Source organism: Streptomyces sp. NPDC034111 (assembly GCF_055575375.1).
Genome location: NZ_JBVIST010000001.1, coordinates 1 through 111,045, shown reverse-complemented (window position 1 = coordinate 111,045; position 111,045 = coordinate 1). Strand labels below are relative to the sequence as shown.

At 72.3% G+C, this 111,045-nt stretch carries 110 protein-coding genes, 2 pseudogenes and 1 riboswitch (1 of these 113 only partly in view); of the genes and pseudogenes, 60 read left to right on the top strand and 52 right to left on the bottom strand.

Features of this window, described 5'->3' with window-relative positions; all coding sequences use genetic code 11:
- The 3 genes in view from ACZ55A_RS00560 to ACZ55A_RS00550 are tightly spaced (at most 20 nt apart) and all read left to right on the top strand, a layout consistent with a single transcriptional unit that may run on beyond the window.
- Positions 1 to 355, top strand: partial view of a cysteine desulfurase gene (locus ACZ55A_RS00560; protein WP_468830931.1) — the end only. It extends 902 nt beyond the left edge of the window; only the last 355 of its 1,257 coding nucleotides appear in the window; its start codon lies beyond the left edge, outside the window; its stop codon occupies positions 353 to 355.
- A 20-nt stretch (positions 356 to 375) separates the two neighbouring features.
- Positions 376 to 834 (top strand): Fe-S cluster assembly sulfur transfer protein SufU, encoded by a 459-nt coding sequence (gene sufU, locus ACZ55A_RS00555; protein ID WP_468830928.1) that lies wholly within the window; start codon positions 376 to 378, stop codon positions 832 to 834.
- A complete protein-coding gene (locus tag ACZ55A_RS00550) occupies positions 831 to 1,166 on the top strand; it encodes a metal-sulfur cluster assembly factor (RefSeq protein WP_033270552.1) in 336 nt (111 codons plus the stop codon). The genes sufU and ACZ55A_RS00550 overlap by 4 nt, the downstream gene beginning before the upstream one ends.
- Before the next feature lie 89 nt (positions 1,167 to 1,255).
- Here the strand turns inward: ACZ55A_RS00550 and ACZ55A_RS00545 are convergent, their stop codons facing one another.
- Positions 1,256 to 1,738: a MarR family transcriptional regulator gene (locus ACZ55A_RS00545; RefSeq protein WP_468830924.1), complete on the bottom strand. Its 483-nt coding sequence runs from the start codon at positions 1,736 to 1,738 to the stop codon at positions 1,256 to 1,258.
- Between the two features lie 134 nt (positions 1,739 to 1,872).
- Here ACZ55A_RS00545 and ACZ55A_RS00540 point away from each other — a divergent pair, with 134 nt between their 5' ends.
- The 5 genes from ACZ55A_RS00540 to ACZ55A_RS00520 all read left to right on the top strand — a co-directional run bounded on the left by ACZ55A_RS00540 (position 1,873) and on the right by ACZ55A_RS00520 (position 5,440).
- Complete coding sequence (locus ACZ55A_RS00540; protein ID WP_468830921.1) at positions 1,873 to 2,340, top strand: SgcJ/EcaC family oxidoreductase; 468 nt, start codon at positions 1,873 to 1,875, stop codon at positions 2,338 to 2,340.
- Between the two features lie 50 nt (positions 2,341 to 2,390).
- Positions 2,391 to 2,708 (top strand): DMT family transporter, encoded by a 318-nt coding sequence (locus ACZ55A_RS00535; RefSeq protein WP_468830918.1) that lies wholly within the window; start codon positions 2,391 to 2,393, stop codon positions 2,706 to 2,708.
- On the top strand, positions 2,708 to 3,247 hold the full coding sequence (locus ACZ55A_RS00530) for a TetR/AcrR family transcriptional regulator (RefSeq protein WP_468830915.1): 540 nt from the start codon (positions 2,708 to 2,710) through the stop codon (positions 3,245 to 3,247). The genes ACZ55A_RS00535 and ACZ55A_RS00530 overlap by 1 nt, the downstream gene beginning before the upstream one ends.
- A 128-nt stretch (positions 3,248 to 3,375) precedes the next feature.
- The gene (gene dapD, locus ACZ55A_RS00525; RefSeq protein ID WP_468830912.1) at positions 3,376 to 4,371 is read left to right on the top strand and encodes a 2,3,4,5-tetrahydropyridine-2,6-dicarboxylate N-succinyltransferase; all 996 of its coding nucleotides are present in this window, start codon (positions 3,376 to 3,378) and stop codon (positions 4,369 to 4,371) included.
- 100 nt (positions 4,372 to 4,471) lie between these two features.
- A complete protein-coding gene (locus tag ACZ55A_RS00520; RefSeq protein ID WP_468830909.1) occupies positions 4,472 to 5,440 on the top strand; it encodes an EI24 domain-containing protein in 969 nt (322 codons plus the stop codon).
- Here ACZ55A_RS00520 and dapA read toward each other — a convergent pair.
- From dapA to ACZ55A_RS00505, 3 genes are all read right to left on the bottom strand, one after another.
- On the bottom strand, positions 5,334 to 6,317 hold the full coding sequence (gene dapA / locus ACZ55A_RS00515) for a 4-hydroxy-tetrahydrodipicolinate synthase (protein ID WP_468830906.1): 984 nt from the start codon (positions 6,315 to 6,317) through the stop codon (positions 5,334 to 5,336). The genes ACZ55A_RS00520 and dapA overlap by 107 nt on opposite strands.
- A 150-nt stretch (positions 6,318 to 6,467) precedes the next feature.
- The gene (locus ACZ55A_RS00510; RefSeq protein WP_468830903.1) at positions 6,468 to 6,617 is read right to left on the bottom strand and encodes a hypothetical protein; all 150 of its coding nucleotides are present in this window, start codon (positions 6,615 to 6,617) and stop codon (positions 6,468 to 6,470) included.
- A gap of 135 nt (positions 6,618 to 6,752) precedes the next feature.
- Entirely contained in the window at positions 6,753 to 8,591 is a 1,839-nt protein-coding gene (locus ACZ55A_RS00505) for an endonuclease/exonuclease/phosphatase family protein (RefSeq protein ID WP_468830900.1), read from the bottom strand.
- Between the two features lie 258 nt (positions 8,592 to 8,849).
- Between ACZ55A_RS00505 and ACZ55A_RS00500 the strand changes: the two genes are divergently transcribed.
- Together ACZ55A_RS00500 and ACZ55A_RS00495 are read left to right on the top strand one after the other, a co-directional pair.
- Entirely contained in the window at positions 8,850 to 10,343 is a 1,494-nt protein-coding gene (locus ACZ55A_RS00500; protein WP_468830898.1) for a hypothetical protein, read from the top strand.
- Positions 10,344 to 10,499: 156 nt separating this feature from the next.
- The gene (locus tag ACZ55A_RS00495) at positions 10,500 to 11,951 is read left to right on the top strand and encodes an alkaline phosphatase PhoX (RefSeq protein ID WP_468830895.1); all 1,452 of its coding nucleotides are present in this window, start codon (positions 10,500 to 10,502) and stop codon (positions 11,949 to 11,951) included.
- A 44-nt stretch (positions 11,952 to 11,995) separates the two neighbouring features.
- On the opposite strand, the gene ACZ55A_RS00490 is transcribed toward ACZ55A_RS00495, so the two are convergent.
- The 4 genes from ACZ55A_RS00490 to ACZ55A_RS00475 form a co-directional block, all read right to left on the bottom strand.
- Positions 11,996 to 12,883, bottom strand: a complete 888-nt coding sequence (locus ACZ55A_RS00490) for a class I SAM-dependent methyltransferase (protein WP_468830892.1) — start codon at positions 12,881 to 12,883, stop codon at positions 11,996 to 11,998.
- 163 nt (positions 12,884 to 13,046) lie between these two features.
- On the bottom strand, positions 13,047 to 14,252 hold the full coding sequence (locus ACZ55A_RS00485; protein WP_468834479.1) for a TerD family protein: 1,206 nt from the start codon (positions 14,250 to 14,252) through the stop codon (positions 13,047 to 13,049).
- Positions 14,253 to 14,352: 100 nt separating this feature from the next.
- Positions 14,353 to 14,622, bottom strand: a complete 270-nt coding sequence (locus ACZ55A_RS00480) for a GlsB/YeaQ/YmgE family stress response membrane protein (protein ID WP_468830889.1) — start codon at positions 14,620 to 14,622, stop codon at positions 14,353 to 14,355.
- A gap of 167 nt (positions 14,623 to 14,789) precedes the next feature.
- Positions 14,790 to 15,608 carry an NAD-dependent epimerase/dehydratase family protein gene (locus tag ACZ55A_RS00475; protein ID WP_468830886.1) on the bottom strand — a complete coding sequence of 273 codons (819 nt, stop codon included), beginning with the start codon at positions 15,606 to 15,608 and terminating at the stop codon, positions 14,790 to 14,792.
- A gap of 370 nt (positions 15,609 to 15,978) precedes the next feature.
- Here ACZ55A_RS00475 and ACZ55A_RS00470 point away from each other — a divergent pair, with 370 nt between their 5' ends.
- Entirely contained in the window at positions 15,979 to 16,875 is an 897-nt protein-coding gene (locus ACZ55A_RS00470; RefSeq protein WP_468830883.1) for a 5-dehydro-4-deoxyglucarate dehydratase, read from the top strand.
- Positions 16,876 to 16,910: 35 nt separating this feature from the next.
- Here the strand turns inward: ACZ55A_RS00470 and ACZ55A_RS00465 are convergent, their stop codons facing one another.
- From ACZ55A_RS00465 to ACZ55A_RS00450, 4 genes are all read right to left on the bottom strand, one after another.
- Positions 16,911 to 17,534, bottom strand: a complete 624-nt coding sequence (locus ACZ55A_RS00465; protein ID WP_468834475.1) for a response regulator — start codon at positions 17,532 to 17,534, stop codon at positions 16,911 to 16,913.
- Between the two features lie 157 nt (positions 17,535 to 17,691).
- Positions 17,692 to 19,017: a sensor histidine kinase gene (locus ACZ55A_RS00460; RefSeq protein ID WP_468830880.1), complete on the bottom strand. Its 1,326-nt coding sequence runs from the start codon at positions 19,015 to 19,017 to the stop codon at positions 17,692 to 17,694.
- Positions 19,014 to 20,015, bottom strand: a complete 1,002-nt coding sequence (locus tag ACZ55A_RS00455) for a hypothetical protein (protein ID WP_468830877.1) — start codon at positions 20,013 to 20,015, stop codon at positions 19,014 to 19,016. The genes ACZ55A_RS00460 and ACZ55A_RS00455 overlap by 4 nt, the downstream gene beginning before the upstream one ends.
- Positions 20,016 to 20,160: 145 nt before the next feature.
- Positions 20,161 to 20,931 (bottom strand): IclR family transcriptional regulator, encoded by a 771-nt coding sequence (locus ACZ55A_RS00450; RefSeq protein ID WP_468830874.1) that lies wholly within the window; start codon positions 20,929 to 20,931, stop codon positions 20,161 to 20,163.
- 232 nt (positions 20,932 to 21,163) lie between these two features.
- Between ACZ55A_RS00450 and ACZ55A_RS00445 the strand changes: the two genes are divergently transcribed.
- A complete protein-coding gene (locus tag ACZ55A_RS00445) occupies positions 21,164 to 22,705 on the top strand; it encodes an aldehyde dehydrogenase (NADP(+)) (RefSeq protein ID WP_468830871.1) in 1,542 nt (513 codons plus the stop codon).
- 11 nt (positions 22,706 to 22,716) lie between these two features.
- Positions 22,717 to 23,307, top strand: coding sequence for a GNAT family N-acetyltransferase (locus ACZ55A_RS00440; RefSeq protein ID WP_468830868.1), 591 nt, complete (start codon positions 22,717 to 22,719; stop codon positions 23,305 to 23,307).
- Here ACZ55A_RS00440 and ACZ55A_RS00435 read toward each other — a convergent pair.
- Entirely contained in the window at positions 23,258 to 23,938 is a 681-nt protein-coding gene (locus ACZ55A_RS00435; protein WP_468830865.1) for a class I SAM-dependent methyltransferase, read from the bottom strand. The genes ACZ55A_RS00440 and ACZ55A_RS00435 overlap by 50 nt on opposite strands.
- 78 nt (positions 23,939 to 24,016) lie before the next feature.
- Between ACZ55A_RS00435 and ACZ55A_RS00430 the strand changes: the two genes are divergently transcribed.
- From ACZ55A_RS00430 to ACZ55A_RS00420, 3 genes are all read left to right on the top strand, one after another.
- Entirely contained in the window at positions 24,017 to 24,721 is a 705-nt protein-coding gene (locus ACZ55A_RS00430; protein WP_468830862.1) for a DsbA family oxidoreductase, read from the top strand.
- Positions 24,722 to 24,824: 103 nt separating this feature from the next.
- Positions 24,825 to 25,895: an aminotransferase class V-fold PLP-dependent enzyme gene (locus tag ACZ55A_RS00425; RefSeq protein ID WP_468830859.1), complete on the top strand. Its 1,071-nt coding sequence runs from the start codon at positions 24,825 to 24,827 to the stop codon at positions 25,893 to 25,895.
- A gap of 98 nt (positions 25,896 to 25,993) precedes the next feature.
- Positions 25,994 to 27,061: an alkene reductase gene (locus tag ACZ55A_RS00420; protein ID WP_468830856.1), complete on the top strand. Its 1,068-nt coding sequence runs from the start codon at positions 25,994 to 25,996 to the stop codon at positions 27,059 to 27,061.
- A 121-nt stretch (positions 27,062 to 27,182) separates the two neighbouring features.
- Here the strand turns inward: ACZ55A_RS00420 and thpD are convergent, their stop codons facing one another.
- The 4 genes from thpD to ectA form a co-directional block, all read right to left on the bottom strand.
- The gene (gene thpD, locus ACZ55A_RS00415; protein ID WP_468830853.1) at positions 27,183 to 28,082 is read right to left on the bottom strand and encodes an ectoine hydroxylase; all 900 of its coding nucleotides are present in this window, start codon (positions 28,080 to 28,082) and stop codon (positions 27,183 to 27,185) included.
- 94 nt (positions 28,083 to 28,176) lie between these two features.
- A complete protein-coding gene (locus tag ACZ55A_RS00410) occupies positions 28,177 to 28,593 on the bottom strand; it encodes an ectoine synthase (RefSeq protein ID WP_468830851.1) in 417 nt (138 codons plus the stop codon).
- Positions 28,594 to 28,643: 50 nt separating this feature from the next.
- On the bottom strand, positions 28,644 to 29,912 hold the full coding sequence (gene ectB / locus ACZ55A_RS00405; RefSeq protein ID WP_468830848.1) for a diaminobutyrate--2-oxoglutarate transaminase: 1,269 nt from the start codon (positions 29,910 to 29,912) through the stop codon (positions 28,644 to 28,646).
- A 134-nt stretch (positions 29,913 to 30,046) separates the two neighbouring features.
- Positions 30,047 to 30,610 carry a diaminobutyrate acetyltransferase gene (gene ectA, locus ACZ55A_RS00400; protein ID WP_468830846.1) on the bottom strand — a complete coding sequence of 188 codons (564 nt, stop codon included), beginning with the start codon at positions 30,608 to 30,610 and terminating at the stop codon, positions 30,047 to 30,049.
- A gap of 604 nt (positions 30,611 to 31,214) precedes the next feature.
- Here ectA and ACZ55A_RS00395 point away from each other — a divergent pair.
- Positions 31,215 to 32,306, top strand: coding sequence for an amidohydrolase family protein (locus tag ACZ55A_RS00395; RefSeq protein WP_468834471.1), 1,092 nt, complete (start codon positions 31,215 to 31,217; stop codon positions 32,304 to 32,306).
- Positions 32,307 to 32,739: 433 nt separating this feature from the next.
- Entirely contained in the window at positions 32,740 to 33,732 is a 993-nt protein-coding gene (locus tag ACZ55A_RS00390) for an SCO1860 family LAETG-anchored protein (protein WP_468834431.1), read from the top strand.
- Positions 33,733 to 34,059: 327 nt separating this feature from the next.
- Here ACZ55A_RS00390 and cobC read toward each other — a convergent pair whose 3' ends face one another.
- The 9 genes and pseudogenes from cobC to ACZ55A_RS00345 form a co-directional block, all read right to left on the bottom strand.
- Complete coding sequence (gene cobC, locus ACZ55A_RS00385; RefSeq protein WP_468834414.1) at positions 34,060 to 35,112, bottom strand: Rv2231c family pyridoxal phosphate-dependent protein CobC; 1,053 nt, start codon at positions 35,110 to 35,112, stop codon at positions 34,060 to 34,062.
- A gap of 110 nt (positions 35,113 to 35,222) precedes the next feature.
- Complete coding sequence (locus tag ACZ55A_RS00380) at positions 35,223 to 36,107, bottom strand: sirohydrochlorin chelatase (protein ID WP_468834409.1); 885 nt, start codon at positions 36,105 to 36,107, stop codon at positions 35,223 to 35,225.
- A 234-nt stretch (positions 36,108 to 36,341) separates the two neighbouring features.
- A pseudogene (locus ACZ55A_RS00375) lies at positions 36,342 to 36,848 on the bottom strand (cobalamin biosynthesis protein); the annotation flags it as partial.
- Positions 36,845 to 37,324 (bottom strand): hypothetical protein, encoded by a 480-nt coding sequence (locus tag ACZ55A_RS00370; protein ID WP_468830844.1) that lies wholly within the window; start codon positions 37,322 to 37,324, stop codon positions 36,845 to 36,847. The pseudogene ACZ55A_RS00375 and the gene ACZ55A_RS00370, both read right to left, overlap by 4 nt.
- A complete protein-coding gene (locus ACZ55A_RS00365) occupies positions 37,321 to 38,715 on the bottom strand; it encodes a cobyrinate a,c-diamide synthase (RefSeq protein WP_468830842.1) in 1,395 nt (464 codons plus the stop codon). The genes ACZ55A_RS00370 and ACZ55A_RS00365 overlap by 4 nt, the downstream gene beginning before the upstream one ends.
- Before the next feature lie 149 nt (positions 38,716 to 38,864).
- Entirely contained in the window at positions 38,865 to 39,461 is a 597-nt protein-coding gene (cobO, locus tag ACZ55A_RS00360; protein ID WP_468830840.1) for a cob(I)yrinic acid a,c-diamide adenosyltransferase, read from the bottom strand.
- Complete coding sequence (locus ACZ55A_RS00355) at positions 39,461 to 41,623, bottom strand: putative cobaltochelatase (RefSeq protein ID WP_468830838.1); 2,163 nt, start codon at positions 41,621 to 41,623, stop codon at positions 39,461 to 39,463. Before ACZ55A_RS00355 ends, cobO begins: the two co-directional genes overlap by 1 nt.
- Before the next feature lie 55 nt (positions 41,624 to 41,678).
- Complete coding sequence (locus ACZ55A_RS00350) at positions 41,679 to 43,259, bottom strand: cobyric acid synthase (protein ID WP_468830836.1); 1,581 nt, start codon at positions 43,257 to 43,259, stop codon at positions 41,679 to 41,681.
- Entirely contained in the window at positions 43,256 to 44,221 is a 966-nt protein-coding gene (locus ACZ55A_RS00345; protein ID WP_468830833.1) for a cobalamin biosynthesis protein, read from the bottom strand. The genes ACZ55A_RS00350 and ACZ55A_RS00345 overlap by 4 nt, the downstream gene beginning before the upstream one ends.
- A 129-nt stretch (positions 44,222 to 44,350) precedes the next feature.
- A riboswitch (cobalamin riboswitch) is annotated at positions 44,351 to 44,483 on the bottom strand.
- A 204-nt stretch (positions 44,484 to 44,687) separates the two neighbouring features.
- On the opposite strand from ACZ55A_RS00345, the gene ACZ55A_RS00340 reads away from it, so the two are divergent.
- Genes ACZ55A_RS00340 through ACZ55A_RS00330 form a run of 3 tightly spaced genes read left to right on the top strand, consistent with a single transcriptional unit; the run spans position 44,688 to position 49,215 of the window.
- Complete coding sequence (locus tag ACZ55A_RS00340; RefSeq protein ID WP_468830830.1) at positions 44,688 to 45,119, top strand: hypothetical protein; 432 nt, start codon at positions 44,688 to 44,690, stop codon at positions 45,117 to 45,119.
- 5 nt (positions 45,120 to 45,124) lie between these two features.
- Entirely contained in the window at positions 45,125 to 47,803 is a 2,679-nt protein-coding gene (locus ACZ55A_RS00335) for a caspase family protein (RefSeq protein ID WP_468830827.1), read from the top strand.
- Positions 47,800 to 49,215: an extracellular solute-binding protein gene (locus ACZ55A_RS00330; RefSeq protein WP_468830824.1), complete on the top strand. Its 1,416-nt coding sequence runs from the start codon at positions 47,800 to 47,802 to the stop codon at positions 49,213 to 49,215. Before ACZ55A_RS00335 ends, ACZ55A_RS00330 begins: the two co-directional genes overlap by 4 nt.
- 57 nt (positions 49,216 to 49,272) lie before the next feature.
- On the opposite strand, the gene ACZ55A_RS00325 is transcribed toward ACZ55A_RS00330, so the two are convergent.
- Both ACZ55A_RS00325 and ACZ55A_RS00320 read right to left on the bottom strand, forming a co-directional pair.
- Positions 49,273 to 49,509, bottom strand: coding sequence for a hypothetical protein (locus tag ACZ55A_RS00325; RefSeq protein ID WP_468830821.1), 237 nt, complete (start codon positions 49,507 to 49,509; stop codon positions 49,273 to 49,275).
- Between the two features lie 24 nt (positions 49,510 to 49,533).
- On the bottom strand, positions 49,534 to 50,808 hold the full coding sequence (locus ACZ55A_RS00320; RefSeq protein ID WP_468830818.1) for an inorganic phosphate transporter: 1,275 nt from the start codon (positions 50,806 to 50,808) through the stop codon (positions 49,534 to 49,536).
- A gap of 351 nt (positions 50,809 to 51,159) precedes the next feature.
- On the opposite strand from ACZ55A_RS00320, the gene ACZ55A_RS00315 reads away from it, so the two are divergent.
- From ACZ55A_RS00315 to ACZ55A_RS00305, 3 genes are all read left to right on the top strand, one after another.
- Positions 51,160 to 51,816: a class II aldolase/adducin family protein gene (locus ACZ55A_RS00315; RefSeq protein ID WP_468830815.1), complete on the top strand. Its 657-nt coding sequence runs from the start codon at positions 51,160 to 51,162 to the stop codon at positions 51,814 to 51,816.
- 128 nt (positions 51,817 to 51,944) lie between these two features.
- Complete coding sequence (locus tag ACZ55A_RS00310) at positions 51,945 to 53,069, top strand: alpha/beta hydrolase (RefSeq protein ID WP_468830812.1); 1,125 nt, start codon at positions 51,945 to 51,947, stop codon at positions 53,067 to 53,069.
- 162 nt (positions 53,070 to 53,231) lie between these two features.
- Positions 53,232 to 54,707: a hypothetical protein gene (locus ACZ55A_RS00305; protein ID WP_468830809.1), complete on the top strand. Its 1,476-nt coding sequence runs from the start codon at positions 53,232 to 53,234 to the stop codon at positions 54,705 to 54,707.
- Between the two features lie 37 nt (positions 54,708 to 54,744).
- Here ACZ55A_RS00305 and ACZ55A_RS00300 read toward each other — a convergent pair whose 3' ends face one another.
- A complete protein-coding gene (locus ACZ55A_RS00300) occupies positions 54,745 to 55,161 on the bottom strand; it encodes a VOC family protein (RefSeq protein ID WP_468830807.1) in 417 nt (138 codons plus the stop codon).
- Between the two features lie 270 nt (positions 55,162 to 55,431).
- On the opposite strand from ACZ55A_RS00300, the gene ACZ55A_RS00295 reads away from it, so the two are divergent.
- The 4 genes from ACZ55A_RS00295 to ACZ55A_RS00280 all read left to right on the top strand — a co-directional run bounded on the left by ACZ55A_RS00295 (position 55,432) and on the right by ACZ55A_RS00280 (position 58,844).
- Positions 55,432 to 55,656 (top strand): hypothetical protein, encoded by a 225-nt coding sequence (locus ACZ55A_RS00295; RefSeq protein ID WP_468830804.1) that lies wholly within the window; start codon positions 55,432 to 55,434, stop codon positions 55,654 to 55,656.
- 96 nt (positions 55,657 to 55,752) lie between these two features.
- Positions 55,753 to 57,351 carry an ABC-F family ATP-binding cassette domain-containing protein gene (locus tag ACZ55A_RS00290; RefSeq protein ID WP_468830801.1) on the top strand — a complete coding sequence of 533 codons (1,599 nt, stop codon included), beginning with the start codon at positions 55,753 to 55,755 and terminating at the stop codon, positions 57,349 to 57,351.
- 377 nt (positions 57,352 to 57,728) lie between these two features.
- Positions 57,729 to 57,950 carry a helix-turn-helix domain-containing protein gene (locus ACZ55A_RS00285; RefSeq protein WP_006606369.1) on the top strand — a complete coding sequence of 74 codons (222 nt, stop codon included), beginning with the start codon at positions 57,729 to 57,731 and terminating at the stop codon, positions 57,948 to 57,950.
- 114 nt (positions 57,951 to 58,064) lie between these two features.
- On the top strand, positions 58,065 to 58,844 hold the full coding sequence (locus ACZ55A_RS00280) for an enoyl-CoA hydratase/isomerase family protein (RefSeq protein WP_468830798.1): 780 nt from the start codon (positions 58,065 to 58,067) through the stop codon (positions 58,842 to 58,844).
- Between the two features lie 36 nt (positions 58,845 to 58,880).
- Here ACZ55A_RS00280 and ACZ55A_RS00275 read toward each other — a convergent pair whose 3' ends face one another.
- Positions 58,881 to 59,621, bottom strand: a complete 741-nt coding sequence (locus ACZ55A_RS00275; RefSeq protein ID WP_468830795.1) for a hypothetical protein — start codon at positions 59,619 to 59,621, stop codon at positions 58,881 to 58,883.
- Positions 59,622 to 59,846: 225 nt separating this feature from the next.
- On the opposite strand from ACZ55A_RS00275, the gene ACZ55A_RS00270 reads away from it, so the two are divergent.
- From ACZ55A_RS00270 to amaP, 5 genes are read left to right on the top strand one after another with little or no spacing between them, the layout of a single operon-like run.
- Positions 59,847 to 60,311 (top strand): Asp23/Gls24 family envelope stress response protein, encoded by a 465-nt coding sequence (locus tag ACZ55A_RS00270; protein WP_468830792.1) that lies wholly within the window; start codon positions 59,847 to 59,849, stop codon positions 60,309 to 60,311.
- 36 nt (positions 60,312 to 60,347) lie between these two features.
- Positions 60,348 to 60,545, top strand: a complete 198-nt coding sequence (locus ACZ55A_RS00265) for a hypothetical protein (RefSeq protein ID WP_468830789.1) — start codon at positions 60,348 to 60,350, stop codon at positions 60,543 to 60,545.
- 6 nt (positions 60,546 to 60,551) lie between these two features.
- A complete protein-coding gene (locus ACZ55A_RS00260) occupies positions 60,552 to 60,953 on the top strand; it encodes an Asp23/Gls24 family envelope stress response protein (RefSeq protein WP_468830786.1) in 402 nt (133 codons plus the stop codon).
- The gene (locus ACZ55A_RS00255; RefSeq protein ID WP_468830783.1) at positions 60,950 to 61,618 is read left to right on the top strand and encodes a DUF6286 domain-containing protein; all 669 of its coding nucleotides are present in this window, start codon (positions 60,950 to 60,952) and stop codon (positions 61,616 to 61,618) included. The genes ACZ55A_RS00260 and ACZ55A_RS00255 overlap by 4 nt, the downstream gene beginning before the upstream one ends.
- A gap of 5 nt (positions 61,619 to 61,623) precedes the next feature.
- A complete protein-coding gene (gene amaP, locus ACZ55A_RS00250) occupies positions 61,624 to 62,229 on the top strand; it encodes an alkaline shock response membrane anchor protein AmaP (RefSeq protein ID WP_468834403.1) in 606 nt (201 codons plus the stop codon).
- Between the two features lie 20 nt (positions 62,230 to 62,249).
- On the opposite strand, the gene ACZ55A_RS00245 is transcribed toward amaP, so the two are convergent.
- The 6 genes from ACZ55A_RS00245 to ACZ55A_RS00220 form a co-directional block, all read right to left on the bottom strand.
- Positions 62,250 to 63,005, bottom strand: a complete 756-nt coding sequence (locus ACZ55A_RS00245) for an SDR family oxidoreductase (RefSeq protein ID WP_468830780.1) — start codon at positions 63,003 to 63,005, stop codon at positions 62,250 to 62,252.
- Positions 63,006 to 63,009: 4 nt separating this feature from the next.
- Positions 63,010 to 64,794: a glycoside hydrolase family 15 protein gene (locus tag ACZ55A_RS00240; protein WP_468830777.1), complete on the bottom strand. Its 1,785-nt coding sequence runs from the start codon at positions 64,792 to 64,794 to the stop codon at positions 63,010 to 63,012.
- Between the two features lie 112 nt (positions 64,795 to 64,906).
- A complete protein-coding gene (locus ACZ55A_RS00235; RefSeq protein WP_468830774.1) occupies positions 64,907 to 65,749 on the bottom strand; it encodes an SURF1 family cytochrome oxidase biogenesis protein in 843 nt (280 codons plus the stop codon).
- 97 nt (positions 65,750 to 65,846) lie between these two features.
- Positions 65,847 to 66,080, bottom strand: a complete 234-nt coding sequence (locus tag ACZ55A_RS00230) for a hypothetical protein (RefSeq protein WP_077192103.1) — start codon at positions 66,078 to 66,080, stop codon at positions 65,847 to 65,849.
- 63 nt (positions 66,081 to 66,143) lie between these two features.
- On the bottom strand, positions 66,144 to 67,193 hold the full coding sequence (locus ACZ55A_RS00225) for a DEDDh family exonuclease (RefSeq protein WP_468830771.1): 1,050 nt from the start codon (positions 67,191 to 67,193) through the stop codon (positions 66,144 to 66,146).
- A 202-nt stretch (positions 67,194 to 67,395) separates the two neighbouring features.
- Positions 67,396 to 68,001, bottom strand: coding sequence for a Type 1 glutamine amidotransferase-like domain-containing protein (locus ACZ55A_RS00220; RefSeq protein ID WP_468830768.1), 606 nt, complete (start codon positions 67,999 to 68,001; stop codon positions 67,396 to 67,398).
- Between the two features lie 193 nt (positions 68,002 to 68,194).
- Here ACZ55A_RS00220 and ACZ55A_RS00215 point away from each other — a divergent pair, with 193 nt between their 5' ends.
- The 4 genes and pseudogenes from ACZ55A_RS00215 (at position 68,195) to ACZ55A_RS00200 (ending at position 71,502) form a co-directional block, all read left to right on the top strand.
- Positions 68,195 to 69,112, top strand: a complete 918-nt coding sequence (locus tag ACZ55A_RS00215) for a sterol desaturase family protein (protein WP_468830765.1) — start codon at positions 68,195 to 68,197, stop codon at positions 69,110 to 69,112.
- On the top strand, positions 69,109 to 69,813 hold the full coding sequence (locus ACZ55A_RS00210) for a lysoplasmalogenase (RefSeq protein WP_468830762.1): 705 nt from the start codon (positions 69,109 to 69,111) through the stop codon (positions 69,811 to 69,813). Before ACZ55A_RS00215 ends, ACZ55A_RS00210 begins: the two co-directional genes overlap by 4 nt.
- A gap of 144 nt (positions 69,814 to 69,957) precedes the next feature.
- A pseudogene (locus ACZ55A_RS00205) lies at positions 69,958 to 70,047 on the top strand (hypothetical protein); the annotation flags it as partial.
- Positions 70,048 to 70,050: 3 nt separating this feature from the next.
- Positions 70,051 to 71,502, top strand: a complete 1,452-nt coding sequence (locus ACZ55A_RS00200; protein ID WP_468830759.1) for a TIGR03086 family metal-binding protein — start codon at positions 70,051 to 70,053, stop codon at positions 71,500 to 71,502.
- Between the two features lie 10 nt (positions 71,503 to 71,512).
- Here the strand turns inward: ACZ55A_RS00200 and ACZ55A_RS00195 are convergent, their stop codons facing one another.
- Both ACZ55A_RS00195 and ACZ55A_RS00190 read right to left on the bottom strand, forming a co-directional pair.
- Positions 71,513 to 73,024: a S8 family serine peptidase gene (locus ACZ55A_RS00195; RefSeq protein WP_468830756.1), complete on the bottom strand. Its 1,512-nt coding sequence runs from the start codon at positions 73,022 to 73,024 to the stop codon at positions 71,513 to 71,515.
- Between the two features lie 173 nt (positions 73,025 to 73,197).
- The gene (locus ACZ55A_RS00190; protein ID WP_468830753.1) at positions 73,198 to 73,389 is read right to left on the bottom strand and encodes a hypothetical protein; all 192 of its coding nucleotides are present in this window, start codon (positions 73,387 to 73,389) and stop codon (positions 73,198 to 73,200) included.
- 188 nt (positions 73,390 to 73,577) lie between these two features.
- On the opposite strand from ACZ55A_RS00190, the gene ACZ55A_RS00185 reads away from it, so the two are divergent.
- The 3 genes from ACZ55A_RS00185 to moaA all read left to right on the top strand — a co-directional run bounded on the left by ACZ55A_RS00185 (position 73,578) and on the right by moaA (position 76,686).
- Positions 73,578 to 73,922, top strand: a complete 345-nt coding sequence (locus ACZ55A_RS00185) for a DUF485 domain-containing protein (RefSeq protein WP_468830750.1) — start codon at positions 73,578 to 73,580, stop codon at positions 73,920 to 73,922.
- Positions 73,919 to 75,547 carry a solute symporter family protein gene (locus tag ACZ55A_RS00180; RefSeq protein ID WP_468830747.1) on the top strand — a complete coding sequence of 543 codons (1,629 nt, stop codon included), beginning with the start codon at positions 73,919 to 73,921 and terminating at the stop codon, positions 75,545 to 75,547. The genes ACZ55A_RS00185 and ACZ55A_RS00180 overlap by 4 nt, the downstream gene beginning before the upstream one ends.
- Positions 75,548 to 75,696: 149 nt before the next feature.
- Positions 75,697 to 76,686: a GTP 3',8-cyclase MoaA gene (gene moaA, locus ACZ55A_RS00175; RefSeq protein WP_468830744.1), complete on the top strand. Its 990-nt coding sequence runs from the start codon at positions 75,697 to 75,699 to the stop codon at positions 76,684 to 76,686.
- 9 nt (positions 76,687 to 76,695) lie between these two features.
- On the opposite strand, the gene ACZ55A_RS00170 is transcribed toward moaA, so the two are convergent.
- The gene (locus tag ACZ55A_RS00170) at positions 76,696 to 76,950 is read right to left on the bottom strand and encodes a hypothetical protein (protein WP_468830741.1); all 255 of its coding nucleotides are present in this window, start codon (positions 76,948 to 76,950) and stop codon (positions 76,696 to 76,698) included.
- Between the two features lie 221 nt (positions 76,951 to 77,171).
- Positions 77,172 to 77,546 carry a DUF3099 domain-containing protein gene (locus ACZ55A_RS00165; protein WP_468830739.1) on the bottom strand — a complete coding sequence of 125 codons (375 nt, stop codon included), beginning with the start codon at positions 77,544 to 77,546 and terminating at the stop codon, positions 77,172 to 77,174.
- Positions 77,547 to 77,781: 235 nt separating this feature from the next.
- Here ACZ55A_RS00165 and ACZ55A_RS00160 point away from each other — a divergent pair, with 235 nt between their 5' ends.
- A complete protein-coding gene (locus tag ACZ55A_RS00160; RefSeq protein WP_468830736.1) occupies positions 77,782 to 78,060 on the top strand; it encodes a GlsB/YeaQ/YmgE family stress response membrane protein in 279 nt (92 codons plus the stop codon).
- Between the two features lie 66 nt (positions 78,061 to 78,126).
- On the opposite strand, the gene tyrS is transcribed toward ACZ55A_RS00160, so the two are convergent.
- A complete protein-coding gene (gene tyrS, locus ACZ55A_RS00155; protein WP_468830733.1) occupies positions 78,127 to 79,530 on the bottom strand; it encodes a tyrosine--tRNA ligase in 1,404 nt (467 codons plus the stop codon).
- Between the two features lie 148 nt (positions 79,531 to 79,678).
- The gene (locus ACZ55A_RS00150) at positions 79,679 to 81,136 is read right to left on the bottom strand and encodes a metallopeptidase TldD-related protein (protein WP_468830730.1); all 1,458 of its coding nucleotides are present in this window, start codon (positions 81,134 to 81,136) and stop codon (positions 79,679 to 79,681) included.
- A gap of 1,284 nt (positions 81,137 to 82,420) precedes the next feature.
- Here ACZ55A_RS00150 and ACZ55A_RS00145 point away from each other — a divergent pair.
- Positions 82,421 to 83,941 carry an ice-binding family protein gene (locus ACZ55A_RS00145; RefSeq protein ID WP_468830727.1) on the top strand — a complete coding sequence of 507 codons (1,521 nt, stop codon included), beginning with the start codon at positions 82,421 to 82,423 and terminating at the stop codon, positions 83,939 to 83,941.
- A gap of 408 nt (positions 83,942 to 84,349) precedes the next feature.
- Entirely contained in the window at positions 84,350 to 84,670 is a 321-nt protein-coding gene (locus ACZ55A_RS00140; protein ID WP_468830724.1) for a hypothetical protein, read from the top strand.
- Between the two features lie 60 nt (positions 84,671 to 84,730).
- Here the strand turns inward: ACZ55A_RS00140 and ACZ55A_RS00135 are convergent, their stop codons facing one another.
- Positions 84,731 to 86,272 carry a TldD/PmbA family protein gene (locus tag ACZ55A_RS00135; RefSeq protein ID WP_468830721.1) on the bottom strand — a complete coding sequence of 514 codons (1,542 nt, stop codon included), beginning with the start codon at positions 86,270 to 86,272 and terminating at the stop codon, positions 84,731 to 84,733.
- A 217-nt stretch (positions 86,273 to 86,489) separates the two neighbouring features.
- Here ACZ55A_RS00135 and fabG point away from each other — a divergent pair, with 217 nt between their 5' ends.
- Both fabG and fabI read left to right on the top strand, forming a co-directional pair.
- Positions 86,490 to 87,194: a 3-oxoacyl-[acyl-carrier-protein] reductase gene (gene fabG, locus ACZ55A_RS00130; RefSeq protein ID WP_468830718.1), complete on the top strand. Its 705-nt coding sequence runs from the start codon at positions 86,490 to 86,492 to the stop codon at positions 87,192 to 87,194.
- 5 nt (positions 87,195 to 87,199) lie between these two features.
- Positions 87,200 to 87,970, top strand: a complete 771-nt coding sequence (gene fabI / locus ACZ55A_RS00125; protein WP_468830715.1) for an enoyl-ACP reductase FabI — start codon at positions 87,200 to 87,202, stop codon at positions 87,968 to 87,970.
- A gap of 283 nt (positions 87,971 to 88,253) precedes the next feature.
- Here fabI and ACZ55A_RS00120 read toward each other — a convergent pair whose 3' ends face one another.
- Entirely contained in the window at positions 88,254 to 88,934 is a 681-nt protein-coding gene (locus tag ACZ55A_RS00120) for a FadR/GntR family transcriptional regulator (protein WP_468830712.1), read from the bottom strand.
- 145 nt (positions 88,935 to 89,079) lie between these two features.
- On the opposite strand from ACZ55A_RS00120, the gene ACZ55A_RS00115 reads away from it, so the two are divergent.
- The 4 genes from ACZ55A_RS00115 to ACZ55A_RS00100 all read left to right on the top strand — a co-directional run bounded on the left by ACZ55A_RS00115 (position 89,080) and on the right by ACZ55A_RS00100 (position 91,610).
- Complete coding sequence (locus tag ACZ55A_RS00115) at positions 89,080 to 90,408, top strand: CynX/NimT family MFS transporter (RefSeq protein WP_468830709.1); 1,329 nt, start codon at positions 89,080 to 89,082, stop codon at positions 90,406 to 90,408.
- Between the two features lie 16 nt (positions 90,409 to 90,424).
- Complete coding sequence (locus ACZ55A_RS00110; RefSeq protein WP_393501117.1) at positions 90,425 to 90,541, top strand: SGM_5486 family transporter-associated protein; 117 nt, start codon at positions 90,425 to 90,427, stop codon at positions 90,539 to 90,541.
- 228 nt (positions 90,542 to 90,769) lie between these two features.
- On the top strand, positions 90,770 to 90,994 hold the full coding sequence (locus tag ACZ55A_RS00105; protein WP_468830706.1) for a hypothetical protein: 225 nt from the start codon (positions 90,770 to 90,772) through the stop codon (positions 90,992 to 90,994).
- A gap of 97 nt (positions 90,995 to 91,091) precedes the next feature.
- Positions 91,092 to 91,610 carry a SixA phosphatase family protein gene (locus ACZ55A_RS00100; protein WP_468830703.1) on the top strand — a complete coding sequence of 173 codons (519 nt, stop codon included), beginning with the start codon at positions 91,092 to 91,094 and terminating at the stop codon, positions 91,608 to 91,610.
- Between the two features lie 469 nt (positions 91,611 to 92,079).
- Here ACZ55A_RS00100 and serB read toward each other — a convergent pair whose 3' ends face one another.
- On the bottom strand, positions 92,080 to 93,327 hold the full coding sequence (gene serB, locus ACZ55A_RS00095; RefSeq protein WP_468830700.1) for a phosphoserine phosphatase SerB: 1,248 nt from the start codon (positions 93,325 to 93,327) through the stop codon (positions 92,080 to 92,082).
- 561 nt (positions 93,328 to 93,888) lie between these two features.
- Between serB and ACZ55A_RS00090 the strand changes: the two genes are divergently transcribed.
- The gene (locus ACZ55A_RS00090; RefSeq protein ID WP_468830697.1) at positions 93,889 to 96,453 is read left to right on the top strand and encodes an ABC transporter ATP-binding protein/permease; all 2,565 of its coding nucleotides are present in this window, start codon (positions 93,889 to 93,891) and stop codon (positions 96,451 to 96,453) included.
- Between the two features lie 100 nt (positions 96,454 to 96,553).
- Here ACZ55A_RS00090 and ACZ55A_RS00085 read toward each other — a convergent pair whose 3' ends face one another.
- The 3 genes from ACZ55A_RS00085 to ACZ55A_RS00075 form a co-directional block, all read right to left on the bottom strand.
- Positions 96,554 to 97,330: a transglycosylase SLT domain-containing protein gene (locus tag ACZ55A_RS00085; RefSeq protein ID WP_468830695.1), complete on the bottom strand. Its 777-nt coding sequence runs from the start codon at positions 97,328 to 97,330 to the stop codon at positions 96,554 to 96,556.
- A 456-nt stretch (positions 97,331 to 97,786) separates the two neighbouring features.
- A complete protein-coding gene (locus ACZ55A_RS00080; protein ID WP_468830692.1) occupies positions 97,787 to 98,911 on the bottom strand; it encodes an S-adenosylmethionine:tRNA ribosyltransferase-isomerase in 1,125 nt (374 codons plus the stop codon).
- Positions 98,908 to 99,795: an SDR family NAD(P)-dependent oxidoreductase gene (locus ACZ55A_RS00075; RefSeq protein ID WP_468830689.1), complete on the bottom strand. Its 888-nt coding sequence runs from the start codon at positions 99,793 to 99,795 to the stop codon at positions 98,908 to 98,910. The genes ACZ55A_RS00080 and ACZ55A_RS00075 overlap by 4 nt, the downstream gene beginning before the upstream one ends.
- A 181-nt stretch (positions 99,796 to 99,976) precedes the next feature.
- Here ACZ55A_RS00075 and ACZ55A_RS00070 point away from each other — a divergent pair, with 181 nt between their 5' ends.
- From ACZ55A_RS00070 to ACZ55A_RS00050, 5 genes are all read left to right on the top strand, one after another.
- Positions 99,977 to 101,122: a GAF domain-containing sensor histidine kinase gene (locus tag ACZ55A_RS00070; protein ID WP_468830686.1), complete on the top strand. Its 1,146-nt coding sequence runs from the start codon at positions 99,977 to 99,979 to the stop codon at positions 101,120 to 101,122.
- A complete protein-coding gene (locus tag ACZ55A_RS00065) occupies positions 101,115 to 101,762 on the top strand; it encodes a response regulator (protein ID WP_468830683.1) in 648 nt (215 codons plus the stop codon). The genes ACZ55A_RS00070 and ACZ55A_RS00065 overlap by 8 nt, the downstream gene beginning before the upstream one ends.
- A gap of 198 nt (positions 101,763 to 101,960) precedes the next feature.
- Complete coding sequence (locus ACZ55A_RS00060) at positions 101,961 to 102,203, top strand: chaplin (RefSeq protein ID WP_468830680.1); 243 nt, start codon at positions 101,961 to 101,963, stop codon at positions 102,201 to 102,203.
- A gap of 170 nt (positions 102,204 to 102,373) precedes the next feature.
- Positions 102,374 to 102,622, top strand: a complete 249-nt coding sequence (locus ACZ55A_RS00055) for a chaplin (protein WP_468830677.1) — start codon at positions 102,374 to 102,376, stop codon at positions 102,620 to 102,622.
- A 100-nt stretch (positions 102,623 to 102,722) separates the two neighbouring features.
- Entirely contained in the window at positions 102,723 to 102,968 is a 246-nt protein-coding gene (locus tag ACZ55A_RS00050; RefSeq protein WP_468830674.1) for a chaplin, read from the top strand.
- Positions 102,969 to 103,084: 116 nt separating this feature from the next.
- On the opposite strand, the gene ACZ55A_RS00045 is transcribed toward ACZ55A_RS00050, so the two are convergent.
- Positions 103,085 to 103,930 (bottom strand): hypothetical protein, encoded by an 846-nt coding sequence (locus ACZ55A_RS00045; protein ID WP_468830671.1) that lies wholly within the window; start codon positions 103,928 to 103,930, stop codon positions 103,085 to 103,087.
- An 89-nt stretch (positions 103,931 to 104,019) separates the two neighbouring features.
- On the opposite strand from ACZ55A_RS00045, the gene ACZ55A_RS00040 reads away from it, so the two are divergent.
- From ACZ55A_RS00040 to ACZ55A_RS00025, 4 genes are all read left to right on the top strand, one after another.
- Positions 104,020 to 104,829, top strand: coding sequence for an ABC transporter ATP-binding protein (locus ACZ55A_RS00040; protein WP_468830668.1), 810 nt, complete (start codon positions 104,020 to 104,022; stop codon positions 104,827 to 104,829).
- Between the two features lie 128 nt (positions 104,830 to 104,957).
- Complete coding sequence (locus ACZ55A_RS00035; RefSeq protein ID WP_468834396.1) at positions 104,958 to 105,371, top strand: NfeD family protein; 414 nt, start codon at positions 104,958 to 104,960, stop codon at positions 105,369 to 105,371.
- A 100-nt stretch (positions 105,372 to 105,471) separates the two neighbouring features.
- Positions 105,472 to 106,410 carry an SPFH domain-containing protein gene (locus ACZ55A_RS00030; RefSeq protein WP_468830665.1) on the top strand — a complete coding sequence of 313 codons (939 nt, stop codon included), beginning with the start codon at positions 105,472 to 105,474 and terminating at the stop codon, positions 106,408 to 106,410.
- A gap of 78 nt (positions 106,411 to 106,488) precedes the next feature.
- A complete protein-coding gene (locus tag ACZ55A_RS00025; RefSeq protein WP_468830662.1) occupies positions 106,489 to 107,262 on the top strand; it encodes a sulfite exporter TauE/SafE family protein in 774 nt (257 codons plus the stop codon).
- A gap of 31 nt (positions 107,263 to 107,293) precedes the next feature.
- Here ACZ55A_RS00025 and ACZ55A_RS00020 read toward each other — a convergent pair whose 3' ends face one another.
- The 3 genes from ACZ55A_RS00020 to ACZ55A_RS00010 form a co-directional block, all read right to left on the bottom strand.
- Positions 107,294 to 107,797, bottom strand: coding sequence for an HNH endonuclease (locus ACZ55A_RS00020; protein ID WP_468830659.1), 504 nt, complete (start codon positions 107,795 to 107,797; stop codon positions 107,294 to 107,296).
- Positions 107,798 to 108,197: 400 nt separating this feature from the next.
- Entirely contained in the window at positions 108,198 to 108,737 is a 540-nt protein-coding gene (locus tag ACZ55A_RS00015; RefSeq protein WP_468830656.1) for a YbhB/YbcL family Raf kinase inhibitor-like protein, read from the bottom strand.
- 42 nt (positions 108,738 to 108,779) lie between these two features.
- Positions 108,780 to 109,562: a sporulation protein gene (locus ACZ55A_RS00010; protein ID WP_468830653.1), complete on the bottom strand. Its 783-nt coding sequence runs from the start codon at positions 109,560 to 109,562 to the stop codon at positions 108,780 to 108,782.
- A 184-nt stretch (positions 109,563 to 109,746) separates the two neighbouring features.
- Between ACZ55A_RS00010 and ACZ55A_RS00005 the strand changes: the two genes are divergently transcribed.
- A complete protein-coding gene (locus ACZ55A_RS00005) occupies positions 109,747 to 110,397 on the top strand; it encodes a DNA-3-methyladenine glycosylase (RefSeq protein WP_468830650.1) in 651 nt (216 codons plus the stop codon).
- Positions 110,398 to 111,045 lie beyond the last annotated feature (648 nt).

Here is a 111,045-nt window from a genome sequence, read left to right as displayed (position 1 = left end):
CTACCTCACCTCGATCGGCATGGACAAGATTGCCGCGCATGAGCACGCGATCACCGAGTACGCCGTCAAGCGGCTGCTGGAGGTCCCCGACCTGCGCATCATCGGCCCGAGCACGGCCGAGGAGCGCGGTGCGACGATCTCCTTCACGCTCGGCGACATCCACCCGCACGACGTCGGCCAGGTCCTGGACGAGCAGGGCATAGCGGTCCGGGTGGGGCACCACTGCGCGCGTCCGGTCTGCCTGCGCTACGGAATTCCTGCGACCACGCGAGCGTCGTTCTATCTGTACTCCACCCCGGCCGAGGTCGACGCCCTGGTCGAGGGGCTGGAGCACGTCCGCAACTTCTTCGGATGAGGACGAGGACTGACTGAGCCGTGAAGCTGGATTCCATGTACCAGGACGTCATCCTGGACCACTACAAGCACCCCCATGGGCGCGGTCTTCGGGACGGCGACGCCGAGGTGCACCACACCAACCCGACGTGCGGCGACGAGATCACGCTGCGCGTGCGGCTCGACGGCACGACGATTGAGGATGTGTCCTACGAGGGGCAGGGCTGCTCGATCAGCCAGGCCAGTGCGTCGGTGCTCAACGACCTCCTGGTCGGCAAGGAGCTCGGTGAGGCGCAGAAGATCCAGGAGACCTTCCTGGAGCTGATGCAGTCCAAGGGCCAGATCGAGCCGGACGACGCCATGGAGGAGGTGCTGGAGGACGCGGTGGCGTTCGCCGGCGTCTCCAAGTACCCGGCGCGTGTGAAGTGCGCCCTGCTCAGCTGGATGGCCTGGAAGGACGCCACGGCCAAGGCCCTCTCCGAGGAGGCGAAGACCGCATGACCGACACCCCGACCACCACCAAGCCGGCTTCCGAGGAGGAGGTCCGCGAGGCGCTGTACGACGTCGTCGACCCCGAGCTGGGCATCGACGTCGTCAACCTGGGGCTGATCTACGGCATCCACATCGACGACGCCAACATCGCCACCATCGACATGACGCTGACCTCCGCGGCCTGCCCGCTGACCGACGTCATCGAGGACCAGGCGAAGTCCGCCACGGACGGCATCGTCAACGAACTGAAGATCAACTGGGTCTGGATGCCCCCGTGGGGCCCGGACAAGATCACCGACGACGGCCGCGAACAGCTCCGCGCGCTGGGCTTCAACGTCTGAGACTTCCCCGCAGCAGGACCGCGCTTCGGCCGTGCCCGCCAGTCACCACTGGCGGGCACGGCCGTTTCGCGTATCCGGGCGCCGCGCCGTCAGCTTCCCTTTCCCTGGGGCAGCCCCTTGGTCTCTGCCGTGGCGTCGCGCAGGGCCGGTGCCGCGGCGCTGAAGTAGCGGAAGAGGACCCGTAGTTCGTCCTCGCTGAAGGTGTGGAAGACCTCGGCCATCCGGCGGCGTGCGGGGCCGAAGGCCGCCTCGTCCTCCTCGGGCGGCAGTGGCAGCGGTTCGACCAGTACGCGCCGCCGGTCCTCGGGGTCGGCGGCCCGGCGGGCCCGGCCGGCCCGTACCAGGCGGTCGACGAGGCGGGTGGTGGCGCTCTGGGAGAGCCCGATCCGTTCGGCCAGGGCGCCGGTGGTGAGCGGTCCGGCGAGGTCGAGGGTGTGCAGGGCGTACAGATCGGTGGGGTGCTGGCCCAGCACCTCGGCGGCGGCCTGGCCGTGCAGCACGGTGGCCGTGACATAGGCGCGGTAGCTGTCGGCGTGCTGGGCCGGCAGGGCGTCGCGCTGCGGGTCGGACATCTCGCTCACCTTCCGGGGCGGACCGTGGACGTTTTTTGGGGGAAGCCCCGAACCCCTTGTCTCATACTTGCACACCTGCATATATTGCATGTGTGCATGCAAATGATTCAGTGCATCGATTCACAGGGGGAGCCATGGATTCCAGCGGCGCGGCAGCAACGGAGCGCGAGGCGGCGGCCGTCCGGGGGCGCTTCGAGGCGCACCGGCTGGCCTGGGGCGACGCCGAGGCCTATGGGCGCTCGTTCACCGAGGACGCCGACTACCTCACCTTCTACGGCGGCCGGCTGACCGGCCGCGCCGGGGTGGTCGAGGGTCACCGGGGGCTCTTCGAAGGGGTTCTGAAGGGGTCCCGGCTCTGGGCGGAGATCACGGACCTGGTGTTCCTCACGCCGGACGTCGCCCTTCTGCACGCCCGGGGCGCCGTACTGAAGGGGAAGCGGAACCGGCCCGGCCGCCGTGCGCGGTCCGTCCAGACCTATGTCCTGACCCGGGAGCCCGACGGTGACGGCTGGCTGATCAGGGCGTTCCAGAACACCCGGCACCGGCCCCGTACCGAGGCGCTGAGCGCGGCCCTGGCACGGCTGGCGCCCCGGTCCGGCTGAACCCGAGGCGCTGTGTACGACCGTACGCAACGCTCGGTACCGTCGTCCGCATGGGCTATCTGACGCTCTGGGCGATCCTCTGCGAGATCCTCGCCACCACCGCGATGAAGTACAGCGACGGCTTCAGCAGACTGTGGCCGTCGCTGGGCACCGCGGCCGGATATCTGCTCGCCTTCGCGCTGCTGGCCAGGACGCTGCGGTCGATGAGCGTCGGGACCGCGTACGCCATCTGGGCCGGTGCCGGGACGGCCCTGATCGCGGCGATCGGGATCGTGTTCCTCGGGGAGAGCGCCGGCGCGCTGAAGGTCCTCGGGGTGCTGCTGGTGATCGCCGGGGTCGTGGTGCTCAATCTGGACGGGGCGCACTGATGGCCCGGCGCTACGACCCCGGCCGGCGGCAGCGGCTCATCGACGCCGCGATCGCGGTGGTCGGCGAACGCGGGATCGCCGGACTCAGCCACCGTGCGGTGGCCGCCGCCGCACAGGTGCCGCTGGGCTCGACGACGTACCACTTCGCGAACCTCGACGAGCTGCTGGTCGCCGCGCTGCGGCAGGTCAACGGGGAGTGGCTGGCCGGCTTCCGGCGCTGGGCGGACGGGCTCGACCCGGCCGTGCCGCTCGCCGACGCGGTGGCCGCGCTGGTCGAGGAGACCCTGGCCGGGGACCGCGCGCGGGTGACGCTGGAGTACGAGCTGTATCTGGCGGCGCTGCGGCGTCCCGCGGTGCGGCCGATCGCGGCCGAGTGCCTGGAGGCGATGGTGCGACTGCTCGCACGGCGGACCGGCGACGAGCCGACCGCGCGGGCGGTGGTGGCGGTCACCGACGGGCTGCTGCTCCAGCATCTGCTGACCGGGCAGCCCTTCGACCCCGCGTCGGTGCGGGCCGGGCTCGCCGGGGTACTGGCCTGACCCCGGTCACCGGCGGACGGCGGGCGGGTTCGTGCGGTCGCACCAACCCGGTGGTGCGACCGTACGGACCGGGCCCGATCGCTGAGACCGGTTCGCCTCGGCGGGCGCCCTCCGGTTAGGTTTCGAACATGACCGATGCAGCTGCTTCCGCTTCCCTCACCACCGGCGCCGTCGCCGCCGGGCTCGCCACCGTCACCTCCGACGGCACCGTTCTCGACACCTGGTTCCCGGCCCCCGAGCTCGTCAGCTCGCCCGGCCCCGCCGGCACCGAGCGCCTGGAGGACGACCGCGCCGCCGAACTGCTGGGCGCCGCCGTGCTCAAGGCGATCGGTCCCGACCCGGTCCGCGAGGTCGAGGTCATCGCCGTCCGTACGGTCATCGCCTCGCTCGAAGACAAGCCGCTGGACGCGCACGACGGCTATCTGCGCCTCCACCTGCTCAGCCACCGGCTGGTCAAGCCGCACGGGCAGAACCTGGAGGGCATCTTCGGTCTGCTGTCCAACGTCGCCTGGACCTCGCTGGGCCCGGTGGCCGTCGACCGGCTGGAGACGGTGCGGCTGAACGCCCGCGCCGAGGGGCTGCATCTCCAGGTCACCAGCGTCGACAAGTTCCCGCGGATGACCGACTACGTCGCGCCCGCCGGCGTACGGATCGCGGACGCCGACCGGGTCCGCCTGGGCGCCCACCTCGCGGCCGGCACCACCGTCATGCACGAGGGCTTCGTCAACTTCAACGCCGGAACGCTGGGCACCTCCATGATCGAGGGCCGGATCAGCGCGGGTGTGGTCGTCGGCGACGGCAGCGACATCGGCGGCGGCGCCTCCACCATGGGCACCCTCTCCGGCGGCGGCAAGCAGATCATCTCGATCGGTGAGCGCTGCCTGCTCGGCGCCGAGTCCGGCATCGGTATCGCGCTGGGCGACGAGTGCGTCGTCGAGGCCGGTCTGTACGTGACCGCCGGCACCCGCGTCACCATGCCCGACGGCCAGATCGTCAAGGCGCTGGAGCTCTCCGGCGGCGACAACATCCTCTTCCGCCGCAACTCCACCACCGGCGCGGTCGAGGCCCGGCCGAACAAGGCGGTCTGGGGCGGCCTCAACGAGATCCTGCACAGCCACAACTGAGCAGCGGCACACGGTACCGGCCCGGCGGAGGACATCCGCCGGGCCGTTGCCTTGTGCTGCCGGTGTCCCGGCGTCCGCCGGGCGCCGATAGGCTTGCGCCATGCGTGATCTTGTAGCGGGGATGCGGTATCTGGGCAAGGGCCAGCGCTGGGTGGCCCGGCACGGCCGTTGGTGGGGATTCGGACTGATTCCGGCGCTGATCGCGCTGGTGCTGTACGCCGCGGTGCTCACCGTGCTCGCCCTCTGGTCCGGCGACATCGCGGCCTGGGCGACACCGTTCGCCGACGGCTGGGGCTCGCCCTGGCAGGGGCTGCTGCGCGGAGTGTTCGTGGCCCTGCTGGTCGCCGGCGGGCTGATGCTGTCCGTGCTGACCTTCACCGCCGTCACCCTGCTGATCGGCGACCCCTTCTACGAGTCGCTGTCACAGAAGGTCGAGGAGAGCGAGGGGCACTGCCCGCCGGGCCCGGACCGGCCGCTGTGGCAGGAGATCTGGATCGCCCTGCGCGACAGCGTCCATGTGCTGCTGCGGGCCGCCGGTTTCGGGATCCTGCTGTTCGTCCTCGGCTTCGTTCCGTTCCTCGGCCAGACCGTGATCCCGGCCGTCGGCTTCTGCGTCTCCGGCTTCTTCCTCGCCGTCGAGCTGACCTCGGTGGCGATGCAGCGCCGTGAGGTCCCGGTACGTGAGCGGCTGCGGCTGCTGCGCGGCCGCAAGGCGCTCGCGGTCGGCTTCGGCACCCCGCTGGTGCTGCTGTTCCTGATCCCGTTCGTCGCGGTGGTGCTGATGCCGGGCGCGGTGGCCGGCGCGACGCTCCTCGTCCGGGATCTGATGCCGGAGGAGGAGCCGCCGCCGGGACCGGAGGGCGGCGAGGCCGCGGGCGCGGGCGGGCCGGCGCAGGCCGCGGCGCCGTACGGGCAGCCGGGGGCGCAGGGGGGTTTCGGCCCCGCGCCCGGGCAGTTCCCGGCTAGCCAGGGACAGCCGCCCCGGCCGCCGCGGACACCGTCGTACCCGCAGCCGCATCCGCCGTCCGGTCCAGGGCCGTCCGCAGCGCGTCCGCCAGCCGGCTGGTGAGCCGGTCGTCGGCGTCCAGCAGCGGGCCGCGCACCGGACCGGCGGGCAGGCCGAGGTGGCGCAGCAGCGCCTTCACGGCGACCGTTCCGGGGTGTTCGGAGCCGGTGACCGCCTCGATCAGGGGGATCAGGGCGAGCTGGCGGCGGGCGGCCGCGGCGGTGTCCCCGGCGTCGTAGGCGTCCATGACGGCGCGGACGGCCCGCGGGGTGACGTTGGCGGCGGTGCTGACGCAGCCGGTCCCGCCCAGCGCCCGCAGCGGCAGGATCTGTTCGTCGCAGCCCGCGTAGTAGGCCAGGTCCGTCGCGGCCAGCACCTTCGCCGACTTCAGCGGGTCGTAGCCGCAGTCCTTGACCCCCGCGATCCGCGGATGGGCGGCCAGCCGCAGCAGGGTGCCGGCGCTCAGCGCGGTGCCGGTGCGGCCGGGGATGTCGTAGAGCAGCACCGGCAGTGAGGTGGCGTCCGCGACGGTGCACAGATGGTGGGCGACGGCCTCCTGGGTGGGCCGTGAGTAGTACGGCGTGACGACCAACAGGCCGTGGGCGCCCGCGCGTTCGGCGCTGCGGGCCAGTGTGACGGAGTGGTGGGTGTCGCTGGTGCCGACCCCGGCGGTGATCCGTGCCCGGTCGCCGACCGCCTCGACGACGGCCCGCAGCAGGGTCTCCTTCTCGGCGTCCGAGGTGGTCGGGGACTCGCCGGTGGTGCCGCTCAGCACCAGTGCGTCACAGCCGCCCTCGTCGACGAGGTGGGTGGCGAGTTGCTGCGCGCCGTCGGCGTCGAGTGCGCCGTCGGCGGCGAACGGGGTGATCATCGCGACCGCCGTGCGTCCGAACGGCGCGGCGGCGGACGACGGGTGGCGGGGTGCGGTCAGGGTGTCCATGCCGGGAGTGTGAGGGCCCATCATGTTTCACGTCCACTTAGTTGTACTGCGTGATTTCTTAAGGATCGCTACGTCGTTGTGTCCGGCCCGCGCATGCGGAACGGCCGCCGCACCTCTCGGTACGACGGCCGCTCGGGCATCACAGGCCCATCACGCGTCAGTCAGGCCATTCCGCGAACGCTTCAGGTCCTGGGTGCGCTCCGATGCGGACTCCTCCGACGACTTCCGCTTCTGCTGGTCGGAGCGCCGCTCGGCGGCACGGTCCTTGTTACCCGACTTACGGTTCTGCGCCTTCGGCATGATGACTCCTCATGTCTCGCCGAATGTTGCTTACCTGCCCAGTACCGCACCCCCGGCGGCACTTGGCCCCCGGACCTGGGCCAGTCGGGTGACGGCGCCCTCACACGCGGTGACGCCGTGGGCCGTGCCGCGGCCCTACGGACGGACCCGCAGCACCTGCGGATCGTGGTCGCTGGCCTGGTCCGCGTACTCGGCGTTGAGGTGCACGATGTCGTAGTCCGGCCTGGTCAGATGGCGGCTGGTGAGGATGTGGTCGAGCACCTGCGAGTTGCCGTTGTAGACATAGCCGTACCGCTCGGCGGCCGGCAGGCGACCGACCAGGTCGGTGAGCACACGCCCGGCGGTGAGGTCCTTCAGGGCCGGCGAGAACGGGTAGTCGTTGAGGTCGCCGGCCACCACCACATCGGCCTTGGGGTCCTTGGCCAGCAGCTCCTTGACGAAGCCGTTGACCAGCTTCGCCTGCGCGGTGCGCTGGGTCTCCGAACCGCGGGCCGGTGGCTGGAAACGGCTGTCCAGACCCTGGTCGCCGCCCTTGGAGTTGAAGTGGTTGGCGATCACGAACACCCGGCTGCCCGGGCGGCTCTTCAGCGAGAACTGGCCGACCAGCGGCTTGCGGCTGGCCTTCCACGCCGGGTCGGCGGGCGCGATCCGGCCCGGGGACGCGGACAGCGTGGCCTTGCCGTGGTCGGCGACCACCTTGACCGGTGTGGTCGCGTCGCCGCCCTTGATGTCCGTGAACGACACCCGCTCGGGGTTGAACAGGAACGCCACCCGGATGTTGCCGCCGGGCTGGCCCCCGTCCTGGTCGTCGGCCGGGTCGATCTGCCGCCACTCGTACGCCGGGCCGCCGGCCGCCTTGATCGCGTCGGTGAGCTTCTTGAGGGTGGCGCCGGCGGTGACCGTCCCGTCGTCCTTCGGACCGTTGTCGTCCTGGACCTCCTCCAGGGCGACGACGTCGGGCGCGGAAAGGTTGTGCACCAGCGCCTTCGCCAGCCGGTCGAACTTGGCCTGCGCGGTGGCCGGGGAGAGGTTCTCGACGTTGTAGGTGGCCACCGCCAGCTCGCCGGACTTCTGCTTGCGGGTGGTCTCCGGCGCCGGGCCGTGGTCGGTGAGCGTGCCCAGTTCGGTGGCCTGGAGGGAGTAGCCGCCGAAGCCGTCGTAGTCCAGCGGCCCGGCGGTGGTGCCGGTCAGCTCGTCGCCGACATCGGCCACCGGGAACGGCCGCTGGGAGAAGGGGATCAGGGACGCCACCTTGACCCGGCCGCCGTTGGGGTCCGCGTACGAGCGGTAGAGCGTACCGCCGCGGGCCGTACGGTTGCGCTTCGGCTCGGCGGTCACCCACAGCTCGTGGTACTTGCTGGTCGGCCCGACCACCGGAGCGTTACCGACCGAGACGCGCATGCCCTCCAGCGACTCGAAGCGGTCCAGTGCGTACGACCCGGGGCGCAGCTTGAGCGGTTCGATGCTCTTGCCGCCCGCGTCGGGGGCGTAACGGTTCGGCACCGAGGCCGGGTTGAGCTTGAACGCGGCCGGCAGCGGGTTGCCGGCGGAGGCGGTCTGCCAGGTCGCGCCGGTGATCTCGGTGACGGACTGCGCTCCGGCGTCCTTGCCGCCCGGGTAGTACTCGCTGACCGTGCCGGAGACGGTGACCGCATCGCCGACGCTGACCTTCGGCGTCTCCTTGCCGGTGAAGACGAAGACCGCCTCACTGGTGGCCGGGTTGCCGTCCGGGTGCGGGTCCTGCACCCAGAAGCCCCGCGACGAGCCGAACGCGCGGATCGCGGTGACCGTACCGGGCACCGCGTCGACCGGCTTCCCGGCCAGCGGGGATATTCGGGTGCTGCCCTGGAGGTCGTGGATCCGGGTGCCGGCCGCGGACGCGGACTGCGTGGCGGTCAGCAGTCCGCCGGCGAGGGCGGCGACGGTCACCGCGCTGACGGTGGCCGGTCGGCGGAGCGAACGACGGGACGGCATGCATGCCTCCGAGGGGAAATGGGGGGTGAATGGAGGGGGTCACGGCACGGAGTGCACGGCACCGGACCCCGGCGCGCTACGCGCGTCAATCTCCGGTGTGCGGAAGGGAGTTGTCAAGGTTCTGCGGGTGACCGGCAAGCGGCCGGGGGGTGAACCGTCCGAGATACGGAGAATTCCGTCTACGCTTGGGCGGCGCACTCCCCAGCTACCGCTGGGAGGTACCCCCAGCCGTAGTCCGTCCGAGGAGCTGAGCACCCGATGTCCGCAGACCGCCCCACCCTGCCGCCGGTGCGGCTGCACCCCGAAGCGGAGCTCGCCCGCGACGCGCTGAGTGCCCCCCTGATGGCCCGGGCGGCCAGGCTCGCCCGCTGGGCCGAGCGCGGTGTCCCGGTCGGCGTCGGCGGCGAGATCCTCCAGGACGCGCTGGCCGAGGCCACCGAGCTCCTGGGACTGGCCGGCGACGAGGACGGCCCGGCCTACACCGCGGAGGCCTGGCAGCTGGCGGTGGACACCGGGCTGGTCGAGATCGAGGAGAGCCCGGAGAGCGCCGAGGACGGCGCTGAGCTGCCGGACGACGCCGCGGTCGGCACCGCCACCCCCGGCGAGGAGCTGCGCCTGCTGACCTCCGGCAGCCCGCAGGACGTCCTGGACATCTGGCTCGGCGGTATGGAGACCGTGCTCGCCGACGCGGCCGCCCCCGATCTGGCCGACCTCGCCGACCAGCTCGCCGAGGGCGGCGAGCTGGACCTGGACTCCCTCGACTGGAACCCGGAGCAGGAGGCCGAACTGCTCGACGGGATCCTCGGCAACCTCTATCTGCTCTCCGCCCTCGCCGAGGGCCCCGACAAGGACGTTCCGCTGCCCGCACTGGCCGCCTCCATGATCGTCCCGGACGATATGGACGAGCCCACCGACGACATCCTCGAAGAGGTCTCCGAGGCGATGATGCGCCTGGACGACCAGTTCCGGGTGCTGGAGCCGATCGGCCTGGTGGCGTACAGGCCGGTGGACGAGGCGCTGATCGAGGAGCTGGACGAGCAGGGCGAGACGGTCAGGTCCGCCGAGCCGCTGACCGACGAGGACGTCTCCCGCTACGGCCTGGTCCGCCTCACCCCGCTCGGCGTCTACGCCGTCCGCGCCCGCCTCCAGGACGCCGGCGCCCACGCCCCGGCGGTCGGCGACCTCACCGGCAAGGGCGCCGATGTCCTGCTGGACGCGCTGCCCGACTACCCCGAGGCGCTGGCCCAGGCCGAGTCCGAGCAGTGGCTCGCCGCCCGGCAGCCGCTGGACGCCGCCCGCGAACTGCTCGCCGCCGCCCGCGGTGACGACGAGGGTGCCCCGCGCCGCCGGCTCGCCGCCCAGCAGACCCTCTCGCTGGTCGCGCCGGACGCCGAGGCGGCGCTGCGCGAGGTGCTGGACGACCGCCGGCTGGGCGGGCTGGCCCGGGTCTGGCTCGCCGAGCGGGGCCTGCCCGGCATCCCCGAGCCGTCCCAGGACATGATCTTCTGGCTGACGGTGGACACCATCGCGGCCCAGCTGGACAGCGCCGACGAGGGCGCGGAGGCCGAACTGCGCGAGCTGGTGCAGGGCCTGACCGAGCAGCACAGCGGGTTCTTCGACTCCGCCTGGCGGGTGGACCACCCGGCCACCGCCGACGTCCTGGAGGCCATGGGCCGGCTGCACCCGGACAAGAAGGCCGCCAAGGAAGCCCGTAAGGCCGCGTTCAAGGCGCGCTCGCGGAGGTCGGCCTGACACCTTGAGGGCCGGGCGGGGCCGGGGGCGGGTTGTCACACCCGCCCCAACTGCTCCCTGGATGTCGCACCCCGTTCAACTGGAGTTCGAAGGCGCACGACAACGTGTGCGACGCAAGCACAGGGGCGTAGAAAACCGGCCATCCAGGAGATGACAATGCCGCTCACCCGCAGAGACTTCGCCAAGCGTTCCGCCTTCGCCGGCGCGGGGGTCGCGCTGGCCGGCAGCGTAGGCGTGCTCGCCACCGCGCCCGGCGCCATCGGCGCGGAGGCACCGGAGACCGGCCCGGACGGGGCGGCAGCGGACCAGACCCTCGGCTACGGCCCGCTGATCCCCGACCCGGAGGGCATCCTCGCACTGCCCGCCGGGTTCTCGTACAAGGTCATCACGCACTCCGGCGTCACCAAGCTCGACAGCGGTGAGTTCACGCCCTCCAACCACGACGGCACCGGCACCTTCGAGGGCCACCGCGGCACCACCCTCCTGGTCAACAACCACGAGCTGAAGGGCCCGCGCGCCGACTGGCCGCACCCGGTGCCGCTGGCCGCAGGGCTCGTCTACGACCCGGCCGCGTCCGGCGGCTGCACCGTCGTCGAGGTCGCCAAGGACGGCACCCCGGTCGGCGAGTGGGTCGGCGTCGCCGGTACGTCCACCAACTGCGCGGGCGGCACCACCCCTTGGGGCACCTGGCTCACCGGCGAGGAGACCGAGGACAAGGCCGGCGAGCACGGCATGACCAAGGACCACGGCTATGTCTTCGAGGTCGACCCGTACGACCGCCGGGCCTGCCGCGACCCCAAGCCCCTCAAGGCGCTGGGCCGTTACGCCCACGAGGCCGTCGTCGTCGACCCCAAGCGCGGCCACCTCTACCTGACCGAGGACGCCTCCGGCCCCAACGGCCTCTTCTACCGCTGGACCCCGCCGCACGGCTTCCGCCACGGCCGCGGTCAGCTGCGCGCGCTCGCCGGTGACGCCGGTGTGCTGGAGGCCTTCAAGTGCTTCGACTCCGGCGGCCGGTTCGTCGACGACCTCTCGCGCGCCACCAAGGCCGGCACGGTCTACGGCGTCGACTGGGTCGAGGTCCCCGACCGCGATGCGCGCACGGTCTCGGTCCGCAAGCAGTTCAAGGACGGTGAGGTCACCCGCGCCCGCAAGCTGGAGGGCCTGTGGTGGGCGGACGGCGGCGCGTACGTCGTGTCCTCCTACGCCCGCGAGGAGAGCCCCGTCCAGCACGACGGACAGGTCTGGTTCTACGACCCGCGGCGCCGGACGCTGACCCTGAAGGTGCTGCTGGGCGTCAACCCCGACCCGTCGAAGGACGGCGCGCTCGACGGCCCCGACAACATCACCGTCTCGCCCTACGGCGGACTGATCATCGCCGAGGACGGCGAGGGCGTCCAGCACCTCTTCGGGGCCACCGACGACGGCCGGACCTACCCGATCGCCCGCAACGACCTCAACATCGGCACCGCCGAGGAGCCGGAGTTCAGCGAGTTCACCGGCCCGGTCTTCTCCCAGGACGGGCGCACCCTGTTCGCCAACATCCAGGACCCCGGCCTGATGCTCGCCATCACCGGCCCCTGGAAGCGGCAGCGCCGGCGAGGCTAGGGCGGACACGCCCCAGGGCGTGTCTCCGGCGGCGGCCCGGCGGTTCAGCCGGCCGCCGCGGCCGTGAGGAGGTAGTAGTCCAGCAGCCCGGTTTCGTACGCCGTCAGATAGCGGCGCGCCCACCGGTCCCGGGGCGCCGGCTGCTGGGCCAGATAGCGGTCGTACGGCTCCCACACCGCGTCGCCGATCGCCCGGACCCGTACGTCCCGCAGGCCCGCCGCGGCCAGCGCCGCGGCGACCTCGTCGATCACGTACGGCACGTCCAGACCGTCGGCGTACGGGGGCAGCAGGGCGGGCAGGGCGCGGGCGGCCTCCCGGCTGCGGGCGAAGAACGTCGTCAGCGCCAGCCCGCCGCCCGGCCGCAGTACCCGCGCCGTCTCCCGGGCGAAGGCGGGCAGATCGCGGAAGTGCTGTGCGGCCTCGACGCACGTGACGAAGTCGACGGCGCCGTCGGGGAGCGGAAGGCGCTCGGCGGCGCCCAGCACGAACTCCAGCCGGCCCGGACCCTCGCCACGCCCGCCGAGCAGCGCCGTATGCGCCCGGCGGGCCCGGCCGATCTGGTCGGGGTGCGCATCCAGGCCGGTTACCGCGGCCAGGCCGAACTCCCGCAGCGCCAGGACACAGCCCAGCCCGCGCCCGCAGCCGACCTCCAGGGCGGTGCGGCCCCGCGGCCGGTCGAGGGTGCCGAGGACCAGCCGGTAGAGGTCCTCCTCGCTGCGCACCCGGTCGGCCTCGGTCAGCGTCCGGCCGGCGGTGTCCGGCACCGCCGCCCAGTAGCCGAAGTTGATGAAGCCGCCGGCGAACGCCGGGACGGTGCTCAGGTCGTCCTCGCCGTAGAGCTTCGCGACCCGCTCGGGGAGGTCGGGCGGCGCTGCGCCGTCCGGGTGGCCGGCGGGTCCGGCCGCACCGGCCGGCGGCTGCTGCTGCGTCATCGAACGCTCCTTGTGCGGGCCGGTACGGGGGAGACCCGCGGGCGCGGGGGACGGGGACGGGGGACAAGAGGCGGTGAGCCCGACGGTTCGGACGCCACAATTCTCGGTCCTGGACCGTTCCCGCACCAGAAAAGGACACCCGGGCGGCCCGCCGGCCGGGCCCCTAGAGCGCCTGGCCGGCCGGTTTGACCATGCCGCGCACCGTCCGGGCATCGACGAACTCGCCCAGCGCGGTCATCTCCCACTCGCCGGAGAACTGGCGGATCAGCTTGGCCATCATCACGCCCGTACGGGGCTCGGAGTGGGTGAGGTCGAAGCGGACCAGCTCCTCGCCGCTCTGGGCGTCGATCAGACGGCAGTAGGCCTTGGCGACGTCGGAGAACTTCTGGCCGGAGAAGGAGTTCACCACGAAGACCAGGCCGGTCACCTCGGGCGGCAGCCCGCCGAGGTGGACGGTGATCGCCTCGTCGTCGCCGGCGCCCTCGCCGGTGAGGTTGTCGCCGGAGTGCTGGACGGCGCCGCCGAGGATCATCAGCTTGCCGAAGAAACAGTTGTCGACCTTCTTGCGGTCCGGGCCGTAGGCGATGACCGAGGCGTCGAGGTCGATGTTCTTGCCGCGGAAGGCGGGCTCCCAGCCCAGGCCCATCCGGACCGAGCTGAGCAGCGGGCGGCCGCCCTTGACCAGCGAGACGGTCTGGTTCTTCTGGAGGCTGACCCGGCCCTTGTCGAGGTTGATCTTGCCGGTGCCGGGGGCGGGCGGGGCCGGGGGAGCGGCGGCCGGCGGCGGGGAGACCGGGGCGGGGGCACCGGTGGGCGGTCCCCACTGGCCGGCCGGGGCCGGTGCCGGGGGCGCCTGCGGGGCGGCGGCCGGCGCGGCCGGCTCCTCGACGCTGACGCCGAAGTCGGTGGCGATCCCCGCCAGCCCGTTGGCGTACCCCTGGCCGACCGCACGGACCTTCCAGGCGCCGGCCCGGCGGTAGATCTCGACGACCACCAGCGCGGTCTCCGGGCCCAGCCGCGGAGGGGTGAAGGAGGCGAGGACGCTGCCGTCGTCGGCGTTGCGGACCGTGGCGGTCGGCTCGGTGCCGGCGAAGGTCGCGCCGGGGGCGTCCAGGCTCGCGGTGACCACGATCTTCTCGATGCCGTCGGGCACCGCGGCGGTGTCCACCGTGATGGTGTCGGCGCCGCCGCCCGCCGCGGAGTGCGTCACGCCCGGTCCGGCGGGCTGGTTGTAGAAGACGAAGTCGGCGTCGGAGCGGACCTTGCCGTCGGCGGCGAGCAGCAGCCCCGACACATCCAGCCGGACGGGAGCGGTGACGTCCACCGCCACCCGCGCGGCGGTGAGCGGGAGGTTCGAGCCAGGAGTCATAGCGGTCATGCCGGAACCAACGATCGGCCCGCCTTTGCGGTTCCATTACCTGCGGACGGGTGACCGCTGCCGGTGGACGGATGACCGCCCGTTACGCCGCTCATCGTTCGCGCGAGTTGCCGAAGAGCAGCCGGTAGACGATCAGCAGGACCAGCGCACCGGCGATCGAGGCGACCCACATGGACGGCTCGCCGAAGTCCTTCGGTATCGGGCGGTGCAGGAACTTGGTGGACAGCCAGCCGCCGATGAAGGACCCCACGATGCCGATCAGGGTCGTGCCGACCACGCCGCCCGGGTCCCGCCCCGGCAGCAGGACCTTGGCGACGACGCCCGCGATCAGCCCCAGTACCAGCCAGCTGACGATGCCCATGATGCGTTCCTCGTTCCTGCGCGGTGGATCGGTACACACACCAGGACGCCGCGCGGGTGGCGAGGGTTCCGTGCCGTGGCGGGGGCCACCACCCTCCCCCGAGGACCTTCGACAGGCTCCGGTCCAGGGGGGACCCCCATCCCCGCCCGGACCGCCGCGCGCGCCGCTCAGTGCGGCCACTGCGGCGGGTCGGTGCAGAAGGCGCCGCCGAGGTGGGCGTGTGCCGGGTCGGCGGGGTCGGGCTCACCCTGGGCGGCGAGCAGCCCGGCGGCGTACGGCTCGGAGTCGTCCTGCGGTACGTAGCCCAGGGCGCGGGCGGTCGACAGGTCCCACCACAGCCGGGTGTTGGCGGAGGAGCCGTGGACGACGGTGTGGCCGACCTCGGGGGCGGTGAGCGCGGCGTGCAGCAGGCGGGCGCAGTCGGCCGGGCTCAGCCAGATCGACAGCGCCCGCACCGAGGCCGGTTCGGGGGAGCAGGAGCCGATGCGGATCGAGACGGTCTCGATGCCGTGCCGGTCCCAGTAGAGCGAGGCAAGGTCCTCGCCGAAGCCCTTGGAGAGGCCGTAGTAGGTGTCGGGGCGGCGGGGCGTGCCGACACCGATGGCGGCGGAGCCGTCCGCGGGGCGCGGGGTGAAGCCGACGGCATGGTTGGACGAGGCGTAGACGATACGGCGCACGCCCGCCGCGCGCGCCGCCTCGTAGAGGTGGTAGGTGCCCTCGATATTGGCGCGCAGGATCTTCTCGAACGGCGCCTCCAGGGAGATACCGGCGAAATGGACGATCGCCTCGACGCCCCGCACGGCCTCGCGCAGCGCCTCCTCATCGGCCAGCTCGGCGGTGATCACGTCCGTCTCGCCGTGTGCGTCCTCAATGGCTCGCTCGTCGAAGAGGCGCAGCCGGTAGCCGTACGGCGGCAGCAGCTCGCGCATCAGGGTTCCGAGGCGGCCGGCGGCGCCGGTGAGCAGGACGGTGCGGGGTGCGGGCACGGGCGGGTACTCCTCGGTCCGGGGGGCGGTCGGTCTGAGCGACAAGTCCGTAGAGGCGAACGGAATTCAGGTACGTGGAACCTAGGGAGCCGCCTGACTGACGGTCAAGACGGTTGACGGACCGGGCACATCCGCTTGACGTGTCGCCGTATCGGTCTCTTGAGCGGCACGGAACGGCTCCTCTAACGTGGTCGGGTTCAGAGGTATGGACATCGATCAGGGACATGCGCGAGGGCGCAGCACGAGGACGGAGAGCCCGTTGACCGCACACCCTCCCCCCGCTCCTTCTCCCGGACCCCGTCCCGGTGGGCGTCCCCCCGAAGGCCACCCCCAGCTCGCCGACCGACTCGACGGACCGCTGTTCTTCCCCGTGACCGCCTACAGGCCCGGCGGCGCGGTGCACCCGGACGCCTTCCGCGCCCATGTGCGCGCGGGCCTCGACGCGGGCGCGGGCGCCGTCTTCGCCTGCTGCGGCACCGGCGAATTCCCCGCGCTCGCCCCCCAGGAGTACGCCGAGTGCGTCGCCGCCGCCGTCGAGGAGACCGCCGGCCGCGTCCCGGTGATCGCCGGCACCGGCTACGGCACCGCCCTCGCCGTCCACTTCGCCCGCCTCGCCCGGGAAGCCGGCGCCGACGGGCTGCTCGCTCTGCCCCCCTACCTCGTCGCCGCCGGCCAGGAGGGCCTGCTGCGGCACTACACCGCACTCGCCGCCGCCACCCCGCTCCCGGTCCTCGTCTACCAGCGCGACAACGCCGTCTTCACCCCCGCCACCGTCACCGCCCTCGCCAGGACCCCCGGCATCATCGGCCTCAAGGACGGCCTGGGCGACCTCGACCTGCTCCAGCGCATCATCAGCGCCGTCCGCACCGACGCCCCCGACGAGGACTTCCGCTACCTCAACGGCCTGCCCACCGCCGAACTCACCGCCCCCGCCTACCTCGGCCTCGGCGTGCGCCTGTACTCCTCCGCCGTCTTCGCCTTCGCCCCCGAGATCGCCCTCGCCTTCCACCGGGCACTCACCGCCGGCGACCACGCCACCGTCGCCCGCCTGCTGGACGGCTTCTACCGGCCGCTGGCCGAACTGCGCGACCAGGGCCGCGGCTACGCCGTCTCGCTGGTCAAAGCGGGGGTACGGCTGCGCGGCCTGGACGTAGGCGAGGTCCGCCCGCCGCTCGGCGAACCGGCCCCCGCGCACATCGAGGAGCTGGCCGCGCTCCTCGACCACGGCCTGGCGCTCCTCCCCGCCGCGCCGCGGACCGGTGCCTGAGCGGCTCCTTGCGCGGAGCCGTCCGGGGCCTCTCCTCACCCCGGCCGGACGAATCCGCACTCGTACGCGGCGATCACCGCCTGGGTCCGGTCCCGCACCCCCAGCTTGGCCAGCACCCCCGCCACATGTGTCTTCACGGTGGCCGGACCGACTCCCAGCCGCTCGGCGATCTCGGCGTTCGTCAGCCCGGCCGTCATCAGCCGCAGCACCGCCCGTTCCCGCTCGGACAGCCGGGCCCGCAGCTGCCGCACGGTGTCCTGCGCGGCCCGCTCCCCGGCGTGCCGGGCGGCCAGCCGGCGTACCGCCGCCGGGAACAGCAGCGAGTCGCTGCGCGCCACCAGCCGTACGGCCTGGACCAGATCCTCCGCACCGGACCGCTTGAGCAGGAACCCGCTGGCCCCGGCCCGCAGCGCGTCGTACACATACGCGTCGTTCTCGAAGGTCGTCACGACGATGATGCGCGGCGGCCGGTCCATCCCGGCGAGCACCTGCTCGGTCGCGCGGATCCCGTCGATCTCCGGCATCCGGACGTCCATCAGCACGATGTCCGGGCACAGCTGACGGATCAGCGGCACCGCCTCCGCCCCGGTCGCCGCCTCACCGACCACCTCCATGTCGTCCTCGGCGCCCAGGATCGCGCGCAGCGCGGTACGCACCATCCGCTCGTCGTCGGCGAGCACGATCCGCAACCGGCGCTGCCCGTCGGCCTCTTGGGCCGGGCGGCCGTCGCGGTCCGTGGTGTCGTGGTCCCTGCCGTCGCGCACCGTGCGGTCGTGTGCCGTGCCGTCCTGGTCCTGCGTCGTGGTCATGTGCCGTTCACCCTGTCCCCCGGCCGGTCTCCCGGCATCCGTCCTCGTGCTCCTCGCGGCCCTCGTGGCGCGTGTGCTCCTCGCGTACCGGCCCGGCCAGCGGCAGCCGGGCCGTCAGCCGCCATACGCCGTCCCGTGCGCCCGCGGCCGCCTCGCCGCCCAGCAGCCGGGCCCGTTCGGCGATCCCGCGCAGCCCCCGGCCGCCGCCCGGACGCGGCGCCTGGACGGGCGGGCGGGTCCCCTCGCCGGCCGCAGGACCGCCGACCGGGTTCGTCATCCGCAGCGTCAACTCCCGCCCGTCCCGGCGCAGATACAGCCGTACCGGCACCGGCCCGGCGTGCCGCAGCGCATTGCTCAGGCCCTCCTGCACGATCCGGTAGGCCTCCCGCGAGACCACCGGCGGCAGCCCCGTACACCGCCCCTCGACCGTCGCCTCGACCCGCACGCCCGCCGCGCGGGTCCGGTCGAGCAGCGCCTCCAGGCCGTCCAGGGTGGGCGCGGGGGCGGTCGGGTCACCGCCGTCCTCCTCGCGCAACAGGCCCAGAACGGTGTCCAGTTCGGCGACCGCCTCACGGGTGGTGTCCTCGATCGCGGTCAGCGCCGCACGGGCGAAAGCCGGGTCGGTGTCCAGCACCCGGCGGGCCGCGCTCGCCTGAAGGGTGACCGCGCTCAGCGCGTGCCCCACGGAGTCGTGCAGTTCACGGGCCAGCCGGTTACGGGTGGCCAGATCGGCAGCCCGGCGCTCGGCGGCGGCCAGCCGGTCGGCCGGCGTGGGCCCCAGCAGCGCGGGGGCGCAGCGGGCCTGGAGCCCCCCGCAGATCCATACGGTCGCCAGCAGCAGCGCCAGCAGCCCCAGCCCGGTCAGCGGACCGAGCCAGCCGTTGAACGGTGCGCCGAAGGAGACCTGGCTGTGCTGCAACCTCTCGGAGAACGGCATCAGGACGAGCACCACCACGGCGGGCGGTGAGGAGAGCGTCATCCCGCTGACGACCCCGCCGGTGCACAGATGCAGCGTGAACCATGCGGCGGTGCGCCGGCGGACCGCCCAGGACACCGTCGCCAGATCGTCCGGCCCGCTGTCCGCCAGCCCGCACAGCGCCCGTGCGGTGACCGTCTCCACGATCCGCACGACCGGGAACAGGACGGTGAGCGCGCTGAGGAAGGCGACCGGCAGGGCCCCGGCGAACGCCACGTACCAGACCGGGTCGGTCAGCAGGCCCGGCGAGCCGCCCAGCACCGCCACGACGACCGACATCAGCAGGAAGTACGGCATCAACAGCGCGCCGCCCAGCACCATATGGATCCAGCGCCGGGCCAGGACGCCCGCCCTCATCCGCACCGTGCGGCCTCACGTTCGGCGAAGAAGTGGGCACCGGCGACGGCTGTCAGCATCCCGACGATCATCTGCACAGCGTAGGTCAGGCTCAGCAGGGGAGTGTGCTGGTGCGGGCCGTCCGCAGGGCCGGTGAGCGAGGTCAGCGTCAGCCAGCCGCCCCAGCAGGCGAGGGCGCCCGAGCCGGTCCAGGCGGCGGCCAGCGGCAGCAGCAGCGGTACGCGGCGGCCGCGGCCGTAGCCGAGCAGCAGCGCCCCGGCCACCGTGAGGAGCGCGAACAGCACGTAACAGGCGTCGTTCAGGCGGGTGTTGAGGTCCATCGCGGCGGCCCGCGCGGGGCTCAGACCGGCCGTGCTGCCGGCCGCCCACAGCAGATGTGTGGTGGTGGGCAGCGCTGCCAGTACGGTCACCGTGGTGGCGGTCAGCCGGCGCGCGGAGCGGGTGGGGCTGTCGGGGAGCGCCCCCAGGGGGCCGCGCCACAGACGGCCCCAGCGCTCCCGGGCGTACAGCACGAAGAGGGTGCCCAGGGCCAGGCCCTGCACGATGAAGCCGCCGTAGACCACGCTCCACACCCAGGGGTCGAGCAGCTGGTCGGGTCCGCCGGATCCGTCGCCGCCGGTGATGTCCGTGCGGGGCGAGCCGTGCAGCAGGGAGGCCAGCGTCTGGGCGGGGAAGACCGCGAAGACCGGCGCGAGGAGTCCGGTGGCACACCACATCGGCAGCGCCGGCAGCCAGGCCGGCACCCGCCGCCCCCACGGCCGGGTCAGCAGGAACGCCAGCACGATCACGGCCGCATCCATCACGACGGTCAGGGCGTTGAGCGCCATCAGGGGGTTGCCGTCGTGGCGCAGCGCGCTGCCCCGGGGGATGCCGAGGCGGCTGCCCGCGATCCAGGCGATCTTCAGCGTGAGGTAGGGGAGGCAGGCGGCCACGGTGAGCGTCCGCAGCACGCCGCGGGCGGTACGGACGGGGTCGGCGGGGACGGGCGGTGTGTGCATACCGGCCAGGTTTCCGGCCGCGGTCTCCGGCCGCCTCGACCGCGCCGACGATCCGCCTCCGCCGCACGGGGGAGGCGGACCGCGCCCCGGCCCGCCCGGGGCAGCAGGTCAGGACGGTCAGGCTGTCAGGGCGGTCCCGCCCCGGTCACAGCCGGCGGGTGGACAGCGTCAGCCGGTCGCGGGCGTCGAACAGCATGTCCTTGATCATCCGCTCATGGTCCGGGGTGAGCCGGGCCACCGGCACCGAGCAGCTGATCGCGTCCCGGGCCGGGGTGCGGTAGGGGATCGCGACGCCGAAGCAGCGCAGGCCCAGGGTGTTCTCCTCGCGGTCGACCGCATAGCCCTGCTCACGCACCGCGTGCAGCTCCTCGATCAACTCCTCGCGGTCGGTGAGGGTGTGCTCGGTCAGCTGCGCCAGAGCCGGCGGCAGCATCGCCCGGACCTCGTCGTCGCAGTACGTCGCCAGCAGCGCCTTGCCCAGCGCGGTGGAGTGCGCGGGCAGCCGCCGCCCGACCCGGGTGAACGGCCGCAGATAGTGCTGCGACTGGCGGGTGGCGAGGTAGACGACGTTGGTGCCGTCCAGCCGGGCGAGGTGGATGGTCTCGGTGGTGTCGTCGGAGAGCCGGTCCAGCGTCGGCCGGGCCGCGGCCACCACCTCGTCGCCGTCGATGTACGACGTGCCGACCAGCAGGGCCCGCACCCCGATGCCGTAGCGGGTACCGGTGGCATCGGTCTCCACCCAGCCCAGGTCGACGAGGGTGCGCAGCAGCATGTAGAGGCTGGACTTGGGGTAGCCGACGGCCTCTTGGACGGAGGCCAGGGAGTGCATACCGGGGCGGCCGGCGAAGTACTCGAGCAACTCCACCGTCCGCACCGCGGATTTGACCTGCGCTCCACCGGTATCGGCAGCTGACATCGCCCTTGACCCCTCTGTTCGGACAGCCATAGAGTCCCAGTTGTTCATGATCCGGGATGGCGTTCACCATATCGAACGAGGTTCGGGATACTGCAAGGTCCGCGGGACCCGGAGCGACCGCAGAACAACTCACAGCGACCGCAGAACAATTCCAGAGCAACCCCAGAACGACCAGTTCGACCCAGCTCGACCCAGAACGACTCGGCACGGCATCGCCCGGGAGGAATGCACGGTGGCAGCGGCAGCAACAGCACCAGTCTGGAGTGTCGACCCCCGAACCGGGAAGCGACGGGAACAGGTTGCGGTGGAGGCCACAGCCGACGAGGTGGACGCGGCGGTCCGGGCCGCCCACGCCACCCGCGACGCGCTCGCCGACCGGGCCGCCCGCACCGCCCTGCTGCGCCGCGCCGCCGACCTGCTCGACGACGCCGGCGACGCGGTCGTCGAGGCCGCCGACGCCGAGACCGCCCTCGGCCCCGGCCGGCTCACCGGGGAACTCGCCCGCACCACCTACCAGTTGCGGGCCTTCGCGGACCTCGTCGAGGACGGCGCGTACCTCGGCGTACTGATCGACCACGCCGACCCCGGCCTCACCCCGCCCCGGCCCGATCTGCGCCGCTACAAGATCCCGCTCGGCCCGGTCGCCGTCTACGCCGCCAGCAACTTCCCGCTCGCCTTCTCCGTACCCGGCGGCGACACCGCCAGCGCCCTGGCCGCCGGCTGCCCCGTCGTCGTCAAGGCCCACCCCGACCACCCCGCCACCTCCGAACTGTGCGCCGCGCTGCTGCGCCGCGCCGCCACCGGGGCCGGCCTGCCGGAAGGCGTGGTGAACGTGGTGCACGGCTTCCAGGCCGGGCTCGACCTGATCCGCCATCCGCTGATCGCCGCGGCCGGCTTCACCGGCTCGGTACGCGGCGGCCGCGCCCTGTACGACGCGGCCGCCGCCCGCCCCCGCCCGATCCCCTTCCACGGCGAACTGGGCAGCCTCAACCCGGTCGTGATCACCGAGGCCGCGGCCGAGGAACGCGCCGAACAGCTCGGCACCGGCCTGGCCGGCTCGATGACGCTCGGCACCGGCCAGTTCTGCGTCAAGCCCGGACTGGTCCTCGCGCCCGCCGGCGAGCCCGGCGACCGCCTGCTGAAGTCGCTGACCGCGGCCGTCAGCGACACCGAGCCCGGCGTCCTGCTCGACCCCCGGATGCGCCAGGCGTTCCTCGACGGCGTCCGCACCCGCGCCGAACTGCCCGACGTCGAAGCACCGGTGACCCCCGGAGCCGGCGGCGAGCACACCGTCAGCGCCGGCTTCCTCACCGTCCCCGCCGCCCGCCTCGCCACCGAAGGACCCCACGACCTCCTCCTGGAAGAGTGCTTCGGCCCGGTCACCGTCGTCGCCCGCTACACCGACGAGGCCGAGACCGGCGCCCTGCTCGCCCGGCTCCCCGGCAACCTCACCGCCACACTGCACCTCAGCGAGGCCGAAGCCGCCGGCGACGGCCCCGGCGCCCGGCTGCTCTCCCAGGTCACCCCGCTCGCCGGCCGCATCGTCGTCAACGGGTGGCCCACCGGCGTCGCGGTCGCCCCCGCCCAGCACCACGGCGGCCCCTACCCCGCCACCACCTCCACCGCCACCTCCGTCGGCGGCACCGCCGTCGAACGCTGGCTGCGGCCGGTCGCCTACCAGGACACCCCGCCCGCCCTGCTGCCCCCGGAACTGCGCGAGGACAACCCGCTCGGCCTGCCCCGCCAGGTCGACGGCCGCCCCGAAACCGCGTAACCACCCCCGCCGTGCCCCCCACCCCCGACGCAACCGCCGTCCAGGTCCGCGCCGCCACCCGCGCGGACCTGGCGGCGATCGCCGCCCTGCACACCGGCGCCCGCGCCGCCCACCACCGCGCCCGCCACCCGGGCACCCCCTTCGACACCGCCGCCGAACACGCCCGCCGGCACACCGCCTGGGCGCGCGCCCTGGACCGCGTCGACACCCCCACGCTGTGCGCCGTACGCCACGGCACGGTCCTCGGCGCCGCCGCCTACCTCCCCCACGCCTCAACGGCGCGGCAGCACCCCCCTCGCACCGACCACCCCCGCCGCACCGTCACCCTCCACCAGCTGCACGTCGACCCCGCCCACTGGGGCACCGGCATCGGCCACGCCCTGCACACCGCCTGCCTGCGCGCCTGGCACACGGCCGGCTTCGCCCGGGCCGTCCTCGACGTCCTGTGGCACAACCACCGCGCCCGCGCCTTCTACACCGGCCTCGGCTGGCGCCCCGACCCGGACCGCCGCCCCGCCCCCGACGCCACCCACCTCACCCTGACCCTGGACCTCACCCCCGGGGACCGCCCGGCACCGAAGATGCCTCCCGCCGGGCGATGAGCTGCAACCGCTCGGCCGTCCGCCCGTCCAGCGTCCCCACCGAGCCCCGCCGCTCCGCCACCACCGAGAAGCCCGCCGCCCGCACCAGCCCCCGCAGCCGCTCCGGCGGATGGTGCCGGAACACCCCACCGTCGTCCGTCTCGAACACCCCGTACGTGCCGTAGCGCCCCGCGAACCGCGCATACCGCTCCTGATTCAGCGCATCGCCCTGCACCGGCACATCGCTCAGATACAGCACCCCACCGGGCCGCACCAGCCGCCCCAGCTCCCCGACGATCGCCGACTGCTCCGTGTCCCCGGGCACACACGTCAACACCGCGAACAGCAGCGCCGCATCGAACGAGCCCGCCCCGAACGGCAGCGGAAACTCCGCCCACCGCATCAGCTCCGCCTCCGGATGCTCCCGCCGCCCCCGCGCGATCAGCGCCGCCGAGACATCCACCCCCCGCACCGCCCGGTACCCGAGCCCGGCCAGCTCCGCGGTCAGCCGCCCGTACCCGCAGCCGTAGTCCAGCACCCGCGCACTCCGCGGCACATACGCATCGAGCAGCACCGGATCGAGAGGATGGGTGAAGGTCTTCGCGGACCCGATCGTCTCCCAGAAGCCGAGGAATCCCTGTGACGAGGTCATGCCGGGACGGTACCCGCGGAACAGCCCGCTGCCCCGCGCGGTTACCGAAGAACACATCCCGACGAGGAAAGTCAGCTCATGCGCGTGGAAATCTGGTCCGACATCGCCTGCCCCTGGTGCTACATCGGCAAGGCCCGCTTCGAGGCCGGGCTCGCCGCCTTCGCGCACCGCGACGACGTCGAGGTCGTCCACCGCTCCTTCGAGCTGGACCCGAACGCACCGGCACCCACCGACATCCCGGTGCTGGACATGCTCGCCTCGAAGTACGGCGTCAGCCGCGCCCAGGCCGAGGAGATGGAGGCCCGGGTCGCCGCGGCCGCCGCCGGCGAAGGCCTCGCGTACCGCTCCGACCGCGTGCACGGCAACACCTTCGACCTGCACCGGCTGCTGCACGCCGGAAAGGCGCACGGCGTCCAGGACGCCCTGCTCGACGCCCTCTACCGCGCCAACTTCGCCGAGGCCCGCCCGCTCGGCGACCCCGCCGTCCTTCAGGAGCTCGCCACCGGCGCCGGCCTGCCCGCCGACGAGGCCGCCCGGGTCCTCGCCGACCCCGGCGCCTACGCCCAGGAGGTACGCGCCGACGAGCGCGCGGCCGCCGAGCTGGGCGCCACCGGCGTGCCGTTCTTCGCCATCGACCGCCGCTACGGCATCTCCGGCGGGCAGCCCGCCGACGTCTTCCGCCAGGCCCTGGAGAGGGCACACGCCGACGCCGCGCCCCAGGCCACCGCCCCGGCCGGCGCGGAGGTCTGCGGCGACGACGGCTGCACCGCACCCGGACAGTGACCACCGGCCGCGCCGTTCCCGGACAGTGACCACCGGCCGCGCCGGGCAGTGACGCGGCCGGGGCACCGTGGACGCGGAGGCTCCCGCCGAGCACAGTGGGGGCATGCAGCGACACGCGCCACTCGGCGGGGCCGAATTCGCGCCCGAGACGACCTACCTCAACTCCGCCTCCAGCGGACTCCTCCCCGGCCGCAGCGCCACCGCCCTGCGCGCGGCCATCGACGAATCCACCTCCTACGGCACCATGGGCCGCGACTACTTCGCCGCCGCCACCGCCTCCCGGGCCGCCTTCGCCCGGCTGCTGGACATCCCCGCCGACCGCGTCGCCCTCGGCAGCTCGGTCGCCGTACAGTCCGCGCTGATCGCCGCCTCCCTCCCACCCGGCTCCGAAGTCCTCGCCCCCGAAGGCGACTTCAGCTCCCTGGTCAACCCCCTCGGCACCCACCCCGGCATCAAACTGCGCACCGTACCCCTGGAGGCACTGGCCGACGAGGTCCGCCCCGGCACCGCACTGGTCGCCTTCAGCGCCGTACAGTCCCTGGACGGCCGGATCGCCGACCTCACGGCCGTACGGGAGGCCGCCCGGGCCCACGGCGCACGCACCTTCGTCGACGCCACCCAGGCCGCCGGCTGGCTGCCGCTGCGCGCCACGGACTTCGACTACCTCGTCGCCGGCGCCTTCAAATGGCTGCTCTGCCCGCGCGGTACGACCTTCCTCGCCTTCGGCGGCGACCGCGACGACCGCGCCGACGGCCCCGACTGGCCGGCCGCCCTGCATGCCGGCTGGGTCGCCGGGGAAGACCTCGACGCCTCCAACTACGGCCTGATCACACCCGCCACCACCGCCCGCCGCTTCGACGAACCGCACGCCCACTTCTCCTACGTCGCCGCCGCACACTCCCTCGCCCTCATCGAGGAGCTGGGCGTACCGGCCGTCAACGCCCACAACACCGCCCTCGCCGCCCACTACCGCGAAGGGCTCACCGAGCGCGGACTGACCCCCCGCCCCGCCCCCGGCTCGGCCATCGTCTCCACCCCCGGCCTCGCCGACGCCGAACACCGCCTCGCCGAGGCCGGCGTGAAGATCTCGGTGCGCGGCGGACTGCTGCGCGCCTCCTTCCACCTCTACAACTCCACCGACGACGTCGACCGGCTGCTGGCACTCCTCGCATAACCGGGCCAGTGCGGGAATGCCGGCCGGGTCCCACACGTTGAGGCAGCAGACGTAACGGGTAACGACCGTGTCCGACGCAGCAGTTGAGAGGCCCTCACGTGACCACCGCATTCGACCCCGTAGACCTCGCCGGCATCCCGCTCGCCAACCGCATCGTCATGGCGCCGATGACCCGCAACCGCGCCACCCCCGACGGCGTCCCCACCCCGTCCATGGCCCGCTACTACACCCAGCGCGCCTCGGCCGGCCTCATCATCACCGAAGCCACCCACACCACACCCCTCGGACGCGGCTACCCGCTCACCCCCGGACTGCACACCCCCGAACAGATCGCCGGCTGGCGCAAGGTCACCGACTCCGTGCACAACGCGGGCGGCACGCTCTTCGCACAGCTGTGGCACGGCGGCCGCATCGGCCACCCGCTACTGCTGCCCGAAGGCCAGCTGCCCGTCGCACCCTCCGCGGTCGCCGCGGCCGGACAGGGCTTCACCCCCGAAGGCCTCAAGGACTTCGTCACCCCCCGCGAACTCACCGGCGACGAGATAACCGGCACCATCGCCGGGTTCGCCACCGCGGCCCGCAACGCCATCGAGGCCGGATTCGACGGAGTGGAGATCCACGGCGCCAACGGCTACCTCGTCCACCAGTTCCTCGCCCCCAACACCAACCTGCGCACCGACGCATGGGGCGGCTCCGACGAAGCCCGCGCCCGCTTCGCCCTAGAGGTCACCCGGGCCGTCGCCGACGCCATCGGCGCACACCGCACCGGCCTGCGCCTCTCACCCGGCAACCCCTTCAACGACATCTCCGAGCCCGCACCCGAAGCCACCTACACCACACTGGTCGAGGCCATCGCCCCCCTCGGCCTGGCCTATCTGCACACCTGCGACGTCCGCGACCAGGAACTCCTCGACGGCCTGCGCAAGCGCTTCGGCGGCACCTTCCTCCTCAACCCCGCCACCGACGGCCGCCCCACCGGCCCCGAAGAACTCCCCCTCGTCGAAGAAGGCCGCGCCGACCTGCTCGCCTACGGCGCGCTCTTCCTCGCCAACCCCGACCTGCCCCGGCGACTGGCGGCCGGCGGCCCCTTCAACACCCCCGACCCCACCAGCTTCTACGGAGGCGACGACACCGGCTACCTCGACTACCCGGCACTGGACACCTGAGCACCACCGGCCGGCCCCCAGCGGCAGCACCCGCGACCGGCGCGCCCCCACAACGCGGCGCGGCCACCGCACAGACCCTGCTGTGCGGCAGCCGCGCCACCGGTACCTCGCGTACCTGCTCCTACCTCACGGGCGTGAAGTCCCGCGCCCCGATGTACTCCGGACGCCGGACCGGAGCCGCGAACGGCTCCACCGCCGTGTTCTCCACGCTGTTGAACACGATGAAGACATTGCTGCGCGGATACGGCGTGATGTTGTCACCCGAGCCGTGCATCGCATTGCAGTCGAACCACGTCGCCGAACCGGCCTTGCCGGTGAACAGCCGGATACCGTGCTTGTCCGCCATCTTCGTCAGCGCCTCGTCCGACGGCAGCCCGGCGTCCTGCATCTGCAGCGACCGCTTGTAGTGGTCCTTCGGCGTCGCACCCTCGCACCCGATGAAGTGCTGGTGCGAACCAGGCATGATCATCAGGCCGCCGTTGGTGTCGTAGTTCTCGGTCAGCGCGATCGAGACCGACACGGTGCGCATGTTCGGCAGACCGTCCTCGGCGTGCCAGGTCTCGAAGTCCGAGTGCCAGTAGAAGCCCGAGGCACCGAAACCGGGCTTCACATTGATCCGCGACTGGTGGACATAGACGTCCGAACCGAGGATCTGCCGGGCACGCCCGACCACTCGCGGATCGGCGACCAGCTTGGCGAACACCTCACTGATCTTGTGCACCTCGAAGACGGACCGGACGCTCTGCGACTTCGGCTCGACGATGGAGCGCGGATCGGCGCGCATCGCCGGGTCGTGCACGAGCCGGTCCAGCTCCGCGCGGTACACCGCGACTTCTTCAGCCGTCAGCAGCTCCCCGATGGCGAAAAAGCCGTCGCGTTCGAAGTCGCTCAGCTCGGACGGCGCGAACGGGCCGGCCGCTCCGGGCTGCGACCACACCACCGGGTCCTTCCGCGGGGTGATCACCTCAGCGGTCCCACGGGTCGGGTACAGGTCGGCGGTGCGCTCGGGTGCGGTGGTCATGGTGTTGCCTTCCTCTCCTCTCGTACGGAATCTGGCTTACCTGCGCGGTGGGTGCCTTCCTCAGCTCTGCCGGACGGGGCAGGCGGGTGCCGCCTCAGACCGTCTCGGGCTCCGTCTCGGGCTCGGTGAGAAGCGGGTAGACCCCGTTCTCATCGTGGTCCTCACGGCCGGTGACCGGCGGGTTGAAGACGCACAGGCAGCGGAAGTCCTCCTTGATCCGCATGGTGTGCTTCTCGTGCCCGTCGAGCAGGTACATCACGCCGGGCGTGATGGTGTGCTTCTCGCCGGTCTCGTCGTTGGTCAGCTCGGCCTCGCCCTCGATGCAGACCACGGCCTCGATGTGGTTCGCGTACCACATCGACGTCTCCGTACCGGCGTACAGCACGGTCTCGTGCAGCGAGAAGCCGACGCGCTCCTTGGCGAGCACGATGCGCTTGCTCTCCCACGTGCCGGACTTGGACTTGACGTGGCGGTCGGTGCCTTCGATGTCCTGGAACGAACGGACGATCACGGTGAGTCGGTGCCTTTCTGTGGAACGGTGCGGGAGCTCTGAGAGTCGGTTCAGGCGCAGTCGCGGACCGCGCGGCCGAGGGTCCGAAGCCCCTCGTCCAGCTCCTCCGGGGTGGTCGTCAGAGCCGGCAGCAGCTTGACGACCTCGCTCTCCGGGCCGGAGGTCTCGATCAGCAGACCCAGCTCGAAGGCGCGCTTGGCGATCTTGCCCGCGAGGCTCTTGTCGTTGCACTCCAGGCCCCACACCAGACCGCGGCCGCGGTACTCGGCGAAGGTGTCCGGGTTCTCCTCGACAATGGCCTTCAGGTGCGCTTCGACGATCTCACCGCGGGCGAGAGTCTGCTTCTCCATCTGACCGTCGGCCCAGTAGGTGTCCAGCGCCGCGGCGGCCGTGACGAACGCCGGGTTGTTGCCGCGGAAGGTGCCGTTGTGCTCACCCGGCTCCCAGATGTCCAGCTCGGGCTTGAACAGCGTCAGCGCCAGCGGCAGGCCGTAGCCACTGATGGACTTGGAGACGGTCACGATGTCCGGCACGATGCCCGCCTCCTCGAAGGAGAAGAAGGCACCCGTACGGCCGCAGCCCATCTGGATGTCGTCGACGATCAGCAGCATGTCGCGGCGCTCACACAGGGCGGCCAGCGCACGCAGCCACTCGGCCCGCGCGACATTGATGCCGCCCTCACCCTGCACCGTCTCGACGATCACCGCGGCGGGGGTGTTCAGACCCGAGCCCTGGTCCTCCAGCAGCCGCTCGAACCACAGGAAGTCCGGGTACTTGCCGTCGAGGTAGTTGTCGAACGGCATCGGCGTGCCGTGCACCAGCGGGATACCCGCACCCGCCCGCTTCATCGAGTTGCCGGTGACCGCGAGCGCGCCCAGTGACATCCCGTGGAAGGCGTTGGTGAAGGACACGATCGACTCGCGGCCCTTGACCTTACGGGCCAGCTTCAGCGCGGCCTCGACGGAGTTGGCACCCGTCGGGCCCGGGAACATGACCTTGTAGGGCAGGTCACGCGGCCGCAGGATGATGTTCTGGAACGACTCCAGGAACGCCCGCTTGGCCGTGGTGGACATGTCCAGGCCGTGGGTGACGCCGTCCCGCTCGATGTAGTCGATCAGGGCGCGTTTCAGCACCGGGTTGTTGTGGCCGTAGTTGAGCGAGCCGGCGCCGGAGAAGAAGTCGAGGTACGTGTGCCCGTCCTCGTCGATCATGCGGCTGCCCTGCGCGCGGTCGAAGACGGTGGGCCAGCCACGGCAGTAGCTGCGCACCTCCGACTCCACGGTCTCGAAGACGCTCAGATCGGGCTGGGTGATGGTCACAGCATGCTCCTGGGAGATGAGTGCGAAAGGATGAGGAAGTCTTGGTGGGGGGCTGGGCGGTACCGGCGCTCTCACGGGGTGGTGCCGGATCCGCACGGCCGCGGCGGCGCCATCGCCGCGCGGCCCTGGGGGCGCTACTGCCCGGGGGCCTGTGGTGTGAACGGGCCTATGAGGTGCAACACCTCCGGCTCGTGGCCCTGCTCGGGGAACAGCCCTGCGTCGAAGAGCACCTCGCGCTTGATGGGCACTGAGTGCCGCTCGGCGAAGGACGCGAACAACCGGTTGGACGCGGCGTTGTCGGGGGTGATGGTGGTCTCGACGAAACGGATGCCCAGCTCGTCCATGGCGCGGGTGGTCAGCCCGTCCAGGAGGGCGGCCGCCAGCCCCTTGCCACGGTGCGCATCGTCGACGGCAACCTGCCAGACGACCAGGGCCTCCGGGCGCTCGGGGCGGAGGTAGCCGGTGACGAAGGCGGCCGGCTCACCCTCGCCGTCGCGGGCGACGACGGAGGTGGCAGCGAAGTCGCGACACCACAGCAGGTAGCTGTAGGAGGAGTTGAGGTCCAGCGCCTTCGAGTCGCGGGCGATGCGCCAGATCGCGGCTCCGTCCTCCACGCGTGGGGTGTCGAGCTTGAAGCCCTCCGGCAATTCTCTGATATCGCTACGGGCACGTGCATGGTCTGCTTGTGCGGCGGTCATGGAAATTAAATTTACCCATGGAAAAAGGAAATTGCATCGCGGGCAGGGGTTACGTAACTGGCCGAGATGTGTTATCGCGCGGGCGCGCCCGTGCGTGCGATGCAGCCGAAGTTCGTACCGATTTGACCAGGATGTTCGGGGCGAAACGGACGCGCTGTGTAGTCGGTCACAGATACGTAACGCCCCCGAGATCCGTCCGAATTACGGGATCCGGCACTAGCGAAATCTTGGCGTTTGAGCTGCGGAAAAGCGGGCAGGAGAATACGGGAAGCTGTACTCCCGAGGAATAGGGAATTCGCCAGCGGAAGGCCCTGCGTAAGACCTTGCGTAAGGTCCATGGAAACCCGCCCGGCAAACCCATGACAAGCCCCGCAACACCATGCGATGAGATTTGTCGGAACATCCGGGAAATGCCCCGGCGGCCCCGGCGCGCAGCCCTACCCGCCCGCACCACGCCCCCTACGCCTCCGGCGCGGCCACGGTGACGGCCCGACCACGCCACGCCACCACGCCGCCACGGCACACACCGCCACCACACACCTCGGCCCGTAACCGGCCCCTCCGCAGGCCCGGCCACGCCGCCTAAAGTGCCTGTATGACGTCCATGAGTGAAGGTGCGGTGCTGCACCTCAAGGGGAGGGTCCTCGTCGGACCGGACGAGGTCCATGACGAGCTGTGGGTCGTCGGCGGCCGGGTCGCCTACGACCGGCCCGCCATGGCACGCGATGCCACCACCGTCGAAGGATGGGTCCTGCCGGGCCTGGTCGACGCCCACTGCCACGTCGGCCTCGACGCACACGGCCCGGTGGACGCCCCCACCAGCGAAAAACAGGCGCTCACCGACCGTGACGCCGGAACCCTGCTGATCCGCGACGCCGGATCACCCTCCGACACCCGCTGGATCGACGACCGCGACGACCTGCCACGCATCATCCGCGCCGGCCGCCACATCGCCCGTACCAAGCGCTACATCCGCAACTACGCGCACGAGATCGAGCCGGAGGACCTGGTCGCCTACGTCGCCCAGGAGGCCCGCCGCGGCGACGGCTGGGTCAAACTCGTCGGCGACTGGATCGACCGCACCACCGGCGACCTGTCCGCCTGCTGGCCCCGCGGCGCCGTCGAAGCGGCCATCGCCGAGGCCCACCGCCTCGGCGCCCGCGTCACCGCCCACTGCTTCGCCGAGGAGACCCTCGCCCCCCTCGTCGAGGCCGGCATCGACTGCATCGAGCACGCCACCGGACTCACCGAGGAGACCATCCCGCTCTTCGCCGAACGCGGCGTGGCCATCGTCCCCACCCTCGTCAACATCGCCACCTTCCCCGACCTCGCGGCCGGCGGCGCGGCGAAGTACCCGCGCTGGGCGGACCACATGCGAAGCCTCCACGCCCGCCGCTACGACACCGTACGGGCCGCCTACGACGCCGGCATCCCCGTCTACGCCGGTACCGACGCCGGCGGCTCGCTCCCGCACGGCCTGGTCGCCGACGAGGTCATCGAACTCACCAAGGCCGGCCTGCCCGCCGTAGCCGCCCTCTCCGCCACCACCTGGGGCGCCCGCGACTGGCTCGGCCGCCCCGGCCTCACCGAAGGCGCCCCCGCCGACCTGGTGGTCTACGAGAGCGACCCCCGCGAAGACGTACGAGTCCTGACAGCACCCCGCAGGGTCGTCCTACGGGGCACGGTCGTGGGCTAGCGCTGCCGACTGGCTGGCCGGCTGGCGTTGCCGGATCGGGCGGATCGGGCGGATCGGGCGGATCGGCCGGGGGCTGGGAGCCTGGGTGGCCGGGTGGCTGGTCGGTCGAGTGACGGGGCGGTCGGGCGCCCAGCCACCGCCGGCCGCGCATCTCACCTCACCCCTGGACCCCGCCGGTCAACCCGGCTCACCCGGCCGGTGGGACTCCTGTGACACAGGGGTGCCCCGTGCCCCAGGAATCGAATGAACACACGAAAACCACCCTTTGTGATGAACTGACCGCACGTGGCTCCCTGTTCACCCTCCGTACGGACACGATGTGCGGGTCGAGGTCGTCGGCCCGCGTGATGTCCCCCATTGGCGCGGCCGACGGCTCCATTTCTCTCGTGGGGGTTCCACACACGTGTCCACCAGTCCCGCCAACTCCTCCGGCATGCGCATGTCCAGGCGGCTCGCCGCGACCGTCGTCGCCACGGCGCTCACGGCCGGCCCCGCCGTTATGCTCGGCGCCGCGCCCGCCTGGGCCACCGGAGACCACGGCCCGGCCCGCGGCAAGGCCGACGCGGTCGTGCTGCGCACCGCCCTGAACGTCGGTCTGCTCCACAAGACGCTCGACGTCCCGGTGAACCTCGCCCTGAACGACGTGCACGCCCCGGCCTCCGCCAACAAGACCGCGCTCACCGTGAAGCTGGACGGCATCAACCAGGGCAAGCCGGTCAACGTGCTGCGCGCCGACGTCGCCACCGCACGCGCCACCACCGACCGCCGCAAGGCCGAGGGCTACGCCAACCTCGTGCACGCCAAGGTTCATCTCCCCGGTCTGCCGCTGGTGTCCCTGATCGAGGTCCAGCAGGTCACCGCCAAAGCGGTGTGCGAGGCCGGCAAGGCGCCCCGGGCCGAGTCCAACGTGCTGGGCCCCGTCCTCGTCCTGGGCAAGAAGGTCACGCTCACGGCGGGCGGGACGACGGACGTCAAGGTGCCGGGCGTGGGCGAGGTACGGCTCGACCTGTCCAAGAAGAGCACCACTTCCAAGAGTGCTGCTGCCACCGCGCTCGACCTGAATGTCTCCGTCAACCCCCTCAAGCTCAACGTCGCCGACGTCCGCGGCCGGGTCACCCTCGCCCAGGCCCACTGCACCGCACCGGGCCGCACCGCACCTGAGCCGGGCGGCTCCGGCGGTACCAGCGGCGGCCAGTCGGGCGGGGACCCGACGCCGGGCGGTGGCACCAGGCCCGCCGGTGGCGAGGACACCCAGGTGCACCAGAGCGGCTCCAGCCCGAGCACCCAGAACCTGGCGGAGACGGGCGGCAGTTCGGCCACCCCCTATCTCGCCGGGGGCGCGGCGCTGCTGCTTGCCGCGGGTGCCGGTTCGATGGTCTACGCCCGCCGACGCCGCGGCGCCGTGCCGCAGGGCGGCCGCGGCTGACAAGGCTCGTACCCCGTGCCGGTGCTGTGGGGGTGCCGCGCGCGGGGTACGGCCGAGGCGTGCCGTACGGGGCCTGAGGGGGCTCGTGCGGTCCGCCTTGCTCCTCGTCGGGGGCCTGTCGGTGTGTGGAGCGCCGCGGGTCCCCGGCGGGGTTCGGTCGCGGGTGAGGTTCGGGCCTGACCGTGTGCCGCTTGCTATGTGCCGCTTGCCTCCCGCCGCTGGCCTCCTCCTTGTTTCGGCAACGATTACTTAGAGTTATTAGTTCCGGCCTCTTCGTTACAGTGTGTGAGGTGGTGGGGGTGGTGTCAAGGCTGGGGTGGGGGGAGGTCAGCTGGGTGGGGTGGGGGTGTGGAGGGGTTGGTTGAGGGTTTGGCGCAGGGCGTGGGTGAAGCGGTCGGTTGTGGGTTGGTCCCGGACTGCGAGGCGTAGCCAGTCGGGGCCGAGGCCCGGGAAGGTGTCGCCGCGGCGTACGGCGAAGCCGCGGGCCCGTAGTCCGGCTCGTACCTCTGCTGCGTGGGGCAGTCGGATCAGGACGAAGGGGCCCGCCGCGGGGGCGGCGGTACGGATCTGGTCGAACTCGGCCAGACGGGCCAGTAGATGGGCGCGGTCCGCGGCGATCTGTTCGGCCGCGGCGGCGGCCTCCGCCAGCGCGCCGGGTGCGCTGCACGCCTCGGCGGCGGCCAGCGCGGGGCTGGAGACCGGCCACAGTGGCTGTGCCTGCTGGAGGGTGGTGATGAGGTCGGGGGCGGCCAGTACGTAGCCGATGCGGAGGCCGGCCAGGCCCCAGGTCTTGGTGAGGGAGCGCAGGACGACCAGGCCCGGCAGATCCGTGCGCCCGGCCAGCGACTCCCGTTCGCCGGGCACCGCGTCCATGAACGCCTCGTCCACCACCAGCGTCCGGCCGGGCCGTGCCAGGCGTGCCAGCGCGTCCGCGGGGTGCAGCACGGAGGTGGGGTTGGTGGGGTTGCCGACGACGACCAGATCGGCGTCCTCGGGCACGGCGTCCGGATCCAGCCGGAAGCCGTCCCGCTCGCTGAGCAGTACCCGCCCGACCTCGTGCCCGGCGTCCCGCAGCGCCGCCTCCGGTTCGGTGAACTGCGGGTGCACGACCACCGGCCGCCGCGTGCGTACGGCGCGGGCGAGCAGGACGAACGCCTCCGCGGCCCCCGAGGTCAGCAGGACGTGCTCGGCGGGCAGCCGGTGTCGCGCCGCGACCGCACGGCGCGCGGCGCGGCCGTCCGGGTACGCGGCGAGGGAGTCCAGCGAGGCGGCGATCCGGTCCTTGAGCCAGGCCGGGGGCGTGCCGGTACGGACGTTGACCGCCAGGTCGGTCAGTCCGCTGTCCGCGCCCCGGACTTCGGCGTCGCCGTGGTGCCGCAGGTCGGGTTCCTGGGACGCCGTGGCCGGGTCGGGCTCCTGGTCTGGTGTGCCGGTCGGGGTGACCCCGTCGCGGGGTGGGAGGGGGGTGGTTTCGGTGGGGGTGTGCACGGTCAGTGGGTTCCGGTGCTGGTGGCCGTGGGGGTGGACTGTGGTGCCGGGGTGTGCGGCTGCCGGGCGTCCCCCGCGGACGCCCGGGAGACGCTCGCCACGGCTTCGCGGTAGCGCTCCATGACCACGTCGGCCACCTCGGCCTCGGTGCCGATCGTCTGCGCCCCGTACACCTCGATGTCGGGGTGGGCCGCGGCCCAGCCCTCGGTCTGCATGCACAGCCGCTCGAACAGGGCGCCGGGGAAGAAGAAGTACGGCAGCACCACGATCCGGCCCGGCCGGCCGGTACCCGGGGACGCGGCGGCCAGTGCCCGGCACCGGTCCAGGCCGGCCGGCACGTCGGGCGCTGCCTGCGTCACGAACGCGGTCTCCACGCCGGCGAAGCCGCGGCCCTCCCACAGCAGCCGGGCGGCGCGTGCCACCTCGGCGTTGGCGTACGGGTCGGTCGCCCCGCGGCCGACCAGCAGCACCGTCGTACCGGACCGGTACTCGGGTGTGCGGGCCTCGTCGCCCAGCGCCGCATCCAGCTGCTGGTCCAGCGCTTCCAGCAGCCGGGGGTGCGGGCCCAGTTCGGCGGTGCAGCGGTAGCCGAGGCCAGGGTGGCGCTGTGCCGCCCGCTCCAGCGCCGCCGCCAGCGTCTGCGCCACCGGCCCGGTCGGGGCCAGCAACAGCGGCACGGTGGCCAGGCGCGTCGCGCCCTGCTCGACCAGTGTGTCGATGGCCTCGTCCAGCGGCAGCGGGGAGTCCGGTGCACCGAAGAATCCACCGGCGACGGGCACTTCGGGGTGCCGCGCGGCGAGCACACGCACCAGCGTGCGCAGGGCCTCGGCCCCGCCTTCGTCACGGGTGCCGTGACCGGCGATGAGCAGTGCGGGAGGGAGGGTCACGAGGTCTCCTTGGTGCCGGTGGATTCGCTGTCGGGCGCCGGGTCGCCGATGACCGCCGCCCACCGCTCCGGGCCACGGCGGGGCGGGTCGGGGGAGAGTCATGACGATATCGGCACCGGGGGAGGGGGTGGCGGGTGCTCCCTCCTTACCAGCGGTAAGGGCACCGCAGTCCGTTACTGCCGGTGCGGCGAGTACTCCCGGTGTGGCGAGTACTGCCGGTGCGGCGAGGGCGCAGGTCGCCCGGGCCGGCCGGCCGTGCGGTGCGGACTTCCGCTTGCCGGCGAGCAGTTCGGCGCCCGGTCCGGCGGCCAGCAGCGCGGCCGCCTCGGCGACGCTCGGCGTCCCGACGGCGGCGGCCGCGGCCGGGGACGGATCCGGCACCCGTACGGCCGACAGCGCCGCCGCCGGGAACGCCCGCACCGGCACCCCGAGCCGCTGCGCCGCCGCGAGCAGGCCCGGTTCGGCGGCCTTGGCGTGCACCGTCGCGAGTGCGGCGAGGGGCCGGCCCGTACAGCCCGCGGCCGCGAGGGTGACCGTGATCAGCTCCAGGACCTCGTCGGCCGGTACGCCCCGGCCGGCGCCGACACCGACGAACAGGGGCGCGGCAGGGGCATGGCCCGTCTGTGGCGTGGCAGGGGCATGGGCCGTGCGTGGTGCGGAGGCTTCGCGGGCCGCCGACTGTGCGGCACGGCCAGGGGCCGCCGGTGCCGCGGAGTGGGGGCGGGCCGACGGACCGGTCATGGTGTTGTGGTTTCCGGCCCGAAGGTGGGCCGGCCGTGGCGGTCCTCCAGGGTTGCGGTGAGCTGGGCGGTGGGGCCGGCGGTGATCCGTTCACCGGGCCAGGGGGCGCCGAACGCCGTCAACTCGGCGTGGGCCGTGGGTGGTTCGGGGTGGGTGGCGGTGGGCGAGGTCAGGCGTGTGTCCGGGAGCCCGCTGGTGGAGGGGTGCGGGGTCAGGGGTGTGTCCGGGAGCCCGCCGGTGGAGGGGTGCGGGGTCAGGGGTGCGTCCGGGAGCCCGCCGGTGGAGGGGTGCGGGGTCAGGGGTGCGTCCGGGAGCCCGCCGGTGGAGGGGTGCGGGGTCAGGGGTGTGTCCGGGAGGCCGCCGGTGGAGGGGTGCGGGGTCCGGGTCCGGTCGAGGGGGAAAGGGGGGAGGCCTTCGCCCGTCCCCGGGGGTGTCAGCTGGCAGGTGAGCCGGGTGCTGTCCGGTGTGCGGGTCATGGTGCGGCCGCCGGGGCGTTCCGTGCGGCGCTTGCCACCAGCCGTGCGGCCAGCGACGGTTCGGCCGCCCAGTGCACATGCAGATAGGACGCGTGGACGCCGCCGGTGACGTAGCCCTCCACCCGCCGTTCCGGGTGGGTCAGGCCCCATGCGGCGTCGGGGCCCGCTCCGGGTTCGAGGGCCGTGCGGTGGAACTCATGGCCACGTACCCGCGTTCCGGCGGTGGCCAGTGCGTTGTCGCGCAGGGCCACCGCCTCCCGGTAGCCGAGGGTGAGCCGTTCGGTCATCCGGGCCTCGGCGGGCAGCACCCCGCACATCGGCTTGCCGTCGATGGAGCGGGAGAGGTACAGCAGTCCCGCGCACTCGGCGGAGACGGGCGCTCCGGAGGCGGCCAGGGCCGCGACCGCCGTGCGCAGCGGCTGGTTGGCCGACAGGTCCGGTGCGTAGACCTCGGGGAAGCCGCCGCCGATCACGAGTCCCTGGGTGCCGGGCGGCAGTTGTTCGTCCCGGAGGGGGTCGAAGGGGGCGACCTCGGCGCCGGCGGCGGCCAGCAGTTCGGCGTGTTCGGCGTACGAGAAGGTGAAGGCGGCGCCGCCGGCGACGGCGATCAGCGGCTTGCCGGAGGGTGTGGTTCCGGAGGTGGCGGGATCCAGCTCGGCCGCCGGGTTCCAGGGGGTGTCCGGCAGGTCCGGTACGGAACGTGCCAGTGCCAGCAGGGCGTCGAGGTCGCAGCCTTCGCGGACCCGGGCGGCCAGCTCGGCGACCGATTCCATGGCCTCGGCCCGCCGTTCGGCGACCGGGACCAGGCCCAGGTGGCGGGAGGGGGTTCCGGCCCGGCCGTCGCGGCGCAGTGCGCCGAGTACGGGCACGCCGGAGGAGCCCATCGCTTCCCGCAGCAACTCCTCGTGGCGGTCCGAGCCGATCTTGTTGAGGATGACGCCGGCCAGCCGTACCTCCGGATCCCAGGAGGCGAAGCCGTGCACCAGCGCGGCCACCGACCGGGACTGCGAGGAGGCGTCCACCACCAGGACCACCGGTGCCCGCAGCAGCTTGGCGACGTGCGCGGTGGAGGAGAGTTCGCCCATGCCCGAAGCGCCGTCGAAGAGCCCCATCACGCCCTCGACGAGCGCGAGATCGGCGCCGGCCGCGCCGTGCAGGAACAGCGGGGCGATCCGGCCGGGGCCGCAGAGGTAGGCGTCGAGGTTGCGGCCGGGGCGGCCGGTGGCCAGGGAGTGGTAGCCGGGGTCGATGTAGTCGGGGCCGACCTTGTGCGGGGAGACGGTCAGGCCGGCCTCGGTGAACGCCGCCATCAGGCCGGTGGCCACGGTCGTCTTGCCCGCGCCCGACGACGGTGCGGCGATCACCAGCCGCGGGATCGAGCCGCCGCTCATGGTCTGTTCTCCCGGCTCATGGTCTGTTCTCCCGATTCATGCCCGGCTCATCCGGTTCATGCCGTGCGCTTACCGTTCATGCCGTTCATGCCGTGCGCCCGTGCGCCCGTGCGCCCGTGCGTTCACGGTTCATGGCCTGCTTGCCCGGTTCACCATTCGATGCCCCGCTGGCCCTTCTGGCCGGTGTCCATGGGGTGCTTGACCTTCGTCATGTCCGTCACGAGGTCGGCGAAGTCCAGCAGCGCTTCGGGGGCGCCCCGTCCGGTGATGACCACGTGCTGTGTACCGGGACGGTCGCGGAGCGCCGAGATGACCTCCTCGGTGTCGATCCAGCCCCACTTCAGCGGATATGCGAACTCGTCCAGTACCAGCAGCTTGTAGGTCTCCGCGGCCAGGTCCCGCTTGACCTGCTCCCAGCCTTCGCGGGCCGCGTCCTCGCTGGAGGAGATGTCGCGCTGCACCCAGGACCAGCCCTCGCCCATCTTGTGCCAGGCGACGGTACCGCCCTCGCCGGAGTCGCCGAGCACCTTCAGGGCGCGCTCCTCGCCGACCTTCCACTTGGCCGACTTCACGAACTGGAACACCCCGACCGGCCAGCCCTGGTTCCAGGCGCGCAGCGCCAGCCCGAACGCGGCGGTCGACTTGCCCTTGCCGGTTCCGGTGTGGACGAAGACCAGCGGGCGGTTGCGGCGCTGGCGGGTGGTGAGCCCGTCGTTCGGTACGACGGACGGCTGTCCCTGCGGCATTACGCGGCCTTCCTGTTGGTGTTCTGGTGGGCGGGGGCGGTCCTGGCGCCCTGGACGGTGCGTACGAGCGCGGAGACGCGGTCCGCGCGCAGTTCGTCGAGGGTGACGGCCATGCCCTGGAGGTCCCGGGCCAGTTCGCCGGCCAGGCCCAGCCGTACGGGTCCGGCCTCGCAGTCCACGACCACGGAGGCGGTGCCCTCGGCGGCGAGCAGCCGGGCGGCACGGGAGGCGCGCACAACGGGTTCGGGGCCGCCGGTGGCCCGCCCGTCGGTGACGACCACCAGCAGGGCGCGCCGCGAGGGGTCCCGCATCCGCTCGATGCGCAGCACCTCATGGGCCTTCAGCAGCCCCTCGGACAGCGGGGTACGGCCGCCGGTGGGCAGCTGTTCCAGCCGTGCGGCGCCGGCCTCGACGGAGGAGGTCGGGGGGAGCGCCAGCTCCGCGCCGGCGCCCCGGAAGGTGATCATGCCGATCTTGTCGCGCCGCTGGTAGGCGTCGAGCAGCAGGGAGAGCACCGCGCCCTTGACGGCGCTCATCCGCTTGCGTGCCGCCATGGAGCCGGAGGCGTCGACGACGAACAGCACGAGGTTGCCCTCGCGGCCCTCGCGTACCGCCTCGCGCAGATCGTCGCGGCGCACCACCAGGCCGGTGCCGCGCCGCCCGCGCGCCTTCTGGTGCGGGGCCGCGGCCTGCACGGTGGCGGCCAGGTGGAGTTTGCCCAGGGCGCCCTGGGGGCGGCGGGCGCCGGTGGTGCGGCCGTGCGCGGTGCGGGCGCGGGAGCGGCGGCCGTCGGCGCCCTCGCCCAGGCCGGGTACGTCGAGCCGCCGGGTCCGGAACGGTTCGGCGGCGCCGACCGCGGGCTTCTCGCCGGCCGCGCCCGCCTGGGGCCGGGCCTCGGGCTCGGCCTCGGTCTTCTCGGGCGGCTGGGAGGTCTGCGGCTGGGGGGTCTCCCGGTCCTGCTGGTGCGGCAGTTCGGCGTCCGGTGGCAGCGGGGCCTCCTCGGGGCCGCCCTCCTGGGGCGGGTGGCCGCCGCCCGGGCCGCCCCCGTCGGGACCGCCGTCCGGACCGTCCGGTTCCGGATCGTCGTCGCCGTCGGCGCCGTCGTGCGCGTTCTCCTCCGTGCTCTCGTCCGCGCCGGCGAACTCCTCCAGCGTGCGGTCGAGTTTGTCCTCGTCCAGCCCGGGGGCGTCGAAGGGGTTACGGCGCCGGCGGTGCGGCAGCGCCAGCAGGGCGGCCTGCCGGACGTCCTCCTCGCGTACCTCCGTCCGTCCCGCCCAGGCGGCCAGCGCGGTGGCGGTGCGCGCCATCACGATGTCCGCGCGCATCCCGTCCACCTCGAACGCGGCGCAGGTCGCGGCGATCTGCCGCAGCGCCGCGTCGCCCAGCACCACATCGGGCAGCAGTTCGCGCGCCGCGGTGATGCGCCGGCGCAGGGCCTCCTCCTCGTCGGCCCAGCGTGCCGCGAAGCCGGCCGGATCGGCGTCGTAGGCCAGCCGGCGGCGGACCACCTCCACCCGCTGGTCCGGCTCCCGGGAGGCCGCGACCTCGACGGTGAGCCCGAAGCGGTCCAGCAACTGCGGCCGCAGTTCGCCCTCTTCGGGGTTCATGGTGCCGACGAGCAGGAAGCGCGCGGCGTGCCGTACGGAGACGCCCTCGCGCTCCACGTACGAGGCGCCCATGGCGGCGGCGTCCAGCAGCAGGTCCACCAGGTGGTCGTGGAGGAGGTTGACCTCGTCGACGTAGAGGATGCCGCGGTGCGCGTCGGCCAGCAGGCCCGGTTCGAAGGCCTTGACGCCCTCGGACAGTGCCCGTTCGATGTCGAGCGCGCCGACCAGCCGGTCCTCGGAGGCGCCGACGGGCAGTTCGACCATCCGGGTCGGGCGGTCCTCGACGGCGCCGGTGCCGTGCGGCCCGTCGGGGCAGCCGGGGTCGGGCGCGGCGGGTGCGCAGGCGAAGCGGCAGCCGCTGACCACGTCCACGGTCGGCATCAGCGCCGCCAGCGCGCGGACCGCGGTGGACTTGGCGGTGCCCTTCTCGCCGCGTACCAGCACCCCGCCGACCGCGGGGCTGACCGCGTTGAGCAGCAGCGCGAGGCGCAGGTCGGCCATCCCGACGACCGCGGTGAAGGGGTACTGCGGGGTCGTGTTGTGCGCGGTTGTCATGCTGTGTCGTCCTCCACGTCGCCGTCGGCTCCCCGGTCCGTTGCTTGCGTACCCGTCATGGCGCCCCCGGAGGCACGAACGGCAGCCCCTCCGGTACCCCCTTCTCGATCAGCCGCAGCAGGGCGCCGGTGTCCGCGTGCTCCTCGATCAGATCGCCGAGCCGGTCCAGTTGCTGCTCGCGCAGGGTGCCGAAGCTGGTGTCGGGGGCCGGGACGAACGCCCGGCCGGCGTCGTCCGCGACCCGGCGCAGGAAGGCCCGGCGGAAGCCGTCGCTCTCCAGCGAGCCGTGCCAGTGGGTTCCCCATACGGAGCCGACCCGGCAGCCGTCGAGGCCGTGCCCGTGGGCATCGGACATGAACGCCTCGTCCCCGCCGGTGACCTCGGCGACGCCGTGGTGGATCTCGTAGCCCTCCACCGGTTCGCCGAGCGCCTCGCCGACCGGGCGGGCGAGGGTCTTCTCCGCCGCGAACCGCACCCGTACGGGCAGCAGCCCCAGCCCCTCGACCGCGCCGGCCTTCGATTCGACCTCGTCGTCGATGTGCTCGCCGAGCATCTGGTAGCCGCCGCAGATGCCGAGGACGGGGCGGCCCTCGGCGGCCCGCCGGGCGATCGCCGCGGCCAGTCCGCGGTCGCGCAGCCATTGCAGTGCGCGGACGGTGCCGCGGGTGCCGGGCAGCACGACCAGGTCGGCGTCGGCCAGTTCCTCGGGGCGGTCCACGAAGCGCACCACCACGCCGGGTTCGGCGGCCAGCGCGTCCACGTCGGTGAAGTTCGACATCAGCGGGACGGCGCAGACCGCGACCCGCAGCACGTCCGCGCCGTGCGGGGGCGCCACCACGCTCTCGCGGACCGCGCCGCGCAGCGACACCCTCAGTCCGTCCTCCTCGTCGATGCCGAGGCCGTGGGCGAAGGGCAGGACGCCCAGCGTTGCCCGGCCCGTGAGGGAGCGCAGCATCGCCAGGCCCGGTTCCAGCAGCGTCACATCGCCCCGGAACTTGTTGACGAGGTACCCGGCGACCAGCGCCTGGTCCTCCTGTGACAGCAGTGCGGTGGTGCCGAAGAACGACGCGAACACCCCGCCGCGGTCGATGTCGCCGACCACGACGACCGGTATCCGGGCGGCCCGGGCGAGGCCCATGTTGACGATGTCGGTGCGGCGCAGATTGATCTCGGCGGGGCTGCCGGCGCCCTCGCAGATCACCGCGTCGTGGGTGCGCCGCAGTTCGGCCAGGCAGTCGGTGACGGTGCCGAGCAACTGCTCCTGCCGGCCCGCGTGGTAGCCGCGGGCGCTGAGCTCGCCCACCGGCTTGCCCAGCAGCACCACCTGGCTGCTGCGGTCGCTGCCCGGCTTGAGCAGCACGGGGTTCATCAGCGCGGTCGGCTCGACGCGCGCCGCGGCGGCCTGCATCGCCTGGGCCCGCCCGATCTCCGCGCCCTCGCGGGTGACGAACGAATTGAGCGACATGTTCTGGGCCTTGAACGGCGCCACGCGTACGCCCTGCCGGGCCAGCCAGCGGCAGATCCCCGCCGTGACCACGCTCTTGCCGGCGTCGGACGTCGTTCCGGCCACCAGCAGGCCACCGCCGGCGCCCGCACCGGACGCCGGCCCCCTTTGCCCGTTGTCCCGCCCGTTCACCGGTGTCTCCTTCTGCTCCTGCGCCGTGCCGCGCCCACTGCCAGCCGCCCCGCCACGGTCGCCGCCAGCGCCAGCGCGCCGACCCGCCGTGAGAGCCGTACCGCCCGCTCGATGTCGTCCGCGACGGGCGGCCGTGCCGCGCCGTTGAGCACCGGGCGGTGTTCGACCCGCCCGCCGTACGCCAGCGTGCCGCCCAGCCGTACGCCCAGCGCGCCCGCGAACGATGCCTCCACCGGGCCCGCGTTGGGGCTCGGGTGCGCGGCGCCGTCCGCCCGCCAGGCCCGCAGCGCGCCGCGCCGGTCGGGGCCGGCGAGCACGGTCAGGGCGGCGGTCAGCCGGGAGCCGGGCCATCCGGCGAGGTCGTCGAGCCGTGCGGAGGCCCAGCCGAAGCGGCGGTAGCGGGGCGACTTGTGACCGACCATCGCGTCGAGGGTGTTGACCGCGCGGAACGCCACCAGGCCGGGCACCCCGCCGAGCGCGCCCCACACCAGGGCGCCGACCACGGCGTCCGAGGTGTTCTCGGCGACCGACTCCACCACCGCGCGGGCCATCTGCGGCCCGTCCAGCGCCTGCGGATCGCGCCCGCACAGATGCGGCAGCCGCTCCCGTGCCACGTCCAGATCGCCGACGGTGAGCGCCCCGCCGAGGGCGCGTGCCTCGCGTCCGAGCGAGGTGCCGCCCAGGACGGCCCAGACCGTCGCCGCGGTCAGCGCGGTGCGGGCGCCGTGGTGGTGCCGTAGGGCGCGCTGGAGTACGGCGGCAGCGGCGGCGGCGCCGCCCGCGCACAGCACGGCATGGGCCGCCCCGTATCCGCGGTGGTCGCGCCAGAGCCGGCGTTCGACGGCGGCGGCGGCCCGGCCGAACGCGGCCACCGGATGGCCGCGCCGTGGATCCGCCGCGATCAGGTCGCCGAGGAAGCCGAGGGCCGCGCCGCACGCATATCCCGCGTGTTCGCCGCGCATCGGGTCAGCCTGCCGTCAGGCCTCGAAGGAGCCCTGCGGCAGCGGGCAGTGGAGCTCTCGAACGGCGGCCGGGCATGGCGGTATGTCCTCACTCAGGGTCCGCGCCCTGGCTCGACGTGACGGCGACCAGAGTCTCCTGGCTCCCGGATCGGCGTGACCTCCGGCCTTCCAGCCCGTACGGGGTACGGGCCGTGGCCCTCGTCGGAGGAACGCTCCCCGGTGACAGTGGCGGGACCGCGCCGGATTCGCACCGGACTTCCTCTGCTGTCGCCGATTGGCCCGGGCAGTCCACCACGCCCCGCGAAGGCCCGTCAACTCACCCTTGACCTGCGGTGCTGTGCCGCGGCAGGCGCTGTGGCGGACGCCACAGGGTGGTTGTGGCGTCACACACGGTTGCCCGCGCCCCTGATCCCGCGTCACTATCTGGCGTACGGCGGCGAAGGGGCCGCCGGAAGGGGGCTGGGGGATGCCGGAGAGCACCGGGCGTCAGGAGATCCGTATCCGGGTCACGGGCACGAACAATCCGCAGCAGGACGTCGACGACCTCCGGGCGTGGCTGGAGCGTGAACCCTGGCTCGGCAGCAGGGAGCACTCCTGGGAGCACCGGCCACGGCCCGCCGAGGAGGCGGACGCCGCGGACGGTCCCGGCGCGGGCGATATGGCCGTGGGGGTGGACGATCTGATCCTGGTGATCGTGGGCGCGGCCGCCGCCGAGGTCACCAAGGGGCTGGGCATCGCGCTGCGGGAGTGGCTGCGGCGCCGTAAGGAGGAGCGCGCCGAGGGCGAGGTGCCCGCCGTCGACGTCGCCGCGGGCGGTGCGGTGCACCCGGTCGGCGAGCCCGGACGCCCCGATCCCGGCAGTCCCGCGCAGGAGAGCGGCAGCACCGGCGAGGACTGACCCGGATGTCCGAATACGACGCGCGGGGCAAGGTCAACCGGGCGCTGCTGATCGCTGTCCACGACTACGCCACGCTGACCGGTCTGCCCGCGGTGGAGGACAACCCCACGGAGCTGCGGCGTGCGCTGACCGCCACCGATCTGTTCACCGCCGGCGAGGTCACCCTGTGCCGTCCGCACGAGCCGTGGGAGCTGAGCCAGGCGCTCAAGGCCGCCGCGGACGAGGCGCGCGGTCTGCTGCTGGTGCACTTCTCCGGCCACGGCTGGGTCGGCAGTGACGGCGGCGATCTGCGGCTGATGGTCGGTGCGTCGGTGCCCCGGCAGAGCCACACCACCGTCTCCTGGCAGGACGTGGTGCTCTCCTGTCTCGACAGCGCCCGGGCCGAGCGCGTCGTCATCGTCCTGGAGTGCTGCTACGCGGGCAATGCGGGCGGAGCCTTCCACTCCCACCGCAAGCCGATGTCGCTGCTGATGGCCGCCCAGCCCAACCGCCGGATCTTCAGCGGTGCGGAGCCGGCCGGCGGCACCCTCTTCACCCGAGCCATGGTGCAGATCCTCGAACACGGCATCCCCGGAAGGCGGTTCGTCACCTTCGAGGACCTGGTACGGGAGCTGCGGGTACGGCTCGCCGGTGAGCGCACGCCGATGGGCGACGTATGGGAGCCCCGTTCGGCGAAGCAGAACACCGTCGACGATGTCGTGCTGTCCTTCGCCACCCCCGAGGTGCCGCTGCCCACCCCGCCGCGGATCCGCTTACGCCGCTGGTCCAACCAGCATCTGCGGCCCCGGCTGAAGCCGCTGCTCGCGCTCTGCGCCGTCCTCGCCCTCACCGCCACCGCACTGACCGTGCTGCCTCTGCTGCGGCCGCAGCCGCCCTGCCCGCCCGCCCTCGAACTGCGGCTGCTCACCGCCCCGGAGGCCGAACCGGCCCTGCGCCAGGCGGCGTTCGCCTATGAGATGTCCGAGCTCAACACCCGTCCGCTGCACGGCGAGAGCGATCTGCCCGCCGGCTGCCGGCGGGCCCAGATCACCGTCTACTCCGCCGCCAGGGACCAGATCGACCAGGGCTTCGCCGCCGCCGGGCGCTGGCAGGGCGAGGCCAAGGGCACCGGAGGGGGACCGCCGGACGGCAAGGGTGCCGGCAAGGGCGCCGACAAGGGTGCCGGCAAGGGCGCCGACCTCCTCAACCGGCCGGGGCCGCAGCCCGATCTGTGGATCCCCGAATCCACCGCCGACTACGAGGAGGCCCGCCGCGGTATGCCGCCCAAGGGCTCCCCGGCGACCCTGCGCAACACCGGCCCGGTCGCCTACAGTCCGCTGGTCGTCGGCATCCCGGCCACCAGGCGGCTGGACGATGTCGACACCCTGAACCCGTCCTGGCGGGAGCTGCTGACCAGCACCGACAGCGCACACCGCGATCTGAAGCTGCTGCGCCCCAGCCCGGTGCTGTCCGGCACCGGCCTGCTGCACACCCTCGGCCTCTACCTCGCCGACGACGGCTCGCCCATCGGCACCTCGGGCGTCCTGGACCCGGCCCTCGCCGAGGGCGCCGAACGGCGGCTCTCCGCCCCGGGCAGCCAGTACGCGGACAGCACCGAGCTGCTGTGCTCGCTGCGCCCCTCCGCCGACCAGGGCCGCCCCGGCACCGGCCGCGGCGCCCGCTCGGCGCCGCTGGTCTCCGAGAAGTCCCTGGCCGACTTCAACCTCGGCCACGCCATCGGCAGTTGCCCGGCCCTGCCCTCCGCACTCGCCCCCGGTGACCGCTACGCCGCGTACTACCCCAAGAACGTCCCGGCGCTCGACCATCCGCTGATCCGGGTCGACTGGCGCGGTGCCGCGGACGCCACGCCCCGGCAGGCCGCGGTCGACCGCTTCGCGGACTGGCTGCGCGCCCCGGCGGGCGGCCGGCGCACCCTCACCGCGCAGGGATACCGGGGGGTCCTGGGCGAGGACGGTACGGCGCCGGCGCCCGCACCGGGCTCCCCGTTGCGCAGCAGCCGCGCCAACACCGACCTCGACGCCCCCGTCACCCCCTTCACCGCCGGCGCCGACCAGGTCGCCCGGGTACTGAACGGCTACGACAAGGCGCAGAAGTCCAGCCGGCTGCTGATCCTGATGGACACCTCCACCTCGATGGCCGACGGCGGCAAGCTGCCGGTGGCCCTCGGCGCCGCGGGCCGCGCCCTGGAGATGGTCGGCGCCCACCACACGTACGGCCTGTGGACCTTCCCCGACCGTGCGCACCCCGACGATCCCGGCGCGGTGCGGCAGGTGGTCCCGCTGGGCACCGCCGACCCGGCCCCCGGCAAGGCGGCGCTGGAGCGGATCGCCAAGGGGGAACTGGTCGACCACGGCGCCGCGATGGAGGAGGCGCTGACCGCCGCCGTACGGGAGATGAAGAAGTCGGCCGGCAGCAATCAGGCCATCGTGCTGATCCTGGACGAGGACGACGGCGGCCCGCGGCGTGCGGCGGGCGTCGAGCGGACCTTGACCGGGCTGCTGAAGCAGCGGCCCGCGGTGCCGGTGCTGACGCTGGTGACGGGCCGGGCCGGCTGTGACACGTTCGCCCTCCAGGGGCTGGCCGGTGCGTCCAGGGGACAGTGTGTGGCCGGTGGTCCGCAGGCCGCCGACCTGCTGGCCGGGCTGGTCGCCTCCATCGGCACCGCGGGCAAGGGGGACCGGTGAGCGGCGCGCGGACCACCGGGCGGGCCGCCCGGCCGCAGGCGTTCCTTTCGCCGTTGTTTTCACTGGGCCTGTCGCTGCTGCTGACGGTGGCGGCCGTCGGCTGTACGGCGGGTCCGGAGCCGGGCCCGGAGAAGGGCCCGATCGTGCTGGCCACCGGCAGCGACCTCAGCAGTACGGGCGTGCGCCAGGACCTCATCCGGGCCTTCGAGCGGCGCACCGGCCGCTCGGTGCGGATCGTCAAGCTGCCGGACACCGCCGACGGCCAGCGCAGCCAGCTGCTGGCCGCGGGCCAGTCCGGCAACAGCGACTACGACGTGCTCAACCTCGATGTGGCCTGGACCGCGGAGTTCGCCGAGGCGGGCGTGATCCGCCCCTGGGGCACGAGCCTGGACGGCGACTTCCTCGACAGCGTGGTCAAGACCGTCGACCACGCCGGGCAGGTCTGGGGCGTGCCCTTCAACACCGACGCCGGGCTGCTGTACTACCGCAAGGACCTCCTCGCCCGGTACGGGCACCACCAGCCGCCGTCCAACTGGGGCGAGGTGAAGAACATCTCCCAGGAGGTGGCCGGTGCCTACAACCGTGAACTCGCCCGTACGGCGAAGGACGGCAAGGTGCCCGAGGACCGCAGGATGTACGGCATGGTCGCCCAGCTGCGGCCCTACGAGGGGCTGACCGTCAACACCCTGGAGTCCGCCTGGTACAACGGCGGCGACCCGGACGCCGCCGGCTTCACCAAGGGCGAGCAGGTCGGCGCGCTCCAGCAGGGTGTCGCCGACGTCAAGGACCGGCTCGACTCGATCATGCCGCACGAGGCCATGGGGATGGACGAGACGGAGAGCCGCCGCTGGTTCGCCGACGGCCGCGCACTGTTCATGCGCAACTGGCCGGTCGAGTACGCCTCGGTCGCCGAGAAGCTCACCCCCGGCGAGCAGTTCGACGTGGCCGAACTGCCGGCCCGGCCGGTCGACGGCAAGCGGATGTCCGTGCTGGGCGGGCAGAACCTGGCGATCTCCGCCGGCAGCCGGCGGCCGGCCGGCGCCCGGGCCCTGATCGAGGCGCTGACCAGCCCGGGCAGTGAACGCTGTCTGCTGGAGCGGGGGTTCGCGGCGACCCGCGACTCGGCGTACCGCGAGGCGGCGAAGGCGCCCGTCTGCCCGCTGCCGCCGGCCCGCGCCGAGCACGGCAGCACGGGGCAGCACGCGCCCTGGCCTGGCCGGCAGCCGCCGTACACCCGGACGCTTTACGCGGCGCTGCGGGCGGCCGAACCGCGCCCGCGCAGCGCCCACTACCAGACGTTCAGCAAGGTCGTACAGATTCGGGTCTCCGAGTACCTCAACAGCCGCGGCGGTACGGCCATCGCGGACGAGCTGGCCAGAGAAGCCGACGAGGCGCTCGGCGGCCGCGGCTGATGCCGTGGTCCGCCGAACGCCTCGTGCGGTGGTGCCTGGGTGGTCGCCGGGGCCGGATCAGCCCGCGACGATCAGATAGATGCCGTAGGCCACGGCCGCCGCGCACAGGCCGAAGGCGGCCATCGCACCGGCCCGCGCGCCGATGCCGGGCGCGGTCGCCACGGCGGCCTCACCCTCCCGGCCCGGCTTGCGGGAGGTGCCGACGATGCCGACGGTGAACAGGCCCACGATCCCGACCGTCACCACGATGCTGACGCCGAAGACCTGGCCGAACGCTGCCCAGTCGATGCTCATGGAGTGTTCCTTAGGTGAGAGCCGCTAGCGGGTGACCGTCGCGGCCTGGGCACGCGGGGTGGGGGCGGGGGTGTCGGCGCCCTCCGCGGGCACCTCGGTGGCCTGTGCAGTGTCGGCCTGCGGGGCCGGCTGGCCTGCGGGGGGCGGGGAGACGGTGCGCAGCGCGGCGGTCACCACACCGGCCGGCTCCGCGGCCGGGCCCTCGTTGACGTTGGTGTGGTCGATGGTGTTGCGCCGGGAGGCGGCCCAGATCGCGCCGCTGATGCCGAGCGCGAGGATCGCCACCGCCGTCACGCCCCAGTCGCCCTGCCCGGCGAGGAACGCGGCGCCCGCCGCGACCAGGCCGGCGGCCGGCAGCGTCAGGCCCCAGGCGGCGATCATCCGGCCGGCCGTGGACCAGCGCACCACGCCGCCCTTGCGGCCCAGGCCCGAGCCCATCACGGAACCGGAGCAGACCTGGGTGGTGGAGAGCGCGAAGCCGAGGTGGGAAGAGGCCAGGATGGTGGCCGCGGCGCCGGTCTGGGCGGCGAAGCCCTGCGGCGGCTGGATGTCGGTGATGCCCTTGCCCATCGTGCGGATGATCCGCCAGCCGCCCAGGTACGTGCCGAGGGCGATGGCCAGGCCGGCCGAGGCGATGACCCACATCGGCGGGTCGGCGTGCGGGGCGACCACACCGCCGGTGATCAGCGCGAGGGTGATCACACCCATCGTCTTCTGGGCGTCGTTGGTGCCGTGGGCGAGCGAGACCAGGGCGGCCGAGGCGATCTGTCCGCCGCGGTAGCCCTTGGCGGTGTCGGCCTCGTCACGGTTGCGGGCCAGCCGGTAGGTGAGCCGGGTCGCCGCCGTCGAGGCCAGACCGGCGACGAGCGGGGCGGCCACGGCCGGGATGAGGACCTTCATCACCACGGCTTCGCCGTGCACGCCGTGGGTTCCGACGGAGACCAGCGTGGCGCCGATCAGACCGCCGAAGAGTGCGTGGGAGGAGCTGGAGGGGAGGCCTGCGAGCCAGGTCAGCAGGTTCCAGATGATGGCGCCGACCAGACCGGCGAAGATCACTTCAGGTCTGATGCCGGCGCCCTCGTCGATGATCCCCCCGGAGATGGTCTTGGCCACCTCCACGGACAGGAACGCCCCGACGAGGTTGAGTCCTGCGGACATCGCCACCGCGGTCTTGGGTCGCAAGGCCCCGGTGGAAATGGTGGTGGCCATCGCGTTGGCCGTGTCGTGGAAGCCGTTCGTAAAGTCGAACACCAAGGCCGTGACGATCACGATCCCGATGAGAAGCGTGATGTGTTCCATTCACCCAGGCAATCAGTTCGAAGGTCAGTGTCGCTCGGGACCGTACGGACGATGGGTGAACGGGAGGTGAACTGGGACGGGCGTGGCGATGACACGGCCGCAGTGTTCACGCGGAGGTGTCACTCACGTCACTTCCGCCTCACCCGTTGGCGAACTCCCTGTGCTCGGCCGGTGCGGCGTTCCGTCGGCCTCAACAGCCGGGCCGGCGGCTCCGATACCGGTGAGCCCGTGTCCGCAGATATCCCCATATGGCGCATACCGGACCGGCGGGCCTCTGGCGTAGCCTTCCCCGGCCCGCTCGTACGGTGGCGCGCACTGCATCCGCTTTCGCCGCACCGCGCCGGAGGACATATGAAGGACCACTCCGACCAGCTCGCCGCCGCCTGGAGCGAACTGGTCGCCACCGCCCGCAGGACCGTCGCCGACGGCCTGGTCGTCGGTACCTCGGGCAATGTCTCATGCCGCATCAGGGACCTGGTGCTGGTCACCCCCAGCGGCGTCCCCTACGACCGGCTCGGCCCCCACGACACCACCGCCGTCGACCTCGAAGGGCGCCAGATCATCGGCACGCTCCGGCCGACCAGCGAACTGCCGATGCATCTGGCGGTCTACCGCAGCACCACGGCCACCGCCGTCGTCCACACCCACGCCCCGCACGCCACCGCCGTCTCCACCCTCGTCCCCGAGCTCCCCCCGGTCCACTACATGGCCGCGGCGCTCGGCGGGCCCGTACGCGTCGCTCCCTACGCCCTCTACGGCAGTGACGAGCTCGCCGCGCACCTGCTCGAAGCGCTCCGCGACCGCACCGGCGCGCTGCTCCAGAACCACGGCACCGTCGCCTACGGCGACAGCCTCGACCAGGCGCTGGACCGCACCGCCCAGCTGGAGTGGATGTGCCGGGTCTGGCTCCTGGCGCACTCCGTGCCCGGGCACACCCCCAGCCTGCTGGCGGCGGACCAGCTGGCGGCGGCCGGCGAACGGCTGCGCGGATACGGCCAGGAGCGCTGACGGGACCTGCCTGGCAGGCCCGGCCGGCCGCCAACGCCCGCTCACCCCGCGGCCCGCGCCGCCCCGCCCGCTCACCCCGCCGACGGTGCCAAGTGGCCGCACCCGGCGCCGCTGCGCACACTGGTGAGGTGCGTCTGGGTACCGCGGCGGCCGTGGCCGCCGCCACCGTGATCGGTGCCGGGGCGGCCGCCGTGGCGGTCGGCCGGTACGCCGGCGCCATGGCCCTGAAACCGTCGCCCGAGTACCCCCTCCCGGGCGACTCCCGGCTCACCGTGCACTCCGCCACCGAGGAGCGCATCGCCCTCACCCGCAGTCTGGCGTCGCTACGGCCCGGGACGTACGGCCTCACCGGCGGTGGCTGCCATGCGGTGATCGGCTCCGTCGTCCACGGTGCCCCGCACCCCGCCGATGCCGTCGTACGCCGCCTGGAGCGGGTCACCCACGGCACCCTCACACCGGGCACCCGGATGCGGCTCACCCCGCAGGTCCACCTCGGCAACCCCCGCGACACCCTCGGCCTCGACTACGCCGAGGTCGACATCCCCGGCGAACTCGGTCCCCTCCCCGCCTGGTTCGTCCCCGCCGTACGCGACATCTGGGTCATCACCGTGCACGGCCTGGGCACCACCCGCGAACACCCCATGGTGGTCATGCCGTTCCTGCACCGCCACCGGCTGCCCGTCCTGGACCTGGCCTACCGCAACGACCCCGGCGCCCCGCGCACCGGCGACGGCCTCCACCACCTCGGCGACACCGAGTGGCGCGACCTCGACGCGGCGATCCGCTACGCCGTGCGCTACGGCGCCCGCGACATCGTCCTCTACGGCTGGTCCACCGGCGCCACCATGGCGCTGCATGCCGCCACCCACTCCGCGCTGCGCGACCGGATCAGCGGGCTGATCCTGGACTCACCCGTCCTCGACCGGCGCGCCACCCTCCGCGCGCTGGCCGCCGCCCGGGGGGTCCCGCGCGCCCTGCTGCCGCTGGTGATCCGCGCCGCCGAAGGCGCCGCGAAGATGTCCGCCGACCGGTCCGCGGACGCCGATCTGGCGGAGCTGCACGTCCCCACGCTGCTGTTCCACGGCCCCGACGACCGGATCGCGCCCTGGACGGCGTCCCGCTCCTTCGCCGCCCGACGCGCGGAGCTGATCACCCTTCAGCCCGTCCCGCACGCACCGCACGCCGCGATGTGGAACGCCGACCCCACCCCCTACGAAGAGGCGCTGCGCCGCTTCCTCACCCCGCTCATGTAGCACCGGCGTCCCCGGGCCCGCCGCCACCGCTTCCATGACCCCCGGGCATACGGGGGGACAACTCCCCCTATCCGGGATGGGTCGGTGCGGTGGCGCGGCCCCGCCGGACCGCAACCTGGGTTCCGATTGGGCTTTCGGGCCGTCAGCGGCAACACTGCTCCTGTGACGTCCCGTACTCCGCGCGACTCCAGGCTCAGACTCGTCCCCCGTCAACCGGTTGCGGCCGCCCGCCGGGCGGTGACAACCCGGGCCAAGCGCCCGGCGCCCCGCCCGCCCGAGGGCACCCCGCCACCCGCGGAACTGGCCCGGCAGGCCCGCGCCGTGCTTGCCGGTGCGGCCCGGCTCGCCCGCTGGGCGGATTGTGCCGGCGGCAGTACCGGCGGCAGCGGCGGCGCACTGCGCGCCGGCCCCGACGGAGCGCTGCCCGCGGCCGCGGCGGACCGCGCCGCGGACGCCCTCGGCCTGACGCCGCAGCAGGTCCGCATGGACTGGGACCGGGCCCGGCTCGCCGGACTCGTCGAACTGCACGACGGCCTCGCCCGCCCCGGCTGGCGGCTGCGTGCCTGGGACCGCGACGACACGGCCGCGCTGCGCGGCTGGGTCGCGCTCTGCGACGCCTGGTCGCTGGCCCGCCCCGCACCGCCCGGCGCCGGCCCCGCGATCGTCGCCGAGGTCGTCGAGGCGCTGCCGCAGCTGCTGTCGCTGCTGCATCTGTCCGCCGGGCCGGTACGGCTGCCGGTGCTGCTGGACATGCTCGACCAGCGCGTCACCGAACTGCGTACGGAACGCTGCGAGGTTCCCTACGGGCAGGACCCGGCCCCGGGCGGCGCCGGCGACGACGACCACGCCGCGGCGCCGGCCGACGACGCCGCGGGGGCGCCGCTGGCCGAACTGCTGGGCTGGGCGCTGGACGCGCTGCTGACCGTGGGCGCGCTGAGGCCGCCGAACGGTGCGCAAAACGGCTCCTACGAAGGCGCCGACGACCTGTGCGAGGCGCAGCTGACGCCGCTCGGCCACTGGTCGGTGTGGGTCAAGCTGGAGCAGATCTGCGTCGCCGCGCAGAGCCCGGCCGGCAACATCGAACAGTCCGCGGAGGCGATGCTGCGCGGCTGCGCACGGCTCACCCCGGGACCGGCCCGCGCCGAATACCGCGCCTGGCTCGCCGCCCGCTCCGTCGGCGCGGCCGTCGAGGAGCTGCTGGCCGTGGCCCGCGGTGAGGACGCCCTGCTGCGCGGACTGGCCTTCGAGGCGCTGCGCGCGGTCGGCGCACCGGCCGAGCCCGCCGTACGGGCCGCCGCCGACGAGCCGGGGCTGCGCCCCTACGCCCTGCTGTGGCTGGTCGAGCACGAGGGCGGCGACCCGGAGACCGCGCCCGATGTGCTCACCCGCGAGGAGTCGACCTGGCTGTGGGTGGACACCGCGGCGGCCGTCGCCGACCACGGGGAGACCCAGCTGCTGGTGCGTCACCTCGACTCCGCGGTCCAGGGATCGGTGCCGCGCCTCCTGGAGGAGGTACGCGCCGTCGGGCACCCCCGTACCGTCCAGGTGCTGGTGGCGCTGGCCGCGGCGCACCCCGATCCGGCGCTCGCCAAGGCCGTGCGCCGCGCGGCGTTCCAGGTCCACACCGGCGGGGTGTGAGCCTCGCCGCCGGCCGGCGCCGGTCCGGGCCACCGGCTCAGGACCCGGCGCGGGCCGGGGCGTAGGTGCCGAAGCTCCAGATGTTGCCCTCGGCGTCCCGGGCCATGTAGTCGCGTGAGCCGTAGGGCTGGTCGGTCGGCGGCATCAGGATCTCCACACCGGCCCGCTCGGCCTGTGCGAAGTGTGCGTCGGTGTCCTCGACCAGGACGTAGATGCCCACCGGTCCGGCGTCCTCCATCGCCTCGGCGAAGACCCCGCCGCGGCCCTTCGAGCCCAGCATCACCGTGCCGTTGCCGTAGGAGAGTTCGGCGTGCAGCAGCAGGCCGTCCTCGCTCTCGTACTGCGCGCCGACGGTGAAGCCGAACGCCTTCGTCAGCTGTCTGATGGCTGCGTGGGCGTCCCTGTAGAGCACCGTCGGATACATGGTCGGGGTGCCCGCCGTCGTGCCTGCCATGGTCGTCACCGCACCTTTCGTTCGCCGCGGACCAGCCGCTCTGTGTCCTGGATCACAGTGTGGCACCGGGGTCTGACAACGCCCTGCCGCCGGCCGCGGCCGGCCGCCCGGCAACGGTCCGCCGGCGGACCGGCGTTGACGCGCCGGGCGGCCGAACGGGGGACGCGGCCGCACCGGCCCGCCGTGTCGCCCGCCCGTGCCCCTCGGCGTGCCCCGCGCGCCGCTACGCTCGTCGCCCGATCGGCAGATCTCCCGACGAAGGGGGCCCGGGTGTTCACGCCCCCCACCTCGCCCGTACGGCGCGTCCGGCGCCTCGGCCCGCTGGCGGTCCCGCTCGCCGCGGCCCTGTTCGCCCTGCCGATGGCCGCCTCGCGCGATGCCGGGCCCGACCCCTATGGCGACCGTCGCACGGTCGCGCCCGGGGCGCTCCTCGGTGGCGCGGGTCACAACGTCCCCGGCGGCCGACCGGAAAAACTCCTTGCACTGGCCCGTTAGACTGCCTCGTATGGCAGTTCTCCTCTGGGTTCATTAGACGGCGCAGCCCGCTCTCGGACCGTCCAATCCGCCGTCTTCCTGCCCTGGAGCCTTTCCGTGATCACCGCCTCCGGCCTCGAGTTGCGTGCCGGCGCCCGCGTCCTCATCGAGTCCGCCTCCTTCCGTATCGCCAAGGGCGACCGCATCGGCCTGGTCGGCCGTAACGGCGCCGGCAAGACCACCCTCACCAAGGTGCTGGCCGGTGAGGGCATCCCCGCCGCCGGTACGGTCACCCGCGGTGGCCAGGTCGGCTATCTGCCGCAGGACCCGCGCACCGGCGACCTGGACGTGCTCGCCCGCGACCGCATCCTCTCCGCCCGCGATCTGGACACCGTGCTGCGCAAGATGCGCGAGAACGAGGACCGGATGGCCAACGGCAAGGGCGCCACCCGCGACAAGGCGATGAGGAAGTACGAGCGCCTGGAGACCGAGTTCCTGACCAAGGGCGGGTACGCCGCCGAGGCGGAGGCCGCGACCATCGCCGCCAGCCTCGGCCTGCCCGACCGCATCCTCGGCCAGCCGCTGCACACCCTCTCCGGCGGTCAGCGCCGCCGCGTCGAACTGGCCCGGATCCTCTTCTCGGACTCCGACACCCTGCTGCTCGACGAGCCGACCAACCACCTCGACGCCGACTCCATCGTCTGGCTGCGCGACTACCTCAAGACCTACCGCGGCGGCTTCATCGTCATCTCGCACGACGTCGACCTGGTCGAGACGGTCGTCAACAAGGTCTTCTACCTGGACGCCAACCGGTCGCAGATCGACGTCTACAACATGGGCTGGAAGCTCTACCAGCAGCAGCGCGAGGCCGACGAGAAGCGCCGCAAGCGCGAGCGGGCGAACGCCGAGAAGAAGGCCGCGGCGCTCAACTCCCAGGCCGACAAGATGCGGGCCAAGGCCACCAAGACCGTCGCCGCGCAGAACATGGCCAAGCGCGCCGACAAGCTGCTGGCCGGCCTGGAGGCGGTGCGCGCCTCCGACAAGGTCGCCAAGCTGCGCTTCCCGGACCCGGCGCCGTGCGGCAAGACCCCGCTCACCGCCGAGGGCCTGTCGAAGTCCTACGGCTCCCTGGAGATCTTCACCGACGTCGACCTGGCCATCGACAAGGGCTCCCGGGTCGTCATCCTGGGTCTCAACGGCGCGGGCAAGACCACCCTGCTGCGGCTGCTGGCCGGCGTCGAGCAGGCGGACACCGGCGAGGTCCGCCCCGGCCACGGCCTCAAGCTCGGCTACTACGCCCAGGAGCACGAGACCCTGGACCCGGACCGTACGGTCCTGGAGAACATGCGCTCGGCCGCCCCCGACATGGACCTGGTCGCCGTCCGTAAGGTGCTCGGATCCTTCCTGTTCTCCGGCGACGACGTCGACAAGCCGGCCGGGGTCCTCTCCGGTGGCGAGAAGACCCGGCTCGCGCTCGCGACGCTGGTGGTCTCGTCGGCGAACGTCCTGCTGCTCGACGAGCCCACCAACAACCTCGACCCGGCCAGCCGCGAGGAGATCCTCGGCGCGCTGCGCACCTTCACGGGCGCGGTGGTGCTGGTGACGCACGACGAGGGGGCGGTGGACGCGCTCCAGCCCGAGCGGATCATCCTGCTGCCCGACGGCGTCGAGGACCTGTGGGGCCAGGATTACGCGGATCTGGTCGCGCTGGCCTGACCGGCGGCGCCGGGGCGCGGCGTAGCGGCCGTACCCGGCGGTCACGGCGGTTGGATCATGCCGTATGGATCATTCGGCCGACCTGTGATCCATCATCTGAGTGAGAACGGCTCATACCCCGGCGAGTCTGCGACACCTGCCCCGCGCCGTACGGCTGTGCCCTCACCTTTTCGGCCGTATCTCCCCTGACCTGGCACTTTCCGTCGAAGATCGCGTGCGGGCGGCCCGCGGGACGGGCGGAATGAGGGGTTCCGTCACTGCCGCGGGGCCGTCCGCCGGCAAAGGATGTCGTACTGAACCTTGCGGAATGGGTGGCCAGGAAGCCGGGGAGGGGTGATCATGAGAGTCCAGAGCGCACTTCCCACGAGGAGGCACGGGTGGCCGAGACTCTGAAGAAGGGCAGCCGGGTGACCGGCGCCGCGCGCGAGAAGCTCGCGGCAGACCTGAAGAAGAAGTACGACTCCGGAGCGAGCATCCGGGCGCTGGCCGAGGAAACCGGTCGCTCCTATGGATTCGTGCACCGGATGCTCAGCGAATCCGGTGTGGTCCTGCGCGGTCGCGGCGGAGCCACAAGGGGCAAGAAGGCCGCCTCGGCCTGACGGCCGCGACTCCGGGTATCAGCGGTGTCCCCCCGGTCGGCGGAGCAGCCGACCGGGAGGTTACCGTTCAGTCACTTACGCACGCAGGTGCGGCTGGCTGACTCGGAGGCGCTCATGACTCTGCTCGACAAGGACGGTGTGCGGCTCACCGTGGACGGTGCCATCGCCACGGTGACCCTCGCCAACGCGGCCAAGCGCAATGCGCAGTCGCCGGCCATGTGGCGGACGCTGGCCGAGGCGGGTTCACTGCTGCCGGGAAGCGTCCGGGTGGCGGTGCTGCGCGGTGAGGGCAAGTCCTTCTCCGCCGGCCTCGACCGGCAGGCGTTCACGCCCGAAGGCTTCGACGGCGAGCCGTCGTTCATCGATCTGGCGCGCGGCACGGACAGCGCGCTGGACGCCACCATCGCCGAGTACCAGGAAGCGTTCACCTGGTGGCGGCGCAATGACCTGGTGTCCATCGCCGCCGTGCAGGGACACGCCATCGGCGCGGGCTTCCAGCTCGCGCTCGCCTGCGATCTGCGGGTGGTCGCCGAGGATGTGCAGTTCGCCATGCGCGAGACCAGCCTCGGCCTCGTACCGGATCTGACCGGCACCCACCCCCTGGTCGGGCTGGTGGGCTACGCCCGGGCGCTGGAGATCTGCGCCACCGGGCGCTTTGTGCACGCCGAGGAGGCCGAGCGGACCGGCCTGGCCAATCTCGTCGTGCCCGTGGACGAACTCGACGCCGCGGTGGCCGATCTGGCGGCCGCGCTCCTCGCCGCGCCGCGCGATGCCGTCATCGAGACCAAGGCGCTGCTGGCCGGCGCGGCGGGCCGCACCTACGAGGAGCAGCGCACCGCCGAACGGGCCGCCCAGGCCCGCCGCCTCCGCGACCTCGCGGGCGTGGGGGAGTAGCAGCCGCAGAACCTGCCGGCCCCTGGGGCCGCCGCCCTAGTCCTCCCCGACGGCCGTGACCAGTACGGCGACCGTCGACGGGCGGGGCGGCGCGGCGGCCGCCGACTCCCGTACGGCGTGGGCGACGTCCAGGGCGCGATATCCGGACGCGACGGCCAGCTGGATCAGCGCATGCCCGTCGGCCAGCCGCACCGCACGGGACCGTTCGCCGAGCACCGGCGCCAGACGGGCCACGCCCGGTACCGCCCGGGCGACCGCGGCGATCCCCTCCGGGCCCTCCTGCGTCGAGCCGGCCGGTTCGGTACGGGGCTCCAGGGGCGTCGGCGGGGGAGTGGCCGCCGGCGGTGCCGGTGCCGCCGGGGCCTCCTCCTCCGTCCCGTCCGCCGCCAGCAGTTCGGTCACCCGCAGATCCACCGCCCCCACAATGAGCCCCAGCCCTTGGATGGAGGCCTCCAGAAGCGCCGCGCGCACCTGGTCGGCGAGGGCCGGCAGCGGCCGTCCGGCGACCGCGGCGAACTCCGCCTCGATCCGCAGCGGGCCCGGCGGCAGGGCGCTCGGCGGGGCCGGTACGGCGGCCTCGGCGGCATGGCCGGGATCGGCGACGGACAGCCGCACCGTGCCGAGACGTACGCCCGCGGGTGTGGCGGCGGCCGCCCGCAGCGCCCCGGCGGCCGCCCGCTCGGTGATCCAGGACCCGTCCGCGGGCCCGCCGAGCGGCAGCACCCGGCCGATGCCGAGCTGCTGGCGCACCGTCTGCGCCAACTCGTTCACGGCCACCGCGTCACCCCTTTCCCGGCAGCGCTCCCGGGCCTGCCCCGGGACCCGTAAGCCGGATGACACCTTCAGCCTGCCGCAGACCGGCCCGTACGGCAGGGCGGTGGGCCGATCGGCGCTGGGCGGACCACTCCCCTGCCACATCCCCGGAGCGGTCCGGGGGCCGCAGGCCTACGGTGGGGAACGGAGCGGGCGGACCGCTTCTCCCCGCGGAAAGGGACGACGGCGATGAGCGAGAGCCAGCAGCACACAGAGGGACCCAGGACACCGACCAAGCGGGGCGGCGGCGACCCCGCGTCCCGCGGGCGCACCACCATCGCCGACGGCGTCGTGGAGAAGATCGCCGGTCTGGCCGCCCGGGACGTCGTCGGTGTGCACGCCATGGGCAGCGGGCTGGCCCGCACGCTCGGCGCCGTACGGGACCGGGTGCCCGGCGGCGGCGGGCGGTCGGCGACCGCGATGCGCGGGGTGAAGGCCGAGGTCGGCGAGGTGCAGACCGCGCTGGACCTGGAGATCGTGGTGGATTACGGCGTCGCGATCGCGGATGTCGCACGAACCCTAAGGGAGCATGTCATCTCCGCCGTGGAGCGGATGACGGGCCTGGAGGTCGTCGAGGTCAACATCGCGGTCAGCGATGTCAAGCTGCCCGACGAGGCAGACGAGGAAGAGCAGGCGGAACCGCGGCTCCAGTAGGCGGGCCGGTCCGGAGTGGCAGCGAAGGAGCGCATGATGAGCATGGGCATGGTAGGCCTCTTGGCCGGTATGGCGCTGGGCTTCGCCGGATACTTCGGCGGTTTCGGCGCATTCGTCGTGGTGGCGGCGCTGGGTGCCATCGGTTTCGTGGTCGGCCGGTTCATGGACGGGGACCTGGAGGCGGGCTACTTCTTCCGTCCGCGCACCAGCGACCGCTACGAACGGCGGCGGTGAGACCCGGTGGCAGCCGTCTCCCCGGCGGCCCCGCCCGCCACGGCCGCTGACGTACCGGCGGGCGAGCGGGGCGCGACCAGCATCGCGGACCGGGTCGTGGCGAAGATCGCCGCCCAGGCCGCCCGTGAGGCGCTGCGCAGGGAATCTCCGCAGGCCCGTACGGACGCCCACGCCACGGTGACGGTCCGCCGCCGCGAGGACCCGGAGCACCTGGGTGAGGCGCGGTTGCAGATCGCGGTGGAGCTGGGCTACCCCTCGGACATCGGCGGGCAGTGCCGGGTGGTGCGCCGTCATGTCACCGAGCGGGTGGAGGAGTTGGTGAGCATGACGGTGCCCGAGGTCGCGGTGGAGGTCGAACGGCTGCACTCACCGCTGTTGGAGGGCAGGGGCCGGGAGAGGGTGCGATGAGCGACGACGACGCGGAGCTGCCGGACACCCGGCGGCTGCCCACGCTCGACAAGGAGTCCGGAGCGCCGGAGGGGCCGAGCCCGTCCGCCTCCGGTGCCGCGGAGGCGGACAGCGGGGACGACGGCCGGACCGGCCGCTTCTGGTCCCCCCGCCGGGTGCCGGCCGCCGTGGTGGCCCTGGTGCTGCTGGCCGCCGCGGGCCTGCTGCTCTACGACGTGGCCGCGGTGCGGGCCGGCCGCACCGCGATGGCCTGGCGCCGGTGGCTCGCCCACGACCTGGCCACCCGTCACCTCGACAACCCCTGGGTGCTGGGCGCCGCCGCGCTGGCCGTGGTGCTCGGCATCTGGCTGATCGTGCTCGCGCTCGCCCCCGGTCTGCGTGAGGTCCTTCCGATGCGGCCGGCCGCCCCGGGCATCCGGGCCGGACTCGACCGGGCGGCCGCCGCGCTGGTGCTGCGTGACCGTGCCATGGAGGTCGCCGGCGTCCAGTCCGTGCGGATGAAGGTCGGCCGCCGCAAGGCCAAGGCGCACGCCGTCTCGCACTTCCGCGAGCTGGACGAGGTACGGGCCGACCTCGACCTCGCGCTCGGCGAGGGCCTGCGGCAGCTCGGCCTGGCGCACCCGCTGGGCCTGACCGTGCACGTCCGGCGCCCGAAGAAGAGGTGAGCGCAATGCGCAGGGTCCGCAGAACGGTCAACCGGGTGCTGCTGGGCGTCTCCGGTGCGGTGCTGTTCGGCACCGGCGCCACGGTGCTGCTCGGCGGGCTCGGCCTGCCCGCCGCGTGGCATCTGGACCTGCCCGCCCACTGGCCCTGGTCCCGCCCCGGTGACGTACTGCTCTCCGCACACAACCGGACCCGCTGGACGGACCAGGGCTGGTGGTGGCCCGTCGTCATCGCCGCCCTCGCCGTCCTCGTCCTGCTGCTGCTGTGGTGGCTGCTGGCCCAGCTGCGGCGGCAGCGGCTGCACGCGCTCCTCGTCGACACCGGCGACGGCGAGGGCGCCCTGGTACGCGGCCGGGCCCTGGAAGACGTCATGACCGCCGAAACCGAGTCCCTCGACGGCGTCGACGGGGCCGGTGTGCGGCTCACCGGCCGCCGCACCGAGCCCCGCCTCCACGCCCGCCTCGCCCTCGCCCCGCACGCCGACCCCGGAACCGTCCTGCGGCGCCTGTCCGACGAGGCCATGACGCACGCCCGCCGCTCCGCCGGGCTCGACCACCTCCCGGCGAAGGTACGCTTGCGGGCGGTCAAGCACCGTGCGGAGCGGGTGAGTTAGGGAGCCACCCCTGGCGGTTCTCAGAAACCGTGCCGGGCTCCGCCGTCCACCGGCACCATCACACCCGTGACGTACGAGGCGGCCGGCGACAGCAGGAACGCCGCGGCCCGGCCGAACTCCTCCGGCTTGCCGTAGCGGCCCAGGGGGATCGAGGCGGAGTTGCGGGCACGGCTGCCCTCCGGGTCGCCGGAGAGCGCGTCGAGCTGCGTCATCCGGTCGGTGGCGATCCGGCCGGGCAGTACGCCGACGACCCGGATGCCGCGCGGGCCCAGCTCGTTGGCGAGCGACTTGGCGAAGCCGGCGAGGCCGGGGCGCAGACCGTTGGAGATGGTCAGGCCGCTGATCGGTTCGTGCACCGAGCCGGAGAGCACAAAGCCGATCACCCCGCCCTCCGCCAGCTCCGCGGCGGCCGTGCGGGCCAGCCGTACCGCGCCGAGGAAGACCGACTCGAAGGCCGCCTGCCACTGCTCGTCGGTGTTGTCCGCGGCCGTGCCGGGCGCCGGGCCGCCCACGCTGATCAGCACGCCGTCCAGGCGGCCGAAGCGCTCGCGGGCGGCTGCCACCAGGCGGGCCGGGGCGTCCGCGTCGGCGTTGTCCGCGGCCACGCCCAGGGCGCGTTCGCCCAGTGAGGCGGCCGCCTTGGCCGCGCTCTCCTCGGTACGTCCGGTGATCACGACATTGGCGCCGTCGGCCACCAGCTCACGGGCGGTGGCGAAACCCAGCCCGCGGGTCGCTCCGGTGACGAGGTACGTCCGGTCGGTAAGTCCCAAATCCATGGCCCTAGTCTGCCCCTGACCCGTCGAGCAGTCCGAACGCGGCCCCCACCAGGCCGAGATGGCTGAACGCCTGCGGGAAGTTGCCCAGCTGGCGCCGCGCTTCCGGGTCGTACTCCTCGGAGAGCAGCCCCACGTCGTTGCGCAGCTCCAGCAGCTGCTCGAACAGCTCGGTGGCCTCGGCCCGCCGGCCGCACAGCTGGAGGGCGTCGACGAGCCAGAAGGAGCAGGCCAGAAACGCTCCCTCGCTGCCCGGCAGTCCGTCGACCGAACCGCCGTCGGTGCTGTAGCGGGCCACCAGACCGTCGTGGGACAGCTCCCGGCGCACCGTCTCGATCGTGCCGGTCACCCGGGGGTCGTCGGCCGGCAGAAAGCCGACCCGGGGGATCAGCAGGGTCGCCGCGTCCAGTCCGGACGAGCCGTAGGACTGGGTGAAGGTGCCGCGTTCGGCGTCGTAGCCCCGCTCGCACACCTCGCGGTGGACCTCGTCGCGCATTGCCCGCCAGCGGTCGATGTCCCCGCCGAGCTTCGGGTTCAGCTCCAGCGCCCGCACCGCCCGGTCGGCCGCCACCCAGGCCATGACCTTGGAGTGCACGAAGTGCCGCCGCGGTCCGCGGACCTCCCACAGCCCCTCGTCGGGGTCGCGCCAGGTGGACTCCAGATAGTCCACCACCGCCCGCTGGATGCTCCAGGCGTGCGGCTCCGCAGGCAGCCCGGCCGTGCGCGCGATGTGGAAGGAGTCGATCACCTCGCCGTACACATCGAGCTGCCGCTGCTCCACGGCGGCGTTGCCGATCCGCACCGGCGCGGAGTCGCAGTAGCCGGTCAGCCAGGACACCTCGGTCTCCGGCAGCCGCCGCTCACCGGCCAGCCCGTACATGATCTGCAGATCCTCGGGGGAGCCGGCCACCGCCCGCAGCAGCCAGTCCCGCCAGGCGCCCGCCTCCTCCAGATACCCGGCGGCGAGCAGGCAGTCCAGGGTGAGGCTGGCGTCGCGCAGCCAGCAGTAGCGGTAGTCCCAGTTGCGTACGCCGCCCAGCTCCTCGGGCAGCGAGGTGGTGGGGGCCGCGACGATACCGCCGGTGGGCGCGTAGGTGAGCGCCTTGAGGGTGATCAGCGAGCGGATCACGGCCGCGCGGTAGGGGCCGTTGTAGCGGCAGCGGGCGGACCACGCGTGCCAGTCCTCCAGGGCGTCCTCGAGCGCCTCGTACGGGTCGATCTGGACCGGCCGGGGCTCGTGTGAGGGGTGCCAGGTCAGCACGAACGCGGTGCGCTCGCCCTCGGTGACGGTGAAGTCCGAGCGGGTGCTGAAGTCCTTGCCGTAGGTGGAGCCCTGGGCCGGGGTGCGCAGCCATACGGAGTCTGGCCCGGCGACCGCGACCCGGCAGCCCTCGGCGGCGCGCACCCACGGCACCACCCGCCCGTAGTCGAACCGCAGCCGCAGTACCCCGCGCATCTCGACACTGCCGCGCAGGCCCTCGACGATCCGTACGACATCGGGCGCCCGGTCGCGCTGCGGCATGAAGTCGGTGACCCGTACCCGGCCGGTGGGGGTCTCCCAGACCGTGTCGAGGATCAGTGAGTCGCCGCGGTAGGAGCGTTCGGCGCGGGCCTCGGGCGAGCGCGGGGACAGCGTCCAGTGGCCGTTGTCCCGGCCCCCGAGGAGGGCGGCGAAACAGGCGCCGGAGTCGAAGCGGGGCAGGCACAGCCAGTCGATCGAGCCGTCGCGGCCGACGAGTGCGGCGGTCTGGAGATCGCCGATGAGCGCATAGTCCTCGATATGTGGATGCACGCAAGCGCACCTTCCCGCCCTACGAGGGTGCTACGCGGCACTGACGGCTGTCCGGGCTAGGTCCGCCGGCTGTCGTCCGCCGTCCGCCGTCGGTCGCCCGTTGCCGTGCGCCCTACGCCTGCGCGTCCGCGGTCTCTTGCGCCCCGGCGCCGTCCGGAGCACCCTCCGCGTCCTCGGCCTCCGTGCCTTCGGCCTCCTGGGCCGCGGCCTGTGCGCGGTCGCGGCGCTCCCGGCGTACGAGGACGACCCAGCCGACCGGCACCGCCGCCACGAACAGCCACCACTGGATCGCATACGCCATGTGCGGGCCGATCGAGTCGTGGTCCGGCTCGGGCACCAGCTCCGGTGCGCCGCCCGGCGGCTTGGGCCCGGTCTGCTCGATGTAACCGCCGAGCATCGGCCGGCCGGTCCGCTTCGCCTGCTCCTTGCTGTTGATCAGCATGACCTGGCGGGCGGGCAGGCCCCTGGTGTCCTTGATGCCGCTGGCCGCGGTGGTCTCGTCGGCCATCATCCGGCCGGTGACGGTGACCTTCCCCTTGGGGGCGGGCGGAACGTCGGGGAACCGGGTCAGGTCGTTGCCCGCCGAGATCCAGCCGCGGTTGACCAGCACCGCGTCGCCGCCGGACAGGAGCAGCGGGGTCAGGACGTAGTAGCCGATGCTCTGCTCGTCGGCGGCGGTGCGCTGACGGACCACGACCTCATGGGCGGTGTCGTAGGTGCCGGTGGCGGTGACCGTCCGCCACATGTCGCGGCGCGGCAGATCGCGGCCGACGGCGGCCAGCTCGGTCACCGGGACCGGCTCGGCGGCCAGGCTGGCGGCGATCAGCCGGTTCTGCGCCACTCTGTGCTCATGGCGGTGCAGCTGCCAGAAGCCCAGCTCGATCATGACGGGGATCAGCACGAGACCCACGAGGGTGAGGATCACCCACTGCCGGGACAACAGGAAGCGGTACACGGCTCCGACGGTACCTGGGGCGCCGGGGCAGCCATGCCGGGGGTCCCCGGGCACCGGCCCGGGGGAGGCTCCGGATCCGGGCCCCGGACCGACCGGCTCAGACCCGGTCGACGATGCCCACCCGCCCGTCCGAGCGGGCGCAGTGCGCACCGCAGTACCACTTGCCGTCCGCCTCGACCCCCTGGCCGATGATCTGGACCCGGCAGTGCTCACAGATCGGCGCCATGCGGTGGATGGCGCAGGAGAAACAGTCGAAGACATGCACCGCGCCCTGCGCGTGCACCTCGAAGGTCATCCCGTAGTCGTTTCCGCAAACCTCACAACGTGCCATGCGCCACAGGGTGCGGGCGGGGGCTGCGCGCGGCGGGACACCGGCGGGTGTGTTGGACGGGCTTCACCCGGACGCAGGCGCTGCGGGCCCGGCCGGCGCAGCCGGCTGCACGTCCTGGAGCAGCTGCATGAAGGCCGCCTCGTCGACCACGACCGTGCCGTACGAGGCGGCCTTGACGGTCTTGGAGGTCTGGGCGTCCGGATCGTTGGTGACCAGCAGGCTGGTCAGCCGGGACACGCTCGTCGCCACATGCAGCCCGGCCTCGGTCGCCCGGTCCTCCAGCAGCTCGCGGTCCACGGACGTATCGCCCGAGAAGGCGACCCGCATCCCCTGCACGAGCCGGCCGCCGGCCTCGTAGCGCCCCGGATTGGGGTACGGGCACGCCGGGCGCTTACGGGACGGCCGCCAGGAGGCGGGGCGGTAGGACGCGGCGGAGGAGCGCCGGCGGGGCGCGGGGGAGTCCGACCACTCCGTCAGCGGCTGGCAGGTCAGCAGCGGCAGCCGCAGATTCTGCTGCGCGGCCCGCCGCAGACTGGGCCGGAACGTCTCGGCCAGCACCCGGGCGTCGTCCAGCGCATGGTGGGCGCGCTGCTGCACCACGCCGTAATGGGCGGCGAGCGTCTCCAGCTTGTGGTTGGTCAGCGGCAGCCCCAGCTCCTTGGAGAGCGCGATGGTGCACAGCCGCTGGCGCACCGGGGCGGTCGCCGCGGCGCGGGCGTACTCCCGGGCGATCATCGACCAGTCGAACATGGCGTTGTGCGCCACCAGCACCCGGTCCTGAAGACGCTGGGACAGCTCCGGGACGATCTCCGGGAAGAGCGGGGCATCGGCGAGCACGGCGCTGGTCAGACCGTGGATCCACACCGGCCCGGGGTCCCGCTGCGGATTGACGAGGGTGTACCAGTGGTCCTGGACCTCGCCCTGTGCGCCGAGTTGGTACACGGCGGCGGAGATGATCCGGTCGTCGCGGGCCAGGCCCGTCGTCTCCACGTCGACCACCGCGTATCCCTGGGGATACCCGGACGGCCAGGGATCCGGCGGCGTCTGCGGGCCCGGCTGCTGCCCGATCTTCGGCGCGATCGGGTCGGCTGCTGCCATGCGGTCTTCGAGCATGGTCACTGAGGATACGGGCCACCACCGACAGCCACCGAACCGCCGTCGTCCACGGGTGGCCGCCGGCTGCTCGTTGACGCCGCAATTCCCCGCCGGGGAGGCCGGTGTTACGGCGTCAGTACCCGCGCCGTCCGCGCTGCTTCCTTCACCACCCCGTCCGCGCCCAGGCTCACCCGGTGCAGGGTGGCCCCCGCCCTGCGGGTCACGACCTCGGCCGGCCGTCGGTGAACAGCGCGGCGGCCCCGTCATCGACCGCCCAACCGCCGGGCAGCGTACGGGCGTTGACGGCCGCCAGATAGCCGGGGCGGCGCTCCGGCTCGCTGTCGTAGTGCGGGCACAGGCTGCCCGGCAGCAGCCCCAGCCCGTCGGTGAGCGGGGCCGGCGGGCCGAAGGAGTCGGAGAAGGCGCTCTCGAACCAGCAGCACGCGCCGGCGCTGATCCCGCAGAGCAGCACTCCTGCCCCGTACGCCTCGCGCAGCACCGTGTCCAGTCCGTGCAGCCGCCAGACGGCAAGCATGTTGGCGGTGTTGCCGCCCCCTACGTAGACGATGTCCTGGTCCAGTACGAATGCGCGCAGATCGGTCACGGTGCGCCGGAACAGCTCCAGATGGCTCGGCCGGCAGTCCCGCGCGCCGAACGCGGTGTGGAACTTCTCGATGTACCCGGGCGCATCGCCGCTCGCGGTGGGCAGGAAGCAGACCTTGGGACGCGGCCGGCCGGCGGCGGCCAGTACGAAGTCGTCGAGCAGGGTGTCGGGATCGTCGGAGAAGCCGCCGCCGAGCAGGGCGAGGGTGGGCGCGGTCGTCATCGGGCCTCGCTTCCGTGGTCGTGGCCCGGGTGCGCCGGAGCAGGGCTCCCGGTCCGCCGGAGGGCGGATCCCCGGTCCGCCGCGGAGAAAGCTACCGGCGGTATGCCGCCCCCCGCAGCTGACAGCAGGTCTCACATACTTCTGAGTAACAACCCCTAGCGGCGCCCCCGTCACCGCCCTTATGGTGCGGGGCATGCCGCACCTGCCCGATGTCGTGTTGTGGTCCGTACCGGCCTTCGTCCTGCTCACCGTGGTGGAGATGGTGAGCTATCGCCTGCATCCCGACGAGGACGCGGCGGGCTACGAGGCCAAGGACGCGGCCACCAGCGTCGGTATGGGGCTGGGCAGCCTCGTCTTCGACGCGCTGTGGAAGATACCGATCGTCGCGATCTACGCCGCGGTCTACGAACTCACCCCGATGCGCATACCGGTGCTGTGGTGGACGCTGCCGCTGATGCTGCTCGCCCAGGACTTCTTCTACTACTGGTCGCACCGCGGCCACCACGTCATCCGCATCCTGTGGGCCTGTCATGTGGTGCACCACTCCAGTGAGAAGTTCAACCTCACCACCGCCCTGCGGCAGCCCTGGACGACCTGGACCGTCTGGCCGTTCTACGTCCCGATGATCGCGGCCGGTGTGCATCCGGCCGCGATCGCCTTCACCTCGGGCGCCAACCTCGTCTACCAGTTCTGGGTGCACACGGAACGGGTCGACAAGCTGCCCCGGCCCTTCGAGTTCCTGCTCAACACGCCCTCCCACCACCGCGTCCACCACGCCTCCCAAGGCGGCTACCTGGACCGCAACTTCGGCGGGATCCTGATCATCTGGGACCGGATGTTCGGCTCGTTCGTCCCGGAGACCGAGCGGCCGGTCTACGGACTCACCAAGAACATCAAGACCTTCAACCCGCTGCGGGTGGCCACCCATGAGTACCTCGCCATCGCGCGCGACATACGGGCCGCGGGCAGCTGGAGCGAGCGCGCCGGGCGGGTCTTCCGCGGACCGGGCTGGCAGCCGGCCCCGAAGGCAGCGAAGCCGGCGAAGGCGGCAAAGGAGTCCCAGGGCGCCAAGGGTCCGGCGCGCGCTTCCGCCGAGGAGCCGGTCGTATGACGGCGCGATGGCCCGGCGGCGTACGGCCGTTGCTGTGGACGTTCGCCGTGCTCAGCGTCGTCCACCTGGGGGCGCTGGCCGCTCATGTCACGGTCGCCGCGCAGCTCACCAAGCCCGCGCTGATGCCGGTGCTCGCCGGGTACGTCCTGGCACGCGGCGGCCCCCTCCTGCTGGCGGGTGCGCTGCTCTTCGGCTGCGGCGGCGATGTCTTCCTCCAGATCGGCGGGGACACCGTCTTCCTGCTCGGCATGGGCTCGTTCGCCGCCGGGCACGTCTGCTATCTCCTCCTCTTCGCCCGGCACGGAGCACCGCCCGCGGGCGGCCGGCGGGGGCGCACGGCCGGGCTCGCCGCCGTGTACGGGCTGCTGCTGGCCGGCACCGTGGCGCTGCTGTGGCCTGACCTCCCGGCAGAGCTGCGGATTCCGGTCGCCGGCTACAGCCTGCTGCTCACCACCACGGCCTTCGGCGCGCTGCGGGCGGGGCCGTGGGCCGCGGCCGGCGGGCTGCTCTTCCTGCTCTCCGACACCCTGATCGCGAGCGGTATCGCCCACTGGCCCCAGCCGCCCGCCCCCCAGTTCTGCATCATGCTCACCTACACCGCGGCCCAGTTCGCCCTCGCCGCCGGCGTACTGCGCTCCGCCGCGCACCCGGCCGCGCGCTCCGAGACCCCGGCCCGGGTGCCCGGACCCGCCCCCGCTTGAGTCTCCCCCCGTGGGAGACCCGACAGTGGTCGGCATGTACGAGGACGGCACCGGCCTGCTCACCATCGGCCAACTGGCGCGCCTGACCGGCGTCCCGGTCAAAACGATCCTCCCCCAAGCTCTTAAGGAGCAGGGGGGACCCCCATCTGGTCGGACGCGGACCTGCTGCCGCCCGCCGCCCGCACCCCCGCGGGCTACCGGCTGTACGGCCCGGACGCCCCCGCCCGCCTGGAGATCGTGCGCAGCCTGCGCGAACTGGGCATCGGGACGGCGGCGATCCGGAACGTACTGCACCGCGAGCGCACCCTCGCCGAGACGGCGGCGCAGTGGGCGGACGCGCTCGATGCGCAGATCCGCACGCTCCGGTCGCAGTGCGCCGTGCTGCGGGCGGTGGCCGCGCGGGGCAGCGCAGCAGAGGAGCTGCCGCATATGACCGAACTCGCCCGGCTGTCGGCCGGGGAACGCCGCCGGATCATCGCGGACTTCGTCGAGGACGCCCTCGACGGTGTGCCCGCCCCCGCCTACCGCAGCGGTCTGCTGGCCGCCACCCCCGATCTGCCCGACGACCCCACCCCTGAGCAGATCGGCGCCTGGATCGAACTGGCCACCCTGGTCGGCGAGCCGGAACTCCGGGCCGCGCTGCGCCGCTTGGCGGAGTACAGCGCGCGCACCGCGCCGCCGACGGGGGAGCGGGACCCCTCCGGCGAGCGGGCCGCCGTACGCGTCGCCGAGCTGATGCGGGAGCGCGCGGAGGCGGCCCTCGCGGCCGGGATCGCCCCGGACTCACCGGCCGCCGAACCCGTCGTCGCCGAGCTGATCGCCGCCTGGCTCCCCACCCAGGCAGGCACCCCCGACCCGCCCGCCGAGGACGGGCCGGCCGCCCGCGCCCGGCTGCTGGAACAGCTTCGGACCGCCGCCGAACCGGCCGTGGAGCGCTACTGGCAGCTGCTGTGCACGCTCACCGGACGGCCCGCGCCGCCCCGTTGGGAGCCCGCGGGCACCTGGACGGCCGCGGCCCTGCGCGCCCACCTCCGGCCGCTGGAGGTGGACCGCTCCGCGTTCGAGGGCACCGACCCGGAGCGGGTGCTGTACGCGTACGCACAGGTGGTCCGGGACGTCGGTGCCCTGGTCGCCGCCGTAGGGCCGGCCGACCTGGGCCTGCCGACGCCGTGCGCGGACTGGAGCGTGCGGCAGCTGCTCGACCACATGGTGTGGGAGAACCTGATGGCCGCCTCGATCGCCGAGGACGACCCACGCGGCGACCACACCGCCGACCACCTCGGCGACGATCACCGCGCCGCCTTCGAGGACTCCGCACGCGCCGCCCTCGCCGCCTTCACCGACAGCGGGATGCTGCATCGCACCTACGGCCCCTACCGGGCGCCGGGCGCGATGATCGTCCAGCAGGTCGTGGTCGAACTCCTCGCGCACGGCTGGGACCTGGCGCGGGCCATGGGCGCCCCGACCGACCTGGCGCCCGAGGTCGCCGAGGAGACCCTGGCGGCGGCGCACCGGATCTACGGTGCCGCGCCGCGCACCGAGGGCAGCTCGTTCGCCCCGGAGCGCCCCGCCCCGCCGGGCGCGAGCGCCGCCGACCGGCTGGCGGCCTTCCTCGGACGCCGAACGGACCGACCGGCACCACGGACTGACCGGCACCCCTCCAAGGAGGCGTGCCGGTCCGGGAGTTGATGCCCCGCGGTTACTTCTTCACCGCGTCCAGCGCATCGACGATGCCGTAGCCGAAGTGGCTGTTGATGTGCTGGGTGCCGGTGCAGGTGGTGTCACCCGTGGCGCAGCCCGGGTTGTCGGCCTGCTGCTTGAGGAGCCACTGGATCTCCTGCGGGCCGGACTTGGGGTGCGCGCTCTTGATCAGCGCCGCCACGCCCGCGACGTGCGGGGACGCCATGGAGGTACCGGCCAGGTAGGCCCAGTCACCGCCCGGCATGGTGGAGAGGATGTTGCCGTGCTTGGCGGGCAGTTCGGGTACCTGCTTGGAGTCGCCGCCCGGGGCGGCCACATCGATCTGGCCCAGGCCGTAGTTGGAGTAGCCGGACTTGAGCTTGTGCACCCCGGTGGCCGCGACGGTCACCGTGCCCGGCAGCTGGGTGGGCACGTCCCAGCAGGTCTTCGGGTTGACGGTGCGCTCGACGGGCGTGGAGTCGTTCGGGCTGCCGGAGTCGGTCAGCTTGGCGGCCGCCAGGTCCAGGTTGGAGTTGCCCGCAGCGGCGATGTTGATCGCGCCCTTGCGCTGGGCGTAGCTCGCCGCACGGCCGACCGCGTCGATGATGGCCGCCTGGTCGGCGTCATCCTTGCAGTTGAACATCCACGGGTCGACGAAGTAGCTGTTGTTGGTGACCTCGACGCCGTGGTCGGCCGCGAAGACGAAGGCGCAGACCACGCTCTCGGCGTAGAAGAGGCTGGTCTCCGGCTCGCTGACCTTGAGGGCGGAGACCTTCACGCCCGGCGCGACGCCCGAGACACCCACGCCGTTACGGGCCGCGGCGATGGTGCCCGCGACATGCGTGCCGTGGTAGTCGTTGTCCGGGTCCCAGGGCCGCCAGGCCCCCTTGGACGTATCGGCCACGCCGCCCACACAGTTGGCGGACTGCTTCGCGGAGAAGTTGGCCTTCAGATCCGGGTGGGTGTCGTCCACACCGGTGTCGATGACGGCGACGGTGACGTTCCTGCTGCCGGGGTTCACCTTCGCGGCCTTGTCGGCCTTGATGGCGGGCAGGTCCCACTGGAGCGGTTCGAGCGGCTCCTGGCCGTTCGCCTTCGCCGCGTTGCCGACCGCCTTGAGCTGGGACTTCGGCAGATCGACCTTGTGCGGCTTGCCGACGTCGGTGGTGCCCGAGGCCTTCAGCGGCGCGGTGCGGGTCGCACCCGCGCTCTGCACGCCCGGCACCGTCCGTATGGCGGTGGCGAACTGCGGGTTGGCCGAGTGGACGACGATCACGCCTATCTGCTCATGGGCGACGATCACCTTCCCGCCGGCCTTGGCTATCGCCTTCTGGACCTTGCCGACCGTGGCGCGGCCGGGCGTGGTGTTCACGACGTACGAGAGCTGCGGGCCGTCGGCCGTGGCGGCGGCCGGGGCGGCGTTCGGGGAAGCGGCGGTGGCCGCATTCGGGAGGAATCCGAGGGACGCCGTCAGGGCCAGTCCGAGCGGTACGGCCAGCGCCCGCAGGCGTCTGGAACGGGAAGGTGCCATGGGTACTCCACATCATCCGTGGGGCCGCCCGTGCGCGGAGGTGCGCACAGGCGGATGCGGTGCGAGGTGAAGTTATCGGCGATCACCGACACACAGCAATGGAATCGGGAAAACCCGTCATCGATGGCAATTTGACGCAGCGTCGGACCTGCGCCTCCGTACGCCGGCGGGTGTCAGCCGGGACGCCGCAAGGTGCCGATGCTCAGCGGCGGCAGGGCGATCCGCGGGCCGTACCAGCGGCGCACCTCGGCGCCGGGCCGCGGCCGGGCCGGGGGCACGGCGAGCGGCGCCGGCAGCCGGACGCTGCCGTACGGGCGCCGGCGGGGACCGGACGGGGACGGGTCCTGCTGGGGCGGCGGTTTCACATCCGGCTCAACGAAGCGCCCCCCGGGCGGTGGCGGGCCGGGAGACGCATTCCCTCGGTTTCTTCGGGATTTCAACCAACCGCCCCCTGTCGCATCGCTGGGCATGGCCTCTACGATGCGTGATCCACGTCACTTACCCGGGCCTTACGCCCGGCTCCGGCACCAGCCCCCTCGCGTCAGGAGACTCCGTGAGCGCCGCACCGACCACCGACCCGGGGACGCACGAACCGCCCGACTACCTCCAGGTGCAGTCGAGCGTGGAATTCGATGAACTCCGCCGCGCACACCGCTCGTTCGCCTTCCCGCTGACCCTCGCCTTCATCGTCTGGTACCTCGGGTATGTGCTGCTGTCGAGCTACGCCGGCGGCTTCATGGCCACCAAGGTCGCCGGCCAGGTCAATGTCGCCTTTGTGCTCGGCGTCGCCCAGTTCGTGACGACCTTCCTGATCGCCTGGTGGTACTCCCGGCACGCCGCCGCCAAGCTCGACCCCCGGGCCGCGGACATCAAGTCCCGTCTGGAGGGCGACGCATGACACACCCGCACCAGGCACTCGCGCTCCCGCTCGCGGCCGGCGGCGCGGGGGAGCACCGCGCCCTGATCATCACCCTCTTCGCGGCCTTCGTCGCCGCCACCCTCGCGATGACGGTCTGGGCCGGCCGGCAGACCAAGGGCGCGGAGGACTTCTACGCCGGCGGCCGGCAGTTCAGCGGCTTCCAGAACGGCCTGGCCATCTCCGGCGACTACATGTCCGCCGCGTCCTTCCTGGGCATCGCCGGCGCCATCGCGCTCTTCGGCTACGACGGCTTCCTCTACTCCATCGGCTTCCTCGTCGCCTGGCTCGTCGCGCTGCTGCTGGTCGCCGAACCGCTGCGCAACTCCGGCCGGTTCACCATGGGCGACGTCCTCGCCTACCGGATGCGCCAGCGCCCGGTCCGTACCGCCGCGGGCACCTCCACCATCATCGTCTCGATCTTCTACCTGCTGGCCCAGATGGCGGGCGCCGGCGCGCTGGTCACCCTGCTGCTGGGCATCACCAGCGAGGCCGGCAAGATCCTCGTCGTCGTCCTCGTCGGCGTCGTGATGATCCTCTACGTCACCATCGGCGGGATGAAGGGCACCACCTGGGTGCAGATGGTCAAGGCGGTGCTGCTGATCGCCGGCACCCTGCTGATCACGTTCCTGGTGGCGCTCAAGTTCCACTTCAACCTCTCCAGCCTGCTCGGCGCCGCCGCCGAGAACAGCGGCAAGGGCGCCGCCTTCCTGGAGCCCGGCCTCAAGTACGGCGCCACCCCCACCTCGAAGATCGACTTCATCTCGCTGGGCCTCGCCCTCGTCCTGGGAACCGCGGGACTGCCGCACATCCTCATCCGCTTCTACACCGTCCCCACCGCCAAGGCCGCCCGGAAATCGGTGAACTGGGCGATCGCCATCATCGGCGCCTTCTACCTGATGACCATCGCGCTCGGCTTCGGAGCCGCGGCCCTGATCAAGCCCGCGGACATCGAGAAGCCGGGCAACACCGCCGCCCCGCAGCTCGCCGAGGTCATCGGCGGCGGCGCCGGATCCACCGGCGGCGCCGTCCTGCTCGCCCTCATCTCCGCGGTCGCCTTCGCCACCATCCTCGCCGTGGTCGCCGGCCTCACCCTCGCCTCGTCCTCGTCCTTCGCCCACGACATCTACGTCAACGTCCTGCGCAAGGGCGAGGCCACCGAGAAGGAGGAGATCGGCGCGGCCCGCTGGGCGACCGTGGGGATCGGCGCGGTCGCCATCGTGCTGGGCGTCTTCGCCCGCGGGCTGAACGTCGCCGGCCTGGTGGCGCTCGCCTTCGCGGTCGCCGCCTCCGCCAACCTCCCGACGATCCTCTACAGCCTGTTCTGGAAACGCTTCACCACCCAGGGCGCCCTGTGGTCCATCTACGGCGGCCTCGCCTCGTCCGTCCTGCTGGTGCTCTTCTCCCCGGTCGTCTCCGGCAAGGAGACCTCGATGTTCCCCGGTGCGGACTTCGGCTTCTTCCCGCTGGAGAACCCCGGCCTGATCTCCATCCCGCTGGGCTTCCTGCTCGGCTGGCTGGGATCGCTGCTGTCCAAGGAGGAGCCGGACGTCAGGAAGTACGCCGAACTGGAGGTCCGGTCGCTGACCGGGACCGGCGCCCACTGAGCCGTCCCTACAGCCCCACGGGCGGGGTGGCGTCGTAGAGAGCTACGACACCGCCCCGCCCACCTCGTGCTTCTTATCTCTCCTCACTGTCACACCCATCGCGTAGGCTCGAAGACGTACTGATCCACCACCGTCGGGGAGGGGGCCTCGTGCTCATCGACACTTATGGTCGCGTGGCCACTGACCTGCGAGTTTCGCTCACCGACCGCTGCAATCTGCGGTGCACGTACTGCATGCCGGAAGAGGGGCTGCAGTGGCTCGCCAAGCCCGATCTGCTCACCGACGACGAGATCGTCCGGCTGATCACCATCGCCGTGCGCGACCTGGGGATCGAAGAGGTCCGCTTCACCGGCGGTGAGCCGCTGCTCCGCCCCGGCCTGGTCGGCATCGTCGAGCGGGTCGCCGCCCTCACCCCACGCCCCCAGATGTCGCTGACGACCAACGGCATAGGCCTCCAGCGCACGGCCACGGCGCTGCGTGACGCCGGACTCGACCGCGTCAACGTCTCCCTCGACACCCTCCGGCCCGAGGTCTTCCAGGCCCTCACCCGCCGCAAGCGGCACGACGATGTGCTCCACGGCCTGGAGGCGGCCCGCGCGGCCGGTCTGACCCCGGTCAAGGTCAACACCGTCCTGATGCCCGGCCTCAATGACGACGAGGCCCCCGACCTGCTCGCCTGGGCCATCGCCCACGACTACGAACTCCGCTTCATCGAGCAGATGCCGCTCGACGCCCAGCACGGCTGGAAGCGCGAGGGCATGATCACCGCCGGCGACATCCTCACCTCGCTGCGCACCCGCTTCGCGCTCACCCCCGAGGGCCAGGACGAGCGCGGCTCCGCGCCGGCCGAGCGCTGGGTCGTCGACGGCGGCCCGCACCGCGTAGGCGTGATCGCCTCGGTCACCCGCCCGTTCTGCCGCGCCTGCGACCGCACGCGGCTGACCGCCGACGGCCAGGTCCGTACGTGCCTGTTCGCCACCGAGGAGACGGATCTGCGCACGGCCCTGCGCTCCGACGCCCCCGACGAAGAGATCGCGCGCCTGTGGAAGGGCGCGATGTGGGGCAAGAAGGCGGGCTCCGGTCTGGACGACCCGTCCTTCCACCAGCCCGACCGCCCGATGTCCGCGATCGGCGGCTGACCGCCCGACTCAGCGCCCGGCGGCCGCGTCCTCCCACTCCTGAAGCGTCACGACGTCCTTCAGAAAGCCGCGCACGCCCAGGAACTGGGACAGATGCTCCCGGTGCTCCTCACAGGCCAGCCAGGTCTTACGGCGGTCCGGCGTGTGCAGCTTCGGGTTGTTCCAGGCCAGCACCCATACGGCGGCTGCCCGGCAGCCCTTGGCGGAGCAGATGACGGCGCTGTCGTCGCCGGCGGCGGAGTCGGGAAGATCAGGGGAGTTCACGGCCTCAACCCTACGTCCTGCGGCCCCGGCCTCCGGGGCTGCCGCCCGCGAGCGGACATGGCGACGCCGGGCAGCCACGGGGGGAGCCGCCCGGCGTCGGTCCGTCGCTCCGACGGGGGATGCGGAGCGCGTACGCAGTATGTCACGGGGGATGGCGCGTAGTGCACCGGAACTCCATGATTGATCTGAGCTTTTCTTGAGCTTTGCAGACCGAATGGTGATCAGCGGGCGTCGTGATGCGGTGCGGAGGAGTCCGCCGCAGGACGCTCCGGAACGGATTCCGCAGGACCCTCGGGGGCTCCCGGCGTCAGCATCGGCCTGGTCGGTCCCGCGACGAACGTCTTCGGCAGTGAAGGGACGTTCTCCCGGCCCGCGTTGGCGATCACCACCGCAATGTACGGCAGCGCCATGCCCAGTACCAGCGTCGCAATGGCAACCGGACGCTCGACGTTCCACAGCACGACGGTCAGCACCACGGCCACCGTGCGCACCGCCATCGAGATCACATAGCGCCGCTGCCGCCCCCGCACATCCTCGGACAGCCCCTGACGGGCCCCCGTGATCCGGAAGGCCTGGGTGCTGCGCTGCTTCCGCATCACGTTCCACCACCTGCTCGGTCCCGCCGGATTCTCCCCGGTTTCCGGTCGGATACCACGGTACGCCGCACCTGCGCCGCCTTCGAGACCGGGTCCTGCCCCCGTACGCCCGGGGCCGCCGGGACAGTTCGCGTACGCACCCGTCCGGCGTGCGCCGTAGCCGATGCGGAGCGACACTGGCGTGGCGACCCGCACGTGCGGACCCCACGTGCCTCGCGCCGCAAGAGGAGGCGACATGTCGTGGTTGTGGGCCATCATCGTGGGCCTGGTGCTGGGCCTGATCGCGAAGGCCATCATTCCGGGTAAGCAGAAGATCCCGCTCTGGCTGACCGTGATCTTCGGCATGCTGGGCAGCGTCCTCGGCAACTGGGCGGCCACCGGCATGGGGATCAACGAGACCGAGGGCATCGACTGGGGCCGGCACCTGCTGCAACTGGCCGGCGCGGTCCTCATCGTCGCCTTCGGCGACCGCCTGTGGGTCGCCATGCGCGGCCGCAGGGGACACGCAACCTGAGGCGGGGAAACGACGACGGCCGGTGCGCACGGAGGCGCACCGGCCGCCCGGCGTACGACTGCCTTCTCAGCGGCCCTGGAGCTGGGCCAGCTTCCGCCCGGCCTTCAGGTAGGCGACCCCGGCGGTGTCCGCCAGCTTCTCGGCCAGCACCTCGGCCAGCGGGCGGATCGCATCGGCCTCCGCGAGCACCACGGTCTGCTGACCGCCCTCGCCCTCCACGACCAGCCGCAGCGCATTCTGCTTGGCCAGCCGCCGCGCCGCCGAAGCGCTCGGGGTGAACTCCAGCACCTTGGTCAGCACCGCCGCCACCGTCTCCGCGCCGTGCTCGGCGACCTCGACGGACGGCAGCGACTCCACATCGGAGAACGACTTCTTGGAGAACTGCGCGACGAAACCGGCCCGCGCCGCCATCGCCGCCTCCAGGCCGTACAGCGCGGTCACGACCTCGCCGGCGAGGATCTTCTTGAGGTCCATCGGGTGCAGCGAACGGTCGGCGACCCGGCCCAGGGCGAGCGCGATCTCCTCGTCCGTCCACTCCGTCCATGCCTTCAGGTACGGCTCCATCAGCCGGTCCGGCACCGACATGATCTTGCCGAAGACATCGTCGGCGGGCGCGCTCAGACCGACGTAATTGCCCTTGGACTTGGACATCTTGGCGCCCGTGCCGTCCGTGCCCTCGATCAGCGGCATGGTCACCACCAGCTGCGGCCGCTGCCCGCGCAGCTCCATCAGCTTGCGGCCCATCTGAAGGTTGAGCAGCTGGTCCGAGCCGCCCAGCTCCACATCGCACTCCAGCGCCACCGAGTCCAGGCCCTGCGCGACGGGGTACAGCAGCTCGGTCATCGTCAGACCGGAGCCGGCCGCGAGCCGGTTGCGGAAGTCCTCGCGCTGGAGCAGCTGCGACGCCGGCACCTGGGCGAGCAGCGACAGCAGCTCGGGGAAGGTGTACGGCGCCAGCCACTCGCTGTTCTGGCGGAAGCTGACCTTCTCGAAGTCGAAGAAGGGACGCACCTGTTCGCGGTACGTGGCGAGGTTGTGCGCGATGTCCTCGTCGGTCAGCGGCGGACGCTCGGCCGTACGGCCCGACGGGTCGCCGATCTTGGCGGTGAAGTCGCCGATGATCAGCGTGACGTCATGGCCCAGCCGCTGGAACCGGCTCAGCACGATCAGCGGCACCGCATGCCCCAGGTGCACATCCGTCGCCGTCGGGTCGATGCCCAGCTTGATGTGCAGACCCTTGCCGGCCGCCCGGCGCTCCTCGATCCGCTCGGCCAGCTGCTCCACACCCGGCAGCACCTCGACCGTACGGGCGGCGATCAGCTCGGCCTGCTCCTTGGCGGGCAGGTCCGTCAGGTCGAGAGAGCGCCGCGCACCGGTCTCCTCGAGCAGCTCCTGGACGATGGCGTCCGAGGAGAGGTCGGCGGAGAGCAGCGTACTGGCGCGGGCGACGGATTCGCCGAGGCGTGTCATGGCGTTCCTGATCGATCGTGGTTCCCGTGAGGGAGGACAGGGAGTCCCGGAGGACAGGAAAGAAGTCTATTGCCATTGCACCGGCGCCCACGCATGGGTTTCCGTGCGCGGGCCCCGGAGCGGCGGCTCCGGAGCCGGGCCGGCGGGCCTACACCCCCTGGCTCACCGAGCTCATGTTGAAGTCCGGGATGCGCAGCGCCGGCATCGCCGCCCGGGTGAAGTAGTCGCCCCACTCGCGCGGCAGGGTCCGCTCCGTACGGCCCGCCTCCACCGCCCGGGACAGCAGATCCACCGGCGACTCGTTGAACCGGAAGTTGTTGACCTCGCCGACCACCTCGCCGTTCTCGACCAGATAGACGCCGTCCCGGGTCAGCCCGGTCAGCAGCAGCGTCGCCGGGTCGACCTCGCGGATGTACCACAGACAGGTCAGCAGCAGCGCGGGACCCTCGTGCCCGCTGTCGGCCACCATCTCCTCCAGCGAACGCGAACCGCCGCCCTCCAGAAGGAGGTTGTCGATCCCGGGCGCCACCGGGAGGCCGGTCAGCTCCGCGCTGTGCCGGGTGGTCAGCAGCCGGTTCAGCACACCCTCACGCACCCAGTCGGTGGCCGTCAGCGGCAGCCCGTTGTCGAAGACCGACGCATCGTCCCCGGAGGAGTGCGCCAGCACGAACGGCGCGCACTCCAGACCGGCCGCCCCCGGGTCGCTGCGCAGCGTCAGCGGCAGCTCGGTGAGCCGCTCGCCCACCCGGGTGCCCGCCCCGGGCCGGTCCGCGGGCTCCCCGTCGCCCTCGGCCGGCCTGGAGAAGACCGTACGGCCCTCCGCGGCGTCCCGGCCCCCGGACGACCACATCTGGTAGACCAGCAGATCGGCGACGGCGGTCGGCGGCAGCAGCGTCTCGTAGCGCCCGGCGGGCAGCTCGACCCGCCGCTCGGCCCAGCCCAGCCGGCGGCCCAGCTCGGCGTCCAGCTCCCGCGGATCGACGTCGGTGAAGTCGCGGGTCGCGCGGCCGGCCCAGGCCGAGCGGGGCACGCCGCCGCTCGCCCCCGCGGCCTTCGCGTTCAGCTCAAGCGTCCCGGTGGGCTGGTCGTGCCGCAGCCGCAGCCCGGCCGAGGTGCCCAGATACGACGAGACGACGTCGTGGTGGGCGAAGCCGTACAGCTCCCGGCCGCCGGAGCGGGCCTGCCGGAAGGACTCGCCGAGGGCCGGCGCGAAGGCGGCGAAGACGTCCGAGGAGGTTTCGGCGGGCGCCTCGGTGAAGTCGGCGGACACCTGCTCACCGCCGACCAGCGGCTGGGCGTCCTCGGCCGGCCCGGCGTCCCGGGCGGCCGCCTCCGCGGCCCGCACCAGCGGCTCCAGTTCCGCCGCGGTCACCGCCGAGCGCGAGACCACACCGGACGCGGTGCCCTCGCGGCCGTCCACGGTCGCCACGACCGTGAGGGTCCGGCCGCGGGTGACCCCATTGGTGGTGAGCGCATTGCCCGCCCAGCGCAGATTGGCGCTGGAGTGCTCATCGGCGATGACCACACAGCCGTCGGCGCGGGAGAGCTCCAGGGCCCGCTCGACGATCTCGTGCGGCGCGGTGCCACGGGACGTACGCCTGCTCATCGACCGGCCTCCTGCGTCGTGTTCACGATGTTCACGCCCCCGGACAGGGCGGACGAGCCGCCGTGCGCAACGGCCGCGGCCTGCGCCGGTGGTGCCTCGCCACCGTTGGAGGCGTCGACCTGGGACGAGAGCTTATCGAGCGAGCGGGGAACCCGGGCGGGACAGCTCGCCGACGGCCGCGAGGGTCGGAAGACCACCCACCCTCTGTCGCCCGAGAACTACAGCGTCAACACGAGAGGCACCGCCCCCTCACCCGGCGCCCCGCTGAGGCGCGCGACACCCTGACGAACATTCCTGGGGGCCCGTCCGGTCGGTCGGACAGACCCCCAGGGACTTGGGCCGGCATGCAGCCCCGGCGCTGGCCAGGCCACGGGGGCGTCGCCATGAGTCGTGTCAGATGAGCTGTGGGAACGGAGCGCATCGCTGCTGCCGAGGAGGGAGCGGAGGTCCGGTATCCGGGTCGTAGGCCGCTGCCTGCCCCCTGATCACCCTCCGACAGATCAACTCAGTGTGTTACTCGTGATAAGCGCTGGGCCATTCGGGTGGTATCGGAGTCGTGCCTCTATCCAGGGCCAGCCGGTGACGACTTAATGGTGATAGTGAGCCCGGAGGCCGCCCATCCCTCTCGGGGACTCATGTTGTGCCGGTTGGCCGGTAACGGTCAGTGGCACTGCTGATGGGCGCTCCTCGGACGGCTGGTCAGTTGTCCCTACCAGTCTGTTGGCTGACTGCTGGTCAGTCCTTGAGAGCCCCGACCTGGATCGACGCAGACCTAGAGGGCGAGGGCTCGACATGGGCAAGGTATTTCAGCCGAGAAGGCATCAACTGCTTTGAGCCGTGGTGAGTGGAAATCAACTCACGCTGCCGGCTCCGCTGAATCCGGCCGTACCTGTAAGGGGATCCTCTCACCCGGGCTCCCGGGACCGCTGGAGCACCCAAGCGGCTGATGCGGGCGACAACTCCGCCGTTTCCCAGGCGCCCCCGTTCTCCATCAGACCTTGAGGGCGGAGCCCCACGGCGCCCGCCGCAGGGGAGTCCCCCGTGCGGTGTCCCCGGACACGCGGCAAGGCTTGCCGACGCCTGAACATGCTGGTCAGGCAGCTGTGACGAGTGCGCGCACCACGCTCGCTCGAAGCCTTCATGTTCATCCCGGCGCGCAGCAGATGGCACAGCTCCCCCCGTGCCCAAGGCGCCGGTCGCAGCGGTGCAAGCGCGCCGCTCTCCCACAGTTCCAGGGCGGCATCAGGGCTGCCCCGGAAACCTTGGATGGAAAGGAAACCCACAATGGCAACACTTGTACCTCTGGGCACCGCCGCCACCTTCGGCGTGCTCGCCAACACGGCGGTCACCAACACCGGCCCCACCGTGGTCACCGGCGACCTCGGAGTGAGCCCCGCCGGTGCGGTGACCGGGTTCAACCCTCCCGGAACGGTCACCGGAACCATCCACGTGAACGACGCTGCCGCGGCGCAGGCCCAGGCCGACCTGCTCATCGGGTACGGCAACGCACTTGTGCAGCCGGTCACGGCCACTGTCGCGACGGAACTCGGCGGGACCACCCTGACCCCCGGCGTGTACAACTCCCTCTCCGGCACGTTCACCCTCAACGGGACGCTGACGCTGGACGCTCAGGGCAACCCCAACGCCGTCTTCATCTTCAAGACGACCACCACGCTCATCACGGGAGCCACCGGCAACGTCAACCTCACCGGCCTCGCGCAGTCCAGCAACGTCTTCTGGCAGGTCGGCAGCTCCGCGACACTCGGCGCCGGCTCCACCCTGAGGGGCAGCATCCTCGCCAACACCTCGATCACCGCCACGACGGGGGCCATCGTGGACGGCCGGCTGCTGGCTCTCGGCGCCGCCGTCACACTGGACACGAACACTGTCACCGTGCCGCCCCTGTCCACCTGCCAGGTGGTGGTCCAGCCGGTGGCCGGGCCGGTGGTCGTGGGGCAGCCGACTTCCGTGTCCGCTGTGGTGACCTGCAACGGTCTGCCGGTCTCGGGTGCGTCGGTGACCTTCAACGGTGGTGCGGCCCCGGTGACCGTCACCACCAATGCGGTCGGTGTCGCGACCGGATCGCTGACCTTCAACACCGCCGGGTCCGCCACGGTCACCGCCACTGTCACCGCGGCGGGCACCGGGTGCTCGTGCACCGGTGTCGTCTCCGCGCCCCTCACCATCACCGTCACTCCGCAGCCGTCCTGCTCGGTGGTGGTCCAGCCGGTGGCCGGGCCGGTGATCGTGGGGCAGCCGACTTCCGTGTCCGCTGTGGTGACCTGCAACGGTCTGCCGGTCTCGGGTGCGTCGGTGACCTTCAACGGTGGTGCGGCCCCGGTGACCGTCACCACCAATGCGGTCGGTGTCGCGACCGGATCGCTGACCTTCAACACCGCCGGGTCCGCCACGGTCACCGCCACTGTCACCGCGGCGGGCACCGCGTGCTCGTGCACCGGTGTCGTCTCCAAGCCCCTCACCATCACCGTCGGTGCGCCAACAGGTCCGCTGAGTGCGTCGCCCGCCTGCTGGCGGTTCAACCTGCCCTTCCCGATTCCGCACCTGTTCGTGGCGACGTTCACGGCCACCCTCACGCCGGCGCAAGCGGGAGTCCCGGTCACCTTCTACGTCTCCGGCCTGCCGGTGGGCACCGCGGTGACCAACGCCAGTGGCGTCGCCACCCTCAACAACGCCGGCTTGTCCCTCCTGCAGGTCAGCGCCAGCAGCTACACGGCGGTTGCCACCGTCGGGGGCTCCACGGTCCAGGCGACCGGCTCCCTGGTGCCCTGCTTCCCGCCGGTGTAACCGGCCTGTGCCCGATCGGCCGGGGCAGAGTGACGGGTCCTGCTGCGGTACTCGCGCACAGGTCTGGTCACGCAGCGCAGCCCCTGACCTGACGGCCTTCCGGTAGGCGGCCGGCCCCTCAAGGGGGTGTCCGTCACGGGCTGTCCCCCGTCGTGGAAGGACGGGGGACAGCCCGACTCAAACTTACCGGTGATCCGGGCAGCCTAAGTCGAAGCAGGAAAAGGCGCCCCCACACGCTGAGTTTCGCCGAAGGCGGGACCCAGAAGCCCCGGCGCTCGGAGCTGCGTCCGGGTCCATGGCGCCGCCGCTGGCGCGGCTTGGTTGCATCGCCGTAGCGCTACCGAGTACGAGCATCCTGCTGCTCGTCGGCAGCACACTTATCGGCATAACAGGTTGCCTCTTGAGTGCGTGAAGAGGGGCACACAGCACCGCAACTTTGATCAGGCGCGCCAGACACCGGTACCCGAATCGATCAACGAGATCTTCAACGACCACATCGATGCGTTCGGTACCTGGGGAGACCGCGGCTGGTTCTTCGAGTCTCCCAGGCTGAACGACCGCCACCCCTCCCTGGTCTACGGGCACCTCGTGCGGCGGGCGATGGACCGAGGTGCCCGAACCATGAACAACCGCCTCGGGCTGAAGTTGTCCCCCTTCAAGGGGCTCATCGTCCCGCCTCAGCTGACCCCCGGTGAGGGAGACGTTGAGGACTGGGACGACGTGGCCTAGGTGGTTCGCTGCGATCCCGTGTCGACCTGGTGCAGACTTCGGGACCGACGGGGCGCCACCTCAGTCACGGCCCGACTCGGTCGTGGTGTTCAGGATGTTGACGTTCCGGAACAGCGCTGAGGGGCAGCCGTGGGACACCGCCGCGATCTGTCCTGGCTGGGCCTTTCCGCAGTTGAAGGCCCCGCCGAGGACGTACGTCTGCGGTCCTCCGACCGCTGCCATCGAGCCCCAGAAGTCGGTGGTGGTCGCCTGGTAGGCGACGTCGCGCAGCTGGCCGGCCAGGCGGCCCTTCTCGATCCGGAAGAAGCGCTGACCGGTGAACTGGAAGTTGTACCGCTGCATATCGATCGACCAGGAGCGGTCACCGACGACATAGATGCCCCGGTCCACCCCCGAGATCAGCTCCTCGGTGGACGGCCCGTCCGGGGCCGGCTGGAGGGAGACGTTCGCCATCCGCTGGACCGGCACATGGCTCGGCGAGTCCGCGTAGGCGCAGCCGTTGGAGCGGGCGAAGCCGGTGAGCCTGGCGATTCTGCGGTCGAGTTGGTAGCCGACCAGGGTGCCGTCCTTGACCAGGTCCCAGGACTGCGCGGCCACCCCCTCGTCGTCGTAGCCGATCGTGGCGAGGCCGTGCTCGGCGGTCCGGTCGCCGGTGACATTCATGATCTCGGAGCCGTACGTCAGCTTCCCGAGCTGGTCGAAGGTGGCGAACGAGGTTCCCGCGTACGCCGCCTCGTAGCCCAGCGCCCGGTCCAGTTCGGTGGCGTGCCCGATCGACTCGTGGATCGTCAGCCACAGGTTGGAGGGGTCCACCACCAGGTCGTACGTGCCGGCCTCGACGCCCGGTGCACGCATCTTCTCGGCGAGGTGTTCCGGGATGCGGGCCAGTTCGTCGTCCCAGTCCCAGTGACGCCCGGTCAGGTACTCCCAGCCGCGCCCCACCGGCGGCGCGAGGGTGCGCATCGAGTCGAAGTCGCCGCTGGCCGGGTCCACCGCGACCGCGGTGAGCTGGGGGTGCAGCCGGATGCGCTGCTGGGTGGTGCTGGTGCCCGCGGTGTCCGCGTAGAACTTGTTCTCCTGGACGGTCATCAGCGTGGCGTCCGCATGGGCCACGCCCTCGGCGGCCAGCAGGCGTGAACTCCACTCCGCCAGCAGCCCCGTCTTGTCGGCGTCCGGTACGTCGAACGGGTTGATCTCGTACGCGGAGACCCAGGTGCGGTCCGGATGGGCGGGCTCGTCGGCCAGTTCCACCCTCTCGTCGGAGCCCGCGGCCTGGATGACCTTCGCCGACAGCTTCGCCATCGCCACCGCCTGCGCGGCCACCCGCGCCGCCGCGTCCATGGTCAGATCCACCCCGGACGCGAAGCCCCAGGCCCCGCCGTGCACCACCCGGACCGCGTAGCCCAGATCGGTGGTGTCCGAGGTCCCGGCAGTCCGCGCGTCCCGCAGCCGCCAGGAGGCGTTGCGGATCCGCTCCAGGCGGAAGTCTGCGTGCTCGGCGCCCAGCGCGCGGGCGCGGGCCAGCGCGGCATCGGCCAGCGCGTGCAGCGGCAACGCCAGGAACGATTCGTCGAGGGCATGGGCATGAGGTGCAGCAGGCAAGGCGTCCTCCCGTGGTCGGCGCCTGCATCATGCCGTGCGGCGCGCCCGTGGGCCCAGCGCACAGCGGCGCGCGGGACGGCGCGTCGGCGCCGGGTTCTGTGGGGACCCGACAGTGACCGGGGCGCGCGCCTGTCCGTGCTCGATTCCACTTAAGGCGCCCGTGACCGATAGTTTCGTATCGAACGCAGGACGGACAGGAAACGGAAAGGGTGATCTCTTGAGCCGCTCGGTTCTGGTCACCGGAGGTAACCGTGGCATCGGCCTCGCCATTGCCCGTACCTTCGCCGAGGCAGGCGACAAGGTCGCCATCACCTACCGCTCGGGCGAGCCGCCCGCGGGGTTTTTGGCCGTGAAGTGCGACATCACGGACAACGAGCAGGTCGAGCAGGCGTACAAGGAGATCGAGGAGAAGCACGGTCCGGTCGAGGTGCTGGTGGCCAACGCCGGCGTCACCCGTGACCAGCTGCTGATGCGGATGTCCGAGGAGGACTTCACCTCGGTCCTGGAGACCAACCTGACCGGCACCTTCCGGGTGGTCAAGCGCGCCAACCGGGCGATGCTGCGGGCCCGTAAGGGACGCATCGTGCTGATCTCGTCCGTCGTGGGCCTGATGGGCGCCGCCGGTCAGGCGAACTACGCCGCCTCCAAGGCCGGCCTGGTGGGCTTCGCCCGCTCGCTCGCCCGCGAGCTGGGCAGCCGCAACATCACCGTCAACGTCGTCGCGCCGGGCTTCGTCGACACCGACATGACCCGGGTGCTCAGCGACGAGCAGCGGGACAACATCGTCAAGCAGGTGCCGCTCGCGCGGTATGCGCAGCCCGAGGAGATCGCCTCCTCGGTCCGCTTCCTGGCCTCCGACGAGGCCGCGTACATCACCGGAGCCGTCATTCCTGTCGACGGCGGATTGGGCATGGGTCACTGATCAGCATGAGTGGAATCCTTGCAGGCAAGCGCATCCTGGTCACGGGTGTTCTGACCGAGTCGTCGATCGCGTTCCAGGCCGCCAAGGTCGCCCAGAACGAGGGCGCCGAGGTCATCCTCACCGGCTTCGGCCGGCTCTCCCTCGTCGAGCGGATCGCCAAGCGGCTCCCCAAGGAAGCCCCGGTGATCGAGCTGGACGTCACCAACCAGGAGCACCTGGACGGCCTGGCCGACAAGATCCGTGAGCACCAGGGCGAGGGCGCCCGCCTCGACGGCATCGTGCACTCCATCGCCTTCGGCCCGCAGGGCGCCTTCAACTTCCTGGAGGCGAGCTGGGAGGACGTGAGCACCGCGGTGCAGGTCTCGGCGTACTCCTACAAGTCGCTGACGATGGCCTGCCTGCCGCTGATGGAGCACGGCGGCGCGGTCGTCGGCCTCACCTTCGACGCGCAGATCGCCTGGCCGAAGTACGACTGGATGGGCGTGGCCAAGGCGGCGCTGGAGGGCACCAACCGCTACCTGGCGCGCGATCTGGGCCCCAAGGGCATCCGCTGCAACCTGGTCTCGGCCGGCCCGATCAAGTCGATGGCCGCCAAGTCCATCCCCGGCTTCGAGGAGCTGGCGGACGTGTGGAACCACCGCGCCCCGATCGGCTGGGACCTGGCCGACCCGGAGCCGGCCGGCCGCGGTGTGGTCGGCATGCTGTCCGACTTCTTCCCGCGGACGACCGGCGAGATCGTGCACGTCGACGGCGGTGTGCACATGATGGGCGCCTGACGCCCCGGTCTTCTTCCGTTCCGTACTGCCCGTCCCGGTCGCCGGGGCGGGCAGTAGGCGTTGGACGACGGGGAACCTGCGCCGCAGGGGGAAGCCCCGCCCCGGGAAGCACCCGCATCGGGGAAGTTCGCGCCGTGGAATGCCCGCGCTGCCCCACGGGAATACCCGTGCCGCCCCGCGGGAATACCCGCCCCGCCCCGTCCTGTTGTGGCCCCGCAGGGGGCGCGCGCATCCCCTACGGGACCTGTTCGACCACCCCGTAGGGCTCCCCAGGGCCGACTCCCTAGGGCCCCGGTACGCCCGCCCGGCAGCCGAAGGGGTGGGTGCTCGCCTCGGCCGCGGCCCGGTCGCCGTCGCCCGCGCGGATCGCCTCCACCAGGCGGGAGTGGTCCATGTGGGCCTCGGGCCGCAGTTCCTCGCCGACGTCGGCCCGCAGGAAGTCACGCAGCACGCCGCCGAGGTCGGCGTAGATCTCGGCCAGCACCTCGTTGTGCGAGGCCGCCACGACCGCCATGTGCAAGGTGGCGTCCGCCTCCACGAAGGCCTCGGCCGCACCGGACTCCCACGCCGCCTCGCGCCGCTCCAGCAGCGCGTCGATCTGCCGCAGGTCCGCCTCGGTGCGGCGGCGCGCGGCGAGCCGGGCGGCGGCCGCCTCCAGGGCGCTGCGCAGCTCGGCGACGTGCCCGGGGTCGGCGGCCGCGAACCGGCGGTTCATCACCCCGGCCAGCTCGCTGGTGGCCACCACGTACGTGCCCGAGCCCTGGCGGATGTCCAGCAGCCCGTTGTGGGCCAGCGCGCGAACCGCCTCGCGGACGGTGTTACGTGCCACCCCCAGCTGCTCGACGAGCTCCGGCTCGGTCGGGATACGGGATCCCACCGGCCACTCGCCGGAGGTGATCTGGGCGCGCAGCTGCGCGATCACCTGGTCGGCGAGGGCGGAGCGGCGGGGCGAGGTCAGAGGCATGGCTGCGCTCCGGGGGCAGGAGTGGGCGGACGGTGGTCGTGCGGGCGTCCGGCAGGCTGCGGGCCCTCCGGCGCCGCGGCGCGTCAGCAGAGGCTACCGATATGGATTGGACAGGCAATCATCCCATGATTCTATGATGGTCGGCATGGCAGACGACGATCTCGCGACCCTCGGCTCCGGGGCCGGGCCCCGGACGACCTCCACCGCCCCTCCTGCCGCCGGCCCCACACCGCAGCCGGGCTCCCGGGAAGCTACCGGCGGCCACCCGGCAGCCGGTCCGCTCGACCGCTGGCTGCCCAGGATCGTCATGGCGGGCCTGGTGCTGGCGGCGCTCAACCTCCGCCCCGCCATCACCAGCCTCGGCGCGCTCCTGGAGGAGGTCCGCGACGGCCTCGGCATGAGCGGCACCCTCGCCGGGCTGCTGACCTCCGTGCCGCCGCTGTGCTTCGCCGCCTTCGGTATCGCGGCGCCCAGGCTGGCCAGGCGCTGGGGGCCCGGCGCGGTGGTCTGCACGGGGATGGCCGCGATCGCGGTCGGCGTCGCGTTGCGCCCGTACGCCGGCGGCACCGGCGGCTTCCTCGCCGGCAGTGCGCTCGCGCTGGCCGGCATCGCGGTCAGCAACGTGCTGATGCCGGTCGTGATCAAGAGCTGGTTCCCCGACCGGGTGGGCCCGATGACCGGGCTCTACTCGATGGCGCTGGCCCTGGGCACCTCCCTCGCCGCGGCCATCACCGTCCCCATGACCGGGGCGCTGGGCGGCAGTTGGCGCACCGGCCTGGCTGTGTGGGCGGCGCTCGCCGTGGCCGCCGTACTGCCCTGGCTCGTGGTGGCACGGCGGCGCGGGGCGGCCACCGCACCGGCCCCGGGGGCGCCCGCGGGCCCCGCCGGCTCGTCCGTACGGATCGCCTCGTCGCCCACCGCCTGGGCACTGGCCGTCTTCTTCGGTCTTCAGGCCACCGCCGCGTACATCACGATGGGCTGGATGCCGCAGATCTTCCGCGACGCCGGGGTCTCGGCGGGCACCGCCGGCGTGCTGCTGGCGGTCACCATGGTGATGGGCGTCCCGCTGTCCTTCGTGCTGCCGCCGCTGGCTTCCCGGATGCGGCATCAGGGTCCGCTCGTGGTGCTGCTGGGCCTGTGCGGTCTGGCCGGTTACGCCGGGCTGTGGCTGGCGCCGGCCGCCGGGGCCTGGGCCTGGGTGGTGCTGATGGGCATCTCCAACTGCGCCTTCCCGCTGGCGCTGACCATGATCGGGATGCGTTCGACCAGCTCCGCGGGGGTCGTCAAGCTCTCGGCCTTCGTGCAGAGCGTCGGCTATCTGATCTCCATCCCCGGGCCGCTGCTGGTCGGCACGCTCTACCAGCACTCCGGCGGCTGGGGGCTGCCGATCGCCCTGATGGCAGCGCTGATGGTGCCGCAGATCGCGGTGGGGATGCTGGCCGGGCGGGACCGCCGCATCGAGGACGAGAGGTGAGTGGGACACTGGGCGCATGCCAGTGCTCGAACCGAATCCGCAGGGCGGTCAGAAGAAGCTGCTCCTCGTACTGGGCCTCATGCTCGGTGTGACCGTCGTCGTCGCGATCGTGGCCAGCATCGCCGCGCCGTGAGCCGGCGGGGGACGGGCCCCGCCGGGCGCGGACAGCGCCCTCGCGGGTGACCGCGGGGTGGGGAGAGCCCCCGGTCCCCTAGGGGGCGGGGCTCAGGGGTAAGTGGGTGGCTTCCCGGGTAGGAACGGCCGCCGGTGATCCGTAGCTTCGAAGCACACCGCACAGCGCGGTGGGTGCGCCGCAACCCGCGGCCGCGCAGCCCTTCGATGCGCCACGGAGGCGATCCCTATGTCCGCCGCGTTCAGCCGGTCACCCGCAGCCAAGGCCCGCCGCCTGCGGCCGCAGGGCCTGCGGGGGCGCCTGCCGTGGTGGGCGCTGGCGCTGCCGGTCGCCTCGTTCATAGCCCTGCTGGCGCTGGTGGCGAGCCCCGCCGAGGCGAGCGCGACCAGCGTCCCGCAGGCCCTGGCACCGCTGCTGGAGCTGCTTGCCAGGATCGTCCGGATAGGTGCCTGAGTGCCGCCCCGGTAGCGCCCGCCTGGGCCGTCACCCTGCGGAGGGAGCGCTTCAACACCCCGCGCCCCGCGCCGTCTTTCGTGCGAAGCTGGGACGCATGAGCGTCGATACACCCCGCCGGATTGTCCTCCTCCGACATGCGAAGGCCGAATGGTCGGAGACCAGTGACCATGAGCGTCCGCTCGCCGATCGCGGCCGCAAGGATGCCCCGGTCGCCGGCCGCTGGCTCGCCGGGACCGGGATCACCCCCGAGCTGACCCTGTGCTCGACCTCCGTGCGTACCCGAGAGACCTGGAAGCTCGCCGTCCATGAGCTCCCCCAGCGACCCAAGACGGTCTATGAGGAGCGCATCTACGAGGCGTCTCTCGGGGAGCTCATCGCGCTGCTGAACGAGACCTCCGACGAGGTGAACGACCTGATGCTGGTCGGGCACAACCCCGGTGTGCACGCCCTCGCGGACGCCCTGTCGGGTGAGGCCGAGGGCGATCTGCTGCCCCGGATGAACCGCAGCGGCTTCCCGACCGCTGCGCTGGCCGTGGTCGCCTTCAACGGGTCCTGGAAGTCGGTCGAGCACGGCGTCGGCCGGCTGGTCGCGTACTGGACGCCGCAGGGCTGAGCCTCCGCCAGCAGGCGATCATCGGGCACAGCCCAGGAAGCCGGGAGGCCCAGACGTCGGGTCACCGGTCACAGGCCACAGCCACCGGTCGCCGACCACCGGCATCGGGCATGCGGCCGTCCGCGCCGCCGGCCCACCTGGCCTCCGCCGGACACCCCCGGTACCCCCGGACACCCCCGGCCTCCGGCGCCCCGCACCGTCGGCACACCGGTCCCCGGCCGCCTGCTGGCCGGCGCCGTCCGCACCACAAAGAAGGGCCCCGGCACACCACCGGGGCCCTTCTTCTGCCTCTCTCCTGCGCCTTACCTGCGCCTCGCCTGCGTCTCTCCCGCGCCCGATGCGCCCCTGCGCCCGTCCGCCCGAGGCGATGCGCCCCTCCGCCCGTCCGCCCGCGCGCCCGAGGCGATGCCCCCTCCGCCCGCCCGGCCGAGGCGATGCCCCCTCCGCCCGCCCGGGTCCGGGGGCCGGCTCACTCGGCGTGGGTGTTTGCCGCCTCGACCTCTTCCCGGGTGATGCCCAGCAGATACAGCACGGTGTCCAGGAACGGCACGTTCACCGCGGTGTGCGCCGCCTCCCGCACCATCGGCTTGGCGTTGAAGGCCACCCCGAGGCCGGCCGTGTTGAGCATGTCGAGGTCGTTGGCCCCGTCGCCGATCGCCACGGTCTGGTCGAGCGGCACCCCGGCCTGCTGTGCGAACTCCCGCAGCAGCCTGGCCTTGCCGGCCCGGTCCACGACGGCGCCGGTGACCCGTCCGGTGAGCTTGCCGTCGACGATCTCCAGGGTGTTGGCGGAGGCGAAGTCCAGCCCCAGCTCCTCCTGGAGCGCATCGGTGACCTGAGTGAAACCCCCTGAGACGACGCCGACTTGATAGCCGAGCCGCTTGAGGGTCCGTACCAGCGTGCGCGCCCCGGGGGTGAGCCGTACCTCCTTGCGCACGGCCTCGACCACCGACTCGTCGAGCCCGGCGAGCAGCTCGACCCGGGCGTGCAGCGACTGCTCGAAGTCCAGCTCACCGCGCATCGCGGCGGCGGTCACCCCGGCGACCTCGGCCTCACAGCCGGCGTGCGCCGCGAACAGCTCGATGACCTCGTCCTGGATCAGCGTCGAGTCGACATCCATCACCACCAGCCGCTGCGCCCGGCGGTGCAGTCCGGCCGCGACCACCGCGACATCCACGCCCAGCTGCGCGGCCTCCAGGGCGAGCGCGGTGCGCAGCGCCCCGGTGGCGGCGCCGGAGACCGCGAACTCGACGGCGGTCACCGGATACTTGGCGAGCCGGAAGATACGGTCGATGTTGCCGCCGGTGGCCGTTATGGCGGCGGCGATCGCGGCGGTCGACTCCGCGGTGAGCGGGTGCCCGAGCACGGTGACGTGCGAACGGCCGGTGCCGCGCGGACGGTTGTCACCCCGGCCGGAGATGATCTCCGCCTGGAGGTTCAGCGACTCGGCCCAGCTGTGCACAGTGGCCCGCAGGTCGCCCTCGGAGGAGCCGGTGGTGCCCTGGCCGGGGGAGGGGGTGGTGACCAGGGCGCACAGCGTGATGCGCCCCCGGGTCACCACCTGTTCGATGTCCACGACATCGACGGAGTAGGCGGCGAGGGTGTCGAAGAGACCTGCGGTGATGCCGGGCCGGTCCTTCCCGAAGATCTTCACGAGAAGGGTCGGTACGTCATCGCCCGGTACGGCGGTGGCAGGCGGGATCTGCGATGCGCTCATGGTGCCCTTACGGTATCCGCCGGGCGGCTGTGGCCGTACGGGTGTCCGGGGTTCGGACCGGGTGCCGCGCCGGCGCCGCCCGCCCGCACCCCGTCGCCCCCGGCCCCGGACACCCCCGTTGATCGTTATGGAGTCGTGTCCGGAGGATCGCGAGCCGCAGGCCGGGCCCGGTCCGCCGGAACGCCAACGCCCCTGCCGCTGTGGCGCGTTCGGGCGCACCGGAGCGCTCACGGAGCGCAACCGCGGCAGACCGCGATGCAGGTCATTCTTTTGTCCGCTTTACCCCATCATGCGGCCTCCTGGGTGGGCGCGCACGGCGTCTCCGGTGTCCCCTGCGGACCTCTTCGGGGGCCGGGGCGTCCGGTACACCCGGAATCCGGTGATCCCTGCCCATCCATGGGTTCTTCCCGCGCTCCGGGCGAGTTTGGCGGCCCGCGCGAGAGCCGTCTGCACCCCAGTCCCGTCCCGGTTTCCGGTCCACGGGCCGAGCCTGAAATAGTTCCTCACGATGTTCGCCATCCCTAGACTTCCCATACAGGGCGTCACTCGGGGGACTATGTAATGGGGCATGGAGTGCCTGAACTCGTACTCGAATTGAACGGCAGGACCTGGACGCTCGACCCGTCCCGGTCCTACAACGTGGGGCGTGATCCGCAGGGCGACATGGTGCTCGACGACGCCAGAGTCTCCTGGCGCCACGCCACCGTGCGCTGGGCCGGCCGCAACTGGATCATCGAAGACCAGGGCAGCACCAACGGCACCTACGTCCAGGGCCAGCGGATCCATCAGATGGAGATCGGCCCCGGCTCGACCGTGCATCTGGGCAATGCCACCGACGGCCCCCGGATCACCCTCTCCGCCGCGGCCGCCGCCATGGCGCCGCAGCAGCAGGCCGCACAGGGCTGGCAGGCGCCCCCGGCACACCAGGCGCCCCCGGCACACCAGCCGCCCGTGCAGCAGCAGCCGCCTGCCCAGCAGGGCTGGCAGGCACCGCCGCAGGGCCAGCAGCCGCCGTACGTCCCGCCCCAGCAGGCCGTACCCCCACAGCAGGCGGTGCCCCCGCAGCAGGCCAGGCAGCCCCAGGAGCGCCCGGCGCAGAAGGCGGCGGGTGCACCGGCCGGGGACCGCAGCCCGACCACCTTCCACCGCCTCGACATGGGCCGTGTGATGCGGATCGGCCGTGCGCTGGAGAACGAACTGGTCGTCTCCGACCTCCAGGTCTCCCGCCATCACGCCGAGTTCCGGGCCACCCCCGACGGCCGCTTCGAGATACGCGACCTGGGCAGCCACAACGGCACCTACGTCAACGGCCAGCCGGTCGCCAAGTCCGGTACGGCGCTGATCGGCCCGAACGACATCATCGGCGTCGGCCACTCCACCTTCCGGCTGGTCGGCGACCGGCTGGAGGAGTTCGTCGACACCGGCGAGGTCTCCTTCTCGGCCCGCCACCTCACGGTCACCGTCGACGGCGGCAAGCAGATCCTCAAGGACGTCTCCTTCGGCGTCCCCGAGAAGTCGTTGATCGCGGTCATCGGCCCGTCCGGCTCCGGCAAGTCGACGCTGCTCAAGGCGCTCACCGGCTACCGCCCCGCCAACCAGGGCGATGTCCTCTACGACAACCGGAACCTCTACAAGCAGTTCGCCGAGCTGCGCCAGCGCATCGGTCTGGTCCCGCAGGACGACATCCTGCACAAGGAGCTGACCGTCCAGAAGGCCCTCAAGTACGCCGCCAAGCTCCGCTTCCCCGGTGACACCGCGGAGTCCGAACGCGAGGCCCGGATCGACGAGGTGCTGCGCGAGCTCAAGCTCGACGTCCACAAGGACAAGAAGGTCACCTCGCTCTCCGGCGGCCAGCGCAAGCGCGTCTCGGTGGCCCTGGAGCTGCTGACCAAGCCGTCGCTGATCTTCCTGGACGAGCCGACCTCCGGCCTCGACCCGGGCATGGACCGCGATGTCATGCAGCTGCTGCGCGGCCTGGCCGACGACGGCCGCACCGTCCTGGTCGTCACCCACTCCGTCGCCGAACTCGGCCTGTGCGACAAGCTGCTGGTGATGGCCCCGGGCGGTGGCGTGGCCTACTTCGGCCCGCCGGCGGAAGCGCTCAACTTCTTCCAGTACGACACCTGGGCGGACGTCTTCTCGGCCTTCGAGAACTACCGCGACTACGACTGGATGGGCCGCTGGCGCGGTTCCCCGCACTACCAGATGTACGCCGCGGACATCGATGCGGTCGCCCCGCAGTCGGTGGAGATCCAGCCGCCGCCGGCCCGGATGCAGAAGTCCCAGAGCTGGGGCTCGCAGCTGTGGACGCTGATGCGGCGCTATGTCTCGGTGCTCGCCTCCGACCGCGGCTTCCTCGGCCTGATGCTGATCCTGCCGGCGGTGCTCGGTGTGGTCTCGATGCTGATCCCCAGCGACTACGGCCTGGCGTACGGGCCGCTGGCGAAGGGCCGCACCAACCGCGATGCGAGCACGATCTCGCTGATCCTCGCGGTCGGGATGTGCTTCTCGGGCGCGGCCAACTCCGTCCGTGAGCTGATCAAGGAGCGGGTCATCTACGAGCGCGAACGGGCCACCGGCCTGTCGCGGTCGGCGTATCTGATGTCCAAGGTGATCGTGCTCGGGGTGGTCACGGCCATCCAGGGCGTGATCATCGCGGCGATCGGTTTCTCGACCCGGAAGATGCCCGCCGAGGGCCTGATCATCGCCCAGGCCCCGGCCTTCGAGATGGCGCTGGCGATCATCGCGCTGGGCTTCACCTCGATGATGTTCGGCCTGATCATCTCCTCGCTGGTCAAGACCGCTGAGAAGACCATGCCGCTGCTGGTCATGTTCGCCATCGTCCAGGTGGTCTTCACCGGCGTGCTCTTCCAGCTCTTCGACACCATCGGCGTCGCCCAGGTGGCCTGGCTGATGCCGTCGCGCTGGGCGGTGGCCGCGCTGGGTGCGACCGCCGACATGAACACGCTGCTGCCGTGGGAGCCGGGCAACCCCGACCCCCTGTGGAAGCACCAGACCGGCGTCTACGTGATGGACATGATCATCCTGATCAGCCTGGGCGTCGGACTCGCCTTCGCCGTCGCCCGGCTCCTGCGCCGCCACGAGCCGGAGGTCATGCGCAAGTAGCGCGCGCCTTGTTGCAGCAACGCCCGAGGGGCGGCACCCGACTGCGGGTGCCGCCCCTCGGCGGTGTGTGCGCGCTGCGCGGACGGTGTGAACCGGCGGCTCAGTAGGCCGAGTTGACGTTGTCCATCGAGCCGTACTTGTCGGCCGCGTAGTTGCAGGCGGCGGTGATGTTGGCGACCGGGTCGTAGATGTTCCAGGAGGTGCCCTCGACGTGGTACGCCTTGAAGGTCGGGTCGATCACCTGGAGCAGGCCCTTGGACGGGATGCCGTTCTGGGCGTTGATGTCCCAGAGGTTGATCGCCATCGGGTTGCCGGAGGACTCCCGGATGATGTTGCGGTAGATGCCGTTGTACGAGCCGGGGATGCCCTTCTTGGCCATCACGTCCAGCGACTCGCGGATCCAGCCGTCCAGGTTGTTCGCGTAGGTCTTCGGCGCCGGCTTGGGTGCGGCGGCGGGGATCGCGGTGCGGACGGCGGACCGGCTCGCGGCCAGCTTCGCCTTGCGCGCCTTCTCGGCCTTCGCCTTCGCCGCGGCGGCCGCCTTCGCCTTGGCGGCCTTCTCGGCGGCGGCCTTCTTCGCAGCGGCCTTCTTCGCCGCGGCCAGCTTGGCGGCGGCCTCGGCCTTGCCCTTGGCAGCCTGGTCGGCGGCCTGCTTGGCGATGGTGGTCTGCTGGGTCTTCGCGGCGGTGTCGACGGCGCTGAAGGTGACCGGCTTCAGGTTCTCGACGGCGGCGGCCTGCGTCTTGCCCTGCTCGGCGTCCGCACCCGGTACGACGGCGAAGACCAGAGCGGCGGCACCGGCAGCAGCGACACCGGCGACGGAGAGCTTGTGCGTCCGGGTGAGGCGGTTGAGACCAGAATTGGCGTGCTTGGGCATGGCAGGACAGACCTTCCGATGGGGGACATCGCACGGGCCTAGAGCGGCGGCGAACGCCGAGTTCCTGACCACGGCGCCGAGCGACGTGAGCCATTCTTAGCGGCCGGAAATTGCCCCGGCAAAGGTGTGACGTACGATCCGGGTTAGTGGAACCAGGTCCGGGAATATTGCATCCCGAATAGTCAAATCCCAGGTCACACGGGATTGGGGATTCCACTACCCCGGGTCGTAAGTGATTTAGGCCCTATGCGCGGCGTCACACTGCGAAGGGGTTTGTCTCGCAGGACGTAATTGCGAACGCACAGCCTGTATGCCAGATGCCTCGACCATGCCCCGGTCAAGGGACCTTCGGATTAAAAAGGGCAGTTCGTACGCCCATGCCGGATGTCCCGCCTGACGCACCCGGCATCACCGCGGACGCCGTCCGGCCGGCGGGCCCCGGAACCTCCCGGCATTTCAGCCCGGCAGCAGCAGATGCAGATCACCGAATTCGTGCCACAGATAACGCCGCCGCACGGCCGCCGCGTAGGCCCGCCGCAGCGCCTCCCGGTCCGCCGTCGCCGACGCCACGGCCTCCAGCATCAGCAGATGCGAGGCGGTGGGCTCGTGCAGCCCGGTGAGCAGACCGTCCACCGCCCGCACCCCGCGCTCCGGCGTCACCACGAGATCCGTCCAGCCGGCCGTCGCCCGTACCCGTCCGTCCGCCCCCGCCGCCGACTCCAGGGCGCGTACGGCGGTGGTGCCCACCGCGATGACCCGCCCGCCGGTGAGCCGGGGCGCCGCGCGCCGCCGCGCGCGTACGGCATTCACCAGCCAGGCCGTCACCGGCGGCACCACGAACCGCTCCGGATACGGCGGCTCGAACGCCTCCGCCGACGCCACCCCTGTATGCAGACAGACGGGCGCGAACTGCACCCCCTTCCCGGCCAGCCGCGCCACCAGCTCCGCGGTGAAGGGCCGGGCCGCGCTCGGCATCTCCGCGCTGCCGCCGGGGGAGTCCACCGCGAACACCGTCTGATACGCGGCCAGCGGCTGGTCCCGTTCCGTATAGCCGTAGCGGATCGGCCGCCCGTGCCGCCGCATCAGGCCGGCCGCCCGCGCGCCCCTCAGGCGCGCCCACCACAGCCGTACGCCACCGGGGTCCACCGGCGCCTCCAGGACCAGCCGGGCCCCGTCCGGCAGCCGTACCACCGTCCCGGGCGGACCGCCCGCCCGCGGCCGGGTGCTGCCCCGGCCGTCCGGGCGGCGCAGCTCGACCGCCCAGCAGCCGGCCACCGCCGGGCCCGCCGGGTGCCACCGGTCCGCGCGGGTGGAGAAGTGCACCACCACCGGCTCACCGCGCCCCCGGCCGTCCCCGACCCGGCCGTCCACCGCCGCCGGCAGCGTCCTGGAGGTGTTGACGACCAGTACGTCCCCCGGCGCCAGCAGGTCCGGCAGCTCACCGAAGGCGTGGTGCCCGGCCTGGGCCGTCCCCCGGCTCACCAGCAGCCGTACGGCGTCCCGGTCCAGGCCGGGGCCCCGCTGCTCGGCCGGCAGGCGGGCGGACAGCTCCTCGGGGACGTGCAGCGCCGGAGCCGTCACCGGGCGCCTGCCGCTCCGCCGGGCGTGGCCATCAGGTCCGCCGCCCGGTAGCGGCCGCTGGGGGCCGCCGTGTCCAGCAGCCGCAGCAGCGCCGGGACCACGGTCTCGGGCAGTGGCCGCCCGGAGGCGTCATCGTCCGGTACCGCGGCCGCGTACAGATCGGTCCGCATGTCGCCCGGGTCCACCCACCACACCCGCAGCCCCGGCTCCTCCACGGCGAGCACCGCGGACAGCTGGTCCAGCGCGGCCTTCGCCGCCCCGTAGCCGCCCCAGGTCGGACAGGCCTCCACTGCCGCGTCCGAGCTGAGGGAGAGGACGATTCCACCCTCCCCTATATAAGGGGGCGAATCGGACAATGCGGTATTTCCGGCATTCTTGGAGTAAGGGGGCGAATCGTATGCATCGGAATGACCTATATCACCCGCATAACGGATGTAATCTCCGTAAAGGTTCTCTTCGTCATACGACGACAGGTAGGAGGCCAGATAGGAGGACTGGCGCAAAAGCGGCAAAGCCAGCTGAATAAGCGCCAGCGGTGCCACCACATTCACCTCCAGCGCCCGGCGCAGCCCCGCCGTCGGCTGCTCCGCCAGCCGCACCAGCGGCTCCGCCCCCAGCGCGCTCGCGTTGTTCACCAGCAGATCGAGCCCGCCCAGCTCCTCCGCCGCGGCCACCAGCGCCGCCCGGTGCCCGGCGTCCGTCACATCCCCGGCCGGCGCCGCCACCCGCGCGCCCGTGCCGCGCAGCTCCCCCGCCACATCCGCCAGCGGTCCGGCGGATCTGGCATCCACGACCAGATCCCAGCCACGGACGGCCAGCGCCCGGGCGACTGCCCGGCCCAGCCCCTTCGATGCCCCCGTGATGAGCGCCACCGGCATGATCACGTCCCCTTTCCGGCCGGAGCGGCCGCCCCGGGCCCACGCCCTCACCGTAGGAACCGCGCCGCGCCCCGGGCGTCGGCCGGCGGACCGGCCCCGGCCAGGGCATTCGGCCTAGGCCCGGGGGCCTAGGCGAAGGGTTCGCCGGACCGATACGGGCCGCTCGCCCCGCCGGTACGGTGTGGCCATGACCAACGGACCGGGGGCCGGGATCCCCGCGGTGAGCACCGCGATCCTGGCGATGAGCAGGCATCTGGAGGTACGCGACGTCCTCAAGACGATCGTGGCCTCGGCCCGCGAGCTGCTGGACGCCGAGTACGCCGCCCTCGGGGTGCCCGACGACCACGGCGGCTTCGCCCAGTTCGTGGTCGACGGGGTCAGCGCCGAGCAGTGGAAGGCCATCGGCCCGCTGCCCCGCCAGCACGGCATCCTCGCCGCGATGCTGCACAACGCCACCCCCGAGCGGCTCGCCGACGTCCGCGAGGACCCCCGCTTCGGCGGCTGGCCCGAGGCGCACCCCGACATGTCCGACTTCCTGGGTCTCCCGGTCGCCGACGGCGACGAGATCCTCGGCGCCCTCTTCCTCGCCAACAAGCGCTGCCCCAAGGAGGACGGCCGCTGCGGCTTCACCGAGGACGACGAGCGCCTCCTCGGCATACTCGCCCAGCACGCCGCCATCGCCCTGACCAACGCCCGCCTCTACGAGCGCAGCCGCGAACTCACCATCGCCGGCGAGCGCGCCCGGCTCGCCCACGAACTGCACGACGCCGTCGCCCAGAAGCTCTTCTCGCTCCGCCTCACCGCCCAGGCCGCCACCGCCCTGGTCGACCGCGACCCGGCCCGCGCCAAGGACGAGCTGCACCAGGTCGCCGCACTCGCCGCCGAGGCCGCCGACGAACTGCGTGCCGCCGTCGTCGAACTGCGGCCCGCCGCCCTCGACGAGGACGGACTGGTCGCCACCCTGCGCTCACAGATCCAGGTCCTGGACCGCGCCCACTCCGCCCGGGTCTCCTTCGCGGCCCAGGGCGTACGGGCGCTGCCGGCCGCCCAGGAGGAGGCCCTGCTCCGGGTCGCCCAGGAGGCGCTGCACAACGCCCTGCGGCACTCGGGCGCCACCCACGTCGAGGTCACCGTCTCCCGCAACGGCCAGGGAGCCCTGCTGCGGATAGCCGACGACGGCTGCGGCTTCGACCCCGGTGCGGTCCGCCGCGCCGGCCGCCACCTCGGCCTGGTCTCGATGCACGACCGCGCCGGCGGCGTCGGCGGACAGCTCACCGTGGAGTCGGAGCCCGGCAAGGGCACCGCTGTCGAGATGGAGGTGCCCGGTGGCTGACACCGGATCGATCCACGTCCTGATCGTCGACGACCACCAGGTCGTACGCCGGGGACTGCGTACGTTCCTGGAGGTCCAGGGCGACATCGAGGTGGTGGGGGAGGCCTCCGACGGGGCCGAGGGCATCGCCGCCGCCGAGCAACTGCGCCCGGACGTCGTCCTGATGGACGTCAAGATGCCCGGTATGGACGGCATCGAGGCGCTGCGCAAGCTCCGCGAACTGGCCAACCCCGCCCGGGTGCTGGTGGTGACCAGCTTCACCGAACAGCGCACCGTCGTCCCGGCCCTGCGCGCGGGCGCGGCCGGCTATGTCTACAAGGACATCGACCCGGAGGCGCTGGCCGCCGCCATCCGCTCCGTACACGCCGGCCATGTGCTGCTCCAGCCCGAGGTCGCCGGCGCGCTGCTCTCCCAGGACGAGGGCAACGGCGGCCAGGGGCGCGGCACTTCCCTCACCGAGCGGGAGAACGAGGTGCTGGGCCTGATCGCGGACGGCCGCTCCAACCGGGAGATCGCCCGCGCGCTGGTGCTCTCCGAGAAGACCGTCAAGACCCATGTCTCCAACATCCTGATGAAGCTCGACCTCGCCGACCGGACGCAGGCCGCGCTGTGGGCCGTACGGCACGGAATCGGGGGCTGAACCGCCCGGAGACCGCACCGGCGCGGGTGTCCGACGGTCGGGCCGTACGACAATGCGTCAACCCGAACGTCGCTCCCGGTCCGAGATTCATACTGTCGTGTAGAGGTAGCCCGTTCGGCGTATCCCTCCTCGGTCCGGGCCGTTGTCCAGAGCAGTCGTGGCGGCTGGTCACGGCAACGGCAATGAGGAGCAAGAGAAGTGAAGAACATCAAGCGCGCAGCGGCCATCACGATGGCGGCGAGTGGCCTCGCCCTCGCGGGCGCCGGCGTCGCTTCGGCCCACACCCCGCAGGCCGTGGGCGGTACGACGAAGTCGCCGGGCGCCGTGTCGGGCAACACCGTCCAGGTCCCGGTGCACGTCCCGGTGAACGTCTGCGGTGACACGATCTCGGCCGTCGGCCTGTACAACCCCAGCTTCGGCGCCCCCTGCGTCAACAACTGACCGCAGACCGGCCCGCAGGGCCCGCACGATCCGCGTGACGTCATGGTCCGCGCGGTCGTGCCGGACCGGCCCGGTCACTCCCGGACGCGCTCCTGGATGTGCGGCCGGTCCGCTCTCCGCACAGTCCCCGTCGTCAGTCCGGCCTCGTGCCGGCAAGTGAGGAACACCCCATGAACACCGCCAAGAAGGCCGCCCTCGTTCTCTCCGCCACCGGTCTCGCCCTCGGTGCGGCCGCCGGTTCGGCCTTCGCCACCGACGGCCCGCAGGCCGCCGGTGGTGCCACGAACTCCCGCGGCATCGCCTCCGGCAACCTCGTCCAGGCCCCGGTGCACGTCCCCGTGAACGTCCACGGCAACACCATCAACGTCGTCGGCCTGCTCAACCCCGCCTTCGGCGACGGCTTCAGCGCCAACAACTGACCAGCCCGGTCCGGGGCTGAACAGCTCTCCTGCCCCGAGCTGTTCAGCCCCCAGGGGGCGTCTTCCCGATCACGCCGGGACCACCTAAGGAACTCACGCCATGAACACCGCCAAGCAGGCCGCCCTCGTCGTGGCCGGTGTTGCTCTCGCCCTCGGCGCTGCCGCCGGTTCCGCCTGCGCCGCCGGCGGCGCGGACGCGGACGGCAAGGCCACCAGCTCCCCGGGCATCGGCTCGGGCAACCTCGCCCAGGCCCCGGTGCATGTGCCCGTGAACGCCACCGGCAACAGCGCCAACGTCATCGGTGCGCTCAACCCCACCTTCGACAACACCGCCTCCGGCAACTGAGCTGTCCGAACCGGGGCGGGCCGGCTCACCCTGCCCAGAGCCGTCCGGCCCCGCTCGGCACCGGCCCCGTCGTCGACCACACAATGGTCCGGCGGGGCCTGGCTCGTGCCCCCCCATCACCCCCGGTGCCGCTCCCGCTCCTCCACCGCGGAGTTGTACGCCGCGACCTGCGCCCGCCGGGCCGTCCGCTCCACCGGGCGCAGCGCCTCCGCACGGGCCGCGATCTCCGACGCGCTCACCGCCCCGCCGTGCTCCCCGTCCCCGCCGGCGATGGGGGCCCCTCCCATGCCCTTAAGGCTATGGGGGAGCGCGATGTCGATCAGCGCACCGACCCGCTGCGCCAGCTCCAGCACCCGCACCGCACGGGGCGGATAGCCGGGAGCCAGCACCTGCCGGCCGGCCTCCGCCCGCGCCCGGTACGCCGCCAGCGCCGCCTGCGCCACCGGACCGGACCCGGCCACATCCAGCTTCGAGAGCACCTCGGTCGCCTCCCGCAGTGCCTCCGCCAGCTCCCGTTCCGCCTCGCCCAGCGACGGCACGTCCGCCGGCGGCGCCTCGCGCACCGGCAGACACCGCCAGACCACCTCCACATGCACATCGGGCGCGGCACCGCCCTCCGGCCCGGCCTCGTACGTCTCCGGGATCAGCCCCAGCCCGGCGCCGGTGGCGAGCACCGCCTCCTCGGCCTCCAGCGCCCGGGCATTGAATTCCGGCGGCCCGCACAGCCCCAGCGGATGCCCCGGCACCGGCAGCGCGACCCGCAGGCCGATCGCCCCCAGCGCCCGCAGCCGCCCCAGCGCGAGCGTCAGCCCGACCGGCGCCTCCTCTCCGGGCAGGCCCTCCACGCGGTGCACCGCATCGTCGTCCGCGATCCGATGCGCGGCTTCATCAGGTGAGACAAGCCCGGCCAATAGGGCATTTCCCCATGCCGCCAGCCGTCCCGAACGAGGTTCATCGAGCATGTCCCCAGCCTAGGGAACGGCACTGACAACGAGTGGCGTAGGTTTGCAGGGGGCTGCGCCTACAGGTGCAACGCGACGACCGAGAAGCAATGGGAGACAACGCGCTCATGAGCGATGTGCTGGAGCTGGTGGACGTATCCGTGGTCCGCGAAGGACGGGCTCTGGTGGACCAGGTCTCCTGGTCGGTGAAGGAGGGGGAGCGCTGGGTGATCCTCGGCCCCAACGGCGCCGGCAAGACCACCCTGCTGAATGTCGCCTCCAGCTACCTCTACCCGACCAAGGGCACCGCCTCCGTCCTCGGCGAGCAGCTGGGCAAGGTCGACGTCTTCGACCTGCGCCCGCGCATCGGCATCGCCGGCATCGCACTCGCCGACAAGCTGCCGCGCAGCCAGACCGTCCTGGAGACCGTGCTCACCGCCGCGTACGGTATGACCGCGCACTGGCAGGAGAACTACGAGGCCATCGATGAGGAGCGCGCCCGCGCCTTCCTCGACCGGCTCGGCATGAACGACTACCTCGACCGGAAGTTCGGCACCCTCTCCGAGGGCGAGCGCAAGCGCACCCTGATCGCCCGCGCGATGATGACCGACCCCGAGCTGCTGCTGCTGGACGAGCCGGCCGCCGGCCTCGACCTCGGCGGCCGCGAGGACCTGGTCCGCCGCCTGGGCCGCCTCGCCCGCGACCCGTACGCGCCCTCCATGCTGATGGTCACCCACCACGTCGAGGAGATCGCCCCCGGCTTCACCCACGTCCTGATGATCCGCCAGGGCAAGGTGCTGGCCGCCGGCCCGCTCGAACTCGAACTGACCTCCAGCAACCTCTCCCACTGCTTCGGCCTGCCCCTGGTCGTCGAGCGCGTGGGCGACCGCTGGACCGCGCAGGGTCTGCCGCTGGCCTGAGCGGCCTGCCGTCGCCCGGCCGCCACCCTCCAGGAGCCCTTGAAACGTTGGGTGTTGCCCGCGTCTGACCGATCGCGCCCTGTTCCCGGACAGCCGTACGGATCTACCATGAAGCCGTGGATCCATGGGTGTGGTGGCTGATCGCCGCCGTAGGACTGGGTATTCCTCTCGTCGTGACCGCGATGCCCGAATTCGGGATGTTCGCAGTCGGTGCCGTCGCCGGTGCCGTCACCGCAGCGCTCGGTGGCGGCACCGTCCCGCAATTCCTCGTGTTCGTCGCGGTGTCGGTCGCCCTGATCGCCGTCGTGCGCCCGCTCGCCAACCGCCACCGCTCCCAGAGCCCCCAACTCGCGTCCGGGATCGACGCGCTGAAGGGCCGGAGCGCCACGGTCCTGGAGCGGGTCGACGGCGGTGGCGGGGGCCGTATCAAGCTCGCCGGCGAGATCTGGTCCGCCCGGGCCCTCGACGGTGAGCGGGTCTACGAACCGGGCCAGCAGGTCGACGTCGTCGAGATCGACGGCGCCACGGCCGTGGTCATCTGACCTGAACACGCTGCGCGACGAGCCATGTCTCTGAAACACTGATCACCGGCAAGCCGGCCGCCGGCCGGCGCGGACCAGAACGAAGGGCACGGGAGCCGCTGTGGAACCGATCATCATCGTCCTGATCATCCTGGTGGTGCTCGTGTTCATCGCACTCATCAAAACGATCCAGGTCATCCCACAGGCCAGCGCCGCCATCGTGGAACGCTTCGGCCGCTATACGAGAACGCTGAACGCGGGACTGAACATCGTCGTCCCGTTCATCGACTCCATCCGCAACCGCATCGACCTCCGCGAGCAGGTCGTGCCGTTCCCACCGCAGCCGGTGATCACCCAGGACAACCTGGTCGTCAACATCGACACGGTCATCTACTACCAGGTCACCGACGCCCGCGCCGCGACGTACGAGGTCGCCAGCTACATCCAGGCCATCGAGCAGCTCACCGTCACCACGCTCCGGAACATCATCGGCGGCATGGACCTGGAGCGCACCCTGACCTCCCGCGAGGAGATCAACGCAGCACTGCGCGGCGTCCTCGACGAGGCCACCGGCAAGTGGGGCATCCGCGTCAACCGCGTCGAGCTCAAGGCCATCGAGCCGCCGACCTCCATCCAGGACTCGATGGAGAAGCAGATGCGCGCCGACCGTGACAAGCGCGCCGCCATCCTCCAGGCCGAAGGTGTCCGGCAGTCGCAGATCCTGACCGCCGAGGGTGAGAAGCAGTCCTCGATCCTGCGCGCCGAAGGTGAGGCCAAGGCGGCCGCGCTGCGCGCCGAGGGTGAGGCCCAGGCGATCCGGGTGGTCTTCGAGTCCATCCACGCCGGCGACCCGGACCAGAAGCTGCTCTCCTACCAGTACCTCCAGATGCTGCCGAAGATCGCCGAAGGCGACGCCAACAAGCTCTGGATCGTGCCCAGCGAGATCGGCGACGCCCTCAAGGGCCTCGGCGGCGCCATCGGCAACTTCGCCCCGCCGACCGGGGGCGGCTCCATCCCCAAGCCCAGCACGCCGAAGCACGAGACGCCCCCGATCGACTGACCCAGCACACCCTCGTGCATGATCAGTGGTGGCCCCTCGACCTTCATGGCGGGGAGGCGACCCTGATCATGTGAGGAGATGGCCTTGTCCATCTGGGAAGCAGTTGCAGTCTTCGCCGCCGGAATCGGTGCCGGCACGATCAACACCATCGTCGGATCCGGGACGCTGATCACCTTCCCGGTGCTGCTCGCCTTCGGCCTGCCGCCCGTCACGGCGAACGTCTCCAACACCCTCGGCCTGGTGCCCGGTTCGCTCAGCGGCGCCTTCGGCTACCGCCGCGAACTCGCCGGGCAGCGCCGCCGTCTGCTGCGCCTGAGCGCCTTCGCCCTCGTCGGCGGCCTCGGCGGCGCGATCCTGCTGCTGGCGCTGCCCTCCAAGGCCTTCGACACCATCGTCCCGATCCTGATCGCCGTCGCGCTCGTACTCGTCGTCGCACAGCCCAGGCTCGCCGCCAGGATCCGCGCCCGGCGCGAGCGCAACGGCACCACCGCCCACCCCGACGGCGGCCCCGCCCTGCTCCTCGGCCTGCTGCTGGCCAGCGTCTACGGCGGCTACTTCGGCGCCGCCCAGGGCGTGATCTACCTCTCCCTGATGGGCGTACTGCTCAACGAGGACCTCCAGCGGATCAACGCCCTCAAGAACGTCCTCGCGGCCGTCGTCAACGGCGTGGCGGCGGTCTTCTTCCTCTTCGTCGCGGAGTTCGACTGGACCGCCGTCGCCCTGATCGCGCTCGGCTCCACCCTCGGCGGCCAGCTCGGCGCGAAGGTCGGCCGGCGGCTGCCACCCACCGCCCTGCGCGCCGTCATCGTCCTCGTCGGCCTGCTGGCCATCGCCCAACTCCTCCTGAAATAGGGGGAGCTGGACGACTTCCGGATGGCGGGCACTACGCCGGCAGCGCCAGCCACTCCGGCAGGGCATCCCGCACGGAGACCCCCAGCGTCGACAGCAGGGCATCCGCCGGCGTCGGCTCGAACGGCCGGCGCAGCAGCTGCATCCCCGCCTGCTCGGGCGTACGGTCCGCCTTGCGGTGGTTGTCCTCCGCACACGAGGCGACGGTATTCAGCCAGGTGTCCCCACCGCCGTGCGACCGCGGCACCACATGGTCCACCGTCGTCGCCCGCCGCCCGCAGTACGCACACCGGTGCTGGTCACGCACCAGCACCCCCCGCCGCGACCAGGGCGCCCGTTGTCGGAACGGCACCCGTACGTATCTGCAGAGTCTGATCACCTGCGGCACGGGTACGTCCACCGAAGCGGCACGGATCCGCAGCCCCGGATGCGCGTGCTCGACGACGGCCTTGTCCTGCATGACCAGCACCACCGCACGCCGCAGCGACACCGTCGACAGCGGCTCGAAGCTCGCATTGAGCACCAGCGTCTCGCGCATTCCGCCCACCTCCCGGACCCGCTCCGCCCCCGTGGCGAAGTTGCTCCACTGTGCAGCGGCAGGTATTCCCCGAACAACGCAATTTCCGCATGCCACAGGGGAAATGGAGCGGGATCGGAAGATGAAAACAGGGTGCTCGGACGGCGCTCCGCGGCACCGGAAAAGCGGCGGAACGAGATCGCTCCGGGTCCCACCCCCGTGAACACGCGAGACCCGGAGCGAATGACAGCCGGCGAGGACACCCGACACTCATGCGGGCTCCGACAAGCGGCCGGCGACACACCTGCGCCCCGCCGCTTCCGCCACTGCGGTACCAGCTGCCCGACGCCCTGATGAGGGGCGGCGGCTCGGGTACCACTCTGCGTGCGGGAAGCGCCGGGGCGCAACGGAATTACGGCGCTCAGCCCGCCGCCGGCACCTCGTACTCGGCGATCAGCTGGGCCCGCCCGACCGTGTGGAACCGCAGGTTGAAGCCCACCACCGCGGGCGAGGCGTCCGCATCGGGACCCAGCTTCTCCTGGTCCACCGCGTACACCGTGAACACATAGCGGTGCGGACCGTCCCCGGGCGGCGGCGCCGCGCCCCCGAAGTCCCGCGTCCCGTAGTCGTTACGGACATGGACGGCGCCCTCGGGCAGCCCCTTCATGTCCCCGGACCCGGCCCCGGACGGCAGCTCCGTCACCGACGCCGGAATGTCGAACAGCACCCAGTGCCAGAACCCGCTTCCGGTCGGCGCGTCCGGGTCGTAGCAGGTGACGGCGTAGCTCTTGGTCCCCGCGGGAGCACCCTCCCACCGCAGCTGCGGCGAACGGTTCCCCTCCGCGTGGACCTGCTCGGACCGCAGCGTCCCGCCCGGCTCCACCTCGTCGCTCAGCACCGTGAACTCCGGCACCGGCGGATGGAAATCGTGCGGGAGCGGCCGCCGCTTCAGCTCGGACACCTCGAACCTCCTGGTCGCTTGCTGACACTCTGTCGGGCCAGGTTAGAGCCAGTTTCGCTTCCCGCCGACCTCCGCCAGCCACTGGTTGAGGTAAGCCGCCCAGTCGGTGCCCTCGAAGTCGTTCAGCCCGACCGTGAACGACCGGTAGGTGTCCGATCCCTCGCTGAACAGCCCCGGCTTCTTGTCCATCTCCAGGACGACGTCCATCTCCCGGTCGTCCGCCACGAACGACAGCTCGACCTGGTTCAGCCCCCTGTACTGCTGCGGGGCGTAGAACTCGATCTCCTGGTAGAACGGCAGCCGCTGCCGCGTCCCCCGGATCTGCCCCTGCTCCAGGTCGGCCGCCTTGAAACGGAACCCGAGCCGCCCGAACGCATCCAGAATCGCCTGCTGCGCCGGCAGCGGGTGCACATTCACCGGGTCGAGGTCACCGGAGTCCACCGCCCGCGCGATCGCCAGCTCCGTCGTCACCCCGACGCTCATCCCGTGCAGATGCGTCCCCAGGAACGTGGTGATCGGCGTCTCCCACGGGATCTCCAGCCCGAACGGGACGGTGTGCGTCGCACCAGGCTGCACCTGGAACTCCCCGCCCAGCTGCACCTTGGTGAATTCGACGTCGCGCTTGTACTCCTCCTCGCCGTTCTCCACCTCGACCCGCGCCTGCAACCCGACGGACAGCCCCTGAATGTCCTGGGCCACCGACCCGCCCTGGATCCGCACCTCACCCTGGACGACCCCGCCAGGGACGACGTTCTCCTCGAAGAGCACCGTCTCCACCGACGCGCCCCCGGCGCCCAGGCTCGCCAGCAGCTTCTTGAATCCCATGCTCGTCCTCCCCAGGCGATGCGCCTGTGCTCTCTTGTTGCGCGCCGAGATCTCGGCTCGTTCCCTGCGAATCGCTTCCTACGAACGCGGAACCGCGCAGGCCGGTTCCACGGCCACACCTTCCCAACCCCGACGCCCCCCTGGCCAGCCGCCGCCCACAACAGCTCCACTACGCTCGGACCGCATGACCGACGTACCGGAACGAATGCCGCTCAACCGCGACTTCTTCGCCCGCCCCGTCGTGGAGGTGGCCCCCGACCTGCTGGGCCGCACGCTCGTACGCCACACCCCCGAAGGACCGATCGAGCTCCGGCTGACCGAGGTCGAGGCGTACGACGGTGAGACCGACCCCGGCTCCCACGCCTACCGCGGCCGCACCGCACGCAACGCCACCATGTTCGGCCCGCCCGGCCACGCGTACGTCTACTTCATCTACGGCATGTGGTTCAGCCTCAACGCGGTCTGCGGCCCCGAGGGCCAGGCCAGCGGCGTCCTGCTGCGCGCCGGAGAGATCCTTGCCGGCGCGCCCCTGGCCGCCGCCCGCCGCCCCAAGGCCCGCACCACCAACGAACTGGCCAAGGGCCCGGCCCGCCTGGCCACCGCCCTCGACATCGACCGCACCCTCGACGGCGCGGACCTGTGCCGCGGCGGCGACGCCCCCCTCACCCTGCTCCACGGCCGCCCGCCGGCCCCCGGCCTGGTACGCAACGGGCCGCGCACCGGCGTCGGCGGAGACGGCGCCAACCACCCCTGGCGCTACTGGATCGCCGACGATCCGACGGTCAGTCCGTACCGCCGCCATGTGCCCCGCCGCCGCGCCACCAGCGCAACTTGACTCTCCCCCGTCAACCACCTAACGTAGCCCGAGCCGCTAGAGACGGTCAGCGCATGCTGCGCGGACCGCCAGGCGGCAAAAACCACTACTTCGAACGATTCCCTGACGGGTCTGCTTTGGCGTTGCCAAAAATCGACCCCGCCGACTCGATTATGAGTCGCCAGGGAACGTCGCTAAAGTAGTAACCAGGCCGAAAGGGCAGCGGTAAAAGGCTGCACTGAGGCCAACCTCCGACGGAAAGTCAGAGCCGGAATCAACACGAATCCGGATCTGCTAAAGTCGGAAACGCGAAGAAGCCGAAAGGCCGAATCGCACCGGCGAAAATCGGAACCGCAAGGATCTGATAGAGTCGGAAACGCAAGACCGAAGGGAAGCGCCCGGAGGAAACCCGAGAGGGAATCCAAAGGAAGCGTCCGTTCCTTGAGAACTCAACAGCGTGCCAAAAGTCAACGCCAGATATGTTGATACCCCGTCTCCATCATGGAGATGAGGTTCCTTTGAAAGCCCATCCGGCTGGTCCGGGTGGCACACACAGCGAGGACGCTGTGAACCGAGGGGATTATTCCTCCCCTGGTTCCGCTCTCGTGATGTGTAACCGGGATATCCCGGAAGCATTCACGGAGAGTTTGATCCTGGCTCAGGACGAAC

Bases quoted from the DNA above. Each gene is read 5' to 3' on its own strand.
- ACZ55A_RS00550 (WP_033270552.1), top strand. From the start codon at position 831: ATGACCGACACCCCGACCACCACCAAGCCGGCTTCCGAGGAGGAGGTC.
- ACZ55A_RS00545 (WP_468830924.1), bottom strand. From the start codon at position 1,738: ATGTCCGACCCGCAGCGCGACGCCCTGCCGGCCCAGCACGCCGACAGC.
- ACZ55A_RS00540 (WP_468830921.1), top strand. From the start codon at position 1,873: ATGGATTCCAGCGGCGCGGCAGCAACGGAGCGCGAGGCGGCGGCCGTC.
- ACZ55A_RS00535 (WP_468830918.1), top strand. From the start codon at position 2,391: ATGGGCTATCTGACGCTCTGGGCGATCCTCTGCGAGATCCTCGCCACC.
- ACZ55A_RS00530 (WP_468830915.1), top strand. From the start codon at position 2,708: ATGGCCCGGCGCTACGACCCCGGCCGGCGGCAGCGGCTCATCGACGCC.
- dapD (WP_468830912.1), top strand. From the start codon at position 3,376: ATGACCGATGCAGCTGCTTCCGCTTCCCTCACCACCGGCGCCGTCGCC.
- ACZ55A_RS00520 (WP_468830909.1), top strand. From the start codon at position 4,472: ATGCGTGATCTTGTAGCGGGGATGCGGTATCTGGGCAAGGGCCAGCGC.
- dapA (WP_468830906.1), bottom strand. From the start codon at position 6,317: ATGGACACCCTGACCGCACCCCGCCACCCGTCGTCCGCCGCCGCGCCG.
- ACZ55A_RS00510 (WP_468830903.1), bottom strand. From the start codon at position 6,617: ATGCCGAAGGCGCAGAACCGTAAGTCGGGTAACAAGGACCGTGCCGCC.
- ACZ55A_RS00505 (WP_468830900.1), bottom strand. From the start codon at position 8,591: ATGCCGTCCCGTCGTTCGCTCCGCCGACCGGCCACCGTCAGCGCGGTG.
- ACZ55A_RS00500 (WP_468830898.1), top strand. From the start codon at position 8,850: ATGTCCGCAGACCGCCCCACCCTGCCGCCGGTGCGGCTGCACCCCGAA.
- ACZ55A_RS00495 (WP_468830895.1), top strand. From the start codon at position 10,500: ATGCCGCTCACCCGCAGAGACTTCGCCAAGCGTTCCGCCTTCGCCGGC.
- ACZ55A_RS00490 (WP_468830892.1), bottom strand. From the start codon at position 12,883: ATGACGCAGCAGCAGCCGCCGGCCGGTGCGGCCGGACCCGCCGGCCAC.
- ACZ55A_RS00485 (WP_468834479.1), bottom strand. From the start codon at position 14,252: ATGACTCCTGGCTCGAACCTCCCGCTCACCGCCGCGCGGGTGGCGGTG.
- ACZ55A_RS00480 (WP_468830889.1), bottom strand. From the start codon at position 14,622: ATGGGCATCGTCAGCTGGCTGGTACTGGGGCTGATCGCGGGCGTCGTC.
- ACZ55A_RS00465 (WP_468834475.1), bottom strand. From the start codon at position 17,534: ATGGTGCGTACCGCGCTGCGCGCGATCCTGGGCGCCGAGGACGACATG.
- ACZ55A_RS00460 (WP_468830880.1), bottom strand. From the start codon at position 19,017: ATGAGGGCGGGCGTCCTGGCCCGGCGCTGGATCCATATGGTGCTGGGC.
- ACZ55A_RS00455 (WP_468830877.1), bottom strand. From the start codon at position 20,015: ATGCACACACCGCCCGTCCCCGCCGACCCCGTCCGTACCGCCCGCGGC.
- ACZ55A_RS00450 (WP_468830874.1), bottom strand. From the start codon at position 20,931: ATGTCAGCTGCCGATACCGGTGGAGCGCAGGTCAAATCCGCGGTGCGG.
- ACZ55A_RS00435 (WP_468830865.1), bottom strand. From the start codon at position 23,938: ATGACCTCGTCACAGGGATTCCTCGGCTTCTGGGAGACGATCGGGTCC.
- ACZ55A_RS00430 (WP_468830862.1), top strand. From the start codon at position 24,017: ATGCGCGTGGAAATCTGGTCCGACATCGCCTGCCCCTGGTGCTACATC.
- ACZ55A_RS00425 (WP_468830859.1), top strand. From the start codon at position 24,825: ATGCAGCGACACGCGCCACTCGGCGGGGCCGAATTCGCGCCCGAGACG.
- thpD (WP_468830853.1), bottom strand. From the start codon at position 28,082: ATGACCACCGCACCCGAGCGCACCGCCGACCTGTACCCGACCCGTGGG.
- ectA (WP_468830846.1), bottom strand. From the start codon at position 30,610: ATGACCGCCGCACAAGCAGACCATGCACGTGCCCGTAGCGATATCAGA.
- ACZ55A_RS00395 (WP_468834471.1), top strand. From the start codon at position 31,215: ATGAGTGAAGGTGCGGTGCTGCACCTCAAGGGGAGGGTCCTCGTCGGA.
- ACZ55A_RS00390 (WP_468834431.1), top strand. From the start codon at position 32,740: ATGCGCATGTCCAGGCGGCTCGCCGCGACCGTCGTCGCCACGGCGCTC.
- ACZ55A_RS00370 (WP_468830844.1), bottom strand. From the start codon at position 37,324: ATGACCCGCACACCGGACAGCACCCGGCTCACCTGCCAGCTGACACCC.
- ACZ55A_RS00365 (WP_468830842.1), bottom strand. From the start codon at position 38,715: ATGAGCGGCGGCTCGATCCCGCGGCTGGTGATCGCCGCACCGTCGTCG.
- cobO (WP_468830840.1), bottom strand. From the start codon at position 39,461: ATGCCGCAGGGACAGCCGTCCGTCGTACCGAACGACGGGCTCACCACC.
- ACZ55A_RS00355 (WP_468830838.1), bottom strand. From the start codon at position 41,623: ATGACAACCGCGCACAACACGACCCCGCAGTACCCCTTCACCGCGGTC.
- ACZ55A_RS00345 (WP_468830833.1), bottom strand. From the start codon at position 44,221: ATGCGCGGCGAACACGCGGGATATGCGTGCGGCGCGGCCCTCGGCTTC.
- ACZ55A_RS00340 (WP_468830830.1), top strand. From the start codon at position 44,688: ATGCCGGAGAGCACCGGGCGTCAGGAGATCCGTATCCGGGTCACGGGC.
- ACZ55A_RS00335 (WP_468830827.1), top strand. From the start codon at position 45,125: ATGTCCGAATACGACGCGCGGGGCAAGGTCAACCGGGCGCTGCTGATC.
- ACZ55A_RS00325 (WP_468830821.1), bottom strand. From the start codon at position 49,509: ATGAGCATCGACTGGGCAGCGTTCGGCCAGGTCTTCGGCGTCAGCATC.
- ACZ55A_RS00320 (WP_468830818.1), bottom strand. From the start codon at position 50,808: ATGGAACACATCACGCTTCTCATCGGGATCGTGATCGTCACGGCCTTG.
- ACZ55A_RS00315 (WP_468830815.1), top strand. From the start codon at position 51,160: ATGAAGGACCACTCCGACCAGCTCGCCGCCGCCTGGAGCGAACTGGTC.
- ACZ55A_RS00300 (WP_468830807.1), bottom strand. From the start codon at position 55,161: ATGGCAGGCACGACGGCGGGCACCCCGACCATGTATCCGACGGTGCTC.
- ACZ55A_RS00280 (WP_468830798.1), top strand. From the start codon at position 58,065: ATGACTCTGCTCGACAAGGACGGTGTGCGGCTCACCGTGGACGGTGCC.
- ACZ55A_RS00270 (WP_468830792.1), top strand. From the start codon at position 59,847: ATGAGCGAGAGCCAGCAGCACACAGAGGGACCCAGGACACCGACCAAG.
- ACZ55A_RS00265 (WP_468830789.1), top strand. From the start codon at position 60,348: ATGAGCATGGGCATGGTAGGCCTCTTGGCCGGTATGGCGCTGGGCTTC.
- ACZ55A_RS00255 (WP_468830783.1), top strand. From the start codon at position 60,950: ATGAGCGACGACGACGCGGAGCTGCCGGACACCCGGCGGCTGCCCACG.
- amaP (WP_468834403.1), top strand. From the start codon at position 61,624: ATGCGCAGGGTCCGCAGAACGGTCAACCGGGTGCTGCTGGGCGTCTCC.
- ACZ55A_RS00245 (WP_468830780.1), bottom strand. From the start codon at position 63,005: ATGGATTTGGGACTTACCGACCGGACGTACCTCGTCACCGGAGCGACC.
- ACZ55A_RS00230 (WP_077192103.1), bottom strand. From the start codon at position 66,080: ATGGCACGTTGTGAGGTTTGCGGAAACGACTACGGGATGACCTTCGAG.
- ACZ55A_RS00225 (WP_468830771.1), bottom strand. From the start codon at position 67,193: ATGCTCGAAGACCGCATGGCAGCAGCCGACCCGATCGCGCCGAAGATC.
- ACZ55A_RS00220 (WP_468830768.1), bottom strand. From the start codon at position 68,001: ATGACGACCGCGCCCACCCTCGCCCTGCTCGGCGGCGGCTTCTCCGAC.
- ACZ55A_RS00215 (WP_468830765.1), top strand. From the start codon at position 68,195: ATGCCGCACCTGCCCGATGTCGTGTTGTGGTCCGTACCGGCCTTCGTC.
- ACZ55A_RS00210 (WP_468830762.1), top strand. From the start codon at position 69,109: ATGACGGCGCGATGGCCCGGCGGCGTACGGCCGTTGCTGTGGACGTTC.
- ACZ55A_RS00195 (WP_468830756.1), bottom strand. From the start codon at position 73,024: ATGGCACCTTCCCGTTCCAGACGCCTGCGGGCGCTGGCCGTACCGCTC.
- ACZ55A_RS00180 (WP_468830747.1), top strand. From the start codon at position 73,919: ATGACACACCCGCACCAGGCACTCGCGCTCCCGCTCGCGGCCGGCGGC.
- ACZ55A_RS00165 (WP_468830739.1), bottom strand. From the start codon at position 77,546: ATGCGGAAGCAGCGCAGCACCCAGGCCTTCCGGATCACGGGGGCCCGT.
- ACZ55A_RS00160 (WP_468830736.1), top strand. From the start codon at position 77,782: ATGTCGTGGTTGTGGGCCATCATCGTGGGCCTGGTGCTGGGCCTGATC.
- tyrS (WP_468830733.1), bottom strand. From the start codon at position 79,530: ATGACACGCCTCGGCGAATCCGTCGCCCGCGCCAGTACGCTGCTCTCC.
- ACZ55A_RS00150 (WP_468830730.1), bottom strand. From the start codon at position 81,136: ATGAGCAGGCGTACGTCCCGTGGCACCGCGCCGCACGAGATCGTCGAG.
- ACZ55A_RS00145 (WP_468830727.1), top strand. From the start codon at position 82,421: ATGGCAACACTTGTACCTCTGGGCACCGCCGCCACCTTCGGCGTGCTC.
- fabI (WP_468830715.1), top strand. From the start codon at position 87,200: ATGAGTGGAATCCTTGCAGGCAAGCGCATCCTGGTCACGGGTGTTCTG.
- ACZ55A_RS00120 (WP_468830712.1), bottom strand. From the start codon at position 88,934: ATGCCTCTGACCTCGCCCCGCCGCTCCGCCCTCGCCGACCAGGTGATC.
- ACZ55A_RS00115 (WP_468830709.1), top strand. From the start codon at position 89,080: ATGGCAGACGACGATCTCGCGACCCTCGGCTCCGGGGCCGGGCCCCGG.
- ACZ55A_RS00110 (WP_393501117.1), top strand. From the start codon at position 90,425: ATGCCAGTGCTCGAACCGAATCCGCAGGGCGGTCAGAAGAAGCTGCTC.
- ACZ55A_RS00105 (WP_468830706.1), top strand. From the start codon at position 90,770: ATGTCCGCCGCGTTCAGCCGGTCACCCGCAGCCAAGGCCCGCCGCCTG.
- ACZ55A_RS00100 (WP_468830703.1), top strand. From the start codon at position 91,092: ATGAGCGTCGATACACCCCGCCGGATTGTCCTCCTCCGACATGCGAAG.
- serB (WP_468830700.1), bottom strand. From the start codon at position 93,327: ATGAGCGCATCGCAGATCCCGCCTGCCACCGCCGTACCGGGCGATGAC.
- ACZ55A_RS00090 (WP_468830697.1), top strand. From the start codon at position 93,889: ATGGGGCATGGAGTGCCTGAACTCGTACTCGAATTGAACGGCAGGACC.
- ACZ55A_RS00085 (WP_468830695.1), bottom strand. From the start codon at position 97,330: ATGCCCAAGCACGCCAATTCTGGTCTCAACCGCCTCACCCGGACGCAC.
- ACZ55A_RS00070 (WP_468830686.1), top strand. From the start codon at position 99,977: ATGACCAACGGACCGGGGGCCGGGATCCCCGCGGTGAGCACCGCGATC.
- ACZ55A_RS00055 (WP_468830677.1), top strand. From the start codon at position 102,374: ATGAACACCGCCAAGAAGGCCGCCCTCGTTCTCTCCGCCACCGGTCTC.
- ACZ55A_RS00050 (WP_468830674.1), top strand. From the start codon at position 102,723: ATGAACACCGCCAAGCAGGCCGCCCTCGTCGTGGCCGGTGTTGCTCTC.
- ACZ55A_RS00045 (WP_468830671.1), bottom strand. From the start codon at position 103,930: ATGCTCGATGAACCTCGTTCGGGACGGCTGGCGGCATGGGGAAATGCC.
- ACZ55A_RS00040 (WP_468830668.1), top strand. From the start codon at position 104,020: ATGGGAGACAACGCGCTCATGAGCGATGTGCTGGAGCTGGTGGACGTA.
- ACZ55A_RS00025 (WP_468830662.1), top strand. From the start codon at position 106,489: ATGGCCTTGTCCATCTGGGAAGCAGTTGCAGTCTTCGCCGCCGGAATC.
- ACZ55A_RS00020 (WP_468830659.1), bottom strand. From the start codon at position 107,797: ATGCGCGAGACGCTGGTGCTCAATGCGAGCTTCGAGCCGCTGTCGACG.
- ACZ55A_RS00010 (WP_468830653.1), bottom strand. From the start codon at position 109,562: ATGGGATTCAAGAAGCTGCTGGCGAGCCTGGGCGCCGGGGGCGCGTCG.
- ACZ55A_RS00005 (WP_468830650.1), top strand. From the start codon at position 109,747: ATGACCGACGTACCGGAACGAATGCCGCTCAACCGCGACTTCTTCGCC.